The sequence below is a fragment of the Enterococcus nangangensis genome (assembly GCF_005405245.1).
Lineage (GTDB): Bacteria > Bacillota > Bacilli > Lactobacillales > Enterococcaceae > Enterococcus_J > Enterococcus_J nangangensis.
The window spans coordinates 111,634-211,162 of sequence record NZ_BJDR01000001.1; the positions used below are offsets into that span (position 1 = coordinate 111,634).

Genomic DNA, 99,529 nt, shown 5'->3' on the forward strand with positions numbered 1-99,529 from the left:
CCACCATAATCTTTTTGTATTGTTGAATCATTGTTCTCACTCCTTTATCTTTCCTATCTTCATTGTATGCTAAAGGCGAGGAAATGAAAAATGATAAGGTAGACGCTTATAAACTTTTCATTACCGCCATGCTGCAAAGAAAAGAAGTGATTAAGGCTAAGGCGACGATTAAAAGTGCAGTGCCTTTGGTCAGCCAAAAGCTTAAGCCTAATGTTAGTATCCCTAAAGATAAATAAAGTTTGCCATAAGTTTGCACGAGATCTTGAGCATCTTTAACCCCCAGCGTTGTTAAAAGGCTAGCACCTTTAGTGAAGAAGAGTAGACTAATAGCTACCAATAGTCCGCCAAAAACAAGCATAACAATAAACATCAGTTGCCTCCTATAAATTTTTAAAGTTTTCAAAAAGAAAGTTGTTTTTATTAAAAAATTTCCAAAGAAAAAAGGTTCGTGACGCGTCACGAACCTTAGAGGTCTCATTAAAGAAATCCGTCAATGCCGTATTCCGTCCTGTAGTATTGATCCCGCAGACAAGCAGGTGGGTTCCTGAGGTGTATCCTTAGACTACCAAAAGAAAGGGCATGTCCTTGAAGACATCTACTCGTGGATCCCGTATTATCAATAAAAATGTTCGGTCAACACTGATTAAGACAACTCGTACATCACAGATTTCTTATACTCATAATAGCACGCTCCCTGACTTTCTGCAACGAGATTACTCTTAAAAATCAAACTGGTCTCGTATGCTGCCTTTTCTTTGTTTTACTTTTTCCGCTGTTGCAAATCATCATAGCGTTTCTTTAAGGCTTGCTCGTATTTGCCGGAAGTTTTTGCTTGATAGTAGTGGGTCCCCACTAAGCTATCAGGCAAATATTGTTGGTCCACCCAATAATCAGGAAAGTCATGGGGATATTGATAGGTTAGACCTCGCCCTAAAGCTTTTGCTCCTTGGTAGTGGGCATCTTTCAAATGAAGCGGTACGGTACCACCCTTACCATCTTTTACGTCGGTCATGGCGGCATCAATAGCTAAAACGCCAGAGTTTGATTTAGGAGAAAGACACAAGTCAATCACCGCATCACTTAAAGGAATCCGTGCTTCTGGTAAACCTAAACGTTGCGCGCAATCACAAGCTAGCACTGTTCGCTCACAAGCTCCGGGATTTGCTAACCCAATGTCTTCATACGCAATCACCATCAAGCGCCGAAAAATGCTTGGTAGATCGCCAGCTACTAAGAGACGTGCTAAGTAATGCAAGGCAGCGTCTACGTCACTACCGCGAATTGATTTTTGTAAAGCCGAAACGACATCATAATGGGCATCGCCATCTTTATCATGGGAGAAGGCTTTTTTTTGAAGACTCTCTTCGGCAATTTGTAAAGTCACGTGAATCTTGTCATCCTTTGCTTTGGGAGTAGACTTAGCAGCTAGCTCTAACGCATTTAAAGCGGAGCGTAAATCGCCATTACTAGCTGCAGCAAAGTGTTGCAGTGCTGCTGGATCCACTACTAATGGTAACGACCCTAAACCTCGTTCACTATCAGTTAGCGCATTTTGGAGTCCAGTCATCATCTCTTCCGGTGTTAAAGGATAAACTTCAAAAATTTGTGTACGTGAGCGGATTGCCGGATTAATACTTAAATAAGGATTTTCTGTTGTGGCGCCAATTAAAACGATGCGCCCACTTTCTAAATGGGGCAAAAGAAAATCTTGTTTGGTTTTATCAAGGCGGTGAATTTCATCTAATAATAAAATGACGCGCCCACTTAGCTTGGCCTCTTCAGCAACAATTTGTAAATCTTTTTTACTGTCAGTCGCCGCGTTTAACGTACGAAAGGCATATTGAGTGGAGCCAGCGATAGCCGAAGCAATACTAGTCTTTCCTGTTCCAGGGGGACCATATAAAATCATGGAAGAAAGCAACTTCGCTTCCACCATGCGCCAAATAATTTTCCCTGGACCTACTAAATGATTTTGTCCCACGACTTCTTGAATGTTTCGGGGACGCATGCGATAAGCTAAAGGTTTTTCCATTCTTTTTGCTCCTTTACTTAACTCTTAGCAACCTATTAAGTATAGCATAGTTCCTTGAATCTGCTGTTTAGTATTTTTTTTAAATATGCTAGAATAAAATTACTATGACAGAGATTACTGAACTTTTCAAAAAAAAGACCAATGATGTTGCCCAAGGGCTCTTGGGGCAACTTTTGATTCATGAGACACCACTGGGACCAATCGGTGGTCTGATTGTGGATACCGAAAGCTATTTGGGTCCTACTGACCGTGCTAGTCACAGTTATGGTGGCAAGCGGACACCGAGTCTTCGGGCGATGTATCAAAAACCAGGGACAATTTACGTCTACCAAATGCATACGCATCTTTTATTAAATTTAGTGACAGAACCTTGTGGCCAACCAGAAGGCGTGATGATTCGCGCCATTGAACCGATGATTGGTCTGCCTTTGATGGAAGAGTTGCGCCATCAGCAAGGAATTCACCTAACCAATGGTCCAGGCAAGCTCACTCAAGCTTTGCATCTGACACGAGATATTTATGGCACTTCCATTTTTACCGGCCCATTAAAAGTTTTAGCGACTGAGTATCAGGCAAAAGAAATTGTGCGCGCTCCCCGTATTGGCATCCCGAATAAGGGGATTTGGACGGACTTACCCTTACGGTATTACGTAAAAGGTAATCCTTTTACGACAAAAATTAAAAAAAACGAAGTGGATCAAAAAGACCACGGATGGAAAGGAAGTAGGGTATGAAACAAGATTTAGCAACAGTCTTAGAAGAATTGGTAGAGAAGTATTTGGAGGCGTATGAAGGAGAATTGCTGTGGAATAAACGGCAACAATCTTTTGAAATTTACGCCACGATTTACGCAGAGAACACTGAACATGTGCCATTGACCGATGTGGACGAAGTGGACTCTACGGAAGATTTTGTGGAATTTACTGATGGTATTTGTTTTTACAATGAAGGCAAACCAGTTAAGGCAGAAGACTTTTTAGCTATTCTTCCTTATCTGGGTAAAGCGGGTTTGCCTTTAGGCGTATTAGAGGCTACGTTGTCTTACTTTGCTGACGTTTTGCAAGAAGGACAAGAAGCTTTGCAAAGTTTCTTAGCAGATGAAAATGCGGAAACTTTTAATTTAACCTTTGATCCAGCGGCGTATCAAAAATATTTAGCAGAATGGGAAGAGGACACAACGATGATTCCTTATCCTAAATTTTAGGAGGCCTTTGAGTTAAGATGAAATGGACGGAAGTCAAGGTGAAAACTGCCAGTGAAGCGGTGGAAGCCATTAGCAATTTACTGATGGAATTAGGCGCTAGCGGCGTAGCCATCGAAGATCCCTTAGACATCGTGAACTTCCAAAAAGACGCTTATGGTGAAGTGCTGGATTTGTCAGCCTTTGATTTAACCCAAGAGCCCACAGTGGCAGCTTATTTTTCGGAAAAAGTTTTTGTGCCGGAGTTGCTTCCTAGTTTGCGGGAAAAAATTTTGCAACTACCTAGTTATGGTTTAGCTATTGGCAGTCATGAAATTTTACTCAGTGAAGTGAAAGAAGCCAACTGGGAAGAGGCCTGGAAAAAATATTATCACCCGGTCCGGATTTCTCGTTATTTGACCATTGTTCCTGATTGGGAAGACTATCAAGGGACCGCAGATGAAAAAATTATTACCTTGGATCCTGGGATGGCCTTTGGGACGGGCACTCATCCTACCACTCGCTTAACCTTACAAGCCATTGAAATGGTGATGCAAGGGGGCGAAACGGTTTACGATGTGGGGACGGGTTCTGGGGTCTTAAGTATCGCCTGTAAACATTTCGGGGCCAGTGAGGTCACCGCTTTTGATTTAGATAGTGTGGCTGTCAATAAGGCGCAAGAAAATATGGCCTTAAATCCAGTGGCACAGGACGTAGTAGTCAAAGCTAACGATTTGTTAAAAGGAGTGACTGCTCCGGTTGATTTAATTGTTGCTAATATTTTGGCTGATATTATTATTCGGATGCTGCCAGATGCGGTGGGTTTATTGAAAGAGCACGGACATTTAGTCTTATCGGGAATTATTTTAGACAAAGAAGAAAGTGTTTTAGAAGAACTGGCGGCTTGTAATTTAGTGGTAGTAGAAAAATTGCAACAAGGAGATTGGCTGGCTTTAATTGTGGCAGCTAAAGAAGAGTAGATGCAACGCTATTTTGTTAAAGAAGTCATTACGAATGAATTTGAAATTGTCGGGGAAGATTATCACCACCTTCTGCATGTGATGCGTAAAAAAATTGGCGACCAAGTATTAGTGGTGGATGGCTCAAAGAAAACCTATTACGCTCGACTAACGGCGATTGCCCCGGAAGCTTTAACTTTTCAAATAGTGAAGGCTAAAGACGAAGATACAGAGCTCCCGGTGGCTGTGACGCTGGCGTGTGGCTACCCTAAAGGCGAAAAGTTAGAATGGATTGCGCAAAAAGCCACCGAGATGGGCATGTACCAACTGTTGGGTTTTCCGGCCAGTGCTTCAGTAGTGAAGTGGGATCAAAATAAATTACAAAAAAAGGCGCAACGACTAGGAAAAATTGTCAAAGAAGCTAGTGAACAAGCACATCGGACGTCAATTCCGCAAGTGGAATTGCTGAGGAGCTTTAAAGAATTAGTAGCGCGCTGCTCACAGTTTACTAAAGTTTTGATTGCCTATGAGGAAGCCGCTAAAATCGGCGAAGAAAGTATCTTAAGTACCACCTTAAGGGCGCTTCAACCAAGTGAAAGTTTATTAGTAGTTTTTGGGCCAGAAGGGGGCTTAAGTCCTCAGGAAGTTTTAGCGTTAACTGCGGCTGGCGCTTTAAGTTGTGGTTTGGGGCCGCGGATTTTACGCACGGAAACTGCGCCTTTATATTTATTAGGATGTTGTAGTTATCAATGGGAGTTGAAAAATTAATGACGACGGAGTTTGTAAAGACCTACTTGTTGCCTGCTGAGGTGCCTAATTATTTACCTACATTACTGAAAGAAGATGTGCCACAAGAAATGGTGCTCTTTCCTAGTTGGGTGAAGCGCAGTCGCCAACTGTTACATGATTACCAAGTGCACTTCACTACGGTGGTGGACTATCCTTTAGGCAATGGGACGCTGGCGAAAAAAGCATTTGAAGTAGGTAAAGCGTTTGAGGCGCAAGGGGATACCGTTTTAGTTTGGCTGACTCCACGAATTTTTAAAACGTCTGACCTGAGCTTAAGAGTACAAACTTTTGAATTGTTGCAAACTTTAAGTTTTGGTCGGGGATCTTTAAGCTTTGTGATTGACTTATCCTTTTTAAAAGAAAGTGAGAAGCTAGACTTAACAGATTGGTTGAAAGAACAACCTTATCGCGACTTTACGTTGACGTGGCAGCCGGGAACTTTTGCGGCTAATGATTTGGCAATTTTTCGCTTTGCCTTAGGGGAAAAGTGCCAGTTGAGTATTTTTTGGCAAGAGCGTCAGCCAATCTCCCTTGAAAGCGTAGAACTTTATCAAGTTGCCAAGGTTTACCAACCTTATGACAGTCAAAGCTAGTCATTGAAAAAATACAGAAAATCAAGTATACTTTTTTCAAAGTATCTTGCGATGAAAAAGCGTAGGAGCCTCGGTTCCTACGCTTTTTTTGAAAACAACTTTTACTTTTAGATCAAAAATTTTTTGTGAAAAGTTTTTGATTAGAAAGGATGAATCAACATGCCGAAAGAACCTGTCATGACGGGACCTGGCGTCATTAAATTAGTCAGTTCTTATATGAGTCAAGAGCACGCCAGTTTCGTGGAAAAAGCGTATGAATACGCCAAAGCGGCCCACGCTAATCAAGTCCGCCAGTCTGGTGAACCTTATATTATCCATCCCATTCAAGTTGCCGGCATTTTAGCCGAACTGCGCATGGATCCCCACACCGTAGCCACTGGCTTTTTACACGATGTGGTGGAAGATACCGAAGTAACCTTAGCTGACTTAACGAGAGAATTTGGACCAGATGTAGCGATGTTAGTGGATGGAGTCACGAAGCTGGGAAAAATTCACTATAAGAGTCACGAAGAACAATTAGCGGAAAATCACCGTAAAATGTTAATCGCCATGGCTCAAGATTTACGAGTTATTATGGTGAAACTAGCCGACCGTTTGCACAATATGCGGACGTTAAAACATTTAAGAGAAGATAAACAACGGCGAATTGCTAAAGAAACTTTAGAAATTTACGCCCCTTTAGCTCATCGTTTAGGGATGAGCCGGATTAAATGGGAGCTGGAAGATACTTCTTTGCGCTATTTGAATCCTAAGCAATATTATCGTATCGTCCATTTAATGCAAACGAAGCGTAAAGAGCGGGAAGAATATATTGAGCGGGCCGTTCAAGAAATTAAAGAAGCAACTGAAGACCTGCATATTTTTGCCGAGATTTATGGCCGACCGAAGCATTTGTATTCTATCTATCGCAAGATGAAAGATCAGAAAAAAGAATTTGATGAAATTTATGATTTGTTAGCGATTCGGGTGATTGTGGATTCTATTAAAGATTGTTATGCCGTTTTGGGAGTCATTCATACTAAATGGAAACCGATGCCGGGACGTTTCAAAGATTACATTGCTATGCCTAAAGCGAATATGTATCAATCTTTGCATACCACCGTCATTGGTCCGCAAGGGCGGCCAGTAGAAATTCAAATTCGCACAGAAGAGATGCACGAGATTGCTGAATTTGGGGTGGCCGCACACTGGGCCTATAAAGAAGGCCGGACCGATAAAATAGAACCAGATGCCATGACCAAACAACTGAGCTGGTTCCACGAAATTTTAGAATTAAAAGATGAGTCTTTTGATGCCTCTGACTTTATGGAATCCGTTAAAGGGGATATTTTCTCCGATAAAGTTTACGTCTTTACCCCAAAAGGGGATGTGACCGAGCTACCCAAGGGTTCTGGCCCCTTGGACTTTGCTTATAGCGTCCATACGGAAATTGGCAATAAAACCACCGGCGCCAAAGTGAACGGCAAAATGGTCCAACTGGATTACAAATTAAAAAATGGGGACATCATTGAAGTCCTAACTTCGCCAAATTCCTTTGGCCCCAGTCGTGACTGGCTCAACATGGTGGCCACTAGTAAAGCCCGCAATAAAATTAAACGGTTCTTTAAAGTCCAAGATCGCGAAATTAATATCGTTAAAGGGCGCGAACAGGTGACGAATTGCCTGACGGATATGGAGTTTGTGCCTAAAGAATTTTTGACGAAGAAAAAGCTAACGGAAGCCTTAGATCGTTTCCATTATCCTAATGAAGAAGATATGTTTGCCTCCATCGGCTATGGCGAATTATCGGCGCAAATGGTAGCCAATCGTTTGACGGAAAAAGAGCGTCATCAACGGGAAAAAGAACGCCAGCAACAAGAAGTAGCCGAGATGATTAATCAGCCGGTGAAAAAAGAGCCGGAGAAGATGAAGATTCGTCATGAAGGTGGGATTGTGATTCAAGGGGTGGACAACCTGTTAATTCGTTTGTCCCGTTGTTGTAATCCAGTACCCGGCGATGAAATTGTCGGCTATATCACTAAAGGTCGCGGCATTTCTATTCACCGCAAAGACTGTCCTAACGTACAACACGCCGAAGAAATCAATCAACGGCTGATTGAAGTGGAATGGGAAGACACACAACAGCCGGGGAAAGATTACGATGCCGACTTAGAAATTTACGGCTATAATCGCAATGGCTTATTAAATGATATCTTACAAGTAATTTCCCCCATGACAAAACGTTTGGAGCGGGTGGAAGCTCGGCCAGTGAAAAATAAAATGGCGATTATCCATTTGAATTTTCCCATTCAAAATCTTAATCATTTGGAACGCATTGTCGATAAAATAAAAATGGTCCCTGACGTTTATAGCGTACGTCGGACTAACGGATAGGAATTTAAAGTATGCGGGTATTGTTACAAAAAGTTGCCAGCGCTAAAGTGACCGTTGCTGATGAGCTTATTGGAGAGATTAATCAAGGCTTCTTGTTGTATGTTGGTTTCACTCACGAGGACACGTTACAAAAGGCGCAAGCCCTAGCTGAAAAAATTAGTAAGTTGCGGGTCTTTGCAGATGAAAATGACAAGTTGAATTTAAATATTTTTCAAGCGGAAGGGAGCATTTTATCCGTTTCGCAGTTTACCTTGTACGGCTCTACTAAAAAAGGAAATCGTCCCAGTTTTACAGATGCGATGTTGCCAGCAGATGCCGAGAAATTATATCAAGGGTTCAATGGGCATTTGCGCAAACTCGGTTTAAGGGTAGCTACTGGTAGCTTCGGTGCCCATATGGCCGTGAGTTCTGTAAATGATGGTCCAGTGACCTTTTGGTTGGAAAATTAGCTGCTTTAAAAAAAGATTCTCCGCGAAAATTTTCGCGGAGAATCTTTTTATTATTTAGTTAACAGTTAACCCCGATGATAATAGCGACTTTCACCGTAAAAAATCGGCAACAATTCATTTAAAGTCCCGGCTAAAGGCAAGGTGGCTAATGATTCTTTAGGTAGCCAAACCAGTTCACCTTCTGTCGCCACGGTGAAATCAGTGGTCACGGTAGCTTTGAATAAGGCCGCCAGTTCCCGCTCACGACTTTTAGGTGCTAACCATTCAGCAACTCCGAGAAATTCCGGTGTAATTTTCAAACCAGTCTCTTCTAACACTTCGCGTTTGACGCCCCGCACTAAATTTTCGCCAGCTAAGACGTGACCGCCAGGAAAAGTGTAGCCAGGCCAATCTTTTTTTACGCGTTTTTGTAAGAGGACCGCGCCTTGGGGATTTTCAAGCCAACATAAAGTGGTGAGTTCCACAGGTAAAGGTTTACTCATGCAGGTCACGGGCTTTCATCAAGGTGATGGCTTGTTCCACAATTGGACCATCGCCATCATACGGTTCCACGCCGCGCCGTGTCTTTTGGGTATCTTCAGTCCCTTTACCAGCGATAATTAGGACGCGTTGATCATCGGTTTCTGTGACAGCTTGATAAATAATTTCCTTGCGCTGAGGATTTTCCACAATGGGCAGTTCTTTGGTGACATAACTTTTAATTTCTTGAATAATCTCCATGGGGTCAGCGGTGTTGGGGTTATCGGCAGTGAGATAAGCGTAGTCCATATAGTTGGTAATAATGCGCCCGAAATCTTTCCGGCGAGAAAAGGCTTTAATCCCGTTAGCGCCTACGACTAAACCAATTTTACGCTCTGGATAAACTTGTTGGACATATTTGACCACTTGTTCGACTGAAGTGTAGTTATGGGCGTAGTCGACAATCACGACGCCACCAGTTGGGGTTGTATATTGCATCATCCGCCCGGGAACTACCGTTTCAGCTAAGCCTTTAGCAATGGTAGCTTGTGGCACGTTTAATAAGCTGGCGACAGTAATGGCGGCTGTGGCGTTGTTTAAATTAAAATTACCAGGGAGAGAAATCGTATAATCGCCAGCGCTTTTAGCAAATTTTTCTTCTGCAGTGGTAATTTTTAAATCTTTAGCTAAGACGTGAGGGGTAAAGGTCAAATCTTCAGCAAAACCTTGGCTACCATAAACAGAAACGTCCGTCGTATAAAGGTGGGCGGTTTGGTAAAGTAAATCAAAATAGTCGGCATCGTGATTTAAAATCAGGTGGCGGCTATTTTTTAGTAGTTGCCGTTTGCAATAGAAATAATCATCAAAAGTAGGATGTTCAATCGGGCTAATGTGATCCGGGGAGATATTTAGAAAAATGCCGTAATCAAAAGTTAAGCCATAGACGCGGTTCACTTTGTACGCTTGCGAAGAAACTTCCATAATAAAATAATTCATCCCATGGTCCCGTGCTTGGGCCATCATGGCAAATAAATCCAGCGCTTCAGGTGTCGAGTTTACTGAACGTTGAAAAGTTTGGCCATCTAAAAAAGTTTGCTCGGTGGAGGTCATGGCCACTTTACCTGGGAAAGCCTCGCGCAAGACATTTAAGATGAAGTACAAGGTGGAAGTTTTGCCTTTGGTGCCGGTTAAGGCGATGGTGGTTAAGGTTTTGTCTGGATAGCCGAAAAAGACGCGGGCAATTTTAGCCATCGCTTTTTGAATGTCGGTGACGATAATGCCAATGCCGTTAGCTTTTTCGTAAATATTTTCGGCGATGTAACACGTGGCTCCTTGTGCTAAAGCTTGGTCTAAATATTCCGCTTTAAAATTAAGACCTTTACAGAAAAATAAAGAGTCTTGTTGCACTTTTTTTGAGTTATAAGTAATTTGGGTAAAGTTTAAAGTCGGTGCTAGTTGGGGATCAAAGTTCCACTTCCCGGCTACTAAATATTCTTTTAGTAAGTTATCTTCTTTTAAAATTTGTAAGACCGTTTGTAATGAGAGTGTCGACATGATATTCCTCCTTTAAATTCCTTGCTATTATAGCACAAGTTTTTGGCAAAAAGAAAAAGGGAAGAGACAAATTTTCCGTCTCTTCCCCGATATTTTTTGAAATGTTTTAACCTAAAACAGATACGGCAAAGCTTGGGGCATTGCTGCTAGACAAGCTACTAACTTTCACGACATCCCCAGTATGAGGGGCATGAATGTATTGACCGTCTCCAATGTACATGGCTACGTGGTAAGTACTCCCAGCACTACCCCAAAAAATTAAATCGCCAGGTTCAGCAGCGCTGACTGCAATTTTAGTCCCACTGGTTTCTTGTGGTACGGTCCATGAACCGATGGAAAGACCAGCGACATTCGTGTAAAGATAATTCATTAAACCAGAGCAATCAAAGGAACTTGGTCCTTGCGCACCCCAGACATAGGGCTTGCCTAATTGGGCATAAGCGCCACTCACTAGGCGGTTCCGTAACCCTTGTTCAGAGTTGTAAGCAGCTTGTTGGGCTTTCAAGTCGGCAATTTTAGCGTTGGCTGCAGCAATGGTTGCCTGATAACTTGCTTTACTTTGTTCTTTTTGAGCTGTTGCTGCGTTTAAGCTGCTGACTTCTTTTTGCAAATCGGCAATTTGTTGCCGTAATTGAGCAACCTTTGCTTCTTCAGCGGCTAGCTCAGCCTCATCGTCCTTTTCCGTTGTCGCCGAATTAGTGGCAGTTAAGGAAAAAGTACTTGCGACTAAAGGTTGTTGAGGAAGAGTAGCATTAGTAGTAACGGGTGCTACCACGGCAGTTTGTAAGTTGTTTAACTGCTTCTCTTCTTGAGTCAAATCCAAGCCTAAACTTTTTAACTGTTGGTTATATGTTAGCACTTGCGTCGTATTAGCCGCTTGTTCAGTAGCTAATTGAGTTAGTGCCGTATTAGCTTGCGTAATTGTTGTTTGTTCTTGCGAGATGGCCTCATCGAAGCTATCGGCTTTGACGGTAGTTGTCGTCATTAAACTAAAACCGAAGAGTACGCCCCCTAAAGTGGCCATCAAAATATTTTTTTTCTGCAAATAGTTGCGCTCCTTTAAAAAAATGGTATGAAGCTATTAAACCACATGGAGGTTGCAGCAATGTTTTCCTTAAGTTAACCTTTTATGAAAATAATTACAAGTTTACCAGAATTTTTTACATTTGTAATATTTCTCGTCGTTAGTCCGGGTTAATCGAGGCTTTGAGTTCTTTTGTGACAAAGAGAAAGGAAGTTGTCTCAGGCACATTGTTGATTCAAAAAAAGGAGGGCGACAAAATTTTTGTCACCCTCCTTAAATTTTTATTGGAAATATTCAGTTAAACCTGCCGTAATAGCGTCGGCTACTTGTTGTTGATAGCTATCGGTAATGATATAAGAGACATCACTGTCAGTGGAAAGATAACCCAACTCTAGTAAAAGCGCTGGTTGCGTATTTTCCCGCGTCACGGATAAATCATTAAAGCTCGCTCCATTATTTTTTAAAGGCAAGTCAGCTAAGTGGCGATTAACGATCGTCGCCAACTGTTGATCACGATCATAGTAATAGAAAGTGTGCGTACCAGTAGCAATGTTGGCATCTTCAGTAGCATCATAGTGAATGGAAATGAAGACGTCTGGCTTTTGTGCGTTACTCATATCTGAACGTGCTACTAAACCAACCGAAGAATCATCATCCCGGGTTAATAAGACCTTCGCACCCGTTTTCTCTAGTGCGGCTTGGACCTTTTTCACAGTAGATAAAGTTAAATCTTTTTCATTGTAGCGTTCATTTTTAGTAGAGGCACCACCATCTTCACCCCCGTGGCCGGCGTCTAACATAATCGTGGCTTCGGCAATAGAAGTGACTAGGGCATTGCTAGTTTTTTGATAATCCATTACCCAGTTGGCCACCCAACCGGTTTGTCCATCCGGCGTTTCAATCTTAAACCAGTCGCCACTAGTCTCTAAAACTTTAACGCCGATGCCTTGTTCTAAAGTTGTCACGATATCGCTGTTGACACTAGCATCTGTGCGAACGTTGGTGGAAGTTTCTCTAGTGTAAATCGTTTGCGTCTGCTGGTCACTTGCGGTCGTGGCACTACTATCTGTTGTTGCGGTACTGTCGGTAGTCGGGCTAGTCGTAATGGTTAATTCCGAAGATTTAATCCAACCTTCTTGATCATCCACTTGAACTTGGGACCAGTTGTCTTGTTGGAGGGTGATGGTGACGCTAGTTCCTTTAGTCAAAGTTTGTGTCACTTCTCCGTCACTGCTACCTGTTTTGCGCAGCTTTGTATTATCAGCTTTGACGGTGGCGGCGATATTGGTATTGGGACTAGCGGTGGTATTGCCAATTAACCAGTTGGCGATCCAGCCTTTTGAGCCGTCAGCTAAAGAAACTTTGTACCAATTATTTTTCTCTTCTAAAATAGTCAACTGTGTTCCTTGGGGGAGTTGTTGGTCAACGTTATAAGAAATTCCTGGGCCAGTTCGCAGATTGACCACAGCAGCTTCTACCACTAGTTGGTTGTCTCCCCGTAAAAGCCCGACGCCAAAGAGTACTAAGACAATAATTAATAGGTTCACTAAAAATAAGCGTAAGTGCCGCCGATCTTTGGGTTCTTGGCGCTGGTCAGGCGTTTTAATTTTTCTTTGTTCCATATAGGTAGTTCCTCGTTTTTTAATTTTATGTATATTATACAATAGTCGGGAAGTGAATGGGAACAGCTTAAAAAAATTTTTGTAAATCTTTCATAAAGCTTGACTATTGAAGCAACATCTAGTATTTTTTAATCAATAAGTAAATGCATTGATGAAGCAAGTCACTAGCTTTTTCTTTGGTAGAGAGGATGTCAAAAGCTGAAAGACATCTAAGAAAAATAGTGAAAGACACTTCGGAGTAGGCTTAAAAAGCCTCGGTAGGCGACCGTTATCCGCGTTAAAGTGGAAGACAATGGTCTTCAAACTAGGTGGTACCACGTGTGGAATGACACTCGTCCTTGAATTTCAAGGGCGAGTTTTTTTGTTATGAAGAAGGAGGAAAATTATGGCTTACCAAAGACCCAAAGGCACCAACGATATTTTACCAGGAAATTCGGAAAAGTGGCAGTTCTTAGAAGAGACAGCACGCTTGTTATTTCAAGACTATCGCTTTCAAGAAATCCGCACCCCGTTATTCGAACATTATGAAGTGGTGGCGCGGAGTGTAGGAGATACTTCAGACATCGTATCAAAAGAAATGTATGATTTTTACGATAAGGGCCAACGCCACATTACTTTGCGCCCAGAAGGAACTGCGCCTATCGTCCGGGCCTATGTCGAAAACAAATTATTCGGCCCAGAGTTTCCCAACCCTTATAAATTATATTACATTGAATCTATGTTTCGTTATGAACGGCCTCAAGCTGGCCGCTTGCGGCAATTCCACCAAATTGGTGTGGAAGTTTTCGGTTCGGAAAATCCCGCAACGGATGTGGAAACCATCGCTATGGCCTTAGATTATTTTAAACAATTAGGTGTGGAACATTTACAACTCGTCATTAACTCTTTAGGGGATAAGGAGAGTCGGCTAGCATATCGCGAGGCGCTGATTGCTTATTTAGAAAGATATGAAGCGGAACTTTCTGGTGATTCCAAACGCCGTCTCCATGAAAATCCATTGCGGGTGTTAGATAGTAAAGATCCTAAAGATCAAGCAATCGTTGCCAATGCTCCCAGCATTTTAGATTACTTAAACGAAACTTCGGCTAAACACTTCCAAGCTGTGCAAGAATTTTTAACGGCCCTAGCCATTCCTTATGAAATCGATAGCAACATGGTTCGTGGCTTAGATTATTACAATCACACGATTTTTGAAATTGTGTCTAACGCACCAGGTTTTAATGGCGTGCAAACCACCGTTTGTGGTGGCGGTCGTTATGATGGCTTAGTGGAAGAATTAGGTGGCAAACCCACGCCAGCATTTGGTTTTGCGATGGGGATGGAGCGGCTCTTAATTACTTTAGAAGCAGAAGGCATTGAACTACCCACCGTGCTGCCTCTTGATTGTTATGTGGTAGGTTTAGGAGAGACGACCAACTTAGAATGTTTGAAAGTAGTCCAAGCGATTCGTAACGCTGGTTTCAGTTGTGATCGCGATTATTTAAATCGCAAAGCCAAAGGACAATTTAAAACAGCCGCTAAAGAAGGCGCGCGTTTGGTCTTAACCATTGGCGAAACGGAATTAACCAATGGCGTAGCCAATGTCAAAAATATGGCAACCGGCAAAGAAGTCACCTATCCCTTAACGGAAATCTATCAAAACTTCCCAGAGATTTTTGAAGATCTAACGGAATTAGACTAAAGGAGTCGAAAAAAATGAAAAGAAGTATGTATGCAGGCGATGTCACCGTCGCTGAAGTAGGTCAAAGCTTAACCTTAAAAGGCTGGGTTTCCCGGCGTCGGGATTTAGGCGGGTTAATTTTCGTTGATTTAAGAGACCGGGGAGGCATTTTACAAATTGTCTTTAACCCAGAAGAAAATAAAGCAGCCTTTGACCTTGCTTTTAAATTGCGGAGTGAAGATGTCATTGAAGTGACGGGTCTAGTGCAAAATCGCGCGGAAAATGTTGTCAATAAAAAAATGAAAACCGGGGAAGTTGAAGTTCATGCAACAAGCTTAACGGTTTTAAATAAAGCGAAGACAACGCCCTTTGTCATTGACGAAGCAGGAGAAGTCAACGATGAATTGCGTTTGAAATATCGTTATCTCGACTTACGCCGGGAAAAAATGTTACACAACTTGCAGCTGCGTCATCAAGTGACGCGTTCCATTCGTAACTTTTTAGATCATGAAGGGTTTATGGATGTGGAGACACCTTACCTGACTAAGTCTACGCCAGAAGGTGCGCGGGATTACCTCGTGCCTTCCCGCGTTCATGATGGCCACTTTTATGCCTTGCCTCAATCCCCACAAATTAGTAAACAATTGTTGATGGGAGCAGGCATCGACCGTTACTATCAAATTGTGCGCTGTTTCCGCGATGAAGATTTACGAGGCGACCGTCAACCAGAATTTACCCAAGTAGATTTAGAAACGAGCTTCTTAGACGAAGAAGAAATCGAAACGTTAGTAGAAAAAATGATTCAAAAAGTAGTAAAAGAAACGGTGGGCAAAGAGATTACCTTACCTTTACCACGTTTGCCTTATGACGAAGCGATGGCGCGCTTTGGTTCTGATAAACCGGATACCCGTTTTGCCATGGAATTAGTTGATATTAGCCCATTGGCAGCCGAAGTACCCTTTAAAGTTTTTGCCGACACCATTGCTAGTGGCGGGCTGGTGAACGCCCTAGTCGCTAAAGGCGCCGCTGATCAGTATTCTAGAAAAGATATTGATCACTTAGGCGAAGTGCTAAAAGCTTATGGCGCTAAAGGTTTAGCTTGGGTAAAAGTGACCGCCGAAGGTTTCAATGGTCCCATTGCTAAATTCTTTGGGGAAAAATTTGCCGACTTGACAGCACGTTGTGAGGCGGAAGCTGGCGACTTAATCTTTTTTGTCGCCGATAAAAAAGAAGTGGTGCAAACAGCCTTAGGTGCTTTACGGAGTCGCTTAGGTAAAGAGTTAGACTTAATTGATGAAAGCAAATTAAACTTTTTGTGGGTGACTGAATGGCCAATGTTTGAGTACTCTGAAGAAGAAGGACGCTACATGTCCGCCCACCATCCCTTCACGTTGCCAAGAGCAGAAGACTTTGATAAATTATTGACGGACCCGGCAAAAGTTTACGCTCGGGCTTACGATATTGTCTTAAACGGCTACGAAATTGGTGGTGGTTCCCTCAGAATTCATCAACGTCAATTGCAAGAAACGATTTTTGAAGCGTTGGGCTTTACCAAAGAGAGTGCGCAAGAACAGTTTGGTTTCTTGTTGGAAGCTTTAGACTACGGGTTCCCACCAATGGGGGGCTTAGCATTTGGTTTGGATCGTTTAGTAATGATTTTAGCTGGCGAAAATAATATTCGGGAAGTGATGGCTTTCCCTAAAAATAGTCGGGCTATTGATCCTTTAACCCAAGCTCCTTCACCAGTCGCTGCTAAACAATTAGCCGAGTTACACATTGACATTACTAGCCTTGAAAAGGAAGACTAGAGAAAATTACTAGCAAAAGCGAAAAAAACTCAGAAAAAGAGTTTTTTTCGCTTTTTTTTCTATTATAAAAAGGGTATGATGGAAAATGACAAAATTTGAAACGAGGGTTTTGAGTGACAGCATTGTGGGAACATCTTCATCTTGATAAATATTCTAGTCGGTTATCCGCTTCAGTCGTCTATGCTTTATTAGCCAGTATTGCTTTTAACTTTTTTTATTTACCAGGCAATATTTACTCCAGTGGCGTTAATGGGGTGGCGCAGATTTTAACTTCTTTTTCGGAAAGTCTCTTTGGTATTCACGTGCCCATGTCCGTGACGTTGTTTGCTTTAAATATTCCGCTCTTTGTTTTAGCTTGGTTGAAGTTAGGGAAACGCTTCACTATTTTTACGTTTATCACCATTACCTTAACATCTTTTTTTATTCAAATTGTGCCGCAAACCCAATTGACTGCTGATCCAATTATTTGCGCGATTTTTGGGGGCGCTTTGATGGGGATTGGGATAGGCTACACGTTAAAAAATGGTTTGTCTTCTGGTGGTTTAGACATTATTAGCTTAACCATTCGCAAAAAAACCGGCAAAAGTGTCGGGTCCATTTCTATTATGTTTAACGTCGTCATCGTCTTTTTAGCTGGTTATTTGTTTGGTTGGCAGTATATGTTTTATTCTGCCTTGTCGATTTTTGTCAGTGGCAAAATGACTGATGTCATCTACACGAAGCAAAAGAAAATGCAAGTGATGATTGTCACCAAAGAACCGCACCTTGTCATTGAAGCGATTCAAGGGCGGATGCGGCGAGGCATTACGATTATCCATGATGCTGAAGGTGCGTTTAATGAAGAACCACAATCGATTCTTTTTACCGTGGTAACCCGCTATGAAATGCCTCTATTAATTGCGGCGATGAAAGAATCTGATCCGAAAGCCTTCGTCAGCATTTCCGACAACGTGCGAATTTTAGGACATTTTTACGAGGAAGAAATGTTCTAAAGTGTTTTTCTTGGAAAAATGACAGCTGTTGTGATACAGTGTTCTCATCTTTTAGGAATGTTGGTGATAAGATGGAAGCTAGTCAATTACATGTCGGCAATCAGTATATTTTTAACGGTATCAGTTTTCAGGCACTCCTTGAAGGAAAGCTGGTGAAGGTCTTAGAACACACGGCAATTTTTCAGGTGGACAGCTGCGAGCAAAAAGATCAAGAGCTATTGAATGAAAAAAATAATCTAGTCCTCGCACGTTTAAAAGATATTCAAGCTTAGAACTTAAAAACAAAAAAACAAGCTGGCTAAATTGCCGGCTTGTTTTTGTAGTGCTTAAATTGGAAAAATTATTCAGCAGGAGCTTCAGCAGGTTCTGCTGTTTCTTCTTCAGGAGCTTCTTGTTTTTCAAAGATTGACAAGATGTGCTCCTCAGCTGGGGTTACGTAAGTGTAGTCTGCAGAAGCAGGCAAATCAGCAACCGTTAAGCTGTCGCCAATTTTTAATTCGGCGATATTTACTGGGATAAATTCAGGCAATTTGTCTGGTGTAGCAGAAACTTTGACACTGTATAAAGCTTGGGCTAATTCGCCGCCAGCTTTCACGATAGCTTCTTCACCTTGAATTTGTAATTCAGCTTCCACTTCAACTACTTCATTCATGTTTACGGCAATCAATTCAACGTGTTCCCATTTTTTAGAGAAGGTGTTGGCTTGAATAGCCCCTAACAAAGCGTTGACTGCTTTGCCGTTTAGGTCAAATGATAAAACGGTGTTGGCACCATTTTCGCGAATAATTTTAGCGATTTCGCGTTCGTCGATAGCTACTGGCGTATTTTCCACTTGGTAACCATAAACGATAGCTGGAATTTTTCCAGCGTGACGGAGTTCATTACGTAATGAACGGGGCCGAGTTGCTCTTTTTTCTACTTTTAGTGATACTGACATAAAAACTTCCTCCTTTGATTTGCGCAATGGGGCGATTATGACTCCACTTTCGTAGCACATTGCGTACTCGTGCTTTTTTTATCTATCAATTCTCTAAAAAAGGAGACCTCTCTAAAGAGAAGTCTCCTAAAGTTGGCAACTAAAGTTATCTAGAAAAGCTTCGTTACAGCTGCTCCTAGAGACCTGATTGATAGTTTAATGGTAGGCCTAAATTTTTTTTTTGTCAAGTCGCATGATTATTCTTGCGGATTTGCCTCACTAGGCAGTAAAATAGTCTGGCGATTGCCATCATCATAAGCATAAACAACTGGTGGAAAACCTTCAGCGTAAGGAAAAGGCAAATCAATCCGAATAGCAATGTTTTCGCCATCTTGGCTGAAAGCTACTGTCAACTGACCTTGGCGCTCTTCTAAAGCAAAGACCAATAGGTTTGCTAGCTGAAAAGTTCCTTGTAAATCGTGATCAATGATAAACCACAAGCTATCAATAATAGGACCGGGTAAATGAGCAATCACGCCACCGGTAGCAAAGCGCGCTTTATTTTGTTGAAACATCTGACAACCTCCTTTACAATCATCTTTAGTATACCGTTAAGTCCATTTTTTTAACAAAAATCTGCACGATGAAAGGTGGAAGGAACAACTTCATGCAATTGGAAACTTTTTTACGCCACCAAGGCTATAGTAAAAAACAGATTCGCCAAAGTTTTCTACAAGAAAAAATTTTTATTGATGGGCGCACGCCACGCCGTATCGGACAAACGATTGATCCTGGCTATCAAAAGATTTTCTTGGAGGGTGAACAAATAAAAGGTGAGCGCCATCATTATTTCATTTTACATAAGCCTCAAGGTTACGTGACGAGTAGTTGGGGGAGTGTACCACAAACGGTTTACGAATTACTACCTCCTGCCTGGCGTAACGTGCCCTATGTGGGTCGCTTAGATAAAAATACTACAGGCTTACTTTTTTTTACCAACAATGGGCAGTTAGCAAAGGTGATGCAACAACCCAGTTCCCATGTGGTCAAAACATATCGCGTTACGACGTTGGAACCTTTGGCAGCAACCGACTCGCAAAAATTTCAAGATGGTATCATCATTGATGCCAATACATTGTGCCGTCCGGCTGACTTCATTCTTTGCGATGATCACACGGCGCTGGTTACTTTAACAGAAGGAAAGTTTCATCAAGTCAAGAAAATGTTTTTATCCGTCGGGAAAAAAGTTATCGCCTTAGAACGCTTAAGCTTTGGCCCCCTACAATTGCCAAAAGATTTAGGCGTGGGACAGGCACGTTCCTTAACGCTGGGAGAATTTAACCAAATTCGCGATTTTTTTCAGTAAAAGTATAGGCAAAAAATAAATATTCGCTATAATAGATAAAGAATAATCAAAAGAAAAAGGATGAAGCACATGCCAGCGGAAAAAAGACCGATTATCATTGGAGTGACAGGAGGATCTGGTAGTGGGAAAACCACCGTCTCCCGTGCGATTTTTAATCACTTCCCGGAACACTCCATTATGATTTTGGAGCAAGATTCATACTATAAAGATCAAAGTAATTTAAGTTTTGCCGAGCGACTCGCCACCAATTACGATCATCCCTTCGCTTTTGATACCGACTTATTAATTGCCGACTTGAAAAAATTATTAGCCTACGAGAGTATTGAAAAGCCCGTCTATGACTATGCTGCCCATACCCGTAGTAATGAAGTGATTCATCAAGAACCTAAAGAGGTTATTATTTTAGAAGGTATTTTAATTTTAGAAGACCAACGCTTGCGAGATTTAATGGATATTAAAGTCTATGTAGATACTGACAACGATATTTGCATCATTCGCCGCATTAAACGGGATATGGAAGAGCGGGGGCGGACCCTAGATTCAGTGGTGGAACAATATTTAACCGTCGTTAAACCGATGTATCACCAATTTATTGAGCCCACTAAACGCTATGCCGATATCATTATTCCCGAAGGTGGCCAAAATCAAGTGGCCATCGACTTATTAGCCACCAAAATTGATAGCATCTTAAATCAACATCCTTTAAAAAAAATCACGGATTAAAATGGAAAACTACGCTGAATCTTAGCGTAGTTTTTTTGTGAAAAAATTCGCGGTTTTCATTTAGTAAATGTTTATTTATTTTTACCTAGTACTAAACAATTGTTCGATTTGGTATAGTTCAGTAAAACGTTGTTTTTCGCTAATTTTAGCTTGAATTTTTAATAATATAGTGCTATCTTAAAGAAGTTTACAAAATGTCAAAGATAGACTAGCACAATTGGTCTAACCTTGCTATCATGGAGAAGAGTTAGGAGGAGATTGTCATTTATCAAGAAAAATATCTCAAACTTTTACAAGAAAAATATCAAACAAAAGAAGCAGTGCTCTCGGAGATTATTAATTTAGAAGCGATTTTACATTTACCTAAAGGTACGGAACATTTTGTGAGTGATGTTCATGGGGAGTATTTGCCTTTTCAACATTTATTACGGACGGGCTCTGGCGCGATTAAAAGTAAAATTAATGAGTTATTTGCTGACGAGCTCACTGAAGAGGCGCAAAATAGTTTAGCGACCCTTGTTTACTATCCTAAAGAAAAGTTACAACTCGTTAAAAATCAAGCAGAAGAAAAAGGGGAAGAAGATCTTAGCGCTTATTATTTTTATGCTCTAGAAAAACTTTTGCTGTTAACGAGTTATTGCGGTAAAAAGTATTCCCGTTCTAAAGTTCGTAAAGCACTGCCTAGCAAGTATCAATACATCTTAGAAGAACTCCTTACAGAAATTAAACGGGATCCCTTAGAACAAAAAAATGGCTACTGCCAAGCCATCTTATCGAAAATTGTTCAATTAGATCAAGCCGAAGATTTAATTTGTGTCTTGGCCGATACGATTTGCCGGTTAGTGGTGGATCATGTGCACGTGGTGGGAGACATTTACGATCGTGGGTCGCACCCCGAAAAAATTATGACCCGGATGATGCAACTTCCTTCAGTGGACATTCAGTGGGGAAATCATGACATGAACTGGCTAGGAGCTATTGCCGGTTCACCTCTAGCCATGATTAATGTTGTCCGCATTTGTGCGCGCTATGATAATCTTTTTATTTTAGAAGAAAGTTACGGCATTAATTTGCGCCCTTTGATTCAGTACGCTGAAAAGTATTACACCCCCAAAGAGCGCTTTGCGCCCAAAAAAAATCCCGACCATGACGAGCTTTCGCCAGAAGAAGAAGCATTGCTCAATAAATTGCAGCAAGCTAGTGCTGTTTTGCAATTTAAATTGGAAGATGCCTTAATTCAACGCCGACCAGAATTTTGTTTAGAAGAACGCCGCGTTTTACGGAAAATTAACTTTGCCGAAGCAACCGTTAATCTCCAGAATCACAGCTACTCTCTAGTGGACTTTACCCCAGCTGTTTTTGATAAAAATGACCCTGCTCTTTTGTCGGCAGAAGAAGAGCGCGTCTTAAGACAACTCTTAAACAGTTTCCAACACGCTGAAGGATTGAAACGGCATATGGACTTTCTAATGGCTAAAGGCGGGATGTATCTGTGTTACAATGATAATTTACTTTTTCATGGCTGCATTCCGTTACATTCTAATGGCGATTATAAATCGTTACGCATCGGTGAGAAGAGTTATGCAGGTAAAGCGCTACTAGATTTTTATGAAGAAAAAGTTCGCGAAGCTTATCGACATCCTAAAATTCACGATGATTTTGCTACGGATTTACTGTGGTATTTATGGTGTGGCGAGTCTTCTTCTCTTTTTGGGAAAGAAGCCATGACAACTTTTGAACGATACTATATCGCAGATCCTCGTACCCATCATGAAAAGAAAAATCCTTATTACCAGTTGCGGAATGACCCACAAGTAATCGCTGATATTTTAGTGAGCTTTGGCTTATCGAAAGACGGACATATCATTAATGGGCACACTCCTGTGAAGGAGAAAAGAGGGGAGAACCCCATTAAAGCCGAAGGTAAAATGTTAGTGATTGATGGTGGTTTTGCCAAAGGGTACCAAGCAGAAACAGGTATTGCTGGGTATACATTAGTCTTTAATAGCTTTGGCATGCAATTGGTTGCCCATCAAGGCTTTAGCTCTGTCACTGAGGTAGTGGCTAGTGGTCAAGATATTTTATCTACACGGCGACTCGTTGACGAAGTTCCTAGTCGCATGCTAATTAAACAAACGAATATTGGTAAAAAACTACAAGCTGAAAAAATAGAGCTGGAACGTCTCTACGAAAAGTTCAATTCTTAATGGTTTAGGCTTTAGTTTTTAAGGTAAAAGCGGTAGGATAGGAGTGTAAGAGGTTCCACAGTCTACTAGGAAAGAGGCGCAAGCTGATGCAATCAGTTTACTTAGAACAAATCGACACGCGAAAAGAAATCCAAAAGCTCCATGAATTAATTCAAATGGTCTGGCGGCAATATTACGGACCAATCATGGGAGAAGGTAAGGTCAATCGATTCTTAACCTTGAAACAATCTCCTGAACAAATTCAAGCTGAAATCGCCAGCGAGGCGTCTGCTTACTACTTCATTCACAGTCAACAAAGCAAAGAAATTATCGGGTATTTAGCTTATCATTTTGCTGACAATGCTTTAGTCATTGATAAGTTGTATTTGATTTATAGTTTGCGAGGTCAAGGAATCTCTCATGAAATCATTGCTTATTTTGAAGAGTTAGCTAGTGGTCATAATGCCCAAGCAATTCGTTTATGGATTAATGAAGAAAATGCTACGGGGATTGATATCTTTAAACACTTTGGCTTTACCGAATTTAATAAACGACGGACTCCTCTAGACCAAGGGTACGTTTTAAAAGAAGTCGGTCTGGAGAAAAAGATTTAGTTGCACCATTTTAGATTTTATGTTACTTTTGCTTCATGCGATGAGTCGACGGACGAGTAATCGTCCTAGCATGGACAGGGCACGTAATCTACCGGATGTAGGTGTCTGACAGCTTTTGTGGAAGAGTCTGTCATATCTTTTTAAGGTACTGTTGAGCTATAACTGGAATCTCTATGATTCTGGTTATAGCTCTTTTTATTGTTAGAAAGAAGGATTGCGCGATGAAAATTTTTATTGATGGTGATGGTTGTCCTGTAAAAAATGAAACTTTAACGGTAGCTAAACAATTTTTAATTCCTGTGGTCCTAGTGACCTCTTTTGATCACTACTCTACAAAAAATGAAGCAGAAGATTTTACTACGGTGTATGTGGATCGGGGAGTGGATAGTGCCGATTATAAAATTGTCGCTTTAACCGCGCCGGGAGATGTAGCTATTACGCAAGATTATGGCTTAGCCAGTCTTCTCTTAGGAAAGGGCGTACAGGTTTTACATCAAAATTTCGTCTACCAAAAAGAAACGATTGATTTTTTGTTACAGACTCGTTACTTAGGACAACAACAAAGAAAAAATCATCAACGACAAAAAGGCCCAGCTCCTTTTACAAAAGAAGACCGGGTAGCGTTTAAGCAGATGTTGACTGCGGTATTGCAAGTAGAAAAATAAAAACCCCCGGCTGCTCGATTCAGCCGGGGTAGTACGTTGCGGAAGGAATACCGTTAGATTAGTGGATACTTTTAGCAAAATGCAAAGTAACGGGAATTTCTTGTTCACTAACAAAAATCTTGTCTAGCTTTTGGTTCAACACATTTATTAATTGGTGTTCCTACTGGGACCGATTCTTACGCGAGGATAAGGTACATCTTCAAACTGGCACTACATCCGCTAGCTTGCTCCACGCAATTCACTATTTATCCTCAGTCAACCATTGTTACCATACATCTTACTATTGGAACAAAAGGTGAAGCTAAAGATCAACAACTTGTTGTTTCGCTGATACTCATCGAGAAATTCTTGAACTAATCTGTGGTAGTTACCTCTCCTTCCTTACACTCATAATATAGCATGAAATTAAAACGCTTGCAAAAGATAAGCCTCTGGCGATAAATTAATTTTTTATTAAGAGCTAACTGTTCTTGGCCTGTTGCAAATACTTTGGCGATAGAAAGAAGGATTGCCCCTTGAATTGCCTGTTAAATCAGGTTATCATGATGTTTAGGTCTAAAAAGAAAGGTTGAGAAAATGACAGAACCAGCAATTAAATATCGTTTAATTAAAAAAGAAAAACACACTGGCGCTCGTTTAGGAGAAATTATTACCCCCCATGGGACCTTTGAGACGCCAATGTTTATGCCCGTAGGAACTTTAGCGACTGTTAAGACCCAATCTCCTGAAGAATTAAAGGCGATGGGTGCCGGAATTATTTTATCCAATACATATCATTTATGGCTACGTCCAGGTGCAGACATCGTGGAAAAAGCAGGAGGACTTCATAAGTTTATGAATTGGGACCAAGCAATCTTAACCGATTCTGGAGGTTTCCAAGTATTTTCCTTGAGTGATATGCGTCATATTACGGAAGAGGGCGTGCATTTTAAAAATCATTTAAATGGCTCTAAAATGTTTTTATCACCAGAAAAAGCGATTCAAATTCAAAATCAATTAGGCTCCGATATCATGATGAGTTTTGATGAGTGTCCACCGTATTATGAATCTCATGAGTATGTTAAAAAATCCATTGAGCGGACTTCACGTTGGGCGGACCGTGGCTTAAAAGCGCACGCTAAACCGGCAACACAAGGACTCTTTGGTATTGTGCAAGGGGCAGGGTTTGAAGATTTGCGACGGCAAAGCGCTAAGGAATTGGTGGCAATGGATTTCCCTGGCTATTCTGTAGGGGGACTTTCCGTTGGTGAAAGCAAACCCGAGATGAATCGTGTCTTAGAATTTACGACGCCGTTGTTGCCAGAAAATAAGCCCCGCTACTTGATGGGGGTTGGTGCAGCCGATTCTTTAATTGATGGTGTGATTCGCGGTATTGATATGTTTGACTGCGTTTTACCAACGCGGATTGCTCGGAACGGGACGTGTATGACTTCCCATGGTCGTTTAGTCGTCAAAAATGCGCAATATGCTGAAGACTTCCGACCAATTGACGAAAATTGTGATTGTTACGCTTGTCAACATTATAGTCGGGCTTACATTCGCCATTTGATTAAATGTGATGAGACATTTGGTTTGCGCTTGACCTCCACCCATAATTTACATTTCTTAATTCATTTAATGCAACAAGTACGCCAAGCAATTCGGGAAGACAATTTATTGGAATTCCGCGAAGCATTTTTTGAAGCTTATGGTTTTAATCAAGAAAATGCTAAAAATTTTTAAATAAAAAAGCAAACAGACTAGTCAGGTGATTTGTTTTTTGATACAGTATTCAAGAAGACATGAGAGAAACGAGGTGAATGAAGTGGAATTAATCATTCCTTTGATTATTATGGTGGGGGCTTTGTGGTTTATGAGCCGCTCCCAAAAGAAACAACAACAACAACGTCAAACCCAATTAAACCAAATGTCCGTGGGTGATGATATCGTGACGATTGGTGGCTTGCACGGCGTGTTATCCGAAATCAATACGGAAAAGGGCACCGTTACTTTAGACTGTGAAGGAATCTTTTTAGAATTTGATCGCGCGGCAGTTAAAACGATTAAACCTAATACCTCATTACCAACTTCAAACGTTGATGATGCGGAAACGACAGATGAAGAGCACAATGATACACCAGAAGCTTAAAGCTACCTTGAGAACACCACTTTTTGTGGTGTTTTTTTTGTTTTGTAAAATGGCGAATCTTTGTTACGATGAAATAACAAGATAATCTTTTTTTATTATATTTTTATCATGTAAGCGTTAACCGTGAAATTATTCACAAAAAATGTTGACAAGGAATAAATTAGCTTGTATGATATAAATGTGAAAAGATTAACAAACTATTTTTAGTTATCCAGGAGGACACTATGACAAATGTAAAAGAATTGAAAAGAGATGAAACCCTTGATGTAACAGGAATGATTGATGAGCTAGCCACGAAAGCAAACATTGCTTTAAAAGAAATGGCTGACTTTGACCAAGAGAAAGTTGATCATATTGTGCATGAAATGGCAATGGCGGCTTTAGATAAACATATGCTTTTAGCTAAAATGGCTGTCGATGAAACCGGTCGTGGTGTCCTAGAAGACAAAGCTATTAAAAACATGTACGCCTCTGAATATATTTGGAACTCCATTAAAGATAATAAAACAGTCGGTGTTATTCATGAAGATAAACAAAAAGGCTTAATTGAAATCGCTGAACCAGTTGGAGTAGTTTGTGGGGTAACACCAACCACTAACCCAACTTCTACGACTATTTTTAAAGCGATGATTGCTTTAAAGACGCGTAATCCAATTGTCTTCGCTTTCCATCCTAGCGCACAAAAATCTTCAGCTGAAGCTGCTCGAATTGTTCGTGATGCAGCGATTGCCGCGGGTGCACCGGAAAACTGTGTACAATGGATTGAACAACCTTCCATTGAAGCAACTTCCCAATTGATGAATCACCCAGGGATCGCCATTGTCTTAGCAACCGGTGGTGCTGGCATGGTGAAATCTGCTTACTCTACTGGTAAACCAGCGTTAGGTGTTGGTCCGGGGAATACGCCAGCTTATATTGAAAAAACGGCAAAAGTGAAACGCGCAGTCAATGACTTAATTGTTTCTAAAACTTTTGATAACGGTATGATTTGTGCTTCTGAACAAGCGGTAATTGTGGATCGTGAAATTTATGCGGCAGTTAAAGCAGAGTTCCAAGCACATCAAGTTTATTTTGTTAAACCTTCTGAGTTAAGTAAATTAGAAGCAGTCGTTTTAAACGAAGGGAAATACGCAGTAAATCCAAAAGTTGTGGGTCATTCCGCGCTGGAAATTGCGGAGTGGGCAGGAATTGAAGTACCAGCGGGGACAAAATTACTAATCGCTGAACTAGAAGGTGCAGGAGCCGATTATCCATTATCTCGCGAAAAATTATCACCTGTTTTAGCAATGATGAAAGCTAAAAATACAGCTCACGCTTTAGATTTATGTGAAGCGATGTTAGATCTCGGTGGTCTAGGTCATACAGCTGTGATTCACTCTGAAGATGAAAACTTACAATTACAATTTGGGTTGCGGATGAAAGCTTGTCGGATTTTAGTAAATAGTCCAGCTGCTGAAGGCGGCATCGGTAACATTTACAACGAAATGATTCCCTCGCTAACGTTAGGTTGTGGCTCTTACGGCAAGAACTCTGTTTCTAGAAACGTCTCAGCAATCAACTTAATTAACGTCAAAACAGTTGCGAAACGGAGAAATAATATGCAATGGTTCAAATTGCCGTCCAAAATTTACTTTGAAAAAAATTCTTTACTCTATTTAGAAAAAATGCCGAAAGTTGAACGAGTTTTCTTAGTGTGTGACCCAGGCATGGTGCAATTTGGTTACGCTGATACCGTAATGGAAGTATTACGTCGTCGCAGCAACAACGTCAAAATCGAAATGTTTTCTGAAGTGGAACCTAATCCTTCGACTGATACAGTCTATAAAGGATTAGAACGCATCGTTGACTTCCAGCCGGATACTATCATCGCGTTAGGTGGCGGTTCTGCCATGGATGCGGCTAAGGGCATGTGGTTATTCTTTGAACATCCAGATACTTCTTTCTTTGGCGCTAAACAAAAATTCTTAGATATTCGTAAACGAACCTACAAAATTCCAACCGCAGAAAAAGCTCAATTCGTATGTATTCCCACAACTTCTGGGACTGGCTCTGAGGTGACACCTTTTGCGGTGATTACCGACAGTGAAACCCATGTGAAATATCCTTTAGCAGACTATGCGTTGACACCAGATGTAGCGATTGTTGACCCGCAATTTGTGTTAAGCGTGCCAGGCGGCGTTACAGCAGATACAGGGATGGACGTTTTAACCCACGCCATTGAGTCTTATGTTTCCGTAATGGCCTCTGATTATACACGAGGCTTATCGCTTCAAGCGATTAAGTTAGTCTTTGACTATTTAGAAAAATCGGTCAAAACACCGGACATGGAATCACGGGAAAAAATGCACAACGCTTCCACCATGGCGGGGATGGCTTTTGCCAATGCCTTCTTAGGAATTTGTCACTCAATTGCCCACAAAATTGGTGGTGAGTATGGTATTCCTCACGGTCGGACTAACGCTATCTTGTTACCGCACATTATTCGTTACAACGCTAAAGATCCGCAAAAGCACGCGATGTTCCCGAAATATGATTACTTCCGGGCAGATCAAGACTACGCTGATATTGCAAAATTCTTAGGTCTTAAAGGTGAAACGACGGAAGAATTGGTGGCCGCTTTAGCTACTGCTGTTCACGATTTAGGTGAACGCGTTGGTATTAAGATGAACTTAAAAGCACAAGGTGTAACGGCAGAAATTTTAGATAATACCGTGGATCGCATGAGCGAGCTCGCTTATGAAGACCAATGTACGACTGCTAATCCTAAAGAACCGTTAATCTCTGAACTAAAACAAATTATCTTAGACGCTTATGAAGATAAACAATAAACACTAAAACAGGACGCTGCGTTAGCCGTAAAGGCTAGCGCAGTTTTAGCTTTAAAACCTTAGCGAAAAAAATTTGACGCTAAACTTAACTAATTGAAATTTAACAACAGATAAAGAAGTCAGATTATTTTGGAATAAACCGATTGTTCGCTAGAAATTTTTGTAACATTATGAGAATTGCTTTGACATTTCCAATGATTTACATTATGATGCAAGAGAAATGCAGTGAAAAGATGAGTACTAAATTATTTTTTTCAAAGAGAGCGGACACTTGGTGCAAGTCAGCAAAAAAAGATTTAGGAAGATGGTCTTGGAGCGTGGAGCTGTGAATTATCAACAGTTCATGGGGAGCCCATTATAGCCGCCAGTGAGGTTGTCTTAAGACAACAAAGTCAGGTGGTACCACGTGCAAACGTCCTTTCAATCGAAAGGGCTATTTTTTTTATCCTAAAAAGGTAGGTGTCAAGATGGATACAGTAGAATTTATTGCCAAATACGGTGTAACCCGCAAACAAACTGACTCTTTGAAGTGGGATGCTTTAGAGGAACGCTTTGGGTCGGCTGATTTATTACCATTATGGGTAGCAGATATGGAATTTAAAGTACCAGACGGCGTGACGGCAGCTTTACAAGAGCGGATTAGTCATGGTGTTTATGGTTACTCACAAATACCCGCTAATTATTTTCCAGCTTTTGCGGCGTGGCAAAAAAAACGTCACGGCGTTCTTTTGCAACCGGAGTGGTTACGATTTTCGCGGGGTGTCGTGGAATCTTTATTGCATCTCGTCCAAATTTATTCGCAGGAAAAAGAAGCAGTCTTGATTCAGCCACCAGTCTATTATCCTTTTGCGAATGTTGTGAAGTTGGCTGGCCGACGTTTGGTTGAGTCGCCTTTAAAACAAACGGCAACGGGCTACCAAATGGATTTGGTAGATTTCGAAAAGAAAATCCAAGAAGAGCAAGTGAAAATTTTTATTTTGTGTTCACCCCACAATCCAGTGGGCCGTGTTTGGTCAGCTGCGGAACTCACGGCAGTCTTGGAAATTTGCCAAAAGCATGACGTCTTAGTAATTGCTGATGAAATTCATCAAGATTATATTTTGCAGGCTGAACCCTTCATCTCGGTATTAAAAGTAGCTGACGATGCTTTTTTAAAGAACGTTATCGTGGTGAATGCACCATCCAAAACGTTTAACTTAGCTAGTTTATTGAATGGTCATATTTTGATTCCTGATGACAGTTTACGGCGCCAATTTGATCGCCGCATTGGCCGCTTCAGCCAGTCAGAAAATTCGCTTTTAGGCTTGATTGCTGGCGCTGCTGCTTACGAAACAGGTGAAGAATGGTTTGATCAGTTATTAACGGTGATTCGACAAAACTATCACTATGTGGCCACGACTTTGACTGAAGCTTGTCCGCAAGTGAAAGTGGGGGATTTGCAAGGAACGTATCTGCTATGGATTGATTTAAGTCAAGTTTGTCCTAGCGAAAAATTAGAGACGTTTATTAAAGATGAGTGTGGCTTAGCTGTAGATTTTGGTTCATGGTTTGCTAAGGAGAGCGGCGGTTTTATCCGCATGAATTTAGCGACAGTACCCCGTAACATCGAAAAAGCCGTGGCGCAATTAATTCAAGGAATTCAAAAAGGAGTAAAAGAAAATGACTGAAGAACATATTGATACTTTATTAGCCCAAATTGGGAATCATTTTGATCAACAAACAGGGGCCATTAGTGCACCCATTTATCTATCCACTACCTATGCTCATCCCAAATTAGGGGAAAGCACCGGCTTTGACTATACCCGGACAAAAAATCCAACGCGGGACATCTTAGAACGCGCTTTAGCAAAACTTGAAGATGGCACCCATGGGATTGTCACGAGTTCGGGCATGGCGGCCATTCAGTTGGTCTTAGGAATTTTTCCGCAAGGTTCAACTTTTCTCGTCGGTCGTGATATTTATGGGGGGAGCTTCCGTTACTTCGACTTTTTAGCGCAACAAGGTACAGCGAATTTCCGTTACTTTAATAATGATGCGGAATTGGCGGCCTTATTAGATGAAACTGTTGATGCCGTCTTTTTGGAAACTCCCACGAATCCTCTAATGAACATTTTTGATATTGAAGCTGCCGTACACCAAGCTAAAAAGGTTGGGGCACTGGTGATTGTCGACAACACTTTCTTAACGCCATTGCGGCAAAAACCTTTGAACTTGGGGGCCGACATTGTCCTACACTCCGGCACTAAATTTTTAGCGGGCCACAACGATATTTTAGCGGGAGTGGTGGTCACTAAAAATGACCAGCTAGGGGAAAAACTTTTGTGGTTGGCTAATACAACAGGTCCTACTTTAAGTCCTTTTGATAGTTGGTTATTTATCCGCAGTTTGAAAACTTTATCTTTACGTGTCGACCGTCAAGAAAAAAATGCTCAAGCAATCGTCGCGCAGCTGAAAAAGAATGCGTATATTAAAGATGTTTTATATCCAGGGATTGGCGGCATGATTAGTATTCGCGTCAAAGATAGTACAAAGATTGCCGATTTTTTAGGCGCTTTAAAAATCTTTTCTTTTGCTGAGAGTTTGGGGGGCGTAGAAAGTCTAGTTACTTATCCCACAACACAAACGCACCACGATATCCCACAAGAAGTGCGGGAGTCTTACGGTTTAACACCAGACTTATTACGGCTGGCTATCGGGATTGAAGATCCAACTGATTTAATCGCCGATTTGGAACAAGCTTTAGCCGTGATGGCTTAAAAATTTTTGTGTCTTGCCTTACTTTTATGGTCATGACAGCAAAGTAATTTTATGAGGAATTGGGGGAAACAGTATGCCGATTCGGCTACCAAAAGATTTACCGGCAACGGAGATTTTACAAAAGGAAAATGTCTTTGCCATTAGTGATACGCGGGCGAATCATCAAGATATTCGTCCTTTAGAAATTTTAGTGGCCAATTTGATGCCGGATAAAATTAACGCCGAGGTGCAATTATTGCGCTTGTTGTCCCAAAGTCCATTACAAGTTAATGCGACGCTCTTAAAAATGAGCCAACACGAAAGCAAACACACTAGTGCTACCCACTTAGAAAAATTTTACCAAGAGTTTGCACGACTGCAAGATTTAACTTTTGACGCCATGATTATTACGGGGGCACCTTTAGAGAAAATTCCCTTTGAAGAGGTAGACTATTGGCAAGAATTGACGACAATTATGGATTGGAGTCAAAGCCACTGTACATCAGTTTTACACATCTGTTGGGGCGCGCAGGCCGGTCTTTACCACCACTTTGGCATTGAAAAAGTATTATATGCAAAAAAACTTTTTGGCATTTATCCGCAAATAGCTACTGACTTAGACTCGCCGCTCTTAACGGGCTTTGATGATTGTTTTTATACGCCGCAATCTCGCTACACAGGTATAAATCCTAAACAAGTAGCCGAAAGTTCCTTACAAGTGCTGGCAGCCAGTTCAGAAATTGGTCCAACAATTTTAGTCTCGCCTGATGAAAAAAATATTTTTCTACTGGGCCACTTTGAGTATGAAACGTCCACTTTAGACGAGGAATATCGCCGTGATCATCAACGGGGGCTGACTACCGCACTACCGCAAAATTATTATTTAAATGATGACCCCCAGCAGACGATTGTCAATCGGTGGCGGGGACATGCGACTTTATTTTTCCTCAACTGGTTAAATGAAGTATATCAAGTCACGCCATATGATTTGTCGAAAATTTTAGTAAATGAAAGGTGTAAAAGATGGTAAAAGTAGCGAAATTTGGCGGTTCTTCTTTAGCCAATACCCGGCAGTTCCAAAAAGTGAAAGCCATTATTGAAGCTGATTCCACCCGACAAATTGTCGTCGTCTCCGCTTTAGGAAAAAGCCAAGTAACCGATGATAAAATTACTGACTTACTTTACATTTTATACGCCCATATGAAACACGGCGTCTCTTATGCCGACTTGTGGCAAACCATTGCAGCGCGTTTTATGACTGTGAAAACCGAGCTAGGTTTGCAGTTTCCGATGGAAGAAGCATTAGGAAAGCTGTATCAAGAGATTCAAAAAGAAACGGTTTCTGAAGATTACTTAGTTAGTCGCGGCGAGTATTTGACGGCCTTATTAATGAGTGAGTACTTAGGTTTTACTTTTGTGGATGCCAAAGAAATTATTCGTTATGGCTATGATGGTAAAATCGACTATTTAGCTACGGCTAGCCAGTTCCAAGTTTATCGGAAAAAGTATGCCAAAATTTTAGTGCCAGGCTTTTACGGTGCTTATCCCAATCAACAAATTAAATTAATGTCCCGTGGTGGCAGCGATGTAACCGGGGCAATCTTAGCGCGGGTAGCACAGGCGACACTCTATGAAAATTGGACGGATGTTTCCGGCATTTTATTGGCCGATCCCCGTTTGATTGACAGGCCTGAGCGCGTTAGTTTTGCGACTTATCAAGAGTTGCAGGAGCTTTCTTTTATGGGCGCTAATGTTTTACATGAAGAAGCTATTTTACCTGTGCAAGAAGTGAAAATTCCCATTCAAATCAAAAATACCAATTGCCCCCAAGATCCAGGTACGTTAATCTCCGAGACGGCGCAAACGACTCGGCACAATATTACGGGAATCGCCGGTAAAAAAGGGTACATTGCTTTGGTTTTAGGAAAACGCCAAATGATTTCCGAAATTGGTTTTTTATATCGCGCGATGGAAATTATTAAGAACCACGAAATCTTTATTGAGTACATCTTAAGTGGTTATGACAACGTCGCGATTATTTTGCCGAAAAAGGAAGTAGAGTTGAGCCTTTACCAACTGATGGCTGAACTAAAAGCTACACTTCATCTTGATAGTCTAGAAATTTTAGAAGATATTGCTTTAGTGGTGGTAGTAGGACGCTCGGCTGGAAAAAATGTCAACCTGTCGGCAAATGTTCTAGGAATTTTAGGGGCCGCTGGAATTGATGTTGGTTTAGTTTCTCAGAGTACCGCAGAACTAAATATCGTCTTAGGGGTAAAACGCAGCGATTTTGCCCAGACGATTCAAAAATTATATGCAGGATTAGTAAAGGGGGGCGACGCATGAGCCAAGTCATTCATTTAGCATTATTGGGTTGTGGGGTTGTAGGCCAAGGTGTTTTAACACAGCTAAAAATTCAAAAAAAATTATTGAAAAGCCGCCAAGTAAATTTTGCTATTACCAAAGTTTTAGTCCGCGATCCGGCAAAATATCAAGACCTTGCACGGGAGCATCAACTGGAATTGGTCACTGATATTCAAGACATTTTAACTGACCCGCAAATTGATATTGTGATTGAGGTCATGGGAGGCTTTCAACCTGCTGAAGATTACATTCTCGCTTGCTTTGCGGCAGGTAAGCATGTGGTGAGCGCCAATAAAAATTTAATCGCCAAAAATGGTCCATTATTGATTGCCACCGCCCAAGAAAATCAAGTGGCTTTCTACTATGAAGGGGCGGTTTGTGGAGGTGTCCCGATTTTACGCACGATTGCCCAAGCCTACAGCGGCGATGAAATTTTCAATGTAGCTGGCATTGTAAATGGGACATGTAACTTTATTTTGTCCCAGATGTCGCAAAAACAATTGAATTACCAAGAAGCTTTGGTTTTAGCGCAAAAAAATGGTTTTGCGGAAGCAGACCCGACCAATGATGTGGCAGGATGGGATGCCAGCTACAAGTTAGTTATCTTAGCCCACTTTGCCTATGGCCGCAAAGTTGCTTTAGAGGATTTAAAAGTAGCCGGTATCGAAAACGTTACCGCTCAAGATATTAAAATGGCCCAACAAATTGGTTATCGTATTAAGCTGATTGCTGAAACAAAAAAAGTTGGGAATGCGATCACTTTGATAGTTTGGCCGACTTTAGTCTTTGAAAGTCATTCCCTTGGACAAATTGAAAATGAAAATAATGGCGTTTTTGTCAAGAGTAATAATTTGGGAGAAGCGTTATATATCGGTCCCGGGGCTGGCAGTCAACCCACGTCCAATAGCGTGGTTACGGATTTAATTACTGTCGCTTCTGAGATGAAATTAAATATCACAGGTCAAACATTCCATTCTTTTGATGAAGCAGGAACAGTGGTGCCACAAAATGAGTTGCAAAAAACTTTTGTGGTCTTTTTAACGAAAGAATTACTGACAACACGGCAAATTCTTGCTACCATAAAAGAAGAAGGATTTACTGTTACTTTCCAAGAATTAAAAGACAATGGCCTAGCTTTATTTACTCAGCGCTTATCTTTTAATGAAGTGGAACGCTTAGAGAAATTTATTGATGGTAAAGCCTATCCCATTTTTGAGTAGGAGGTTATTTAATGGCGGAAACGATGATTTTAAAAAAAGGTGCCAATGGTTTTGAACTTGCCGTTCCAGATAAACCCAATTGGATTTTATTACGCCAAGGAGGGTATTCACCGGTACAATCTTTAGTCAACGCAGTAGCTGCTTGTGGAGGTTATGTCTATCAAGAGGTCCTGGAAAATTCCAAAATTGTGGGTACCATTCAAGAAGTTCACGTTAGTTATGAACGAAATTTAGAGAAAAAAGCCCATCCTATTAAAACAATTACAATTCATTTTTTAACAGTTGGGATAACTAAGGAACAGCAAGAAAAAGCGCAACGTTGTTTACGCTTAGTGTCACCAAATTGTCCAGTGATTCAGTCACTAGATCCAGCAATTGAAGTCATTGAAACAGTAGCTTTTTAGGATAAATCTACTTGTAAAGTTAGTCTTTAATAAGGCTAACTTTTTTATTTTGGCAAAATTTTTTTTGGAAATTAGTGAAGAAATAAACTGTTGTCATATGGTAAGGAATTATTGCAAAAAGGGAACGTCTTTTTTTATTTAAAATCGTTAAATTAGCTTGACGAAAAAGAAGGAGATGACTACCATGAAGAAAAACACATAATCTTTTGAAAATTTAACTATTCAAAGGGATAGAATTGGGGAACAACATGAGAATGCGTGGATTTGATGTTTTGGGGCTCGGTATTTTGTTGCTGATTTTTGCCCAGCAAATTTGGTGGCAGCAACTGGAGGCAAGCAACCTTTTAATTGCTGCTGTGCTAGCCATTGCTGGCTACCTAATGACAGGTTTGACTTTAGAACACGTCAAAAAGCAAGGAAAATTTTATTTAGGACATTATCTTCTGAAGGGGATTAAAAGTATTTTTGTGCCGCTTGCTTTATTGGCACTTATTGGGGGAATTTGGGCTTATTGCTGGCAGCCAAGTGTGTTGGCAGATTTTAGCCATCAACTTTTTGCCAGTTTCGGCTGTGTATTGAATATCTATCAACTGTTTACCGATACTAGCACTGGTGTGGCTGCACCTCAGCTCTTCAGTAGCCTGTGGCCCTTAGCGAATCTTTGTCAACTTACGGTAATCTGGGGGCTAGTTCTCTGGTTCTTAGAAAAAATTCGACCCAAAGGAAAAAAAGCCGCTCCTTTTTGGTTTGCCACAGCGGCTAGTTTAACCCTCTTAACTTTTGGTGGCAGTATCGCTTTTAGTTTGCTAGCCTCTAGTTCATCGCTACTTTATCTTCCCTTTATGTATGCGCCAGGCTTTTTGGCCGGTAGTGCCCTGAGTTGTCTTTTAGGAGTCAACGAGGAAACGACGATGTTAACTAACTTTAGTCGCCGTTATTCCCATTCACGATTAATCTTTGGCACTGGAGGAGCTTTAGGACTTTTAGTGCTAGCGGTTTGTTTTTTCCCTAATGAAAGTCGTGGGGCCCTAATGAGTGGTACCACGTTAGGTTGGCTTGTCGCTTTAGTCCTTTTATTTCATGGTCGTCTTTTAGCTGATCAACAAAAATTCCGTTTGGGAAATGGCTGGTGGAGCTTTCTTTTGGCAAGTTACTGTTTTTTTAGCGGAATAAGTATTATCTTGCTGCCGCAATGGGGTGTCCTTTTAGGCGGGAGTGTCACGCTTCTGCTGAGCCTTGCTGGTGGGCTAGGGGTGCGCTTTTTAGCCAGACATTACCGACAACTTTCATTAGGCAAAGAGCGGCTAGTCGTCTTAGGAACTAGTTTCTTATTACTAGGTTTTATTTATGGCGGAGTCGGGAGTTCTCGCTTGCATGCGGATGCAACGGCGACCACGGCTACGGCAGAAGAGGTCACCACCACCTCAACTAGTGTGACACCACCAATCAACGATGTCACGACGTTTTTATTAGCTGCTTGGCAGCCTCTTTTGGCTCAAGCTACTGGTCAAGCGGATATTGCGGTTTATGACCATACTAGTGGCTTAACGTATCACTTAACTAATAATGGGCTGCATACGACTTTTGAAACAGCCAGTATCGTTAAAGTTTCTGTGGCCTCTCTTTACATGAAATCTTTAGAGACAGGGGCCCTCACTGTGAGTGAAGACGATGAAGTTGAGTTAAAATATATGATTGAACAAAGCGATAATGAGGCGACAACTTATTTGTTAAAGGAGCGACTTGGAGGTTTTGCTTCTTTAAGTACATTGTTTACTACCCTGGGGATGACGGATAGTCATTATACGGAAGAATCATGGGGGCTGACGACCACCACAGCCTTAGATCAAATTACTTTGTTAAACATGCTAGCCTATAATGAAGGCAATTACTTAAGTCTTACTTCTCGTGAGAAAATTTTAGCTTTGATGGGGAATGTAGATTCAGAACAAGATTGGGGAATTTCTGTGGGGGCGCCAGCTTTTCAAATAAAAAATGGTTGGTTAGACCGCAGTGATGGTACTTGGGTAATTAATAGTATCGGGCACGTTTATGATCCTACCAATGAAAAAACGGATTATACAATTGCCGTTTTGAGTAAAAATAATGATTCGGAATTAGCAGGAATTACTTTAGTTGAAGAGTTAGCAGCAGCAACGGCTAAATTATTGATCAACAATTAAAAGACTAGAGCGTAACAGGGCCTTGTCCTATCACGCTCTAGTCTTTTTTAACCAATCCCAATCCAATAATACAAAAGTTTGTCAGCGTAAGTGGGGAAGTCTTTCTGCTGATTGAGGGCCGTTTTTAAGTCTGCTACATAATCGGTAATAACCGCCGTGGCCCCGTAGAAAAGTACGCGATCCATCGTGGAGGAATCATTAATAGTCCAAGCATACACTTCTTTACCATCCGCTTTAGCCGCCGCCACAAAATTACTATTGAGAGTAGTGTGTTCCATCACAAAAAAATCAGCATTGGAGGTGGGGGGACCAATAATATTAAAAGGTAAAATGTAGCCTACTTTTAAATAGGGAGCTAGGGCCTTCACTTTTTCCACCAAAGGATAACTCAGGGATTGGACCCATGAACCGTCCTGTAAGAGGCGCTCACCATAGCGCTGGACAAAAGTTGCAGCTAGTTCTGGAGAATCTTGTGGGGTAATTTTTAATTCTACTAGGAGGGGTTGCTGGCTTTTTTCGGCGGTGGCTAAATAGTCGTCAAAGCTGGCTAAAGGAGCCGTCATCCCGTTGTCTTTAACCGTTAAGGCAGTAGCTTCAGCTAAAGTTAGGTCATCGATATTCACATCATGGCCTGTTAAAGCTTTTAAGTTGCGATCGTGCACCACGGCGAATTCACCGTCTTTTGTTTGAAAAATATCCATTTCAACAAAATCAACACCTAAACGCTGGGTGGCTGTTAAAGCGGCAATGGAATTTTGCACCCCATTAGGAGTACCAGAAAGATCTACTCCGCGGTGGGAGATAATGAGGGGCGTGTGAAAAGAAAAATCAGCTAGGTAGTGGTAATTATAAAGTAGCGCACCGCCAAAAAGGGTGCATAACCCGCCTAATAAAAAGATAGCCCGACCAATCCGCAGACTTCTTTTTTCCCGCGGGGGATAAAAGCGTCGGGGCATTTTTAAAGGCGGTAAGTCGTCTTTTAGCCAGAATAATAGAACATAAAAAAGTAAAGCGGAAAGGAAGGCTGTATGCAAAAGGGTTAAGCCTTGTAATAAGGTTAACGCTAAGACAGCTCCTGGTAAGCCCCAATGGCCTTGCCAACTTTCCATTAAGGCTTGACCGTGGTAAATTAGTAGAAAAATTAAGGAGACTACTCCTAAAACGGCAAAGTAAAGACCGACGATTTGCAACAAAATTTGAACCACATGTCCACGAGTCTTACGCCAACTTTTTTGTAAAGAGACTTTTAACGAATCATCATGTAACAATAAATAAGGTAAGACAAAAATAAAACGGACTGCTAAAAGTAATAACAGGAGATAACCGCCAATAAAACTGGTGACGACGCGATAACGTTGCTGAAAAATATAATCTAAAATAAAGGCGGGAATTTTAATTTTCGCTAGTAAATCAGAATGGAAACCAAGACCAGCCAAGGGTAGTAATAAGACTAAAAAAAGTAAAAAGAAAAGGAGGGTGGCGGGGCGGATTTTTTTAAGTTTAGCTACGGTGATTTTAAATAGTTGAATGACGCTAAGCGGTTGCTTATCTTGAATCGCTTTTAAACTCAACAATAAAAAACTGAATTCAAAGAAAAGGACTGCCAAAGTCAAAATTAAAAGGAGCAGTAGCGCTAATAATAAAACTCCGTGTTGTTGGAAGATTTGGGGAATATTGTCAGAAGACAAATATTTTACGCCGCCGAGCTTTAAAATCAGTTTCATACTCGCTTCTAAGGCGGGAATTAAAACAAAAAGCATTAAAGCGTGCATCACTAAGGTGTCACGAAAATAAGCTTTACTTTGGCGGAGAAAATGACTAGTTAATTTAATTTGATTCCATAAAGTTTTCATGAGTTGTTCTCCTTTAAAAGGCAGGGCCGACAAAAAAAGACTGCCGCCACTGATGGGTGCAGTCTTAGGGTACACGGAAAAAGTTAGAAAATCAATGGTGAAGCAGTTGTGCTAACCACTGACCACCGTAGATTAAGCCGTAACTATACATGGAAATCGTCAAAGGTTTTGCTAATAAGATAATCGTACTAAAACGTTTAAAGGACATCTTCGTTAAACCAGCGATGAGACATAACGCATCATCAGGTGCTATGGGAAAGAAGATAGCTGCCGCAAAAAATTTATCAAAACGTTTTTGATTGTCAATGTAGCCGATATATTTTTTGTAGGTTTTTTCAGAGATTAAAGATTGAATCAAAGGTTTCCCGTAATGACGCGCTAGTTGGAAGTTAATCATGGAACCTAGGACGATGCCGATATAGTTATAGAGAAATCCTTGCCACGGTCCAAAAATAATAACACCAGCGGCTAGTGAAATGCTCCCAGGGATAAAAGGGACGATTACTTGCAAAACTTGAATTAAAATAAAAACTACGGGTGCAAAAATAGTAGCTTTACCTAAAGTTAATTGTAGTTGTGTCAGATCTTTAAAGATACCTAAGTGGTAAAAATAAATGGTCAAGGAGATCGTCGCAATCAAGCCAGCTAACGAAATCAAATTGATAATTTTTCTAGAGATTACTTGGGTCATGTTGGGCTCCTCTCTTAAGCTACTGTTAGTCTATCAAAGCAGTAGGAAAAAGACATCAGACTTAAGTCCAATTTTTTTCTCATCAAAAGTAACAGCTTTATGTGACAAAAGCAATCTTTTTAAGGAGGATTATTTGTAATTTAAGAAAAAGCTAAGTTTAGCGGACGCGATGACGTAATAATTTTTTTTCAGCAAGAGAGGTAAGCATAAAACCCGCTGCAATGGCGCCGGCTGTGACAATCACTTTTACCACATAGCCAAAAGTTTGACTCTGGTCATCCAGAACTAAGCTACGTACCGCTTGATAGGCTGGTCCTCCGGGTACAAGAGGAACTAAGGCGGGAATGTTAAAAATAATGGTGGGGTACTTTAAGCGTCGAGAGAAAAAAATCGCCAACAGTCCAATGAGTAACGCCCCTAAAAAGTTACCAAAGGCATCACTGGAAAAAATAGTGTGGGTATAATAGTAACATACCCAACCACAAGCACCGGTAAAGCCCGCTGCTAGCAAAGTTTTTTTGGGAATATTAGTAATCACGCCAAAAGCAATCGTGGAAAGACCACTTAAAATAAAATGAATCAGAGCTGTAAACATTTTTTTGCCTACTTTCTAGAAAAATAATTTTAAACTAATAGCAATCCCGATACCAATAGCGCCAGCTGTGAAGAAAGCCTCCATAATCCGCGCCGTACCCGCTAGTAAATGTCCCGCTAAGATGTCGCGGAAAGAATTGGTAATAGAAACGCCGGGAACTAAAGGCATCACTGCTCCAATAATAATCGCATCGATATTGTTGCCGAAACCTAAGCGGACAGAGCAAATGGCCAAGACACCAATCGTAAAGGCAGCTAGAAAATCATTTAAAAAAGAAATCTCAAAAAATTTATTCGCCGCCTTATCTACGCCATAACCGAGCCCGCCGATTAAAAAGGCTGGCAAAATATCTTGCAGATTAGTAAAGAATAAATAAACGAGAGTGCAAGAGACAACTGCAGCAGAAAAAATTTGCCAACTCCAGGAGTAGGTAGTTTTATATTTATCTAAATTTTTTAAGGCATCATAAAATTCGGCAAGACTAAGCTCTTTGCGTTGATATTGGCGGGAGAGCTGATTGACGATGGCAACTTTTTCTAAATCAATACTACGTTTCATGACATTAGCTAGCTGGGTAATGGGTTCTTCCCCAAGTCCCATAAAAAGGCCAGTGGCAGTAACGTAACTAACCGATTGCGGATAGCCAGCATTTTGAGCGATACGGCTCATGGTATCTTCGACGCGATAAACTTCCGAGCCGCTCTCTGTCATAATTTTACCTGCCTTTAAGCAAGTTTTTAAAACTAATTCTTTATCTTCCATCTTGTTCACCTTTATTTATCTATTGAAGTAAGTTCATGGTAGCATTTTACAGGGAAAAGTTAAATAAAATATTTTTGTCAATTTTTCCAAACTAGCCTTTATTATATAGCAAAAAAAATGAAATAATACAACTGTTATCGAAAAATGGTAGCCTTTTAAATGCTTAATCTAAAGTTTTTCTAGAAAATACGACAACATTTTTGTCATTCATTAAAAAACATGGTAGAATCGGAAATGTACAATTAGAAAGATGAATGGAGGGTGTTTATGGCTAGACGTAAAACCATAACCCGCGAAGATATTTTGGAAGCAGCATTTAAACTTGTCGCCTCAGAAGGTTTCGGTCACTTTACAGCGCGCAACGTTGCCACAAAAGTTGGTTCATCCACACAACCAATTTATCTCGAGTTTAAGAATATGGATGATTTAAAAGACGCGGTTTATGAAAAAATTTACCATTACCTTGGGGATGAGGTCTTTCCAGTGCGCCACACCGGAGACATCATTGTGGATATGTGTCTGAATTATATTCATTTTGCTAAAAGAGAGAAAAAACTTTATTTTGCCCTTTACTTAGATAGCGCTGCTGATGGCAATCGGATGGAAGAATTTTCCAAAAAATATTTTGCGAAAAAGATTCAAGAAGATGCCTATTACCGCGACTTTGATGATGAAAAATTAAACTCTTTACGTTTAGGCAGTTGGATTACGGCAACTGGGATTGCTTCTTTAATGTCAGCGGGGATTATTCATCCTAGTGATGAAGAAATTATCCAATTTTTAGAAGATGGCAATAAAGCGATTGAAGCTTTGGATCATCCGATTCAAGTAAACTAAAATTTAAAATCGGGAGACTCGTTAACATTAGTTAGGGAGTCTTTTCTTTTTTTGCCCCTTTATTTATGAGAAAGCTGGGAACTTTTGGAAAATTAGATTGTTTTTAGTAGGCGGAAGTTTTAAGATAAGAGAGGAGTTTTATCATGGGGTGGACAAGGTAACGTTACCTCATGTTGATTAAGTCACCACAAAAAATGTGGAAATTTTTTGTGGTCCATCATGAAAGGATGTTTTAGATGCAAAGAGTAGAGTTATTACAAGCGATTGAAGCGGCCGGCGTCATTGCCGTTGTTCGTGGTAAAGACAAAGAAGAAGCAGTCAAAGCAGTTGACGCCATCGTGGCTGGTGGGATGTACGGTATCGAATTAACTTTCACTGTACCCCAAGCAGATGTCGCCATTAAAGAATTAGCTGACAAATATGCCGACCGTCCAGAAGTTGTCATTGGTGCCGGGACTGTCTTAGATGCAGTTACCGCTCGTTTAGCCATTATGGCCGGAGCTAAATTCATCGTTAGCCCAACTTTTGATCAAGAAACCGCTGAAATGTGTAACTTGTATCAAATCCCTTACTTACCAGGTTGCATGACGATTACGGAAATGAAGACCGCTTTAAAAGCTGGCGTGGATATCATCAAATTATTCCCAGGTTCCGCTTACGGTCCAAGCATCATTAAAGCTTTCAAAGCACCATTACCATTCTTAAACATTATGCCAACAGGTGGCGTAAGTTTAGACAACATGGACGAATGGTTCAAAGCCGGCGTCATTACCGTTGGTGTTGGGGGTAACTTATTAGCACCTTTAGCCACTGGCGATTTTGCGAAAATTACTGAAGTAGCCAAAGAATATGTGGCGAAGTTTAAGGAAATTAAAGGTTAAGCATTCTACTACTAAAAAGAAGAAGGTTAATTTCATGAATAAAGAATTAGTGTTTTACAATAAAAAATTAGATAAAGCAGTTAACTTACCTTTAAGTTGGGACGGCTTTACCGCTAAAGTGTTAGAAACAGAAAAAATTAGTGAAATTGGTTTAACCGAAGCCGTGGACTTTGCAGCAATCGAAAAAATGATTGCCGTCGATACTTTCACCATTAGCTTCCAAGAAGAAGGCGTGGTGCCCATGACTTATAACCAATGGGAAACTTTACGCAGTCTGCAAGCCAACGCTGTATTGCAAGCAAGAATTGCAGATTTAGACGTGGATGCGGCGACCAAAGAAAAATTAGCCCAGCTCTTTAATGAATTTAACAAAGGCATGGCTGTGAAATACGAATATAAAAAATCTTGGTTAGCAATCTATGAAGAATTATTAGCCAATCTTTTACCTTTACTTTAAAATTTTTTTGAGAAGCGGTCTTTTGAAAGTCGATGGACTTTTGAAAGGCCGTTTTTTAATGATTTTTCAGGCGGGGAAAAATGCGCTATAATAAAGCACGTTAATGAAACACACGGAGGTGATCTCATGGAACAAGTTTATGTGATTGGCGATGTTCATGGCATGTATGATTTATTTTTACAAGCCTTGCAAAAATTTGACCCGCAAACCATGCAACTCGTCTTGATTGGTGATTTAATGGACCGCGGACCGGAACCAAAAAAATGTTTTCTTAAAGCCAAAGAGCTAGTGGAAAATTACGGTGCTATTTATTTACGAGGCAACCATGAAGATATCTTATGGAACTTTTTACATTCGCCAGAAGAGCGGATGGATAATTATCTCCGTAATGGAGCGAAAGAAACTTTAGAAAGTTTTTTACATCCTGGGGTTTTAGCCGAATATTCGCCGACAGAAATCGCGATGCTCTTGCGTTCCCACTATCCAGAATTGGAACCATTTTTGGCAGCGCGTCCTTATTATTATGAATGGGAAGATTTTATTTTTGTTCATGCCGGCTTAAACCTCGCTTTAGCTGACTGGCGGGAAACTTCACCTCATGATATGATTTGGATTCGCCAACCCTTTTTTGAAGGAAAGAATCGCACGGGCAAAAAGATTGTCTTTGGCCATACCATCACACCGTCTTTATATGGCGACAATGAAAACACTGATTTGTGGTTATCGGATAATAAAATTGGTCTTGATGGCGGCGCAGTGTACGGTGGCACCTTACATGGTGTTTTGTTTCACCCCCACGAAATTTATTTAGATCAACAGTGGGATAATGTCACTGGACCGTGGCAACCAGATTTATAACAACGTAACAAAGGAGTATGAAAATTGACGACAGAAGAACAAGCACGACAACTTTTATATCAAGAGCTACAGGAATTTTCTAAAAAAAGTATTGATGGAGCATTAGGGTTATTGCAAGAAGGCAATACTATTCCTTTTATCGCCCGCTACCGTAAAGAAGTTACGGGGTACTTAGACGAAGTTGCTATCTTAAAAATTGCTGAACGGAAACAATATTTAGATAATCTGTTAAAACGCAAAGAAGATGTTCTAAAAAATATCGCAGAACAAGGTAAGTTAACGCCAGCATTGCAAAAAGCGATTGAAGGGGCTAGTCAGTTAACGCAAGTAGAAGATTTGTATTTGCCTTTTAAACAAAAACGCCGCACTAAAGCAACGATTGCTAAAGAAAATGGTTTGGAACCCTTAGCGGCTCTTTTGACTGCCCAAGACCCTAAGTTAGCAGTGGAAGAACGCGCCAGTGAATTTTTAAATGAAAAAGTATCAACAGTGGAAGAGGCGTTAGCTGGGGCCATAGAAATTTTGGCGGAAGGTTACGCTGAAAATGCGCAGTATCGCCAAAAAATCCGGCAGTTGACGCGTGCAAAAGGTTTATATGAAACCAAAGAAAAAGACGCTGCCTTAGATGAAAAAGGCGTCTACCAACTTTACTACGAATTTAAAGAGCCACTAGCAAAAATGGTTTCCCACCGTATTTTAGCCACGAACCGTGGTGAAAAAGAAGGCGTCTTAAAAGTTAATTTAATCGCGCCTGAAGGGGAAATTTTACAATATTTGCAAGAAAAAATTATGACCAGACAAAGTCCCGCAACAGCGTATTTACTTACCGCCATCAACGAAGCATATAAACGGTTCATTGGACCAAGTATCGAACGGGAATTGCGGAAAGAATTAACCGACGCGGCTGAAGAACAAGCGATTAAAATCTTTGGGGAAAACTTGAAAAATTTATTACTACAACCAGCGTTAAAAGGAAAAGTAGTCATGGGCTTTGACCCTGCCTATCGTACAGGTTGTAAGTTAGCCGTTGTGGATGCCACGGGCAAACTTTTAGGCGTCGACGTGATTTATCCCCATAAACCAGCGCCAGAAGCTAAGCGTAAAGCCGCTTTTGGACAATTTAAACAATTACTGAAAGAGTATCAAGTAGAGATGATTGCCATCGGGAACGGCACAGCCTCGCGGGAATCCGAAGAATTTGTAGCCAGTGTCCTAAAAGAAATGCCCACCGAAATTTTTTATCTGATTGTGTCTGAAGCCGGGGCCTCCGTCTATTCTGCTTCCCAAGAAGCACGGGATGAATTTCCTCAGTTGCAAGTGGAACAAAGAAGTGCTGTCTCCATTGCGCGGCGCATCCAAGATCCTTTAGCCGAACTCGTGAAAATTGACCCGCAAGCAGTAGGGGTTGGCCAATACCAACATGACGTGTCGCAAAAGAACTTGAAAGAGCAACTTTCTTTTGTAGTAGAAACGGCTGTGAACCGCGTCGGTGTTAATTTAAATACCGCTTCTGCGCAACTGTTGCAGTTTGTCGCAGGTTTAAATAAGACGATTGCTCAAAATATTATTACGTATCGGGAAGAAGCAGGGGTCTTTACTAGTCGCGCGCAATTGAAAAAAGTACCTCGCTTAGGACCGAAAGCCTTTGAACAAGCAGTGGGCTTCTTACGCATTTTAAATGGCAAAAATCCTTTAGACCAAACGGGAATTCACCCGGAAAGTTATCGCGCTACGGAAGCTTTGCTCACCAATTTAAACTTGCCAGCCAAAGCTTTAGGAACTGCAGCGATGAATACTGCTTTAAGTGCGGTGGATATTCCGGCGATGGCTGAAGAATTAAGCATCGGGGAAGCGACCTTGGCAGATATTATCCAACAGTTGCAAAAACCAGGGCGGGACATTCGTGATGATTTGCCGCAACCGCTTTTGAAAAAAGATATTTTGAAATTAGAAGACTTAGCTGCTGGGATGGAATTAGAAGGAACCGTCCGCAACGTTGTGGACTTTGGCGCCTTTGTAGACATCGGGGTAAAACAAGATGGTTTAGTACACTTGTCTAAACTTGCCAAAACTTTCGTGAAACATCCCACCGATGTAGTAGCCGTAGGAGATGTGGTGACGGTTTGGGTGGAAGCCGTTGATTCAAAACGCGGTCGGATCTCTTTAACCATGATTGCGCCTAAGAAAAATGACTAATCAAGAATTACAGCAATGGGTGGAGGAAGTCTCTTTACGGGATTTTCACCGCCCCTTTTGCCATCAAGCGGTGTTTAATCAGCGCCTGAAAACCACCGGTGGGCGCTATCATTTAACAGATCATCATTTGGATTTTAATCCGCAAATGCTAAGTCTAGGTGCGGCTACTTTTGAAAAAATTATTTTACACGAGTTGTGTCACTATCACTTGCATTTGCAAGGGCAGCCGCATAATCATCGCGATGCGGCGTTTAAAGAGCTGTTAGCTAAAGTTGGCGGGTTACGCTACGCTCCTAGCTTGCCGGAAGCGGCTCCTAAAAAATATTTTATTTATCAATGTCAAGCTTGTGGTGGACTAGTGAAGCGTCGGCGTCAGGTGGACGTGACGCGCTTTGTTTGTGGCCGTTGCCGCCAGCCGTTGCAATTTAAAGGAGTTGAATGGTTGTGAAAGACTTATTATTGATCCCTAGTACTAAAAGTGACGCTGTGGAACTTTTTGCAGCAATTGCCGCCTCGCGTAAAGAGTTGCTGCCCTTTATGCTTTGGGCGCAAACGACGTTAACGCTAGCTGATGAAGAAGAGTTTTTAGCCTATGCCGAAAAGAAAATGGCCACAAGGGAGCTTTTTATTTGGACGATTAAAGTTGCGGGTGTTGCTGTGGGGCAAATTGATTTGCACGAAATTGTCTGGGAAGAAAAAGCTGCCCGTCTCGGCTATTGGTTGGCGACTTCTGTCCAAGGGCACGGCTACGTCCATCAAGCTTTGCGTCAAGTGTTGTCCATTGCTTTTCAACAGTTGGGACTTAGCAAGTTAGAAATTATTGCTGATCAGAAAAATATCGCTAGTCAAAGAGTAGCCCAGCGTGCAGCCTTCACTTTAGCAGAAGTAGTAGAAGAGTATTTATTTTCAGCCGGCGTCTTTTTCCCCGCTGAATTTTTTCAGTTAACAAAAGAAGATTGGGAAAAAGAGCAACAAAAAAAGAGTAGCTGAAAGCTACTCTTAAACGTAAAAATTATGCAATGCGGAAAAAGGGATTTGAACCCTCACGGTATTACTACCACTAGCACCTGAAGCTAGCGCGTCTGCCATTCCGCCATTTCCGCAAATGTTTCACTAGCCAAATTTCGCTGTGTAACAAAAATTATTTTAATGCTATCGCAGGTAAAAGTCAAAAAGAAAATGATCGCTATGGAGGGAAAGATAAAAATGTATCATGTTAAACGGATTACTAAGGATAACGAAGTGGATTTGCGCTTGCCTAATGAGCCTTTCACCGCTCAAGGTGTAATGGAAGTTGACTTCACCAAAGGCAAATGGTCCACAAAATTTGTGGCCAGCACGGAAAGTACCACGGAAACTTTTCCCGAAGAAAATTATCAATTGGAAGATATTGATGGTGCTGGTTTTGCTTTAGGGCTGTATGATGAGGCAGAAAAGTGTGTGGCACTAGGAATTTTTGAAAATCGTTGGAACAAATATCTTTATTTAAGTGACCTGAAAGTTGTAGCTGCTCATCGTGGCGAAGGCCTTGGCGGGCAACTTTTGCAAGCAGCCAAAGTGTTTAGCCAAGAACAAGGATATCGGGGCATGAGTACTATTGCCCAAGATAATAATCCCCGTGCTTGCCAATTTTATCTGCACGCCGATTTTCAATTAGGAGGCTTTAATAATCGCGACTACTTTTGGACGAGTCAAAAGGGTAAGGGAGATTTATATTTTTACTGGGAGTATTAGCAGTTTCATTTGACAATCCGTAAAGAAAGTTTTAAATTAATGAAGGATTGTCATTGGGATATAGCCAAATTGGTAAGGCGCCAGATTCTGATTCTGGTTAGTGCGGGTTCGAACCCTGCTATCCCAGTAAAAATAGTAAAAACCAGTGGGCGAGTTTTCGACATTGGTTTTTTTGTATCAGGCAAACTTCATGGCCTAGCGCTTGCTACCTTGTATAATGAGGATAGAAAGGACGTGCTTATGTTGAAAGACAAAGAAAACTTGAAGAATGAACTTAATCCTATGGCGTATGCTGTGACGCAGGAAAATGCCACTGAGGCTCCTTTTACAGGACAATATGACGATTTTTATGAAAAAGGAATTTACGTTGATGTCGTTAGTGGTGAACCACTTTTTATTTCCAGTGATAAGTACGATGCCGGTTGCGGCTGGCCTTCTTTTACTAAACCCCTGACGCGTAAAAATATTAAAGAAAAGGCAGACTTTTCTCACGGGATGCACCGGGTAGAAGTCCGCAGTAAAACGGCGGATTCCCATTTAGGTCATGTTTTCTCTGATGGGCCGCAAGATGCTGGTGGTTTGCGTTATTGTATCAACTCTGCTGCGTTACGCTTCGTTCCGCTTGCAGCAATGAAGGCAGCTGGTTATGGTGAATTTATCGACTTAGTGCAATAGTTATCCTTTTCCGTCATTTTTTTATTGACAAAGACCAGTTTTTTTTCTAAACTGATACTTGTATTAAGCGGAAGTGGCGGAATGGCAGACGCGCATCGTTGAGGTCGATGTGGGATAATATCCCGTGTGGGTTCGACTCCCATCTTCCGCATTAACTAGACCCTGAAGAAATTTTCTTCAGGGTCTTTTTTTTGCTTTTCTTTTAAAGAAGCCACTTACTTTGTAGAAACTGCTTTTTCTGTCGGCCACGCCACAACTTCTCCATGGCGTTGTAAATAATTAAAGAAAATGGGAAAACGATCGACATCCATCTTGGTGAGGCGCAGTTTTTCTTTAACGGCAAGCAATTGTTTTTGTGTGACTTTCCCCATGAGTTTTTTGACTGCTTGGGGCAGAGGAACTTGACGCAGATAAGTAGTGCTGGCTAAAATTTCTCCTTTGTAGTATAAATAATATTTTGTTCCGCGGTCTAAAGGAAGTATGCCGATAAAATATTGGTCTTGTTGGGTAGCTAAGATTTGTTTATTGCGGCGCAAAAAGCGTTGAGCGATTTCTCTTTTTTCCCACCAGACTTGCGCTTGTTCGTATGCATTTCGGGTGGCAAAGAAAGCGACTTTATCATCAATGCGTTGCAAGAGCAGTTGGTTTTCCCCGCTTAGAAGGTCCAGGATTTCCGCTAACCGAGCTTGATACTCAGCTTTGCGTTCTAATGCTGTCGTTTCTTTTGTGTAAGGTGTGATAATTCCTGCGGCGTATTGTAGTGGGCCTTGCAAGCGATAGACGGACTGGACCACGGCTAAAAAGTCTTGCATTTTGCTTTTTTTGTAAAAAGGTCCCAAGGTTAAGCCGCTGTCTTGCCAACTGTCGACAATTTTAAATTGATTATTGGCAAAATGAAAGTAGCTGTACTCTTCAAAATGATTCATTAATTGGTTGTAGGGTGGTCGATATTGATGGATTTTTTGGCATTCTAACCATAAAGCGTCAAACTCACTTTCAACAGTTAAAACGTCAAAGTGGTCAATGCGTTGGACTAGTTGTTGAATTTTCCCAGAATGCTGCGGATTTTTAACGAAATAACTACTGATGCGTTGGGGTAAAGACTTGGCTTTGCCTACGTACAAGATGTTTCCGTAAGCATCCTTCATCAAATAAACACCAGGAACTGGTGGTAAAGCGCGGGCGGCACGTAATAAATTAGCCATAACTGCTCCTTAAATTTATCTGAAATTTCTGCAATGAAAGTTGCATTTTTTTTAAACATAAGCTAACGTAGAGAAAAAATCAATCCTAAACTGGAGATGGCAAGCATGAGAAAATTTGAAAAATCAAGCAAACTGGAACACGTCAGTTACGATGTGCGGGGACCGGTTTTAGAAGAAGCTGAACGGATGGAAGATGAAGGCATTCGTATTTTAAAATTAAATACGGGTAATCCGGCACCTTTTGGCTTTGACGCACCTAATGAAGTGGTGCGGGACTTGATTATGAATGTCCGTTCTTCTGAAGGATATTCAACTTCTAAAGGGATTTTTTCGGCTCGCAAGGCGATTGAACAATATTGTCAAACGAAAAATTTTCCTAACGTGACGATTAATGATATTTATACGGGTAATGGGGTCAGCGAGTTGATTACCATGTGTATGCAAGGTCTCTTAGACCACGGTGATGAAGTTTTAATCCCGACACCAGACTATCCCTTGTGGACAGCCTCCGTCTCCCTTGCTGGTGGCACACCGGTTCATTATATTTGTGATGAGCAAGCAGAATGGTATCCCGACATTGAGGATATGAAAAAGAAAGTGACCCCCCGTACAAAAGCAATCGTCATTATTAATCCTAACAATCCCACCGGCGCCCTTTACCCGAAAGAAATTTTAGAGCAAATCGTGGAAATTGCGCGGGAGCACCAATTAATTATTTACTCCGATGAAATTTATGATCGGCTGGTGATGGATGGCTTAACGCATATTCCTATTGCGACTTTGGCTCCTGATTTATTCGTGGTGACCTTAAATGGTTTATCTAAATCCCATCGCGTAGCGGGTTTCCGTTGTGGCTGGATGGTCTTAAGTGGTGACAAGAGTAATGTGCAAGGCTACATTGAAGGACTAAACATGTTAAGCTCCATGCGTTTATGTTCTAATGTTTTGAGCCAACAAATTATTCAAACAGCGCTTGGTGGCTATCAAAGTATTGACGAGTTACTTTTACCTGGCGGACGCATCTATGAGCAACGGGAATTTATTTACAACGCGTTAAATGATATTCCGGGGATTACTGCTGTGAAACCCAAAGCCGCTTTTTATATCTTCCCGAAACTTGACGTGAAAAAGTTCAATATTAAAAACGATGAACAATTTGTGCTGGACTTTTTGCATAAGTATCACGTTTTATTGGTGCATGGTGGTGGCTTTAATTGGCATGAACCCGATCACTTCCGTTTAGTATACTTACCACAGATGGAAGATTTGAAACTCACCATGAGTAGCATGCGGGAATTTTTAGCTACCTATCGGCAAAAATAATTTTAAAAAAAGAACAGTGCTGGCGCAAATTGCTAGCGCTGTTTTGCTTTTTTTGAGATGCAATTATTTCTTAAAGTTTGTGAGAAGCCGTATAATAAAAGTAGCAAAGAATAAATGGTATACACCAATCTTGATTTTTTTTAGAAAAAGCGGTATCGTAAAGACAAAAGCAGAAAGAAGGAAAAAAGATGCGGACATTTGTTAAAGCAGCAAAATTTTTCATGAGAAATAGTGTGAAAGGTCCTGGCTACTTAGAATTAGTAGACGGCAAATTTGGTTCTTACTTTAAGGAATTGCCAGAAAAAGATGCTGAAGTGGTGGATTACGGTGGGCAATGGATTGCTCCGGGTTTAGTAGATACCCACATTCATGGCTATAAAAATCACGATGTCATGGACAATGATTTTGAAGGCATTAAAGTGATGTCTGATGCGCTTTTAAGTTGTGGGGTGACGAGTTTCTTGCCGACGACTTTAACTTCTTCTAGAGAACGTTTAAAAGATGTTGCGCAAACCATTGGTGACCATTATCAAGAAGCACAAGGGGCGAAAATTCAAGGCATTTATTTTGAAGGTCCTTTCTTTACGGAAGAACATAAAGGTGCGCAAAACCCTAGCTACTTCTCTGATCCAAGTATTGAGGTCTTTCATGAATGGCAAGAAGCTGCTGGTGGTTTAATTAAAAAAATTGCTTTAGCACCGGAGCGCAAAGGCGCTGCTGAATTTGTTAAACAAGTTACCTCAGAAGGGGTTGTTGTTTCTTTAGGCCACAGCGATGCTACTTTAGAACAAGCCAGTGCCGTCGTGGATGCTGGCGCCAGCGTCTTTGTTCACGTTTATAATGGCATGCGGGCCTTAAATCATCGGGAACCAGCGATGGTGGGGGCAGCGATGACTTTGAAAAATGTTTTTGGTGAACTGATTTGTGATGGTCACCACGTTCATCCTACTGCTGCTGAAGCTTATATGGACGTTCGCGGTCGCGATCACGTTGCCTTAATTACTGACTGTATGATGGCCGGCGGGATGCCTGATGGTGATTACATCTTGGGAGAATTTCCCGTGGTGGTGGCTAACGGTACGGCACGCCTGAAAGAAGGCAATCTAGCTGGAAGTATTTTGAAACTTAAAGAAGCGATTAAAAATGTGGTAGATTGGGGTATCGCGACACCGCAAGAAGCCATTATGATGGCCAGTGAAGTGCCAGCTGTCAGCTGTAAGATTGACGACAAGTGTGGCTTTATTGCACCAGGACGTGCTGCTGACTTTATCGTTTTAGATCCTGATATGGAATTAGCCGCTACTTATTTAGATGGTGTAAAACGTTTTGAAAAATAAAAAGTTTTAAAAAGGTCCGGTACATGATGATGAATCATGTGCTGGACCTTTTGTGTTGGGGATAAAAGCGAATTAATCTAAAAACTGTTCTTTGACAAAACGTGCATAACTGGGATGGGTGGACAAAAGTTCTTGGTGGGTACCTTGTCCAGTAACGTGGTGATTTTCAAGAAAATAAATGATATCGGCATCGATAATCGTGGCTAAACGATGGGCAATGGCAATCGTGGTTTTTCCCACCATCACACTAGCTAAACTTTTTGAATGTATTGTTCAGAGTCACTATCTAAATTGGCGGTGGCTTCATCTAAAATTAAAAATTCAGGTTTGCGTAAATAAGCGCGGGCCAGTTGGAGCCGCTGTTTTTGTCCACCAGAAAGTTTTACGCCATTTTCGCCGATGATTGTTTGCAGCCCGTCTGGTAAAGCTTTCACTTCTTTTTCGAGGTAAGCCACTTTTAAGGCGGCAAAAAGTTGATCGTCACTGGCAGGGACCGGCAAGCCTAATTGTAAATTCTCAGCAATGGTTCCAGCTAATAATTGATTATCTTGAGAAACAAGAGCAAATTTTTCACGCCAATCTTTTAAAGCAATCAACCTGCTGTCTTTTTTATTCAACGTTAGAGTCCCTGTGCTTAAAGGATAAAAACGTTCCAGTAGATGAACGATTGTCGATTTTCCGGCGCCGCTTGGTCCCACTAAAGCAATTTTTTTACCTTGGGGAAAGGTCATGGAGATGTCATCGAGAATTATTTCTTGGTCATAAGAAAAGCTAAGATGACTCAAGGCTAGCTCACCAGAGGAGGCCTTATCTCCGGTTGGATTTTCGGGGGTAACGGCAGTTAGTTCTTTTAAATAATTTAAAGCGCCCTCTGCTTTGGCTTTCCCAGAAAAAAAACTAGCAATATTGCTGACGGGATTTAGGAGCTGAAACAAATAAATCAAAAAAGAAATCAAAGTGCCAACAGTTAAACTACCTTCAGCGACGCGAACCCCACCATAAGCAAAAATAATAACCACCATCCCGAAAAGCATCATCATCGCCAATGGCGTAGTAAAGGCTTCAACAAAAGCGTTTTTTTGCGATGTGCGATAAAGCAAATTAATTTTTTGATCAAAGCGCTTCTGCACTTGTTCTTCAGCACAAGTACTTTTAATCAAACGTATTTGTTGGAAATTTTCACTAACAATACTGGTGAGATCCCCTAACAGATTTTGAATTTTTTGGGCAAACTTTCCACTGATTCTACTTAAGGGGGTAATCAAAATCATCAGTAAAGGCAGCAAGACAGTCATAAATAAAGCTAGCCGCCAATCCAGGAGAAATAAAACGATTAATGAACCAGTAAGGGTAATGAGCCCAGTGACAAATTCTGGAAAATAGTGGGTTAAGAAACTACGCAGCACATCTGAATCATGCAGCACATGACTGGCTAATTCGCCACTTTTTTCATTATCGAAAAAAGAAATGGGATTTGTTAACAGGCGTTGATGCAGCTGTTTTCTTAAAGTAGTGACTTGTTTTTCGCCAGCCACGGCGATTAAAAATTGGGCCAGCAGTGCAAAAATCATTTGTAAAAAAAATAGTCCGACGATAGTGAGGATACTAGTGAGGTTCATCGACCCGTCAATCAGTGTTTTCAAAGAAAGAGGCAGTAAAATGGTAACTAAGCTCGTTAAGATGCTGAAAAATAGTCCACTGATTATTGCTTTATTGAAGTGTAGAAGTTTAAAATTTACCTGCATACTTAGTCGTCTCCTGACTATATTTTTATAGGTTGTAGTATTTTTTGATTTCTGCAGGTCCTTTAAAGACGCCATAGACTTTAATTTGCTCTACCACGTTAATGAAGTCTTGTGGGGCAACGTCTTTTTTGACCACCAGCATCCCTAGTGTCCAGACGTGAATTTTTTCTCCCCGCTGTAGTTTTTCTTGAATCATTTCATTATCGATTTTGTGAACGCCAATGGTGGTAAAATACCCCAGACCTTGAGTCGCTTCAGGGGTGTTACTCTCAATAATTTTTTGATTGAGACTTAAATTTTTTTCGATAGCATCTTTAATGAATTCGGTGCGATTGCTGTAGCGGCCATTTTCCACTAATAAATCAATGTAGCCTAAAGTAATTGGATTTAAGTTGATGGTGATTTTTTCTGTTTCTGCTTTTTTAACCATGGTAAGTCAGCTCCTTATTATTTTTAACATCTATATACCATCTGTATAGATGGTATATTAGAACTTTTTTGACAGGAAAGCAAGCATTTTAGGCAAATAAAGAAGACTGCTTTAGAGTTTTTCTTGCGTGTGGTAGAATATGAGGGCAAAGGAGCGATGGCGATGAAAGTCTTAGCCTTAGATACTGCTAGTGACACCTTGAGTATCGCGGTAGTTGAAAATAAAAATGTTTTAGGAAGCGTCCTTTTAAATGGACAAAAAAATCACAGCGTGACGTTGTTACCAGCCATTGAAAATTTATTGGCTAGTTTAAAACTTACGCCTAAAGAACTCGACCGCATTGTCGTGAGTCAAGGGCCAGGCTCTTATACCGGCTTACGGATTGGCGTAACGCTAGCTAAAACCTTAGCTTGGACGCTCAAAAAAGAATTAGTCGGGGTGTCTTCTTTAAAAAGCATTGCGGCTAGTTACAAAGATGATAATGTTTTAATTGCTCCCATTATTGACGCCCGTCGTCAAAATGTGTATACGGGCCTTTATCGTTGGAGTGGGGATGAACTGTTGCAGGTTGCACCAGACCGCCATGTGGCTTTAACAACTTGGTTAAAGGAACTCAAAGTCAAAGACACTGCTGTGGTCTTTGTGGGGGAAACAACTAAGTTTGCGGCAGAAATTTTAGCAGCAGATTTTTTTGTTAATCGTTTTCCTCAGCTAGATCAACCCGATATGGTGAGCATGGCGATGATGGAGCAGGCTAGCCAGCCGGTAACGGATTTATTGAATTTTGTTCCCGAATATTTAAAATTAGTGGAAGCGGAAGAAAAGTGGCAACTGACCCATCCAGGAGTACAGAATGAAACTTACGTGGAAAAAATTTAACTTAATTGAAAGCCTAAAAAAATTTTTCGGCTTTACGGCGCCATTTTATCAAGAGGTAACATTAGCTGGACAACGATTTATTTTTCGCGAGATTGCGTTAAGTGATATTCGCGGGTTATTGGCACTGGAAAAAGAAGTTTATGCAGGGGAGCTACCTTGGAGTAAGACCGCTTTTGTAGTGGAACTGAAAAATCTAGCGCCGCATCGCTATGTCTTGTTAGAACGGGGCGGAGAAATTGTCGGTTTTGTTGGTGCTAGGCTCCACGCCGAAGATTGTCACGTGACGAATATTGCCGTGCATCCACACTTTCAAGGACAAGGCATCGGTAGTTTTATGTTGCGGGACATTTTTCAGTATGCTAAAGAAAATAAGTCGCAGCAAATTACCTTAGAGGTGCGCATCTCTAATTTAGACGCGCAGCGCTTATATCGGCGATTCGGTTTTGTTTCTTGTAATATTAAAAAAAATTATTATACTGAAAACAATGAAGATGCAGTGGACATGATTGTGAAAATGGAGGATCTTTCTTGGTAACGTATCAAATTCTTTCTGAGAAAACAGCTGCGAATAAATTAAGCGCGGTTTACCAGCTTTTTGTCGATAATTTTTCGTCTTTTGGTTGGAGTTACTCAGAATTTTTACATAATGTACAAAGTGGCGCCCAAGTTTTTTGTTATGTGGAAAATCAAGGTGTGCCAGTAGGTGCTTTACAGGGAAGTTACGTGTTAGATGAAGGGGAGCTCTTGCATATTGCCGTGTGTCCAACCATGCGTCAACGCGGTCTTGGTGGCGGCTTATTGGCGCTTTTTTTTACGACTCTTAAAGCTCATGGTGTAGCTAAAGTTTTTCTAGAAGTGCGTCAGGGAAATCAAGGAGCCCAAAGATTATATGAAAAAAATGGTTTTATAAAGATTAGTCAACGAAAAAATTATTATCAAAATCCAACAGAAAACGCGTGGATTTATGTAAAAGAGTTAAAGGAAGCGGAAAATGAATAACCAACGAGAATATAAATTAATTTTAGCGGTGGAATCTAGTTGCGATGAAACGAGTGTCGCCATCGTAACGGATGATTTTAAAATTTTAAGTAACGTGGTGGCTTCGCAAATTAAAAGTCATCAACGTTTTGGTGGAGTGGTACCGGAAGTCGCCTCGCGCCACCATGTGGAACAAATTTTACTGTGCTTTGAAGAAGCGCTGGCCAAAGCGCAAGTGACGGTGGAAGACTTGGATGCAGTGGCGGTAACCTATGGACCCGGTTTAGTGGGCGCCTTACTTATTGGCATTACGGCTGCAAAAACTTTTGCTTGGGCTCACGCCTTGCCTTTAATTCCTGTCAACCATATGACGGGCCATATTGCCGCGGCTAATTTTGTTGCTGAGTTACATTATCCATTATTGGCGCTTTTAGTTAGCGGCGGTCACACCGAGCTAGTTTACATGAAAGAAGCCGGCAGCTATGAAATTATTGGGCAAACCCGTGATGATGCCGCAGGTGAAGCCTATGACAAAATCGGCCGCGTCTTAGGTGTGAACTATCCTTCTGGTAAAATTATTGATGAAATGGCTCAACAAGGACAGGATACTTTTCATTTTCCGCGGGCGATGCTGAAAGAAGACAATTACGATTTTAGTTTTTCCGGCTTGAAGTCGTCTTTTATTAATACCGTCCACAATGCGGAACAACGGGGCGAAACTTTAGCGGCCAATGACCTAGCGGCTAGTTTTCAAGCGAGTGTCGTGGAGGTCCTAGTGGAAAAAACATTACGCTGTGCTGAAGAACTACAAGTGAAGCAGTTAGTTGTCGCCGGTGGCGTGGCCGCTAATCACGGCTTAAGAAGCGCTTTAAAAGCAGCTATTGCCAAACGACAGTTAGAAATAGAGCTCATTGTGCCGCCAATTGCTTTATGCGGGGACAATGCAGCCATGATTGGGGCCAGTGCTTTTATTGAAGCGCGTCTTGGTCATTTTGCACATGGCGAGTTAAATGCGAAACCGAGCTTAAGTTTTCCCGAAAGAGCTGAATAAAAAAGTGACGAAACTGTTCATCAATGAGGATAAAACATGAAAAAGATTGCAGTATTAGCCGATGTTCATGGTAATTACACGGCGTTAAAAGCGGTGTTGGCAGAAATTGCTAAGGAAAAAGTAAATACAACGTGGTTTTTAGGCGACCTCTTGTTACCTGGACCTGGTGGTGATGAGCTTTTTCAATTATTAAATGAAGCACAGGTGAAAACCTACATTAAAGGCAATTGGGAAGATTGCGTGTTAGCAGCTTTACAAGGGGAAATTTCTTTGGCGGATCCTAGCGATATTTATCTAGCTAAAATGGTAGCCACCCTTTATCCGCAACTGAGTCACGCTAATCAAACGCGTTTACAGCAGTTGCCATTTTCGGCAATTAAAGAGGTGGAAGGACTACGGATTGGTTTATTCCATGGTGGGCCGGAAAAAAATTATGGCGGAGCCTTGTTTCCAACTCAAGCGCAAGCAAATTTTGATGACTTGTGTCGCGATGATTCATTAGATATCGTGTTAACTGCCCATTCCCACCAACAATTTATGCGCTATAGTAGTCAAGGCCAAGTTATTATTAATCCTGGTACCGTGGGTCAACCTTTTATCCATTGGTCAGGCTTTAAAAAAGATTTTTGTGGGCAGTATGCGCTAGTGACGGTGCATGAAAAGCAAATTCGTGCAGTAGAATTTAAAAAAGTTGCTTATGATCCAGCTGAAGAAGTCGCGCGCGCGAAAAAAGTCAACTTTCCTTTTAGCGACCTATATGAGGATTTTTTTGTCAATGATCGCGTTTATACACATGATGCGGAAGTTTTACGACAACATCCGCATTACGCAGAATACGTGGAGGATGTAAAAAAATTTCTCAAGGACTATGGAAAAAAATAGGCGTGGGAAAGAGACGCCTTGCTAGCTAATTTTCAAATCAATATCTAGGACATGATTTATCAGTTTTTTGCTGGTAAATCATTTTTTGTGTTTTATAAAAAAAAGCAGCGGGCAACCTTAACAGTTTTCAAAAAAATGGGAACATAAAAAATTTCAGCAGCAAGTGGTTGCGTTCTTTAAGAGTCTACGGTATACTACTAGAGGTGCGAAAATTCGCGCTAAATCCACATTCTTTGCACATTTTCAGCAGGGTGCCTAGTTCTACTAGGTCTGTTGAGGAGTTAATGCACAGGAGAGGGAAAATAAAAACCATATTGGAGGCAACAAAAATGGCAGTAATTAGTATGAAACAATTGCTAGAAGCCGGCGTACACTTTGGTCACCAAACTCGTCGCTGGAATCCGAAGATGAAAAAATACATCTTCACAGAAAGAAACGGAATCTACATTATCGATTTACAAAAAACCGTTAAATTAGTAGATGCCGCTTATGACTACATGAAAGCTGTCGCTGAAGACGGCGGGATTGCTTTGTTTGTTGGAACTAAAAAACAAGCACAAGAAGCAATCAAAGATGAAGCTACTCGCTCTGGTCAATTTTACGTTAACCACCGTTGGTTAGGCGGAACTTTGACTAACTGGGATACTATCCAAAAACGGATTGCTCGTTTGAAAAAAATCGTAGCAATGTCTGAAGATGGAACTTTTGATGTTCTTCCTAAAAAAGAAGTTGCTGGTTTAAATAAAGAACGTGAACGTTTAGAAAAATTCTTAGGCGGGATTGCTGAAATGCCACGGATTCCTGATGTAATGTACATCGTTGATCCTCGCAAAGAACGCATTGCGGTTCAAGAAGCTCATAAATTAAACATTCCAATCGTCGCTATGGTTGATACTAACTGCGATCCAGATGAAATCGATGTCGTTATTCCATCTAACGATGACGCAATCCGCGCTGTGAAATTAATCACTGCGAAAATGGCTGACGCTTTTGTTGAAGGCCGTCAAGGTGAAGACAATGTCGTTGAAGAAACTTTCGTTGCTGAAGTACCAGCTGCTGAAGCTGCTTCCATCGAAGAAATTGTTGATGTCGTTGAAGGCAACAACGAAGAATCTGCTGAATAATTTTTGAATTTGAGGCTGTCTCAAGGGCAAGGCTTTAAGCCGGCTTCGACCTTTGAGGCAGCTTTTTTAAAACTAATTTTTCATTACCAAGGAGGAAAATAAATTCATGGCAAATGTAACTGCTAAAATGGTTAAAGAATTACGAGATATGACAGGTGTCGGCATGATGGACGCTAAACGTGCTTTAGTGGAAGTTGAAGGCGATATTGAAAAAGCTGTTGATTTATTAAGAGAAAAAGGGATGGCTAAAGCAGCTAAAAAATCTGACCGGATTGCCGCTGAAGGTTTAGCAGCAACTTTTGTTAACGGCAATGTAGCATCCATCGTTGAAGTTAACTCTGAAACAGACTTCGTGGCTAAAAACGAAATGTTCCAAAACTTAGTGAAAGAAATCGCTGAATTAGTAGCCAACGAAAAACCTGCTGATGTAGCAGCTGCTTTACAATTAACGACTCCTAAAGGCAATACTTTAGAAGCTGAATTAGTTGAAGCAACACAAGTGATCGGTGAAAAAATTAGCTTCCGTCGTTTCGAAGTCGTGGAAAAAGGCGACAACGATGCTTTTGGTGCTTACCTCCACATGGGCGGACGGATTGCTGTCTTAACTGTGCTTGAAGGTACTACTGATGACGCTGCTGCTAAAGACGTTGCGATGCATGTAGCAGCTATCAATCCTCGTTACGTCAATGAATCTCAAATTTCACAAGAAGAATTAGACCACGAAAAAGCTGTTTTAACGGAACAAGCTTTAAACGAAGGCAAACCTGCTAAAATCGTTGAAAAAATGGTGGAAGGCCGCTTACACAAATTCAAAGCTGAAATTTGCTTAGTTGACCAACCATTCGTTAAAGATCCTGACCAAACTGTTGCGCAATTTGTCGCTTCAAAAGGCGCTACAGTGAAGAGCTTCATCCGCTTTGAAGTGGGCGAAGGTATCGAAAAACGCGAAGATAACTTTGTTGAAGAAGTTATGAACCAAGTTAAAAAATAATGTTGACTAAAAAATTGGGAACGCTCCGGCGCTCCCTTTTTTAGAAAAACGGTTCCAAAAAGTAGCGCGTTTCAAATAGCTTTGTGCTACAATAAAGGTAGATTATGGAGGATCATCATGTTAAAGCCTAAATATCAACGAATTGTTTTAAAATTAAGTGGCGAAGCCTTAGCCGGTAAAGACGGTTTTGGGATTAACCCACCAGTCATTAAAGAAATTATCCAAGAAATCAAAGAAGTTCACCAGTTAGGTGTAGAGATTGCCATCGTCGTAGGTGGCGGCAATATTTGGCGCGGTACAATCGGTGAACAAATGGGAATGGAAAGAGCGCAAGCTGATTACATGGGGATGCTGGCCACCGTCATGAATGCTTTAGCTTTGCAAGATACCTTAGAAAACGTGGGCGTGCCAACGCGGGTGCAAACTTCCATCGAAATGCGCCAAATTGCTGAGCCTTACATTCGCCGTCGGGCGATTCGTCATTTAGAAAAAGGACGGATTGTGATTTTTGCTGGTGGAACAGGGAATCCTTACTTCTCAACGGATACGACTTCTGCTTTGCGGGCTGCCGAAATTGATGCAGATGTCATTTTAATGGCGAAAAATAATGTAGATGGCGTTTACTCTGCTGATCCGAAAGTAGACAAAACCGCTACTAAATTTGCTGAATTAACCCACATGGAAATTATTTCTAAAGGATTGCACGTGATGGATTCTACCGCCAGCAGTCTTTCGATGGATAATGATATTCCATTGGTCGTCTTTAACATTAATGAACCTGGTAACATCCGACGGGCCGTTCTCGGCGAAAATATCGGTACAACTGTTAGGGGGAAATAAAATGGCTGATTTGAAACAAGCAACCAAAGAAAAAATGAAAAAAGCAGAAGAAAGTTTGCAACGGGAATTTGGGCAAGTGCGGGCTGGACGAGCTAACGCTTCCTTGCTTGACCGGATTAGCGTCAACTATTACGGCGCACCAACTCCTTTAAACCAAATGGCTTCCATCAATATTCCAGAAGCACGGGTCTTAATGATTACGCCGTTTGATAAATCTATTTTGCAAGATGTAGAAAAAGCGATTTTAGCTTCTGATTTAGGCATTTCGCCAGCGAATGATGGTAATGTGATTCGTTTGGTGATTCCGCAATTAACGGAAGATCGGCGGAAGGAATTAGCTAAAGAAGTGAAAAAATTAGCCGAAAATGCTAAAATTGCCGTGCGCAATATTCGTCGTGATGCCATGGACGAAATTAAGAGCCAAAAAAATAGCAATCAACTTACCGAAGATGATCAACGTGACTTGGAAAAAGAAATCCAAAACGTTACGGATCAAAGTATCAAAAATATCGATAACTTGACTGCTGAAAAAGAAAAAGAATTATTAGAAGTTTAAGCAGACAGACAAGAGCGAGCCAAGTCATTGGTTCGCTTTTTTTAATAGTCTGTTCTTTTCTACAAGATAATTTCCAAAGAAAATTTAAAAATCGCGTGGGATTAGGAAAAAAGATTGATTTTCATAGGTTTTTGCGTTAGTAATTGTTATAATGTTAAAGAATCATTTTAAAAGATGAGGGGGAACGTTTATGTTTCGTTTTTTCCCACAAAAGGAAAAATACCAAAGAAGCACCACATTTAATTTCAATCCGCAAGGACCAATTCCACAACACGTCGCTATCATTATGGATGGTAACGGACGCTGGGCCCAAAATCGCCGCTTGCCTCGGGTTGCTGGGCACAAAGAAGGCATGAATAATGTTAAAAAAATTACTAAACAAGCTAGTCGGTTAGGAATTAAAGTATTAACGTTGTATGCTTTTTCCACGGAAAATTGGAAGCGACCTACTGACGAAGTAAACTTTTTAATGCAGCTGCCGGTGGATTTTTTTGATACCTTTGTGCCGGAACTGATTGCCGAAAATGTCAAAGTGAGTGTCATGGGAGGTATCGAATTTTTACCGGACCACACGCAAAAAGCCGTCTATGATGCCATGGAGCAAACGAAAGACAATACTGGCATGGTCTTGAACTTTGCTTTGAATTATGGCAGTCGCGCCGAAGTGTTGGCGGCCGTGAAAAGTGTAGCTACTAAAGTGCAAGCCGGGGACGTAACCGTGGCTGAAATTGATGACGACTTATTTAGCAATGAGCTCATGACGGGCTTTTTAGCGCCTGAGTTGCGGGATCCAGAACTTTTGATTCGCACTAGTGGCGAAGAACGTATCAGTAATTTTCTGCTGTGGCAAATTGCTTACAGCGAATTACATTTTTCCCCAGCTTTTTGGCCGGACTTTGATGAAGACCATTTATTAGCAGCACTAGGTGACTTTCAGCAACGAAATCGTCGCTTCGGTGGTTTGAATAAGGAGGAAACAAAATGAGACAACGAGTTATCACTGCCGTTATTGCCCTAATTGTTTTTATCCCCATCATCGTTTATGGGGGCTTAGCCGTTGAGTTAGCCGGGGGTGTCCTGGCAGTAATTGGCTTATACGAATTATTTAAAATGAAAGGTTTAACCTTACTGAGCTTTGAAGGTGTTGTCAGTGTTTTAGGTACACTGGTCTTGGTTTTACCTTTAGAAAATTGGTTTTTCTTTTTACCGCAAGAAACGAATCACTTTACGCTGTTTTATTTTTTTGTGATGGTTCTTTTAGCCGCGCAGGTCGTGTCTAAAAATACGTATACGATTGACGAAGCAGCTTTTCCAGTAATTGCTAGTCTTTATGTAGGCATGGGCTTTCAAATGTTTGTCGCTGCCCGTAATCAAAGTTTAGTGGTGTTACTCTTTGCTTTGTTTATTGTTTGGGCGACAGATATTGGCGCTTATATGTTTGGTCGGCAATTTGGTAAAAATAAATTATGGCCGGAAATTTCTCCCAATAAAACGATTGAAGGTTCTCTTGGCGGTTTGCTTTCGGCTGTGGTGGTGGCCGCAATCTTCTTACTACTTTATCCAGGTGCTAAATATTTCGGCGTTTCCACGGGGCTTTTATTAGTCTATACGATGTTCTTTTCAGCCGCCGGGCAGTTTGGCGACTTAGTGGAGTCGGCTATTAAAAGACATTATGATGTGAAAGACTCTGGTAATATTTTGCCTGGTCATGGTGGAATCTTGGATCGTTTTGACTCCATGTTGTTTGTCTTTCCTTTAATGCACTTATTTGGTCTTTTTTAGATTTAAAAGAGGAGGGTTTCCATGAACTTAGCAACAACGATTATTACTTTTTTATTTGTTTTCGGTGGCATTGTCTGGTTCCATGAGTTTGGCCATTACTTTTTTGCTAAACGGGCGGGTATTTTAGTACGGGAATTCTCCATTGGTATGGGTCCAAAAATTTTTTCGCGGCAAAAAAATGGCACCGCCTATACGTTGCGTTGGCTTCCTTTAGGCGGCTACGTCCGGATGGCTGGCTGGGGTGAAGATGAAAATTCTTTACAACCAGGGCAACCGGTGGGTCTCGTTTTAAATGATGCTGGAAAAGTCGCGCAAATTAATACTTCCAGTAAAATACAATTGCCTAATGCTTTACCTGTAGAAGTGACCCATAGCGATTTAGAAAAAGCTTTGACCATTAGTGGCTACGTGGCAGGTCTTGGCGGAAACGTTCAGACGTATTCTTTAGAGCATGACGCGACAATTATTGAAGAAGATGGTACGGAGATTCGCATTGCACCTATCGACGTACAAATGCAAAGTGCCAAAGTGTGGCAGCGTATCCTAGTGAACTTTGCCGGACCTTTAAATAATTTTATCTTATCACTGGTTTTGTTTATTCTCCTGGTCTTTATGCAAGGTGGTGTGCAATATACTAATACCAATACCATTGGTGAAGTAGTTGCCGATTCCCCGGCTGCTGTCGCTGGTTTAAAAAGCGGTGATGCAGTATTAAGTGTCGATGGTGAGAAAATTTCTTCTTGGCCGGACTTAACGACAATTGTTGCTAAGAGTCCTGAAAAAGCGTTGGAACTTGAAGTGAAACGGGAAAATGAAGAGTTAGCCATCACGTTAACCCCCAAAGCGGTAGAGAGCAATGGAACTACCGTGGGACAAATGGGAGTGTATGCCCCTTTAAAGACCGATTTAGCTTCTAAAATAATCGGCGGTTTTCAATTGTTCGCCGATAATTCTTTGGCTATCTTTAAAGCACTAGGGTCACTTTTCACCAGCTTTAGCTTAGATAAACTGGGAGGGCCGGTGATGATGTTCCAATACTCGCAAGAAGCGGCCCAAAGTGGTTTGCGGACAGTGCTAGCTTTAATGGCGATTTTAAGTGTCAACTTAGGGATTATGAATCTTTTGCCGATTCCAGCACTAGATGGTGGTAAGATTGTCTTAAATATTTTAGAGGGTGTCCGGGGGAAACCCATCAGCCAAGAAAAAGAAGGTTTAGTCACCTTAATCGGTTTTGTCTTCTTGTTTGGCTTAATGATTTTAGTCACTTGGAATGATATCGCTCGCTATTTCTTCCAGTAGCGGTCGTTGAAAAAGTTTTTAAAAAAGGTATACTAAAGATATTCTTAGAAACTGTGACTGTGTCTGGGTCGCAGTTTCTTTTATGAAGTGAAGGAGGCTGAAGATGGAGTTATCACCAGAAGAACTCTTTAACAAATTAGCTACACAAATCGAATTTATTATTCCCGAAAACCAAGTAGCATTCGTTAAAGGCGCCGCCATTGAAAAAGTACTTGTGCATAAAAAGAGCCGCCAATACGAATTTTTTATACGCTTTCCACAAATTTTACCCGTGACTCTTTACCAGAGTTTTTACCAACAATTGCAATATGGTTTCAGTAAAATTGCCGAAGTGCGCTTAAACATTAAGGCTGCCGATAATCGTTTTGCGCAAGATTTATTGAGTGATTATTGGTTAGTGGCCATTCAAGGTGAAGCGTGTAATACGCCCATTATTCGGGAGACGTTAAAAAATGCTACGCCTATGCTGAGTGACAATAAAATTCGTTTGGCCATTGATAATGGGGGCATGCTCCCTTACTTAAAAGATCAATATTTGCCCGTGATTGAAGCTCACTATCAGCGTTTTGGTTTTCCTAAATTTACGATTGAGCCCCATTTAGATGAAGAGCAAGCCGAACGAGTCTTAGCACTTTTTGAAGAACAAAAGCAAGAGCGGGAGCAACAAATTCAAAATGATGCCCAAGCGATGTTTGAAATTCATCAGCAAAAGAAAAAGGAAAAAGCGGAACAAGAAACAGTGGAAGTCCATCAAGGACCGATTCAATTAGGACGGAATATTCCGCAAGATGAAGAAATCACTAGCATGGCAGATATTCTTGAAGAAGAGCGTCGCGTCACCATTGAAGGTTTAGTTTTTGATAAGGAAATTCGCGAGTTGCGTTCTAAACGGAAAATTTTAATTTTAAAAATGACGGACTATACTTCTTCTTTTGCGGTGAAGAAATTTTCCAACGGTGAAAAAGACGAAGCACTGTTTGAAGCCATTAAACCTAACTCTTGGTTACGTGTCCGCGGTTCGGTACAAGAAGATACCTTCATGCGGGACCTCGTCATGAATGCCCAAGACTTGGCAGAAGTCAAACATGCTGAACGCCTTGATACTTATCCTGGCGACAAACGGGTGGAACTCCACGTCCATTCCAATATGTCACAGATGGATGCCACCAACTCCATTACTGATTTTGTCGTGCAAGCAAAAAAATGGGGGCAAGAAGCCATCGCCATTACGGATCATGGCGGCGCCCAGTCTTTCCCGGAAGCGTATCAAGCTGGCCAAAAAAATGGTGTAAAAATTTTATACGGAGTGGAAGCAAACTTGGTAGATGATGGGGTGCCGATTGCTTATAACTTGCAAGATGTCGTTTTAAGTGACGCGGAATATGTGGTTTTCGACGTGGAAACCACAGGACTTTCAGCCGTTTACGACACTATTATTGAATTAGCCGCGGTGAAGATGCATAAAGGGAATGTCATTGGAGAGTTTGAGGAGTTTATTGACCCTGGTCATCCTTTATCTAAGACAACAGTAGAGTTAACAGGCATTACTGATGAAATGGTTCGCGGTTCAAAATCAGAAGAAGAAGTCTTGCGTCGTTTTAAAGAATTTTCCAAAGGGACGATTCTCGTTGCCCACAACGCGACTTTTGATATGGGCTTTTTGAATACGTCTTATGGCCGGCACGGTATTGCCGAAGCAGACAATCCAGTAGTGGATACGTTGGAGCTTTCCCGCTTCTTACATCCTCAATTAAAGAGCCACCGCCTCAACGTTTTAGCTAAAAAGTACGGCGTGAACTTGGAACAACATCACCGCGCCGTTTTCGACTCAGAAACCACCGGCCATTTAGCTTGGCTTTTCTTGAAAGAAGCCGCCGAAGAGCATGGCATTTTAAATCATTTGCATCTTAATGATTATATTGGGCAAGGGGATGCTTATAAACGAGCGCGACCTTTCCATGCGATTATTTTAGCGCAAACGCAAGCCGGCTTGAAAAATTTATTTAAGTTAATTTCCGAATCCAACGTTCATTATTTTTATCGCGTGCCCCGCATTCCCCGTTCTTTATTAGCGGAGCATCGGGAAGGCTTATTGGTGGGTTCGGCTTGTAGTAACGGTGAAATTTTTGAAGCCATGATGCAAAAAGGGAAAGAAGAAGCTGCCAATCGCGCTAAATTTTATGATTATCTTGAAATTCAACCGAAAGCTGCCTATGCACCTTTAATTGAACAAGAATTAGTCAAAAATGAAGCAGACTTAGAAGAAATTATTAAAAACATGATTGCCATCGGGGAAGATTTAGACAAACCAGTTTGTGTCACCGGAGACGTCCATTACTTGAATCCTGAAGATGGCATCTATCGCAAAATTTTAATTAGTTCCATGGGGGGAGCGAATCCTTTAAACCGTCACTCCTTACCAGAAGTTTATTTTAAATCTACTTCCGAATTAATGGCGGAGTTTGCCTTTTTAGATGAAGCGACCCGTAAAAAAGTCATTGTAGATAATCCCCGTTTAGTCGCCAGTTGGATTGATGAGATTACGCCAGTGAAACATGAGCTCTATACGCCAAAAATTCCCGGTTCAGAAGAAGAAATTTCTAATTTAAGTTATACGCGGGCGCGGGAGCTTTATGGCGATCCTTTACCAGAGATTGTAGAAGCGCGTTTGAAACGAGAATTAACGAGTATTATTGGCAATGGTTTCTCGGTGATTTACTTGATCGCCCAAAAATTAGTGCACAAGTCTTTGCGGGATGGTTATTTAGTTGGTTCTCGGGGGTCTGTAGGTTCTAGCTTTGTCGCCACCATGTCAGGGATTACCGAGGTGAATCCTTTGCCGCCGCATTATCATTGTGTCCAGTGTCAATACTCAGAGTTTTATGAAGATGGTTCTTACGGTTCTGGTTTTGATATGCCAGAAAAAGCTTGTCCAAAATGTGGGGCTCGTCTTTTTAAAGACGGCCACGATATTCCTTTTGAAACTTTCTTAGGCTTCCATGGAGATAAAGTTCCTGATATTGATTTAAACTTTTCCGGTGATTACCAACCAGAAGCCCATAACTACACCAAAGTTTTGTTTGGTGAAGATTATGTTTATCGGGCAGGAACCATTGGTACAGTAGCGGATAAGACCGCTTATGGGTACGTGAAAGCCTACGAACGGGATCATAATTTACAATTCCGGAGCGCGGAAATTGATCGTTTAGCCAAAGGGGCCACCGGCGTAAAACGCACCACGGGTCAGCACCCGGGGGGGATTATCGTTATTCCGGATTACATGGATGTCTATGACTTTTCCCCGATTCAATATCCTGCTGATGATCAAAATGCCGAATGGCGCACCACCCACTTTGACTTCCACTCGATTCACGATAATATTTTAAAACTAGATATCCTAGGGCACGATGATCCTACTGTTATTCGGATGCTGCAAGATTTATCAGGGATTGATCCCAAAACAATTCCCACCGATGATGCGGAAGTGATGCGGATTTTTGCTGGCCCTGAAGTGTTAGGGGTCAATGAAGAGCAAATTTATTCACGGACCGGGACTTTAGGGATTCCCGAATTTGGGACGCGTTTTGTGCGGGGGATGTTGGAAGAAACTCATCCGTCGACTTTTGCCGAATTACTACAAATTTCCGGACTGTCTCATGGTACCGATGTTTGGTTAGGCAATGCTGAAGAATTAATTCGTAAAGGGGAAACCACCCTAGCGGATTGTATCGGTTGTCGGGACGACATTATGGTTTATTTGATGCATGCCGGTCTTGATAATGGGATGGCCTTTAAAATTATGGAATCGGTGCGTAAAGGGAAAGGAATTCCTGATGATTGGCAAGAAGAAATGCGCAAGCACAACGTACCAGAATGGTATATTGAGTCTTGTTTAAAGATTAAATATATGTTCCCAAAAGCCCATGCGGCTGCTTACGTTTTAATGGCGTTACGAGTGGCTTACTTTAAAGTGTATTATCCTATTTTGTATTACTGTGCTTACTTTTCCGTGAGAGCCGATGACTTTGATTTAGTTTCCATGTGCAAAGGCAAAGAAGCCGTCAAAGAAAAAATGAAAGAAATCAATGACAAAGGTTTAGAAGCCTCCACCAAAGAAAAGAATCTCTTGACGGTTTTAGAATTATGTAACGAAATGTTAGAACGCGGTTTTGAATTTGGGATGATTGATTTATATAAGTCTGATGCTCAAAATTTTGTGATTGAAGGCAATAAATTAATCGCGCCATTCCGGGCAGTCCCTTCTTTAGGAGCCAACGTCGCGAAACAAATTTGCGAATCCCGCAAAGACGGTCCTTTCTTATCTAAAGAAGACTTAGCGACCCGGGGGAAAGTTTCTAAAACATTGATTGATTACATGAATGAGCAAGGTGTCTTAAAAGATTTACCAGATGAAAACCAGTTATCCTTGTTTGATATGCTCTAAGCCTTGTAGTTTCAAGGAATTTATGCTATCATGTGAAAAGAATGATACTGTTGGGGGAGTGAGCAAATATTTGCTCACTCTTTTTAATGGAAAATAAATCATAAAGGGGGGACATCCTTGAGTAGTGTTGTCGAAACCGTCACGGAGTTAGTTACGCCATTTTTAACGGCTAAGAATTTCTATTTAGTGGATGCAGAATTTGTTAAAGAAGGTAAAAATTGGTTCTTGCGAGTTTTTATTGATAAAGAAGGCGGCATTGACATTGATGAATGTGTTGAGGTCAGCGAATTTTTATCAGAAGCTTTGGATCAATTGGAGCCAGACCCGATTCCCCAAGCTTACTTTTTAGAGGTTTCTTCGCCAGGAGCAGAACCACCTTTGAAAAAAGAAGAAGACTATCAACGGGCCTTGAATCAATACATCCATATCTCCTTATACCAAGCTTTAGCAGGAGAAAAGCAATGGGATGGCTTTTTACGGAATTTAACAGCTGACGAATTAACTTTAGAAATCAAAGTGAAAAGTCGCAGCAAAGAAATTGTAGTGCCACGGAAAGACATTGCCAAAGCACGCCTTGCGATTCAGTTTTAAAATGATGGAGGAACTCTGATGAGTAAAGAAATGTTAAACGCCTTAGACGCCTTGGAAAGCGAAAAAGGAATTGCAAAAGAAATCGTCATTGATGCATTAGAAGCAGCGCTAGTCTCTGCTTATAAACGTCATTACGGTCAAGCGCAAAATGTCGAAGTTGAATTTGATATGAAAAAAGGCAACATCCACGTTTACGCAGTAAAGGAAGTAACGGAAGAAGTGATGGACTCCCAATTGGAAGTCAGCTTAAAAGACGCTTTAAAAGTTAATAAAGCGTACGAAATTGGCGATACCATTCGTTTTGAAGTTACCCCTAAAGATTTTGGTCGGATTGCTGCTCAAACAGCAAAACAAGTTATCTTGCAACGAGTTCGTGAAGCAGAACGCAGTATCATTTATAACGAATTTTCTGCTTACGAAAAAGATATCATGCAAGGAATTGTGGAACGCCAAGATAATCGGTATATCTATGTGAACTTAGGTAAGATTGAAGCAGTGTTATCCAAGCAAGATCAAATGCCTAATGAACACTATCAACCTCATGACCGGATTAAAGTCTACGTTTCCAAAGTAGAAAATACTTCCAAAGGGCCACAAGTTTTTGTGAGTCGATCACATCCGGATCTATTACGGCGCTTGTTTGAACAAGAAGTGCCTGAAGTTTACGATGGTACAGTAGAAATCGTCAGCATCGCGCGGGAAGCCGGCGACCGGGCTAAAGTAGCGGTGAAATCTAACGACCCCAATATTGATCCAGTAGGGACTTGTGTTGGACCAAAAGGCCAACGGGTTCAAGCTATTGTGAATGAGCTAAAAGGGGAAAATATGGATATCGTGCAATATAGCGAAGATCCAGCTGAATTTATTGCCAATGCTTTGAATCCAGCCCAAGTTATTGACGTGATTTTCTCCCCAGAAAATCCTAAAGTCTGCACTGTTGTCGTTCCTGATTACCAATTATCTTTAGCTATTGGGAAAAAAGGCCAAAATGCACGATTGGCAGCTAAATTAACCAGCCATAAGATTGACATTAAACCTGAATCAGAAATGGCCGCTTACTACGAAGAACAAGCTGCAGTCAGTGCTGCAGTGGAAGAGGCCGTCGAAGAAGTTGTAGCAGAAGACGTCTTGGCAGCTGAAGCTATAGAAACTGGCGATGCTGTGGTGGAAACATCTGAAGAAGCCGCACCACAAGAACAAGAGGATTCAGCAGAATAAAGCAGTAGCTAAAGGAGTTTTGCAGATGAAACAAAGAAAAATTCCCATGCGTAAAGATGTTGTTTCTGGTGAAATGTATCCCAAAAAAGAATTAGTCCGTATCGTCAAAAATCAAGAAGGCGAAATTAGCATTGACCCAACTGGCAAGAAAAATGGCCGAGGGGCGTATGTGGCTTTAGAACCGACTTTGATTAAAAAAGCGTGGGACAAAAAAATCTTAGATCGCGTCTTAGAAACATCCTTAAGTGATGCTTTTTATCAAGAGCTCTATGATTATGTGGAACATCAAAAAGCCCGGAAGGAACTTTTAGGCAAGTGAATAAAGGATTAAACCTTTTAGGTCTAGCGCAACGAGCTGGTAAACTGGTGAGTGGCGAAGAAACCGTCATTAAAAATATTCGCCAAGGGCAAGCTCAGCTGGTGATCGTTTGTGTGGATGCCAGCGACAATACCAAAAAAAAATTAAAAGATAAATGTACATTTTATCATGTGCCATATGTGGAGGCTTTTACCAACATGGAGTTATCTCATGCTATTGGAAAAAAGCGAACCGTCTGTGGCCTGACAGAGGCAGGCTTTAAGCAGAGTCTGTTGAAAATACTACAAGGTTAGGAAGGTGATTGCATGGGGAAAAAGCGTATTTACGAATTAGCCAAAGAAATCAATCAATCAAGTAAAGAGGTCGTGGCTAAGGCCCAGAGTTTAGGAATCACGGTTAAAAATCATATGGGGGCCATTAACGAAGCGGATGAAGGAAAAATTCGCCAAGCTTTTGCACCAAAGAAAGCCCCTGTTAAACCGAGTGCCGCGCACAAACCCACCCCTACACCTCAACCAGCTCAAAGGAGTCAAATGAAAGACAACAACGCTAGTAAAACCAATGGAACTACCCCACAACGGGATAATCGCAACAATAATCAAAGTCGCCCACAAGGGAACAATCAAAATCGCAACAAACAAAACCCAGTGAACCGCGACAATCAAGCTTCAGGTAATCAAGGAAGCCGCAATAACGAAGGCAACCGGAACCGTAGCCAAAATCAAAACCAAAGTCGCAATACGAACCAAAATGCAAATCGTGCTAACAATCAAGGCAACAGCAGCAACCAAAATCGGAACAATCAAAATCGCAATAACCAGAATCGCCCACAAGGTGCTGGTCAAAATCGCGATAATCAAAATCGGAGTCAAGGCACGAATAACGCGCAAGGACAAAATCGTAATACGAATCAAAATGCGAACCGCAACAATAATAATCGTCCGCAAGGTCAAAACAGCAATCGCCCTAGTAATACACAAGGTGCGAACCAAAATCGTAACAACAACCAAAACACTAACCGCAACAATACGAGTGCTAACCAAGGTGGACAAAGCAATCAAAACCGCAATGCCAACAGCCAACGGAGCTTCAGCAATAACAATGAACGGACAAACCGTAGTGAAGACAGTGGCAACCGTTTTAACAGTAACAACCGCTCTAACCAAAATCGTAACAACCAATACGGAAACCAAAATCGCAACAAATTTAATAAGAAAGGTAAAAAAGGTCGCCAACAAGTAGCGACTAAACCAGCAGTGCCACCACGGAAGTTCCGGGAATTACCAGAAGTTTTAGAATACACAGATGGCATGAATGTGGCTGAAATCTCTAAAAAATTGCACCGGGAACCAGCAGAAATTATCAAAAAGCTCTTTATGGTAGGCGTAATGGTTAACCAAAATCAACCCCTCGATAAAGATACGATTGAAATTTTAGCAGCTGATTACGGCATTGAAGCCCAAGAAAAAATTCAAGAAGATATCGCCGATATCGATAAATATTTTGAAGATGATGATGTCAATCCTGAAAAATTAATCAACCGACCACCAGTCGTGACGATTATGGGTCACGTCGACCACGGGAAAACTACTTTGTTGGATAAATTACGGCATACTCATGTAACTCAAGGGGAAGCTGGGGGAATTACCCAACATATCGGTGCTTACCAAATTGAGATTGATGGCAAACCGATTACGTTCTTGGATACACCAGGACACGCGGCCTTCACTTCGATGCGGGCGCGGGGCGCTTCTATTACTGATATTACTATCTTAGTGGTGGCAGCTGATGATGGGGTGATGCCACAAACGGTAGAAGCAATTAACCACGCCAAAGCGGCCAATGTGCCAATTATTGTGGCCGTGAATAAAATTGATAAACCAGGCGCTAATCCTGATCACGTCATGCAAGAACTCAGCGAACATGAATTAATTCCTGAAGCTTGGGGTGGCGACACTATTTTCGTGAATATTTCTGCTAAATTTGGTCAAAACATTGATGAATTATTAGAAATGATTCTCTTAGTGGCGGAAATGGAAGACTTAAAAGCTGACCCAACTGCTCGTCCAATTGGGACCGTGATTGAAGCACGCTTAGATAAAGGGAAAGGCCCTGTGGCTACTTTATTAGTACAACAAGGGACTCTAAAAGTTGGCGACCCTATCGTTGTGGGGAATACTTTTGGTCGTGTCCGGGTAATGGCTAACGCCACTGGCCGCCGGGAAAAAGTTGCTGGTCCAGCTACACCAGTGGAAATTACTGGCTTAAACGATGTACCGCAAGCAGGGGATCACTTTGCAGTCTTTGAAGATGAAAAAACAGCACGGGCTGCTGGGGAAGAACGAGCTAAACGAGCTTTACTAGAACACCGAGCCGTTTCTTCACGTGTAACCTTAGACAACTTGTTTGAAAGTCTTAAAGAAGGCGAACTAAAAGAAGTCAACGTCATTATTAAAGCTGACGTGCAAGGTTCAGCTGAAGCTTTAAGTGCTTCTTTACAAAAAATTGAAGTGGCTGGCGTCCGGGTGAAAATTGTCCACTCTGCAGTCGGCGCGATCAATGAATCTGATGTTACTTTGGCTGCCGCCAGTAACGCCATCATCATTGGTTTTAACGTCCGGCCAACACCGCAAGCTAAAATCCAAGCAGAACAAGAAGAAGTGGATATTCGTTTACACCGCATTATCTATAAAGTAATCGATGAAATCGAAACAGCGATGCAAGGGATGCTGGATCCTGAATTTGAAGAAAAAATTATCGGTCAAATGATTGTACGTGAACTTTATAAAGTTTCTAAAGTCGGGACGATTGCCGGTTGTTACGTAACAGATGGCGCCATTCGTCGGGATGCTGGTGTCCGCGTTATTCGCGATAGCATTGTTATCTTCGAAGGAAAATTAGCCAGCTTGAAACGTTTCAAAGACGACGCTAAAGAAGTCACTAAAGGCTTTGAGTGTGGGGCGATGATTGAAAACTTCAACGACTTGCATGTGGATGATGTGATTGAAGCCTTCGTCATGGAAGAAATTAAGAAATAAACCAAAGGAGGACTTGCTATGCCTCAATATCGTGATCGACGAGTAGCGCAAGAAATTCAACGGGAAATCAATGATATTTTGAAAAAACGGGTGAAAGATCCACGCGTCCAAAATATCAATATTACTGACGTCCAGGTTACTGGCGACTTGCAACAGGCTAATGTGTATTACAGCATTTTGTCTGATAAGGCCAGCGACGCGCAACGGGCGGAAGAAGGCTTGGAAAAAGCCAAAGGGATTATCCGAAAAGAATTAGGGAGTCGCCTCAGTATTTATAAAACACCAGAGCTGTTCTTTGAAAAAGACGCTTCGGTGCAATACGGCGACCATATCGACCAACTCTTGCGTCAACTCCACGAAAAAGAATAAAACTTTCTACTGATTGTTTTTGAAGCCCGTTTGTAGTCTTCGTGACTGCAAGCGGGCTTCTTTTTGTTTATGTTTTGCTGTGCGGGTGGTTTTCAAAACATACAACAATAAATTAAAAATCACCCCAAATAATTGAGGTGATTTTTATAATTCATTACACTTCTTCAGCTCGTGCTTTTAAAACCCGTAAAGCATCGTTGTAGCTAGTTAAGTAACGCTCAGTAATCTGTTTAGTGGAAAGCGTGCTGAGGTCTTTGGCGCTTAAATAAAGCATTGCCAAGTCGTGAGCTGCTTTTTCCATAGAAATTTTTTCCATGTCCATCATCTCCTTTTTCTTAAGTGTAACAAATTTTAAAGCTTTTGCACGGAATAATTTGCAAAAAATTTTATTTCATGTTATTTTAGCTAAAGAAAAAAGGTGATGGTGTTCGCCTTTAACCGTCGCAAGACTAATGACGCCTACCAAAATGCTCGTTATCAGACGAGTTTATTTTGGTAGGCTTTTTATTTTGCGATAGAAAGAGGAGTTGTGGAGTATGAAAAATATACTAGCAAGCAGTAAATATTTTGTGAAGTGGTTGGGAATTAGCCTTTGTGTCGGAATTCCTATGGGGGGGTTATCGGCGTTCTTTTTAAAAAATTTAGCATTGGTGACTAGTTGGCGAATACAACAGCCGTGGCTTTTATTTTTATTGCCTGTAGCAGGTTTACTCTTTGGTTTTTTATATCATCGTTATGGGGCCAATGCCAAACGGGGAAATAATTTGGTTATTGAACAAGGGAATGGCGGCAAGGAAAAAATACCTTTGCGTTTGATTCCTTTGACGCTCTTTGGGACGTTAAGTACGCACCTTTTTGGGGGATCCGTGGGGCGCGAAGGCACGGCTGTACAAATGGGGGGCAGTGTTGCTGATTTTTGGAGCCGTCTTTTTCATTTAGCGCCAAGTGATCGCGAAATTATGATTGTCAGTGGGATGAGTGCGGGTTTCGGCTCTGTCTTTGGCACGCCGCTAGCGGGGACCATTTTTGCTTTAGAAGTTTTAGTGGTGGGCCGGATTCGCACCGAAGCGTTGGTGCCAGCTTTTTTTTCCAGTCTGGTGGCCAATTACGTGACCGAAGCACTAGGAGTGGTCCATACCCATTATCTGATGGGGACCGCGCCTACTTTCACCTGGTTTTTAATTGGCAAATTAATAATTGCCGGTATTTTGTTTGGCCTGACAGGGTGGTTGTTTGCCCATAGCATTAGCTGGTTAAAGCAATTTTACGCCCGTGTAATTACTAGTCCTGCTTGGCGAAATGCTGCAGGAGGCGCTGTTGTCGTGCTCTTCGTCCTTTTATTTCACGGTGAACGTTATACCGGTTTATCCACCCAACTTTTAGCAGATGCTTTTAAAGGGGAAGCACATTTCTTTGACTTTATTAGCAAACTTTTTTACACGGCCCTTTCATTGGGAGCCGGTTTTCAAGGGGGCGAAGTGACCCCGCTGTTTGAAATAGGGGCGACTTTAGGAGCGGACTTGGCTAAACTTTTCCAAATCAGCGTGCCTTTTTTAGCGGGACTGGGGTTCATTGGTGTTTTTAGTGGCGCAACGAACACGCCGATTGCCTGTTTTATTATGGGCATCGAACTTTTTGGTGGGGAAAATGCCCTCTACTTCTTTTTAATTTGTGTGGTAGCCTTCTTTGCTTCGGGTCGTTCCACGATTTATGGCTCCCAATTTTTTATCAAAGAAAAATTTCAACATCAAGAGACAATTCTATAAAAACAGTACCCGTAAAAAGTCAGCTTTTCGGCTAATTTTTACGGGCACTATTTTTATTTATCCATTCACTGCTTGAATAATTTCCAGAGCAAAACTAACGAAGGTCATGACGCCAACAAAGAAGACATGGCGTTCCTTATTCATCACTAAGATTGCCGCAAACTCGCGTAAAAAGGCGTTAGGTAAGTAGTAAAAAGCTGTTTTACAACCGATCCCATTTGCTTTTAATCCTTCATCGCGAGCGTCAAGACTGGCACGAAAGATGTGGAAGTTATTGGAGCAAAAGATGGCGCGGTAGGGCTGGTCACCACTTTTTTGATCCATCAAATATTTTGAAAAGCGCATATTTTCCGTGGTGTCAGTGGATTTATCTTCAATCAAGATATCCTGTGGGGGAATGCCGTGCTCTTTGGCGTATTGTGCCATGGCTGCGCCTTCTGCTAATGCTTCATCGCCGCCTTTACCACCGGACATTAATAATTGTGGCGCAGTACCTGTAGCTTTAAATTGTTTATGGTAAAAACTCATGGCTTTTTCAATTCGTTTTGCTAATAAAGGGGGAACTCGCTTGCCATCTAGTAAGCCGGCTCCTAAAACAATAATATAATCTTGCTTTAAGGCGGGCCGATTAAACTGGTAAAGGAAACTGGCAGTAAAGAAATTAGCAAAGACAACAAGTAGATAAAAGCCTACTAAAGTTGCCCAACCGAGTAGCCACTCAAACCACGTCGGGTAATTAAAAGGCAGAGCGCGAATAATAATGAAGATAGTTAGGACGATGGCTAACATCAGCGTTAACATATTACTTAGGGAACGTGATTCTCGTTTTAATACTTGGCGGGCATTGAGGAACAAAAAAATAATTAAGCCATAGATGCCAAAAAGTAAAATCAACAGCAGAAAACCGATAATTAAAACCACCAAGACTAAAAGCCAAGAAAGATTGGCGCTTATCCCAAAGCCTAATAGGCCAAAAAGAAAACTTCCTAAAAATAAATTGAAAAGTAAGCCGTTTAAGAGGCGCCGTCTTTCTATGAACCAACTAATTAGAAAAACAACACCAAAGAATAGGGGAATTAATAAAATATAAGAATTATCAACGAGCTCTTTCATGCTTCACCTCCGTTCCCATTATAGCAAAAGCCTTCGTCGGCCTCAATGAAATTAGCCAAGGCTAATTTCACTAATGGTCTCAGCCAAAAATAATAAACGAAGTAATGAGCTAGACAAAAAAAGCTGTGGCCATAAACGCCACAGCTTTTGTCATAAATTTAGTAGCGTAAAATAGCCACTAAACTTTTTTCATCGGGAGCTTTTTCTTGTTCTAAGACATGAACATTACCGCCATTACTTAAAACGTCGAAGGCGATGCGGTTCAGTACTTGCCGCCGATCGTATTCTGTATCGGGATCTTCACCGTAGCCGTCCACTAAATTATTCGTGGCAATAAATAATTGTGCTACTTTGCCAAGACGCGCTGCTTGGCTAATATCTACTAATTGATCTTGCGTCTTGCGGTTCATAAAGGTTTGATATTCCGCCACTTCCCGGGCCACTAATTGCTCCGTGAGTTTTGGTAATTCCTTTTCTAAAGCTAGGGCATCAAGACCAGCCGGAGAAACATTAAGGTAAGCTTCTTTATCCAGTTGATCAAGCTTAGATAGTTTACGATATAAAGCATGGTTTTCTGGTAAGGCGGCGACAAAGAGCGGTAAATCTTTGTGAGGCAAGAAATTTTTTAAATAGTTATCAATTGCTTGATAATAATTTTGCCAATCAATTTGCTCTTCAGCATCTTTAGTGGAAACACCATGGTAGGCAACACCTTCTTTGCTACCGTTACGGCTGCCTGCTCCTTGTGAGGTGTAGTTAAGGTAGCCACCACTTAGCTCGTCACCTAGCGTCGTCAACATATCGGTGGGAGCGTCATCTGTTAATTGCATCAATTCCAAGCTTTGATGACTCACTTCGTAAAGTTTCATGGCATCCCGAGTCAGGGCCAGTAAGTAGTAGTGATAGTTAAACTGAGTATTTTTAATTAAAGCCAGTAAATAAGGAAGATCACTGACGTAGTATTGGTCATCCACAGGAATGTCTAAGCGAAATGTTTCATAGCCTGCTGTGTGGAAAACCAATGCTAAACTTTTTGAAGCGTTCCGCCAAAAATGGGCATCTTGTAAGAGACTATCCATCTGTTCTTGAAACGGCTTCCAATTGTCGGCACCATAATTTTTCACGAAGCGTTCCTTAGCCTGTTTAGCAAAATTTTTAAACTGGAGTAGGTCTTGATCAACAGCCTGGTGGCCAACGTGAGTGTTTAACATAATCGTAACGAATGGTCCCTTGAGATCAGCAGCAATTAGCTTTTTAAACGCAGGTTCTTGCATAAAACTACCTCCTAACAATTTTTTACTACAAAACAAGTGTATCATAATTTTTTTCATTTCCCAAAGAAGTCGTTTTTAAGTAAAAGACAAACGACTAACAAAGATTTTGCAAAAGTTGCGGCGGATCACCAACTTTTGGCAGAGATTATAGTATAATGACAATTGTGTAAAGGAGGGCGTTTATGGAACCTATTTATGCCGTGGTGGACCTTGAGACTACCGGCACAGATCCCCAACACGATAAAATTATTCAATTTGGTTGTGTCCTAATTCAAAATAATGAAATTATTGGCTCATTGGCTACCGATGTTAATCCCCTAAGAGAAATTCCGCAAGGGATTCAACAATTGACGGGGATTACCAATAGTCAAGTGAAAAAAGCGCCGACTTTAGAAGAAGTGGCGGGAACAATTATTAGTTTTTTACATGGCACGATTTTTGTGGCCCACAATATTGCCTTTGATTATCGATTCTTAAGCGGTGCCTTACAAAAGCTTGGGTATGAGCCTTTGACCTTACCGGGGATTGATACGGTGAGTCTGGCGCAAATTTTGTATCCGCAAGAAGTTTCTTTTCGCTTAAATGATTTGGCGCAAAAATTTAACTTGCTCCATGATCATCCCCATCAAGCGGCTAGTGATGCTTTAGTCACAGGAGAACTCTTCTTGAAATTACAAGAGAAACTAGCGAACTTACCTCTTTTAACGTTAAAACAATTGGCTCAATTAAGTTGGGCGTTACCTTTTCAAACTGGTGCCTTGATTGAGGCGCAATTCGCACAAAAAAATAGTGAAGGGCAAGTTTTAGACCCAGCCTTAGAAATTGTCGGCGAGCTAGTATTGCGGAAAAAAAGTTTAGCAAAAGCAATTGCCGATGGCGGGCAGTCTTATCCTTTTAAGAAAAAAGGGAAGCTCCGACTTTTTCCGCCAAACTTTTCTTTTCGAAAAGCTCAAGGCCGAATGATGAATCTCGTTTACCAGTTTTTCACTGATGAATTTCCAGAAAAGATTTACTTGCTGGAAGCGCAAGCCGGACTGGGGAAGACTTTTGGCTATTTATTTCCTTTAAGTTTTCTGGCTAGTAACCAACAGCCGGTGGTGATTGCAACGCCAACGATTATCTTGCAACAACAACTTTTAGCCGACGTGACTAAAATAAATCAACGCTTACCGCAACCGATTCGGGCCACGTTAATTAAAAGTCCGCGTCACTATTTAGATTTACAAAAGTTTGTCAAAACCTTAAAGGAAACTGGCACAAAACAAGTTTCTTTATACAAGATGATGCTCTTAGTCTGGTTGACGGAAACGGAAACGGGGGACTTTAGCGAATTAAATTTATTGCGGATTAAAGATTTATATTTTCAAACGATTGCGTGTAGCGCTGTGGCAATGCCGCAAAAGGAAAATCCTTACGGGCAAGTAGACTTTAGTTACTGGGTGAAAAAGCGGGCGCTTAACAGTAATGTCTTAATTACCAACCATGCTTTTTTATTGGAAGAAGCGCAACGCCAGGATTATCAATTACCAAAAGCCCCTTATTTAGTGATTGATGAAGCCCAACACTTACCGGAAAATTTATTAAAAGCGGCGACGCAAACTTTTGATTGTCAAGCCTACTTACGGCAACTGGATTTTTGTCAGCTGACGATTCGTGAAAATAAAAGTGCTTTATCCACCGCAGAAACGTATTTATTTTTAGAAGTCGTGGAAACGTTAACTCAGAAATTAACGACTTTAGAAAAGTATTATTTGGATCGTAAAACACTAGACTATCCAGAAATTTATCCGGAGTCCACCTACATGAACGAAGCTTTGCCTGTCTTACAACTGGTGGATAGTATCGCCACTTTAATGAAGGACTTGCGCCAGTTAACGCCCCGTTTAACAAGTGACCCAACCACCAGTCCGGTTTTAAAATTGGTCTTAGGTCAATTGCTGGCAGCTAGTGGCGTTTTTACGGAATTTTATCATTTTGCAACAGGTGAAAAGTTACAGTGGTTTGCTAAAAGTTCTCAAGGTGGCTTGCAGTTGGTTTATTGTCTGACAGCCGTTTTAGCATTAGATAAGCAACCGTGGTTTCAACGCTACGAAAAAGTGTTATTGACCGGGGCGACCTTTAGTTTGGGGCGCCGGAATTATTTGCAAGAGCGCTTGGCTTTGACGACGGCTAAAACGAGTCGCTTGCAAAATCAATATGATTATCCAGCGCAAGTTCGATTTTATTTGCCAGAAAATTTAAGTGCTGAAAATCGGAATACTTATTTGGTGGCAGCCTTGAAGGATTATTTAGCTGAAGTACCGTATCCTTTGTTGGTTTTATTTTCCGCCCAAGACCAACTGAAAAAAGTTTTCTACGCCATACAGGAGACTGCGTTTTTGGCGCAACGGGAAATTTTTGCTCAAGGAATCAACGGGACAAAAGAAAAATTATTGAAACGCTTTTCTTTAAGCGACAATGGTATCTTGTTAGGCAATGAGACTTTTTGGGAAGGTATTGATTTACCAGGCAAAGATTTGCCGGTGATTTTTGTGGCGAAGCTCCCTTTTGAAAATCCGCAACGTCCTTTAGTTGCCGCTCGTTATCAAGCTTTAGAAAAAGCAGGGAAGAATCCTTTTTATGAAGCGGCCTTACCTGACTGTAGTTTACATTTGCAACAAGCTTTTGGGCGCCTGTTACGCAGCAGTGAAGATCGCGGTTGTTTAGTGCTCTTTGATGAGCGTTTCACGAAGAGCCGTTACAGCCCCCAGCTGGCTAAAAATTTACCGCAAAGCTTGAAAGGGGAGGAACTGCCCCTAACCGCTTTACCACAAGCTATTTTAGATTTTATTGAAGGAGGGGTGCCTTATGAAAAGACGTAGCATCTTTGGTTTAAAAGAAAAGATTTTAGCTAGTATTTTAGCGGTACTGGTACTAGCAATTATTTTATTTAGTATCGTTTTAGTGCGGAGTACGCGTCCTTTTAATCAAGCCCGGCAAGAAGCGGAAGCTCTTGCGTTACGGTATGGTAAAATTAGCGAGCCTGACGCCTTTTACTACTACAATCGAAGCGGCGAATACTACGGTGTCAAAGGAAAAAGCACTAGCGGTGAGATGACCTACGCTTTAATTCCTCAGGATGGCAAAGAAATTACGATTTTAAAAGAAAAGGATGGTACTAGTGATAACCAAGCGATGAAAATTGCCCTAGCTACTGGTAACGTTGTGACGATTACCAAAGTGAGTTTAGGAAAAAAAGACGATCAAGTTGTCTGGGAAATTACTGGTAAAGATCAAAATAAGCAACTAGTTTACTTTTTAATTCAATTTACAGATGGCCAAGTGCTATCTGAAATTCAAAATATTTAGGAGGCTACATCTTATGGAACTTTCCACCCGTGCTAAAAATATTGCTCCTTCTGCTACACTAAAAGCGGCCGCCAAAGCTCGTGCTTTAAAAGCTGAAGGGATTGATGTTATCAGTCTGACTGTCGGCGAGCCGGATTTTGTTACGCCAAAAGTTATTCAAGAAGCAGCACAAACGGCCATCGTTAAGGGTCAAGCGAGTTTTTACACCCCCACCAGTGGTTTACCCGCTTTAAAATCCGCTTTAAAAAATCATATCAAAAAGAATTATGGCTTAGATTATCAAGCCAACCAACTTTTAGTGACACCTGGGGCTAAGTTTGCTCTTTATACCGCTTTTCAAGTGTTACTGAACCCTGGCAATGAAGTCTTGATTCCGGTTCCTTATTGGGTCAGTTACTCGGAGCAAGTAAAACTAGCTGGGGGCGTGCCGCTTTTTGTCCATCCTAGCGATCCGCATAGTGGTAAAGTTACGGTTTCCGACTTAGAAAAAATGGTCAGTCCGCAAACTAAAATTTTATTATTAAACTCACCATCCAATCCAAATGGGATGATTTATACGGCTGACGAACTTGTAGCGATTGCCGACTTTGTCAGTCAACATGATTTAATTGTGGTGGCAGACGATATTTATTCTAATTTAGTCTATAATCACGAAGTCTTTACTTCGATTGCCATGATTAATCCCGAAATTCAAAAACGTACCATCGTCATTACCGGCGTTTCAAAGACCTACTCCATGACGGGCTGGCGGATTGGTTTTGCCTTTGGCGATCAAGAAGTCATTCAAGCCATGAGCGATCTTCAATCCCAAGCCGCTAGTAATCCGACAACCGTCAGTCAATACGCCGCGATTGCCGCTTTAAACGATGGGGAAAAAGCAGCAGAAGAAATGCGCCAAGCATTTGAAGAGCGCTTGAATAAAGCTTATGATTTAGTGGAAAAGATTCCAGGCTTTACTTTAGTGAAACCTCATGGGGCCTTTTATTTATTCCCTAACGTGGCAGAAGCAATGGCCAATTGTGGTTATGATGATTTAGATGTTTTTGTGGAAGACTTACTACAAGAAGCTCACGTGGCAGTGGTTTCCGGTACCGGCTTTGGGGTGCATAACGCCATTCGTTTGAGTTATGCCGTCAGCCCTGAGGTTTTTCAAGAAGCTGTCGAAAGAATTCTTGCTTTTTTACAGCAAAAAAGCTTAAAATGTAAACATTGAGTGCAAAGGAGCGAAGTATAGTGAAACGTATTTCCATTATTGACGCAAAAGACTACGTCGGGCAAACTGTTGAAATCGGTGCCTGGGTAGCTAACAAGCGTTCATCAGGAAAAATTGCATTTTTACAATTACGTGATGGTACAGCGTACTTTCAAGGCGTAGTAGTTAAAAATGAAGTAGGGGAAGAAATTTTTGAAACCGCTAAAGGGTTAACGCAAGAAACTTCCGTCATCATTACCGGCGAAATTCGCGAAGATAGCCGTTCGCATTTCGGGTATGAAATTGGGATTAGCAATGTCGAAGTAGTGGGGGAAAGTCATGAATATCCCATTACGCCTAAAGAACACGGCACCGACTTTTTAATGGATCATCGTCACTTGTGGTTGCGGTCCTCAAAACAACATGCCATCATGTTAATTAGAAATGAAGTGATTCGGGCCACCTACGAATTCTTCAACAATAACGGCTTCATTAAAGTAGATCCACCAATTTTAACGGGCTCAGCGCCAGAAGGCACCACTGAACTTTTTGAAACTAATTATTTTGATCAAAAAGCATATCTTTCTCAAAGTGGTCAGTTGTACATGGAAGCAGCTGCCATGGCTTTTGGTAAAGTCTTTTCTTTTGGCCCAACTTTTAGAGCTGAAAAATCTAAAACGCGGCGTCACTTAATTGAATTTTGGATGATTGAACCAGAAATGGCCTTTATGCATCAAGAAGAAAGTTTAGTTGTTCAAGAACAATACGTCGCTTTCTTAGTCCAAAATGTTCTAGAACATTGCGACTATGCCTTAGACGTCTTGGAACGGGATAAAGAGTTGTTGAAAAAATACACCCAACTACCTTTCCCGCGGATTACTTACGATGATGCCATCGAATTATTAATTAAAAATGGTTTTGACGATATCAAATGGGGGGATGACTTTGGTTCACCTCACGAAACCTTTATCGCTAACTCTTTTGAAAAGCCAGTCTTTATTTTAAATTATCCAAAAGCTATCAAACCTTTCTACATGAAGCCACATCCAACGCGGGATGACGTGGTGATTTGTGCGGACTTAATCGCGCCAGAAGGCTACGGGGAAATTATCGGGGGCTCTGAACGGGAAACCGACTATGACCAACTTTTGGTACAAATTAAGAAATTTGGTTTAAGCGAAGAAGAGTACAGCTGGTATTTAGATTTACGGAAGTACGGCTCCGTGCCTCACTCTGGGTTTGGTCTTGGTTTGGAACGGGCGATTACTTGGATTTCCGGTATTGAACACATTCGGGAAGCAATTCCTTTCCCACGTTTGTTAAATCGTATTTATCCATAAAAAAGAGGAGTCTGTTAAAATGCAAATTTATCCTAATGATCGCATTGTCTTTTTTGGCGACAGTATTACTGATGCTGACCGTAATCGGGAAGATAATACAGATTTAGGCCATGGTTTTCCGTTGTTCATCGCTTCACAACTTGGATCAAAGTATCCAGAAATGAACTTGAGTTTTTACAACCGCGGTATTTCAGGCAATAAAGTGGCTGATTTAAATCGTCGCTTGGAAGAAGATGTCTTGGCTTTGATGCCGGATGTGGTTTCCATCATGGTAGGGATTAACGACACGTGGCACAACGTGGAAAGTCCTGATTTTGGTACGGCTAAAGCTGCGATTGCTTTTGAAAAAGAATACCGCCAATTACTCATGAGTTTAAAACGGGCGGGCGTCAGTCGTTTAATTTTAATGGAACCTTTTGTTTTACCAATTCCTAAAAACCGCACCACTTGGCGGGTGGACTTGGATCAAAAGATTCAAGTGATTCGTTTATTGGCCGCAGAATTTCACGCCGAATTTATTTCTTTAGACGGCTTAATGAACGCCGCGGGTATTCGCCACGGTTTTGAGCTTTATACAAAAGATGGTGTGCATCCAACACCAGTAGGTTACGGCTTAATTACAGATGAATGGATGCGCCACGTGCAACCAACGATGGAGCTGAAATAGTTTTGAGAAAAAAGAAGCAGGGACTTGAATCACGACGATTCAAGTCCCTACTTCTTTTTTATGTTACTGAGGTTTTTTACCAATCTGCCATAAAGCTAAGAGGATTTTTTCTAAGCGACGAAAATCTTTAGGCTGCGGCAGTTGATCACCGTAACGCATCCGTTCGTAAATCGCTGTCGCTGCTTTAAAGTCTTGTCCTAACTCTTCGTTAATCGCCGCTAATTGTTGCTGATACTCGCGCAGGGTCATGGCTGGTAAGCGGGGAATTTTTTTGTTGGCCTTTTTCAAGAGCCAACGAAATGCTTGAGGATAATCATTTAAGAGATAGCGTAAATAAAATAATTGGCTTTGGTAAATAATTTTTTTATGGAAGAAAGCAAAGATACCCAGTAGTAAAAAGCAAAGCCCCAGAAGTAAGATACGCCACCAAGAAATTTTGACGGAATTTTTAGTATCCGCAGTTGTAGAAGCTGTTGTCTCAGTACTAGCTAAGGTACTACTCACAGTCGTAGAGCTTTCTTTGGTGGATTGTTGCGACTGCTTTTCACTTTCAGTACTACTGCTACTGGAGGAATAAATCGTTTCTTCATTATTAGCAGCTTCCCGCGGTGTTTGTTCTACAGGAGAGTTAAAAGAAGTGGTGGGTTCAAAAGGAATCCAGCCATATTGAGCAAAGTAGACCTCCGGCCAAGAATGAGCTTCCGCACTAGTAATTCGGAAAAGTTTTTGCCCCGCGGGAGTATAACCAATCATGGTGCCACTGGAATAGCCTTTCGTCCAACGTGCCGGAATGCCTAAAGAGCGTAGCAAGACCACCATGCTAGAAGAAAAATGATCACAATACCCTACAGGATCTGTAAATAAAAAGTAGTCGACAAAATCGGCGTCCTTTGGTAACGTTGTGGCATCAATTTTTGAATAGCGAAACTTGCCACTATTTTTCAAATAATCTTCCACTGCTTTGACTTGTTGATAGTAACTGGTGGCCTCCGCAGTGACCTCTTTAGCGAGATTGACCACCCGGGGCGGTAAACTTTCCGGTAAGGAATAATAAGCGCCTTTAGTTAAACTGCCGGTTTGATTGTTTAAAGAGCTATTGGCTTGCTCCAGTGTGACGGTAGCTAAAAGTTCTGGCGTATAGATGGCAGGCTGATAGGTATAAGTGAAGCGAGCCTCCTCTTCAGAAACGTCTTTTAAGTACAAACGATTGTGATCAGGCGCATAAAAAAGATGTTGGCCATTTAATAATTTTGCTTCCGGTGTGTAATTGACGACACCATAGGGAATAGGTAAATAAGTCGGCTTTTCAAAAAAGGAGAGGCGCACCGTTTCAGCAGGGCCGAGACTCGTGAAACCACTTTCCAGTTGCCAGTTGGTAGGTATCGTTTTTTCTAAGTGATGATTACTATTTTCCCAACCACGTCCTGTGTAATAATCTTTATTTTCAATTTTCCAGTAATGACTAGAGTCTTGGCGGGCTTGAAAGATTGTTTCATGACTATCAATCATGGGTCCTCCCAAGGCACTATCGTCTTCAGAAAAGCCTTGCTCTTGGGGAAAATCACTACGACTCACTTCATTGACAAAATCATAAAAGCCTTGGTCGTTAGCTAGCGTTCGCCAGACACTACTGTGAGTAATTAAAGAGCTAGCAAGTTGTGTTTTGGTGTTGGTTAAATAATAAGCGCCCATAAACATCACGCTTAAAGCGGCGATACTCAAGAAAAAATTCCAAAAGCGCAAGCCACTGCCGTGAACTTGTTGTAAGAAGCGTGCTAGCAAAAGAAAAATAGTAAAGTTAATTACGGCTTTTAGTGTATCTTGTTGGTTTAAAATTTCTAAAAGGACCATTAATAAAATGCCAGTCGCCAAAAGAGGCATGAAGCGCTGATATTTTTGGAAAAAGATGACTAGTGGAATTAACAGGAACAAAAGAAAAGTTAAAACCAGCATCGGTGGCAGTTGCGTAAGCTCTTGATTGGCGAAACGTTGCCATAATTGCCAACTATCAGCAAAAAAGCTACGCCAAAGTTGCAGATAGTTATGAGGATAAAAGAGCGTGCCAATAACGTAACTCCCCATGAAAAAGCTCCCTAAAAAGATCCACAGGTCGCTAAACTTTCCTAGTGCTAGAAAGCAGAGAAAAATAAGATACAAGGTGAAAGGGCGACTTAAGATAATTGCGTTTGCTTCGGTTAGTGGATCCAACCAGGTTGTCAGGGCTAAGATTAAACTTACAGTAGACAGCAGACGCAATAAGAGTTGTGTCGTTTGATTAGGTAATTTTAAATCTTCCATTGAGCCACCTCCTTAGGTAATAAAATGGTTTGGTGGCGATGGGTAATTTCAATTCCTGGTTTTTTCAAGGTTAAGAGGTAGCTGTCGTTGTCTTTTACTAGCTTTTGCAGCTGCGGATTTTCCGTGATTAACGTGACGTCGGGCACAAAGAGGAGTAGCGTTGTTTTTTTGATGGTAGGTACTATCAGTTGGTCACTAGGAGTAAATTGCGTCCAGAGTTCATTGCTGACGCGAGACACTTGATAGTTTTCTTTCCCCAGTAAATGATAGGTGACGGTGGTGTCTTTCAAACTACCTAAAAGCCTCCGCTGTTCTTCTAACAGATTAGTAAAGCTGTAAAAAAGTCCAAAATTTTCTTCTATATGGAGAACGTCCGCACCATAAAAGACTAGGGCCATTTCTTGTAAAGGCTCGTTTTCCAATTCCCGCACGACTACTTCCCCAAGGCGCGCGGAGACTTTCCAATCAATTTGTCGTAAGCCATCGCGATACTCGTAACGTCGGAAATTTTTTAAATCATAGCTTTTTTGGGCATCCCCTAAAAACGGCTGGGGCTTTTTCAAATATAAAAATTGAAAAAGCGCTTTGGCTTGAGGCGCTAAGTCATAGGGTAAAACAGTGAGCTGTAAAGGGAAGGGGCGCGTTTGTTCTTTTAAAGCAATCCCTAAAAGATCGCAACTCGCTAAGGTTAAGGAAAAATCTTGATATGTCCCGCGGGGAAAAGGGGCAAAGTGGATCCCGAGCTTACCGCGATGCCAAAAAGAAATATCCCTTTGAATTTGGCGGGTGGGATGATGAAGAGTAATCATTAAAGCCGGGTAAAATTGCTGTAAGCCACGGCCAGTAAAAGTCATGGTCAATTTAGTATGTTCACCGCTATGAATCGTAAAAACTTCTGGGCAGCTAACGTGAATGCGGCGCAAAGAAGCCAGCAGGCGCAAACTTAAGCCTAGGTAAAAAAAAGTGGCTAGCCAAAATAAAAACCAGCCGGTGGTGTTGTTGAATAAAAAAGCATAGGCTAAGATAAAAAGATAAAAAAGCAAGGCGATTAAAAGTTTGCCACTAATTCGTAAGTAATAGCGCCAACTTTTAGTGGGTAAGGGAATTTTTTTCATGAAGCCACCTCTACAAAGGAACAGGAACGTGTTGCAAAATCTTTTGCAGAAGCGCTTCTGTTTCTTTTTTGCTAAAAGCACCGGTGCTTAAGAAGATGCGGTGGGCAAAGGTCGGTAAGAAGACCGCTTTAAAATCGTCAGGCACACAAAAGTTACGTCCTTCCACTAAGGCGTAAGCTTTGGCAGCTCGTAAGAAGGCCAGTCCACCCCGCGGCGAAGCACCTAAGCGAATTTCCGGTTGATTGCGGGTAGCTAAAATTAAAGATAAGGCATATTCGTATAAGTCGTCGGTTACGTGCACTTCGCTAGCTAATTTTTTTAAAATAGAAAGTTCTGCTAACGTTAAAACACCTTTAAGTTGTGGTAATAATTTTTCTGTATCGGTGCCTTTCAATAATTCTAGCTCTGCTTCGTAGTCGGGATAGCCAATGGATAAACAAAATAGAAAACGATCCAGTTGTGCTTCAGGCAAAGGATACGTTCCTTCGTACTCAATGGGATTTTGGGTGGCCAAAACGAAAAAGTTTTCTTCCATGGGGTAACTAGTCCCATCTAAGGTCACCTGGCGCTCACTCATAACTTCTAACAACGCAGACTGTGCGCGGGGAGTAGCACGATTAATTTCATCTGCCAATAAGACAGTCGTAAAGACTGGCCCTTCCTTAAACTCAAAGGTGTGGGTTACAGAATTGTAAATGGCGCTACCTAAAATATCACCAGGTAAAAGGTCGGGAGTAAATTGAATTCGTCCGTAGCTTCCTTGAATACTGGCAGCTAAAGCTTTAATTAAAGTGGTCTTCCCAACACCTGGAACATCTTCAAACAAGATATGGCCGTCTGCTAGTAGCGCAGTAAGCGTTAATTTTAATACTTGGCGTTTTCCTAAAATAATTTTTTCCATGTTATCCAAGAGTTCTTGGACTTTTTCATGGGCAATTTTCATGGTTTTAGCATCCATGAGATCACATCCCTATCTTGTGGCTTTTTCTTTATTTTAGCGGATATTTCATGATTACTCAAAGTATAAATTATTTTTTGAAAAAATCAGCTAAGGGTCTTGCTTATTCCCGCTAAACTGACTATCATACTTAAAGACTATTAAAACGGGAGGCAGGTTTTGCGCCATGCATGATATGACGTCGGGGAAACCTTACAAATTAATTTTTTATTTTACGATTCCACTTTTTATCGGTAATTTGTTCCAGCAATTTTATAATATCGCCGATACGTTAATCGTGGGGCGCGCTTTAGGCGAGAATGCTTTAGCCGCAGTGGGCTCTACTGGGAGCATTAACTTTTTAATCATCGGTTTTGCTCAAGGGTTAACGGCGGGCTTAACAATTATCACCGCCCAGCGTTTTGGTGCGCGTGATCCAAAAGGGGTGCGACGTAGTTTTGCTACCTGTATTAGTATTTCCGCGATTGTGGCTGTCTTACTTACCCTCCTGAGTGTCATTTTTGTGCGGGATATTTTGCAGTGGATGCAAACGCCTGCTGATATTATTGATCAAGCAGAAGAATTTATTACCATTATCTTTTGGGGGATTCCTTTTTCCATTGCCTTTAACTTGCTTTCTAACGTTTTGCGAGCTTTAGGGGATAGTCGGACGCCGCTCTTTTTCTTAGTTATTGCTGTAATCGTTAACATCGTCTTAGATTTAATTTTAATTCCTTATTTTCATATGGGGGTAGCAGGCGCGGGGATTGCTACCGTTACTGCCCAAATTGTCGCTTCTCTCCTGTGCGCTTTTTATATTTATAAAAAGATTAACATTTTACATTTTCGTCGCAAAGACTTTGGCTTAAATAAAGAAGAATGGACAACGCATTTGCGGGTAGGATTACCCATGGGTTTTCAGTCTTCCATTATCGCTATCGGATCTATCGCGTTACAAACAGCCTTAAATAGTTTAGGGACCCAAGTTGTTGCCGCCAACACAGCGGCAGCCCGCATCGACCAATTTGCGACCCAACCCATGGCTTCCTTTGGGATCACCATGGCGACTTTTACTGCGCAAAATTTAGGTGCTAGAAAGTTCAGCCGTATTATGGAAGGCGTGAAGCAGTGCTTAATTATGTCGTGTAGTTTTTCGGTAGTAGCCGGTGCAGCGATAATTATTTTTGCTAACCAATTGGTGATGATGTTCTTAAAAGAACCTGATCCCCAAATTCTTTCCTTATCGCGAATTTACTTTATTATTAATGGTTCTCTTTATATCTTGTTAGCGGTCTTATTCATTATTCGTTACACGTTGCAAGGCTTAGGAAAGAGCTTTGTACCTACTATGGCTGGTATCGCTGAACTTTTGATGCGGACTGGTGCGGCCGTCTTTTTAGCGCGTTCCTTCGGTTATCCAGGAGCCGCTTCAGCTAACCCCTTAGCGTGGCTAGGTTCCCTGTTGGTCCTTATTCCGTCTTACGTCTTAGCAGTAAAAACTTTGCGGACGCTAAAAGATGGCGATGCTATTCCCAATAAATTTTAACCAGTCTTAGACTTTTAAAACTGTGCGGACATCATTGCTGCACAGTTTTTTTTCGCAAAAATTTTCCGTTCATTTTTTCACACTTTGTGCAAAAGCCCGATAAAAATTGTTAATTTACCAATAGGCGACAAGAGGAAAAGTTATTAATATTGAAAACGTAAACAAATAAAAAGGAGATGTCAAGATGCCAGAGATTACGATTCCTTGGTATGCGGCGATTATCGGGTTAATTATCGCCATTATTTTAATTTTGAAAAAAGTTCAACCCGTCTATTCATTATTTTTAGGAGGAATTGTTGGCTGTTTAATTGGTGGCGCCTCCATGGTGGATACCGTGAATGTTTTAATCGGTGGCACGCAAAGTATTATGGGGACGGCCATTCGCGTATTAGCTGCTGGGATGCTAGCCGGCGTAATGATGGAGTCCGGATCAGCTGAAGCGATTGCCCATGCTATTGTGACTAAATTAGGAGCCCAAAAAGCTATTTTTTCCCTTGCTCTTTCCACGATGATTATTACAGCTGTTGGGGTCTTCATTCCGGTTGCTGTTTTGATTGTGGCGCCCATTGCTTTATCTGTCGGAAAACAAACAGGGATTTCTAAAATCGCTTTATTGACAGCGCTCTCTGGTGGTGGGAAAGCCGGAAATATTATTTCTCCCAATCCCAACACGATTGCGGCGGCCAATGGCTATAACTTAAATTTAAGTGATGTCATGATTGCTGGTTTTATCCCAGCTTTGTTCGGTTTAGCAACGGCGGTAATCATCGCTAATATCATTAAGAAAAAAGGCGGGATGGTGAAAGATTCTGACGTGAAAGACGAAGAAGAAAAGACCTTAATGCCTTTAGGAAAAGCTTTAGTCGCTCCTGTCTTATCCATTGTTTTATTATTGTTGAATCCAGTGGGGACGATGTTACACATTAACTTCTTAGCTAATCTGAAAATTGATGCGTTATATATTTTACCCTTTGCTTCAGTCGTTGGCACAATTGCTATGGGTCATGGACGGCACTTGCGGAAGTACGCAGCTTCCGGAATGCGTCGTGTCACTGACACGGTATTAATCTTAATTGGTGCCGGAGCGATTGCTGGTTTGATTTCAGTTTCTGATTTATCGACACAAGTCGTCAACCTAATTGATGCTGCGGGTATTTCTGGAACCTTCTTAGCACCGATTGCCGGAACGTTAATGGGCTTAGCAGTAGGTTCTACTTCTACGGCCGTAATCTTAGCCACCGGTTCATTTGGAGAAGCTATTTTAGCCACAGGGACGGCGCCATTAGCCGCCGCTGTCATGACCCACACTGGGGCGACGGTTATTGACCAATTGCCGCAAGGAAATTATTTCCACATTACTGCTGATTCCATGAAGATGTCCATCAAAGAACGGATGAAAGTCATTCCTTACGAATTTTGTGTTGGTTTGGTGATGACCATCGTAGCTACTGTATTATACGGCTTTATTTTGAAATAGGAGTGAAGAGACGTGAGTAAATGTTTTGTAATTGCCCCCGATTCTTTTAAAGAGAGTTTGTCAGCTAAAGAAGCGTGTGAAGCATTAGCTAAAGGGGTACGTAAAGTTTTTCCAGATGCTAAAATTATCAACGTCCCCATGGCTGATGGCGGCGAAGGCACTGTGGATTCTTTAATCGATGCTTTAAACGGTAAAAAAATTGAAGTTGAAGTCAACGGTCCTTTAGCCGGTGAAAAAGTAACGGCCTACTTTGGTTATATGGCAGACACGAAAACGGCCGTCATGGAAATGGCCAAAGCCAGTGGCATTGGTTTATTGGCGCCTGCTAAACGTAATCCTTTAATTACGTCCACATACGGTACTGGTGAAATGATGGCCGCCGCCATGGATTTAGGCGCTGAAAAAATTATCATTGGGATTGGTGGTTCGGTAACTAACGACGGTGGTGCAGGGATGGCCCAAGCTCTCGGTGTTAAGTTATTAGATGCTGGAGGTGTGGAGCTACCTTTAGGCGGTGGTGCTTTAGGAAAATTAGCCACTATTGATCTAACTAACTTAGATCCACGTTTAGCTAAAACCCAAATTACTGTAGCCAGTGATGTGACCAATCCTTTAATTGGTGAACATGGCGCCTCCCATGTCTTTGGTCCGCAAAAGGGAGCTACACCAGAAATGGTGGCCCAACTAGATGCCAACTTAGCCCATTATGCGGCAGTAATTAAAAAGACTTTGCAAAAAGATTTAGCTAATTATCCTGGCGCTGGCGCAGCTGGTGGCTTAGGCGCTGGACTACTGGCCTTTACGCAAGCCGAATTAAAACCAGGAATTGACATTGTGGTAGAGATTAATCAGTTGGCCGAAAAAATCGCGCAAGCCGATTACGTCTTCACTGGTGAAGGGGGCATGGACTTCCAAACTAAATTTGGGAAAGCTCCTTATGGGGTGGCGAAAGTCGCCCAACGCTACGGCAAACCCGTCTTTGCTTTTGCCGGTTACATCGGCCAAGATGTCGACGTTTTATACGATGAAGGCATGACGGCTATCTTTGGAATTTTAAGCAAAGCACAAAGTCTGGAAGAAGCGTTGGCTAGCGGCGCTGAAAATTTAAGTCGCACCAGTGAAAATGTCTGCCGCGTTTTAAAAGTAAACGCCTAGACTTTACAGATTGAAAAAAATAGTTGAAAATAAGAGGACTGTGCAGCGCTGTGCTGCACAGTCCTTACTGCTAGTCAATGTTAAATTATTTTGCGAGGTGTCCCATGAGTTCTTTAACAAAAGAGCAAGCGGCGTTAATCGTCCGCAAGTTGATGGATGATATTCCCTATAACATTAATATCATGAATGACCAAGGGCGGATTATCGCTAGTGGTCATCCTGAAAGAATCGGTTCCCGCCACCGAGCTGCTGAGCGAGCCATTCGTGAAGGCCGGATGGTGGAAGTGGATCAAGATACTCCATTGGAAAAGCAAGGTACCAACGAGCCGATTATTTATCAAGGGGAAGTCATTGGCGTGGTGGGTATCTCTGGTGCGCCAGTGGAGGTTCGTCCCTTTACCAAGTTAGTTAAAACGATTGCCCTGATGTTGATTGAAGACTTAGCTCTTTATAAAAAGCAAGAAGAGAGTCGCTTAGCGAAAGTAGCCTTTATTCAACAGCTGCTACAAGCACCTCACCACTATGATGAAGTGTTACAACAAGAGGCTTTGAGTCGCTATCACTTAATGTTAGGTCAAAATTATCGGACACTTTATGCCAGTGACTTAACTTTTTTCAAAAAATATTATCCGCAGCAAGAACTTTTCGCCTATGAAGAAGGGTGGATTATTTTTGTGCGGGAAAAAGATTTTATTGCGCTGCCCAAAGTAGCTACCAGTTTTACCGGTTTTTTGTTAAGTACCACTAGTGCAGTCTATTTGGCCGAAAGTTTATTAAAAATTAGACATACGCTATTATTTTTGCAGTTGATGGGCTATGACGCAGGTAGCTACGCGACGGAGGATTTTTTCTTCAGCCAATTTCTTAGTTTTCCAGTGGCACCTAATCCTCAACTGTTGGAAAAAGTAACGGCTGCCCGCGAGTATTTTCCAACGCTGGTGGAATTTGTAAAGAATCGTTCCAGTATCAACCAAACTGCTGAAAAATTGCACATTCACCGTAATACTTTGAACTATCGTTTACAAAAATTGCAACAAATCACTGGTAAAGATCCCCATCTCTGGTTTGAGTTATGGGAATTACTGTATCACTTTGCTTACCAATATCCTCATTTGGCAGAATAAAAAAACTCTTCATCCAAGTTTAGTGGGATGAAGAGTTTTTCTTACTTTTTGTCGCTTTTGGATTCTTTTTTGTTTATTTAAGCTGTCGCTGGGGGTTAAAAAGGAAATAATCGGTAAGCTTAAATAAAAAATCATCACGAGCTTAGGTTGAACAAAGGCTAGGCCAATTAAAATTAAATTCCAGACTAAAAGCACGCCGACTCTAATGATGGAAAAGCGCTGAGTGAAAATGAGAATTTGGCGATTCTTGTCCCAAATTTCTTCTTGCAAGAGGGCGAACATAAAGTTTTCTAAGAGATTGATTACTAGATAGACAACACCGTAGTTAGCAATAGCTAAGGATGTAGGTTCCTGCATAATCCACTTGGTCATTAAAGGAATTAAAGACAAGGTACCCAAGAAAAGAAAATTCATAATCAGCGTAGATTTTTTTGCTGCATTCAAATGACTCATAGTGTTGTGGTGTTGGTACCAAAAGTTACCCACGATAAAAAAGCTGACGATAAAAATTAAAAAACTCCAGACAAACGTACCATAACTGACATTCCCTGCTGTTGGTAAAGGAATTTCCAAAACCATGATGGTACTAATGATGGCAATCACTGCATCATTAAAAAGTTCCAAGTGTTCTTTTAATTTTGCTGGATCTTCTTGATGGAACGTCTTTAACGCATTGTGGACCTCGGCTAACTCTTCTTCCGAAAATTTATCCCGTAAATCATTTTTACGACTCATCTTACTCACCAACTTTATTTTTTTTTGCTAGTGTACGGCAAGTTACCTAAAAACTCAAGGATTGTTTGCGATAGTAAACATCATAGGCTTCATCGTGAGGTGGGAAAGGAAGTTCAGCTAAAATTTTTTTAAAGCCTAATTTTTCGTAAAAATATTTCACCGGCTCATTGTGAAAAGTCCTTGTGGAAAGAATGAAGTCAGTCTTTTCCGTTTGAATCAGTTGGGTCATTAAAGCAGTAGCAATCCCAAGTTTTTGAAAAGCTGGCCCTACGGCGAGCTCGTTGATTTCAACGGGTATTCCTTGAAAAGTGGGGGCCAACAGCGGATAAACTTGGGCACCCCACCAACCCGTTGGATCATAATCAGTAACGTAAAGAAGGCCGACGATTCCTTGACTTTTAGTGGCCACATAAATGCGGGGCTGTAAATTTTGGGCTAAAGCTTTTTTAAAGCGATTATCTAAGGTCCAATCCAGCTGAAAAGCGGTTTGATAAATTTCGTTTAAGCGGTCTTGCGCTTTTTCGTAGGCGGCTAAACTAGCAATTAATTTTATTTCCATCCGTCTTCCTCCTTTAACGTCCTACTTTTTCTTTATTGTAGCACGACTTTTTCCCGACCCCCAAAAAGTTAGATGGCGTTTTTTTCCAGAATGCCCCAGAAGTATTTTTTTATGCTACAATAAGACGTGATTTTTTGAAGAAAGTAGGAATGTTTCTTGGATATTTATTTACAGAAAGCTTTACTGCAAATTGTTGACCGCAATCAAGGGGAACCTGTCTGTTCAGCGGTGGAGTTAGATTTAACGACGGAATACGTGCGGGAATACTTAACAAAAAAAATTAACGGCTTGTCTTCAGGACAGACGAAACTAGGCCAGTTAAAGCACGGCTCAGCTTTTGTCGAGTACGCCAAAAGATTAACGGCAGACTTTGCTGAAAGCGCCGCTTCTTTAACGCAACACTGGTACCAAACCTATCAAGAAAGTGAAGATGGTCCTAGTTGTGATGTGTTCATTTGTTTATACGAAGCGGACACGGAACTTTATCTCGCCTTTTTCAAAGTAAATTTCCATGATGCCTATACTCATTACGTGGAAGGTAGTGAAGCGGGAATTGAAAATCAATTGATTTTGCATCGGGCGATTTTATCCGGCAAGACTCAAAAGGCGGATGAAGGTTTACTCTTAAAACTCAGCGATCTCAGTTATCAATTGATTGAGAAAAAATATACTTTTTCCGGTGAGAAACGCTTTTATTTTTCCACGGCAGTCTTAGAAAGTGCCCCTTTGCCTTCTTTAGATGAGAACGTCAAGGTCATTAAAAAAGTCGCCGAAAAAATTGGCGAAAAATTTGCTACTCCCAAGTACGATATTGTAGCCGAGGTGAAAGAAGCGGTCTTTACCAGCATTAGCGAAACTGGCGTCATGCAAGTCGAAGACATCGCCGAAAAAGTTTTCCATGATAATTTTAGTGCTAAAACAGCTTTTAAAGAAGAAGTCTTGGAAAAAGGTTTTGTAGATGAGGCCCCCATTGTGGAAGAAATCAAAAAACAACCTGCTAAAAAATTTGGTAAACAAAAGTTGAAACTTTCCAATGGCATTGAATTAATCGTACCCGTGGAGGTTTATAAAAATCCCGACTTGATTGAATTTATTAATAATCCTGATGGCACAATTTCCGTGACCATCAAAAATGTGGAAGAAGTAATTAATCGCTTGTAAGAAACTTATGAGAGATTCCTTTTTCAAGAGAGAAATTGAAGTTTTTAAGTTGCAAGTCCCATTTTTTCTATTAAAATAAAGAAAAAGAGGGTGGCGACAATTAAAAAAATAAAAAAAACTATCTTTCGACTCTGTTTAGTTGTCGCTATTTTAGTGGCGGCCGGAGCACTTTTACTACGCTTTTACAGCTATGGTGCTAGTAATACAGCAGAGTTGGTGGCACAGCAAGACGCCAACGAGGCTAGCGATGTCTTGTATTTTCCTAAAAGTGAAGTAGGTCAAGAAAATTTACCCGCCATTATTTTTTATCCAGGGGCTTTTGTGGCTCCCGCCAGTTATAGTATCTGGGCCCACGCTTTAGCTTTGCAAGGTTATCCGGTGTATATAATTAAATTACCGTTGAATTTAGCCGTTTTAGCGCCGAAAAAAGCAGCCGAGGTCATTGAAAAATATCAACTCACCGATTATGTTTTAGGGGGACACTCCTTAGGTGGGGTAATGGCTAGTCGTTTTGCCCATGATCATGCTGATGATCATTTGAAAGGCATTTTCTTTTTAGCTAGTTACCCTGATGAAAAAGGACGGCTGGATGAATTTAATTTACCGGTACTTTCGATTACCGGTAGTCGGGATGGGGTTTTAGATTGGGATGATTATGCTGCGGCTCAAAAATTTTTACCGGCCCAAACAAATTATAAAATGATTCAAGGGGGCAATCACGCAGGTTTTGGTAGTTACGGTGCACAAAAAGGTGATTTTTCAGCCGATATCACCAACAGCAAGCAACAAACTTTAATTGCTGAAGCTATCATTACTTGGCTCTCCCAACAAAAAAATCAAGAACACTAAAAAAAGCAAACGTCTTGCGGAATTTTTCCGGCTCTTTGTCAACTGGTGTTGTTTCACATTAAATTCGCTTAGGGAAGTACTTCGGTACTTCTCTTTTTGTGTTCGG

Annotated in this window: 93 protein-coding genes, 3 tRNA genes, 1 other RNA gene, 1 riboswitch and 2 other annotated features (1 of these 100 cut by a window edge); of the genes, 70 read left to right on the forward strand and 27 right to left on the reverse strand. The window is 41.3% G+C overall.

Features of this window, described 5'->3' with window-relative positions; translation table 11 throughout:
- The 4 genes from FFM57_RS00665 to FFM57_RS00680 all read right to left on the reverse strand — a co-directional run.
- Positions 1–31: the 5' end (the start) of a universal stress protein gene (locus tag FFM57_RS00665; protein WP_137598595.1), read on the reverse strand. It extends 440 nt beyond the left edge of the window; the window shows 31 of its 471 coding nt (coding positions 1–31); the start codon lies at positions 29–31; the stop codon falls past the left edge of the window.
- Between the two features lie 75 nt (positions 32–106).
- Entirely contained in the window at positions 107–370 is a 264-nt protein-coding gene (locus tag FFM57_RS00670; protein ID WP_137598596.1) for a hypothetical protein, read from the reverse strand.
- A gap of 110 nt (positions 371–480) precedes the next feature.
- Positions 481–672: non-coding RNA, 6S RNA (ssrS, locus tag FFM57_RS00675), on the reverse strand.
- Positions 673–760: 88 nt separating this feature from the next.
- The gene (locus FFM57_RS00680; RefSeq protein WP_137598597.1) at positions 761–2,032 is read right to left on the reverse strand and encodes a replication-associated recombination protein A; all 1,272 of its coding nucleotides are present in this window, start codon (positions 2,030–2,032) and stop codon (positions 761–763) included.
- Between the two features lie 104 nt (positions 2,033–2,136).
- Here FFM57_RS00680 and FFM57_RS00685 point away from each other — a divergent pair, with 104 nt between their 5' ends.
- From FFM57_RS00685 to dtd, 7 genes are all read left to right on the forward strand, one after another.
- On the forward strand, positions 2,137–2,766 hold the full coding sequence (locus tag FFM57_RS00685; RefSeq protein WP_137598598.1) for a DNA-3-methyladenine glycosylase: 630 nt from the start codon (positions 2,137–2,139) through the stop codon (positions 2,764–2,766).
- Positions 2,763–3,236, forward strand: coding sequence for a DUF3013 family protein (locus FFM57_RS00690; protein ID WP_137598599.1), 474 nt, complete (start codon positions 2,763–2,765; stop codon positions 3,234–3,236). Before FFM57_RS00685 ends, FFM57_RS00690 begins: the two co-directional genes overlap by 4 nt.
- A 17-nt stretch (positions 3,237–3,253) precedes the next feature.
- Positions 3,254–4,192, forward strand: coding sequence for a 50S ribosomal protein L11 methyltransferase (gene prmA / locus FFM57_RS00695; protein ID WP_137598600.1), 939 nt, complete (start codon positions 3,254–3,256; stop codon positions 4,190–4,192).
- Positions 4,193–4,939, forward strand: a complete 747-nt coding sequence (locus FFM57_RS00700) for a 16S rRNA (uracil(1498)-N(3))-methyltransferase (RefSeq protein WP_137598601.1) — start codon at positions 4,193–4,195, stop codon at positions 4,937–4,939.
- On the forward strand, positions 4,921–5,553 hold the full coding sequence (locus FFM57_RS00705) for a hypothetical protein (protein WP_137598602.1): 633 nt from the start codon (positions 4,921–4,923) through the stop codon (positions 5,551–5,553). Before FFM57_RS00700 ends, FFM57_RS00705 begins: the two co-directional genes overlap by 19 nt.
- 159 nt (positions 5,554–5,712) lie before the next feature.
- A complete protein-coding gene (locus tag FFM57_RS00710; protein ID WP_137598603.1) occupies positions 5,713–7,926 on the forward strand; it encodes a RelA/SpoT family protein in 2,214 nt (737 codons plus the stop codon).
- An 11-nt stretch (positions 7,927–7,937) separates the two neighbouring features.
- Entirely contained in the window at positions 7,938–8,375 is a 438-nt protein-coding gene (gene dtd / locus FFM57_RS00715) for a D-aminoacyl-tRNA deacylase (protein ID WP_137598604.1), read from the forward strand.
- Between the two features lie 65 nt (positions 8,376–8,440).
- On the opposite strand, the gene FFM57_RS00720 is transcribed toward dtd, so the two are convergent.
- The 4 genes from FFM57_RS00720 to FFM57_RS00735 form a co-directional block, all read right to left on the reverse strand.
- A complete protein-coding gene (locus tag FFM57_RS00720; RefSeq protein WP_137598605.1) occupies positions 8,441–8,857 on the reverse strand; it encodes an NUDIX domain-containing protein in 417 nt (138 codons plus the stop codon).
- The gene (gene murE, locus FFM57_RS00725; protein ID WP_137598606.1) at positions 8,850–10,388 is read right to left on the reverse strand and encodes a UDP-N-acetylmuramyl-tripeptide synthetase; all 1,539 of its coding nucleotides are present in this window, start codon (positions 10,386–10,388) and stop codon (positions 8,850–8,852) included. Before murE ends, FFM57_RS00720 begins: the two co-directional genes overlap by 8 nt.
- A 106-nt stretch (positions 10,389–10,494) precedes the next feature.
- Positions 10,495–11,433 carry a C40 family peptidase gene (locus FFM57_RS00730; RefSeq protein WP_246023329.1) on the reverse strand — a complete coding sequence of 313 codons (939 nt, stop codon included), beginning with the start codon at positions 11,431–11,433 and terminating at the stop codon, positions 10,495–10,497.
- 260 nt (positions 11,434–11,693) lie between these two features.
- On the reverse strand, positions 11,694–13,034 hold the full coding sequence (locus FFM57_RS00735) for an N-acetylmuramoyl-L-alanine amidase family protein (RefSeq protein WP_137598607.1): 1,341 nt from the start codon (positions 13,032–13,034) through the stop codon (positions 11,694–11,696).
- Between the two features lie 139 nt (positions 13,035–13,173).
- Positions 13,174–13,377: a binding site (T-box leader), on the forward strand.
- A gap of 42 nt (positions 13,378–13,419) precedes the next feature.
- Here FFM57_RS00735 and hisS point away from each other — a divergent pair.
- The 4 genes from hisS to FFM57_RS00755 all read left to right on the forward strand — a co-directional run bounded on the left by hisS (position 13,420) and on the right by FFM57_RS00755 (position 17,766).
- On the forward strand, positions 13,420–14,715 hold the full coding sequence (gene hisS / locus FFM57_RS00740; RefSeq protein ID WP_137598608.1) for a histidine--tRNA ligase: 1,296 nt from the start codon (positions 13,420–13,422) through the stop codon (positions 14,713–14,715).
- A gap of 14 nt (positions 14,716–14,729) precedes the next feature.
- The gene (gene aspS / locus FFM57_RS00745; protein WP_137598609.1) at positions 14,730–16,502 is read left to right on the forward strand and encodes an aspartate--tRNA ligase; all 1,773 of its coding nucleotides are present in this window, start codon (positions 14,730–14,732) and stop codon (positions 16,500–16,502) included.
- A 113-nt stretch (positions 16,503–16,615) separates the two neighbouring features.
- Positions 16,616–17,494 carry a YitT family protein gene (locus FFM57_RS00750; RefSeq protein WP_137598610.1) on the forward strand — a complete coding sequence of 293 codons (879 nt, stop codon included), beginning with the start codon at positions 16,616–16,618 and terminating at the stop codon, positions 17,492–17,494.
- A gap of 71 nt (positions 17,495–17,565) precedes the next feature.
- Positions 17,566–17,766 carry a hypothetical protein gene (locus FFM57_RS00755; RefSeq protein ID WP_137598611.1) on the forward strand — a complete coding sequence of 67 codons (201 nt, stop codon included), beginning with the start codon at positions 17,566–17,568 and terminating at the stop codon, positions 17,764–17,766.
- Positions 17,767–17,834: 68 nt separating this feature from the next.
- Here the strand turns inward: FFM57_RS00755 and FFM57_RS00760 are convergent, their stop codons facing one another.
- Together FFM57_RS00760 and FFM57_RS00765 are read right to left on the reverse strand one after the other, a co-directional pair.
- Complete coding sequence (locus FFM57_RS00760; RefSeq protein WP_137598612.1) at positions 17,835–18,431, reverse strand: 50S ribosomal protein L25/general stress protein Ctc; 597 nt, start codon at positions 18,429–18,431, stop codon at positions 17,835–17,837.
- Positions 18,432–18,667: 236 nt separating this feature from the next.
- A complete protein-coding gene (locus FFM57_RS00765) occupies positions 18,668–18,985 on the reverse strand; it encodes a DUF960 domain-containing protein (protein WP_137598613.1) in 318 nt (105 codons plus the stop codon).
- 92 nt (positions 18,986–19,077) lie between these two features.
- Here FFM57_RS00765 and FFM57_RS00770 point away from each other — a divergent pair, with 92 nt between their 5' ends.
- The 15 genes from FFM57_RS00770 (at position 19,078) to FFM57_RS00840 (ending at position 37,827) form a co-directional block, all read left to right on the forward strand.
- Positions 19,078–19,776 carry a 16S rRNA pseudouridine(516) synthase gene (locus FFM57_RS00770; RefSeq protein ID WP_170999829.1) on the forward strand — a complete coding sequence of 233 codons (699 nt, stop codon included), beginning with the start codon at positions 19,078–19,080 and terminating at the stop codon, positions 19,774–19,776.
- A gap of 69 nt (positions 19,777–19,845) precedes the next feature.
- On the forward strand, positions 19,846–20,499 hold the full coding sequence (gene udk / locus FFM57_RS00775) for a uridine kinase (protein ID WP_137598615.1): 654 nt from the start codon (positions 19,846–19,848) through the stop codon (positions 20,497–20,499).
- A gap of 263 nt (positions 20,500–20,762) precedes the next feature.
- Positions 20,763–22,706 (forward strand): fructose-1,6-bisphosphatase, encoded by a 1,944-nt coding sequence (locus tag FFM57_RS00780; RefSeq protein ID WP_137598616.1) that lies wholly within the window; start codon positions 20,763–20,765, stop codon positions 22,704–22,706.
- Between the two features lie 86 nt (positions 22,707–22,792).
- Complete coding sequence (locus FFM57_RS00785) at positions 22,793–23,299, forward strand: GNAT family N-acetyltransferase (RefSeq protein ID WP_137598617.1); 507 nt, start codon at positions 22,793–22,795, stop codon at positions 23,297–23,299.
- Between the two features lie 221 nt (positions 23,300–23,520).
- The gene (locus FFM57_RS00790; protein ID WP_137598618.1) at positions 23,521–23,964 is read left to right on the forward strand and encodes a YaiI/YqxD family protein; all 444 of its coding nucleotides are present in this window, start codon (positions 23,521–23,523) and stop codon (positions 23,962–23,964) included.
- Between the two features lie 576 nt (positions 23,965–24,540).
- Positions 24,541–25,686 carry a tRNA guanosine(34) transglycosylase Tgt gene (gene tgt / locus FFM57_RS00795; protein WP_137598619.1) on the forward strand — a complete coding sequence of 382 codons (1,146 nt, stop codon included), beginning with the start codon at positions 24,541–24,543 and terminating at the stop codon, positions 25,684–25,686.
- Positions 25,687–25,759: 73 nt separating this feature from the next.
- Positions 25,760–26,092, forward strand: coding sequence for a preprotein translocase subunit YajC (yajC, locus tag FFM57_RS00800; protein ID WP_307722990.1), 333 nt, complete (start codon positions 25,760–25,762; stop codon positions 26,090–26,092).
- Between the two features lie 224 nt (positions 26,093–26,316).
- A complete protein-coding gene (gene adhE, locus FFM57_RS00805; protein WP_137598620.1) occupies positions 26,317–28,920 on the forward strand; it encodes a bifunctional acetaldehyde-CoA/alcohol dehydrogenase in 2,604 nt (867 codons plus the stop codon).
- A 216-nt stretch (positions 28,921–29,136) separates the two neighbouring features.
- Positions 29,137–29,343 (forward strand) — a binding site (T-box leader).
- A gap of 44 nt (positions 29,344–29,387) precedes the next feature.
- Entirely contained in the window at positions 29,388–30,587 is a 1,200-nt protein-coding gene (locus tag FFM57_RS00810; protein ID WP_137598621.1) for a MalY/PatB family protein, read from the forward strand.
- A complete protein-coding gene (locus tag FFM57_RS00815; protein ID WP_137598622.1) occupies positions 30,580–31,677 on the forward strand; it encodes a PLP-dependent transferase in 1,098 nt (365 codons plus the stop codon). The genes FFM57_RS00810 and FFM57_RS00815 overlap by 8 nt, the downstream gene beginning before the upstream one ends.
- A gap of 73 nt (positions 31,678–31,750) precedes the next feature.
- Positions 31,751–32,686 carry a homoserine O-succinyltransferase gene (locus FFM57_RS00820; protein WP_137598623.1) on the forward strand — a complete coding sequence of 312 codons (936 nt, stop codon included), beginning with the start codon at positions 31,751–31,753 and terminating at the stop codon, positions 32,684–32,686.
- Complete coding sequence (locus tag FFM57_RS00825) at positions 32,680–34,002, forward strand: aspartate kinase (protein ID WP_137598624.1); 1,323 nt, start codon at positions 32,680–32,682, stop codon at positions 34,000–34,002. The genes FFM57_RS00820 and FFM57_RS00825 overlap by 7 nt, the downstream gene beginning before the upstream one ends.
- A complete protein-coding gene (locus FFM57_RS00830; protein WP_137598625.1) occupies positions 33,999–35,240 on the forward strand; it encodes a homoserine dehydrogenase in 1,242 nt (413 codons plus the stop codon). The genes FFM57_RS00825 and FFM57_RS00830 overlap by 4 nt, the downstream gene beginning before the upstream one ends.
- Before the next feature lie 23 nt (positions 35,241–35,263).
- The gene (locus FFM57_RS00835; RefSeq protein WP_137598686.1) at positions 35,264–35,644 is read left to right on the forward strand and encodes an OsmC family protein; all 381 of its coding nucleotides are present in this window, start codon (positions 35,264–35,266) and stop codon (positions 35,642–35,644) included.
- Between the two features lie 248 nt (positions 35,645–35,892).
- The gene (locus FFM57_RS00840) at positions 35,893–37,827 is read left to right on the forward strand and encodes a serine hydrolase (RefSeq protein ID WP_137598626.1); all 1,935 of its coding nucleotides are present in this window, start codon (positions 35,893–35,895) and stop codon (positions 37,825–37,827) included.
- 47 nt (positions 37,828–37,874) lie between these two features.
- Here the strand turns inward: FFM57_RS00840 and FFM57_RS00845 are convergent, their stop codons facing one another.
- The 4 genes from FFM57_RS00845 to FFM57_RS00860 all read right to left on the reverse strand — a co-directional run bounded on the left by FFM57_RS00845 (position 37,875) and on the right by FFM57_RS00860 (position 41,728).
- The gene (locus FFM57_RS00845; protein WP_137598627.1) at positions 37,875–39,680 is read right to left on the reverse strand and encodes a glycerophosphodiester phosphodiesterase; all 1,806 of its coding nucleotides are present in this window, start codon (positions 39,678–39,680) and stop codon (positions 37,875–37,877) included.
- Between the two features lie 91 nt (positions 39,681–39,771).
- Positions 39,772–40,371 carry a TVP38/TMEM64 family protein gene (locus FFM57_RS00850; RefSeq protein WP_137598628.1) on the reverse strand — a complete coding sequence of 200 codons (600 nt, stop codon included), beginning with the start codon at positions 40,369–40,371 and terminating at the stop codon, positions 39,772–39,774.
- A 157-nt stretch (positions 40,372–40,528) separates the two neighbouring features.
- Positions 40,529–40,966 carry a threonine/serine exporter family protein gene (locus FFM57_RS00855; protein WP_137598629.1) on the reverse strand — a complete coding sequence of 146 codons (438 nt, stop codon included), beginning with the start codon at positions 40,964–40,966 and terminating at the stop codon, positions 40,529–40,531.
- 15 nt (positions 40,967–40,981) lie between these two features.
- Positions 40,982–41,728, reverse strand: coding sequence for a threonine/serine exporter family protein (locus FFM57_RS00860; RefSeq protein WP_137598630.1), 747 nt, complete (start codon positions 41,726–41,728; stop codon positions 40,982–40,984).
- Positions 41,729–41,995: 267 nt separating this feature from the next.
- Between FFM57_RS00860 and FFM57_RS00865 the strand changes: the two genes are divergently transcribed.
- The 7 genes from FFM57_RS00865 (at position 41,996) to FFM57_RS00895 (ending at position 47,947) form a co-directional block, all read left to right on the forward strand.
- Positions 41,996–42,565, forward strand: coding sequence for a TetR/AcrR family transcriptional regulator (locus tag FFM57_RS00865; RefSeq protein WP_137598631.1), 570 nt, complete (start codon positions 41,996–41,998; stop codon positions 42,563–42,565).
- Positions 42,566–42,801: 236 nt separating this feature from the next.
- Positions 42,802–43,446: a bifunctional 4-hydroxy-2-oxoglutarate aldolase/2-dehydro-3-deoxy-phosphogluconate aldolase gene (locus FFM57_RS00870; protein WP_137598632.1), complete on the forward strand. Its 645-nt coding sequence runs from the start codon at positions 42,802–42,804 to the stop codon at positions 43,444–43,446.
- 34 nt (positions 43,447–43,480) lie between these two features.
- Entirely contained in the window at positions 43,481–43,903 is a 423-nt protein-coding gene (locus tag FFM57_RS00875; RefSeq protein ID WP_137598633.1) for a hypothetical protein, read from the forward strand.
- Between the two features lie 126 nt (positions 43,904–44,029).
- Positions 44,030–44,761 carry a metallophosphoesterase family protein gene (locus tag FFM57_RS00880; RefSeq protein ID WP_137598634.1) on the forward strand — a complete coding sequence of 244 codons (732 nt, stop codon included), beginning with the start codon at positions 44,030–44,032 and terminating at the stop codon, positions 44,759–44,761.
- Positions 44,762–44,785: 24 nt separating this feature from the next.
- Positions 44,786–46,957, forward strand: a complete 2,172-nt coding sequence (locus tag FFM57_RS00885; RefSeq protein WP_137598635.1) for a Tex family protein — start codon at positions 44,786–44,788, stop codon at positions 46,955–46,957.
- Positions 46,950–47,405, forward strand: coding sequence for a SprT family protein (locus FFM57_RS00890; protein WP_137598636.1), 456 nt, complete (start codon positions 46,950–46,952; stop codon positions 47,403–47,405). The genes FFM57_RS00885 and FFM57_RS00890 overlap by 8 nt, the downstream gene beginning before the upstream one ends.
- Positions 47,402–47,947 (forward strand): GNAT family N-acetyltransferase, encoded by a 546-nt coding sequence (locus FFM57_RS00895; RefSeq protein ID WP_170999830.1) that lies wholly within the window; start codon positions 47,402–47,404, stop codon positions 47,945–47,947. The genes FFM57_RS00890 and FFM57_RS00895 overlap by 4 nt, the downstream gene beginning before the upstream one ends.
- A gap of 30 nt (positions 47,948–47,977) precedes the next feature.
- Here FFM57_RS00895 and FFM57_RS00900 read toward each other — a convergent pair.
- A tRNA-Leu gene (locus FFM57_RS00900) sits at positions 47,978–48,060 on the reverse strand.
- 103 nt (positions 48,061–48,163) lie between these two features.
- Here FFM57_RS00900 and FFM57_RS00905 point away from each other — a divergent pair.
- The 4 genes from FFM57_RS00905 to FFM57_RS00920 all read left to right on the forward strand — a co-directional run bounded on the left by FFM57_RS00905 (position 48,164) and on the right by FFM57_RS00920 (position 49,517).
- A complete protein-coding gene (locus FFM57_RS00905) occupies positions 48,164–48,691 on the forward strand; it encodes a GNAT family N-acetyltransferase (RefSeq protein ID WP_170999831.1) in 528 nt (175 codons plus the stop codon).
- A 54-nt stretch (positions 48,692–48,745) separates the two neighbouring features.
- Positions 48,746–48,818: transfer RNA gene (locus FFM57_RS00910), tRNA-Gln, on the forward strand.
- Between the two features lie 113 nt (positions 48,819–48,931).
- On the forward strand, positions 48,932–49,366 hold the full coding sequence (gene msrB / locus FFM57_RS00915; RefSeq protein ID WP_137598639.1) for a peptide-methionine (R)-S-oxide reductase MsrB: 435 nt from the start codon (positions 48,932–48,934) through the stop codon (positions 49,364–49,366).
- Positions 49,367–49,433: 67 nt separating this feature from the next.
- Positions 49,434–49,517: transfer RNA gene (locus FFM57_RS00920), tRNA-Leu, on the forward strand.
- Positions 49,518–49,581: 64 nt separating this feature from the next.
- Here the strand turns inward: FFM57_RS00920 and FFM57_RS00925 are convergent.
- Complete coding sequence (locus FFM57_RS00925) at positions 49,582–50,571, reverse strand: GIY-YIG nuclease family protein (protein ID WP_137598640.1); 990 nt, start codon at positions 50,569–50,571, stop codon at positions 49,582–49,584.
- A gap of 105 nt (positions 50,572–50,676) precedes the next feature.
- On the opposite strand from FFM57_RS00925, the gene FFM57_RS00930 reads away from it, so the two are divergent.
- On the forward strand, positions 50,677–51,894 hold the full coding sequence (locus FFM57_RS00930) for a pyridoxal phosphate-dependent aminotransferase (protein WP_137598641.1): 1,218 nt from the start codon (positions 50,677–50,679) through the stop codon (positions 51,892–51,894).
- Positions 51,895–52,082: 188 nt separating this feature from the next.
- Positions 52,083–53,231 carry an N-acetylglucosamine-6-phosphate deacetylase gene (gene nagA, locus FFM57_RS00935; protein ID WP_137598642.1) on the forward strand — a complete coding sequence of 383 codons (1,149 nt, stop codon included), beginning with the start codon at positions 52,083–52,085 and terminating at the stop codon, positions 53,229–53,231.
- A gap of 72 nt (positions 53,232–53,303) precedes the next feature.
- On the opposite strand, the gene FFM57_RS09790 is transcribed toward nagA, so the two are convergent.
- From FFM57_RS09790 to FFM57_RS00945, 3 genes are read right to left on the reverse strand one after another with little or no spacing between them, the layout of a single operon-like run.
- On the reverse strand, positions 53,304–53,474 hold the full coding sequence (locus tag FFM57_RS09790) for a hypothetical protein (protein WP_170999832.1): 171 nt from the start codon (positions 53,472–53,474) through the stop codon (positions 53,304–53,306).
- Between the two features lie 8 nt (positions 53,475–53,482).
- Positions 53,483–54,976 carry an ABC transporter ATP-binding protein gene (locus FFM57_RS00940; RefSeq protein ID WP_170999833.1) on the reverse strand — a complete coding sequence of 498 codons (1,494 nt, stop codon included), beginning with the start codon at positions 54,974–54,976 and terminating at the stop codon, positions 53,483–53,485.
- 25 nt (positions 54,977–55,001) lie between these two features.
- Positions 55,002–55,406 carry a ribbon-helix-helix domain-containing protein gene (locus tag FFM57_RS00945; protein ID WP_137598644.1) on the reverse strand — a complete coding sequence of 135 codons (405 nt, stop codon included), beginning with the start codon at positions 55,404–55,406 and terminating at the stop codon, positions 55,002–55,004.
- A 162-nt stretch (positions 55,407–55,568) separates the two neighbouring features.
- Here FFM57_RS00945 and tsaB point away from each other — a divergent pair, with 162 nt between their 5' ends.
- The 19 genes from tsaB to rbfA all read left to right on the forward strand — a co-directional run bounded on the left by tsaB (position 55,569) and on the right by rbfA (position 75,767).
- The gene (gene tsaB, locus FFM57_RS00950) at positions 55,569–56,285 is read left to right on the forward strand and encodes a tRNA (adenosine(37)-N6)-threonylcarbamoyltransferase complex dimerization subunit type 1 TsaB (RefSeq protein WP_137598645.1); all 717 of its coding nucleotides are present in this window, start codon (positions 55,569–55,571) and stop codon (positions 56,283–56,285) included.
- Entirely contained in the window at positions 56,260–56,820 is a 561-nt protein-coding gene (gene rimI, locus FFM57_RS00955) for a ribosomal protein S18-alanine N-acetyltransferase (protein ID WP_137598646.1), read from the forward strand. The genes tsaB and rimI (FFM57_RS00955) overlap by 26 nt, the downstream gene beginning before the upstream one ends.
- Positions 56,814–57,284 carry a ribosomal protein S18-alanine N-acetyltransferase gene (gene rimI, locus FFM57_RS00960; protein WP_137598647.1) on the forward strand — a complete coding sequence of 157 codons (471 nt, stop codon included), beginning with the start codon at positions 56,814–56,816 and terminating at the stop codon, positions 57,282–57,284. The genes rimI (FFM57_RS00955) and rimI (FFM57_RS00960) overlap by 7 nt, the downstream gene beginning before the upstream one ends.
- Positions 57,277–58,314, forward strand: coding sequence for a tRNA (adenosine(37)-N6)-threonylcarbamoyltransferase complex transferase subunit TsaD (gene tsaD, locus FFM57_RS00965; RefSeq protein ID WP_137598648.1), 1,038 nt, complete (start codon positions 57,277–57,279; stop codon positions 58,312–58,314). The genes rimI (FFM57_RS00960) and tsaD overlap by 8 nt, the downstream gene beginning before the upstream one ends.
- Positions 58,315–58,350: 36 nt before the next feature.
- On the forward strand, positions 58,351–59,196 hold the full coding sequence (locus tag FFM57_RS00970; protein WP_137598649.1) for a metallophosphoesterase family protein: 846 nt from the start codon (positions 58,351–58,353) through the stop codon (positions 59,194–59,196).
- Between the two features lie 329 nt (positions 59,197–59,525).
- Positions 59,526–60,320 (forward strand): 30S ribosomal protein S2, encoded by a 795-nt coding sequence (gene rpsB / locus FFM57_RS00975; protein WP_137598650.1) that lies wholly within the window; start codon positions 59,526–59,528, stop codon positions 60,318–60,320.
- A gap of 106 nt (positions 60,321–60,426) precedes the next feature.
- Positions 60,427–61,311 (forward strand): translation elongation factor Ts, encoded by an 885-nt coding sequence (tsf, locus tag FFM57_RS00980; RefSeq protein WP_137598651.1) that lies wholly within the window; start codon positions 60,427–60,429, stop codon positions 61,309–61,311.
- 117 nt (positions 61,312–61,428) lie between these two features.
- Positions 61,429–62,151 carry a UMP kinase gene (pyrH, locus tag FFM57_RS00985; RefSeq protein WP_137598652.1) on the forward strand — a complete coding sequence of 241 codons (723 nt, stop codon included), beginning with the start codon at positions 61,429–61,431 and terminating at the stop codon, positions 62,149–62,151.
- Position 62,152: 1 nt separating this feature from the next.
- Complete coding sequence (frr, locus tag FFM57_RS00990; RefSeq protein ID WP_137598653.1) at positions 62,153–62,707, forward strand: ribosome recycling factor; 555 nt, start codon at positions 62,153–62,155, stop codon at positions 62,705–62,707.
- 190 nt (positions 62,708–62,897) lie between these two features.
- Positions 62,898–63,692 carry an undecaprenyl pyrophosphate synthase gene (uppS, locus tag FFM57_RS00995; RefSeq protein ID WP_137598654.1) on the forward strand — a complete coding sequence of 265 codons (795 nt, stop codon included), beginning with the start codon at positions 62,898–62,900 and terminating at the stop codon, positions 63,690–63,692.
- Complete coding sequence (locus tag FFM57_RS01000) at positions 63,689–64,489, forward strand: phosphatidate cytidylyltransferase (RefSeq protein WP_137598655.1); 801 nt, start codon at positions 63,689–63,691, stop codon at positions 64,487–64,489. The genes uppS and FFM57_RS01000 overlap by 4 nt, the downstream gene beginning before the upstream one ends.
- Before the next feature lie 21 nt (positions 64,490–64,510).
- Complete coding sequence (rseP, locus tag FFM57_RS01005) at positions 64,511–65,788, forward strand: RIP metalloprotease RseP (protein ID WP_137598656.1); 1,278 nt, start codon at positions 64,511–64,513, stop codon at positions 65,786–65,788.
- A gap of 103 nt (positions 65,789–65,891) precedes the next feature.
- Positions 65,892–70,232: a PolC-type DNA polymerase III gene (locus tag FFM57_RS01010; RefSeq protein WP_137598657.1), complete on the forward strand. Its 4,341-nt coding sequence runs from the start codon at positions 65,892–65,894 to the stop codon at positions 70,230–70,232.
- Positions 70,233–70,349: 117 nt separating this feature from the next.
- Positions 70,350–70,823: a ribosome maturation factor RimP gene (gene rimP / locus FFM57_RS01015; protein ID WP_137598658.1), complete on the forward strand. Its 474-nt coding sequence runs from the start codon at positions 70,350–70,352 to the stop codon at positions 70,821–70,823.
- Between the two features lie 18 nt (positions 70,824–70,841).
- Positions 70,842–72,041 carry a transcription termination factor NusA gene (nusA, locus tag FFM57_RS01020; RefSeq protein ID WP_137598659.1) on the forward strand — a complete coding sequence of 400 codons (1,200 nt, stop codon included), beginning with the start codon at positions 70,842–70,844 and terminating at the stop codon, positions 72,039–72,041.
- A 25-nt stretch (positions 72,042–72,066) separates the two neighbouring features.
- Positions 72,067–72,360: an RNase P modulator RnpM gene (gene rnpM / locus FFM57_RS01025; protein WP_137598660.1), complete on the forward strand. Its 294-nt coding sequence runs from the start codon at positions 72,067–72,069 to the stop codon at positions 72,358–72,360.
- Positions 72,357–72,653 carry a L7Ae/L30e/S12e/Gadd45 family ribosomal protein gene (locus FFM57_RS01030; protein WP_137598661.1) on the forward strand — a complete coding sequence of 99 codons (297 nt, stop codon included), beginning with the start codon at positions 72,357–72,359 and terminating at the stop codon, positions 72,651–72,653. The genes rnpM and FFM57_RS01030 overlap by 4 nt, the downstream gene beginning before the upstream one ends.
- Before the next feature lie 12 nt (positions 72,654–72,665).
- Positions 72,666–75,398 (forward strand): translation initiation factor IF-2, encoded by a 2,733-nt coding sequence (gene infB, locus FFM57_RS01035; RefSeq protein ID WP_137598662.1) that lies wholly within the window; start codon positions 72,666–72,668, stop codon positions 75,396–75,398.
- 18 nt (positions 75,399–75,416) lie between these two features.
- The gene (rbfA, locus tag FFM57_RS01040) at positions 75,417–75,767 is read left to right on the forward strand and encodes a 30S ribosome-binding factor RbfA (RefSeq protein WP_137598663.1); all 351 of its coding nucleotides are present in this window, start codon (positions 75,417–75,419) and stop codon (positions 75,765–75,767) included.
- Between the two features lie 154 nt (positions 75,768–75,921).
- Here the strand turns inward: rbfA and FFM57_RS09795 are convergent, their stop codons facing one another.
- The gene (locus tag FFM57_RS09795) at positions 75,922–76,083 is read right to left on the reverse strand and encodes a hypothetical protein (protein ID WP_170999834.1); all 162 of its coding nucleotides are present in this window, start codon (positions 76,081–76,083) and stop codon (positions 75,922–75,924) included.
- Positions 76,084–76,175: 92 nt separating this feature from the next.
- A riboswitch (Fluoride riboswitch) is annotated at positions 76,176–76,236 on the forward strand.
- Positions 76,237–76,303: 67 nt separating this feature from the next.
- On the opposite strand from FFM57_RS09795, the gene FFM57_RS01045 reads away from it, so the two are divergent.
- Positions 76,304–77,533, forward strand: a complete 1,230-nt coding sequence (locus FFM57_RS01045; protein WP_137598664.1) for a voltage-gated chloride channel family protein — start codon at positions 76,304–76,306, stop codon at positions 77,531–77,533.
- Positions 77,534–77,590: 57 nt separating this feature from the next.
- Here FFM57_RS01045 and FFM57_RS01050 read toward each other — a convergent pair whose 3' ends face one another.
- Together FFM57_RS01050 and FFM57_RS01055 are read right to left on the reverse strand one after the other, a co-directional pair.
- Positions 77,591–78,646 carry a YdcF family protein gene (locus tag FFM57_RS01050; protein WP_137598665.1) on the reverse strand — a complete coding sequence of 352 codons (1,056 nt, stop codon included), beginning with the start codon at positions 78,644–78,646 and terminating at the stop codon, positions 77,591–77,593.
- Positions 78,647–78,804: 158 nt separating this feature from the next.
- Positions 78,805–79,920, reverse strand: coding sequence for a baeRF6 domain-containing protein (locus FFM57_RS01055; protein ID WP_137598666.1), 1,116 nt, complete (start codon positions 79,918–79,920; stop codon positions 78,805–78,807).
- Between the two features lie 182 nt (positions 79,921–80,102).
- Between FFM57_RS01055 and FFM57_RS01060 the strand changes: the two genes are divergently transcribed.
- The 5 genes from FFM57_RS01060 to FFM57_RS01080 are packed head-to-tail and all read left to right on the forward strand — an operon-like array spanning position 80,103 to position 86,467.
- A complete protein-coding gene (locus FFM57_RS01060; protein ID WP_137598667.1) occupies positions 80,103–82,781 on the forward strand; it encodes a helicase C-terminal domain-containing protein in 2,679 nt (892 codons plus the stop codon).
- On the forward strand, positions 82,768–83,268 hold the full coding sequence (locus FFM57_RS01065; RefSeq protein ID WP_137598668.1) for a cell wall elongation regulator TseB-like domain-containing protein: 501 nt from the start codon (positions 82,768–82,770) through the stop codon (positions 83,266–83,268). Before FFM57_RS01060 ends, FFM57_RS01065 begins: the two co-directional genes overlap by 14 nt.
- Positions 83,269–83,281: 13 nt before the next feature.
- Positions 83,282–84,481: a pyridoxal phosphate-dependent aminotransferase gene (locus FFM57_RS01070; protein WP_137598669.1), complete on the forward strand. Its 1,200-nt coding sequence runs from the start codon at positions 83,282–83,284 to the stop codon at positions 84,479–84,481.
- A gap of 20 nt (positions 84,482–84,501) precedes the next feature.
- Positions 84,502–85,800, forward strand: a complete 1,299-nt coding sequence (asnS, locus tag FFM57_RS01075; protein ID WP_137598670.1) for an asparagine--tRNA ligase — start codon at positions 84,502–84,504, stop codon at positions 85,798–85,800.
- Positions 85,801–85,819: 19 nt separating this feature from the next.
- Positions 85,820–86,467, forward strand: coding sequence for an SGNH/GDSL hydrolase family protein (locus FFM57_RS01080; protein ID WP_137598671.1), 648 nt, complete (start codon positions 85,820–85,822; stop codon positions 86,465–86,467).
- Positions 86,468–86,530: 63 nt separating this feature from the next.
- Here the strand turns inward: FFM57_RS01080 and FFM57_RS01085 are convergent, their stop codons facing one another.
- From FFM57_RS01085 to FFM57_RS01095, 3 genes are read right to left on the reverse strand one after another with little or no spacing between them, the layout of a single operon-like run.
- Complete coding sequence (locus tag FFM57_RS01085; RefSeq protein ID WP_137598672.1) at positions 86,531–88,765, reverse strand: DUF4129 domain-containing transglutaminase family protein; 2,235 nt, start codon at positions 88,763–88,765, stop codon at positions 86,531–86,533.
- Complete coding sequence (locus FFM57_RS01090; protein ID WP_137598673.1) at positions 88,753–89,880, reverse strand: DUF58 domain-containing protein; 1,128 nt, start codon at positions 89,878–89,880, stop codon at positions 88,753–88,755. The genes FFM57_RS01085 and FFM57_RS01090 overlap by 13 nt, the downstream gene beginning before the upstream one ends.
- A gap of 10 nt (positions 89,881–89,890) precedes the next feature.
- Positions 89,891–90,838, reverse strand: coding sequence for an AAA family ATPase (locus FFM57_RS01095; protein WP_246023336.1), 948 nt, complete (start codon positions 90,836–90,838; stop codon positions 89,891–89,893).
- Positions 90,839–91,004: 166 nt separating this feature from the next.
- On the opposite strand from FFM57_RS01095, the gene FFM57_RS01100 reads away from it, so the two are divergent.
- From FFM57_RS01100 to FFM57_RS01115, 4 genes are all read left to right on the forward strand, one after another.
- The gene (locus FFM57_RS01100) at positions 91,005–92,363 is read left to right on the forward strand and encodes an MATE family efflux transporter (RefSeq protein ID WP_137598674.1); all 1,359 of its coding nucleotides are present in this window, start codon (positions 91,005–91,007) and stop codon (positions 92,361–92,363) included.
- Positions 92,364–92,547: 184 nt separating this feature from the next.
- Positions 92,548–93,840: a GntP family permease gene (locus FFM57_RS01105; protein WP_137598675.1), complete on the forward strand. Its 1,293-nt coding sequence runs from the start codon at positions 92,548–92,550 to the stop codon at positions 93,838–93,840.
- A 12-nt stretch (positions 93,841–93,852) separates the two neighbouring features.
- A complete protein-coding gene (locus FFM57_RS01110; RefSeq protein WP_137598676.1) occupies positions 93,853–94,995 on the forward strand; it encodes a glycerate kinase family protein in 1,143 nt (380 codons plus the stop codon).
- A 104-nt stretch (positions 94,996–95,099) separates the two neighbouring features.
- Positions 95,100–96,119 (forward strand): CdaR family transcriptional regulator, encoded by a 1,020-nt coding sequence (locus FFM57_RS01115; protein ID WP_170999835.1) that lies wholly within the window; start codon positions 95,100–95,102, stop codon positions 96,117–96,119.
- 9 nt (positions 96,120–96,128) lie between these two features.
- Here FFM57_RS01115 and FFM57_RS01120 read toward each other — a convergent pair whose 3' ends face one another.
- On the reverse strand, positions 96,129–96,854 hold the full coding sequence (locus FFM57_RS01120) for a TMEM175 family protein (RefSeq protein ID WP_137598678.1): 726 nt from the start codon (positions 96,852–96,854) through the stop codon (positions 96,129–96,131).
- 46 nt (positions 96,855–96,900) lie between these two features.
- Complete coding sequence (locus tag FFM57_RS01125; RefSeq protein WP_137598679.1) at positions 96,901–97,413, reverse strand: GNAT family N-acetyltransferase; 513 nt, start codon at positions 97,411–97,413, stop codon at positions 96,901–96,903.
- A gap of 156 nt (positions 97,414–97,569) precedes the next feature.
- Between FFM57_RS01125 and FFM57_RS01130 the strand changes: the two genes are divergently transcribed.
- Both FFM57_RS01130 and FFM57_RS01135 read left to right on the forward strand, forming a co-directional pair.
- Complete coding sequence (locus FFM57_RS01130) at positions 97,570–98,574, forward strand: nucleoid-associated protein (protein WP_137598680.1); 1,005 nt, start codon at positions 97,570–97,572, stop codon at positions 98,572–98,574.
- A gap of 90 nt (positions 98,575–98,664) precedes the next feature.
- Entirely contained in the window at positions 98,665–99,423 is a 759-nt protein-coding gene (locus tag FFM57_RS01135) for an alpha/beta family hydrolase (RefSeq protein WP_246023338.1), read from the forward strand.
- The last annotated feature ends 106 nt before the right edge of the window (positions 99,424–99,529 follow it).

Excerpts from the sequence above, each read along its gene's own strand:
- FFM57_RS00670 (WP_137598596.1), bottom strand. The coding sequence starts at position 370 with ATGTTTATTGTTATGCTTGTTTTTGGCGGACTATTGGTAGCTATTAGT.
- FFM57_RS00680 (WP_137598597.1), bottom strand. The coding sequence starts at position 2,032 with ATGGAAAAACCTTTAGCTTATCGCATGCGTCCCCGAAACATTCAAGAA.
- FFM57_RS00685 (WP_137598598.1), top strand. The coding sequence starts at position 2,137 with ATGACAGAGATTACTGAACTTTTCAAAAAAAAGACCAATGATGTTGCC.
- FFM57_RS00690 (WP_137598599.1), top strand. The coding sequence starts at position 2,763 with ATGAAACAAGATTTAGCAACAGTCTTAGAAGAATTGGTAGAGAAGTAT.
- prmA (WP_137598600.1), top strand. The coding sequence starts at position 3,254 with ATGAAATGGACGGAAGTCAAGGTGAAAACTGCCAGTGAAGCGGTGGAA.
- FFM57_RS00700 (WP_137598601.1), top strand. The coding sequence starts at position 4,193 with ATGCAACGCTATTTTGTTAAAGAAGTCATTACGAATGAATTTGAAATT.
- FFM57_RS00705 (WP_137598602.1), top strand. The coding sequence starts at position 4,921 with ATGGGAGTTGAAAAATTAATGACGACGGAGTTTGTAAAGACCTACTTG.
- FFM57_RS00710 (WP_137598603.1), top strand. The coding sequence starts at position 5,713 with ATGCCGAAAGAACCTGTCATGACGGGACCTGGCGTCATTAAATTAGTC.
- dtd (WP_137598604.1), top strand. The coding sequence starts at position 7,938 with ATGCGGGTATTGTTACAAAAAGTTGCCAGCGCTAAAGTGACCGTTGCT.
- FFM57_RS00720 (WP_137598605.1), bottom strand. The coding sequence starts at position 8,857 with ATGAGTAAACCTTTACCTGTGGAACTCACCACTTTATGTTGGCTTGAA.
- murE (WP_137598606.1), bottom strand. The coding sequence starts at position 10,388 with ATGTCGACACTCTCATTACAAACGGTCTTACAAATTTTAAAAGAAGAT.
- FFM57_RS00735 (WP_137598607.1), bottom strand. The coding sequence starts at position 13,034 with ATGGAACAAAGAAAAATTAAAACGCCTGACCAGCGCCAAGAACCCAAA.
- hisS (WP_137598608.1), top strand. The coding sequence starts at position 13,420 with ATGGCTTACCAAAGACCCAAAGGCACCAACGATATTTTACCAGGAAAT.
- aspS (WP_137598609.1), top strand. The coding sequence starts at position 14,730 with ATGAAAAGAAGTATGTATGCAGGCGATGTCACCGTCGCTGAAGTAGGT.
- FFM57_RS00755 (WP_137598611.1), top strand. The coding sequence starts at position 17,566 with ATGGAAGCTAGTCAATTACATGTCGGCAATCAGTATATTTTTAACGGT.
- FFM57_RS00760 (WP_137598612.1), bottom strand. The coding sequence starts at position 18,431 with ATGTCAGTATCACTAAAAGTAGAAAAAAGAGCAACTCGGCCCCGTTCA.
- FFM57_RS00765 (WP_137598613.1), bottom strand. The coding sequence starts at position 18,985 with ATGTTTCAACAAAATAAAGCGCGCTTTGCTACCGGTGGCGTGATTGCT.
- FFM57_RS00770 (WP_170999829.1), top strand. The coding sequence starts at position 19,078 with ATGCAATTGGAAACTTTTTTACGCCACCAAGGCTATAGTAAAAAACAG.
- udk (WP_137598615.1), top strand. The coding sequence starts at position 19,846 with ATGCCAGCGGAAAAAAGACCGATTATCATTGGAGTGACAGGAGGATCT.
- FFM57_RS00785 (WP_137598617.1), top strand. The coding sequence starts at position 22,793 with ATGCAATCAGTTTACTTAGAACAAATCGACACGCGAAAAGAAATCCAA.
- FFM57_RS00790 (WP_137598618.1), top strand. The coding sequence starts at position 23,521 with ATGAAAATTTTTATTGATGGTGATGGTTGTCCTGTAAAAAATGAAACT.
- tgt (WP_137598619.1), top strand. The coding sequence starts at position 24,541 with ATGACAGAACCAGCAATTAAATATCGTTTAATTAAAAAAGAAAAACAC.
- adhE (WP_137598620.1), top strand. The coding sequence starts at position 26,317 with ATGACAAATGTAAAAGAATTGAAAAGAGATGAAACCCTTGATGTAACA.
- FFM57_RS00810 (WP_137598621.1), top strand. The coding sequence starts at position 29,388 with ATGGATACAGTAGAATTTATTGCCAAATACGGTGTAACCCGCAAACAA.
- FFM57_RS00815 (WP_137598622.1), top strand. The coding sequence starts at position 30,580 with ATGACTGAAGAACATATTGATACTTTATTAGCCCAAATTGGGAATCAT.
- FFM57_RS00820 (WP_137598623.1), top strand. The coding sequence starts at position 31,751 with ATGCCGATTCGGCTACCAAAAGATTTACCGGCAACGGAGATTTTACAA.
- FFM57_RS00825 (WP_137598624.1), top strand. The coding sequence starts at position 32,680 with ATGGTAAAAGTAGCGAAATTTGGCGGTTCTTCTTTAGCCAATACCCGG.
- FFM57_RS00830 (WP_137598625.1), top strand. The coding sequence starts at position 33,999 with ATGAGCCAAGTCATTCATTTAGCATTATTGGGTTGTGGGGTTGTAGGC.
- FFM57_RS00835 (WP_137598686.1), top strand. The coding sequence starts at position 35,264 with ATGATTTTAAAAAAAGGTGCCAATGGTTTTGAACTTGCCGTTCCAGAT.
- FFM57_RS00840 (WP_137598626.1), top strand. The coding sequence starts at position 35,893 with ATGAGAATGCGTGGATTTGATGTTTTGGGGCTCGGTATTTTGTTGCTG.
- FFM57_RS00845 (WP_137598627.1), bottom strand. The coding sequence starts at position 39,680 with ATGAAAACTTTATGGAATCAAATTAAATTAACTAGTCATTTTCTCCGC.
- FFM57_RS00850 (WP_137598628.1), bottom strand. The coding sequence starts at position 40,371 with ATGACCCAAGTAATCTCTAGAAAAATTATCAATTTGATTTCGTTAGCT.
- FFM57_RS00855 (WP_137598629.1), bottom strand. The coding sequence starts at position 40,966 with ATGTTTACAGCTCTGATTCATTTTATTTTAAGTGGTCTTTCCACGATT.
- FFM57_RS00860 (WP_137598630.1), bottom strand. The coding sequence starts at position 41,728 with ATGGAAGATAAAGAATTAGTTTTAAAAACTTGCTTAAAGGCAGGTAAA.
- FFM57_RS00865 (WP_137598631.1), top strand. The coding sequence starts at position 41,996 with ATGGCTAGACGTAAAACCATAACCCGCGAAGATATTTTGGAAGCAGCA.
- FFM57_RS00870 (WP_137598632.1), top strand. The coding sequence starts at position 42,802 with ATGCAAAGAGTAGAGTTATTACAAGCGATTGAAGCGGCCGGCGTCATT.
- FFM57_RS00875 (WP_137598633.1), top strand. The coding sequence starts at position 43,481 with ATGAATAAAGAATTAGTGTTTTACAATAAAAAATTAGATAAAGCAGTT.
- FFM57_RS00880 (WP_137598634.1), top strand. The coding sequence starts at position 44,030 with ATGGAACAAGTTTATGTGATTGGCGATGTTCATGGCATGTATGATTTA.
- FFM57_RS00890 (WP_137598636.1), top strand. The coding sequence starts at position 46,950 with ATGACTAATCAAGAATTACAGCAATGGGTGGAGGAAGTCTCTTTACGG.
- FFM57_RS00905 (WP_170999831.1), top strand. The coding sequence starts at position 48,164 with ATGTATCATGTTAAACGGATTACTAAGGATAACGAAGTGGATTTGCGC.
- msrB (WP_137598639.1), top strand. The coding sequence starts at position 48,932 with ATGTTGAAAGACAAAGAAAACTTGAAGAATGAACTTAATCCTATGGCG.
- FFM57_RS00925 (WP_137598640.1), bottom strand. The coding sequence starts at position 50,571 with ATGGCTAATTTATTACGTGCCGCCCGCGCTTTACCACCAGTTCCTGGT.
- FFM57_RS00930 (WP_137598641.1), top strand. The coding sequence starts at position 50,677 with ATGAGAAAATTTGAAAAATCAAGCAAACTGGAACACGTCAGTTACGAT.
- nagA (WP_137598642.1), top strand. The coding sequence starts at position 52,083 with ATGCGGACATTTGTTAAAGCAGCAAAATTTTTCATGAGAAATAGTGTG.
- FFM57_RS09790 (WP_170999832.1), bottom strand. The coding sequence starts at position 53,474 with ATGGTGGGAAAAACCACGATTGCCATTGCCCATCGTTTAGCCACGATT.
- FFM57_RS00940 (WP_170999833.1), bottom strand. The coding sequence starts at position 54,976 with ATGCAGGTAAATTTTAAACTTCTACACTTCAATAAAGCAATAATCAGT.
- FFM57_RS00945 (WP_137598644.1), bottom strand. The coding sequence starts at position 55,406 with ATGGTTAAAAAAGCAGAAACAGAAAAAATCACCATCAACTTAAATCCA.
- tsaB (WP_137598645.1), top strand. The coding sequence starts at position 55,569 with ATGAAAGTCTTAGCCTTAGATACTGCTAGTGACACCTTGAGTATCGCG.
- rimI (WP_137598646.1), top strand. The coding sequence starts at position 56,260 with ATGAAACTTACGTGGAAAAAATTTAACTTAATTGAAAGCCTAAAAAAA.
- tsaD (WP_137598648.1), top strand. The coding sequence starts at position 57,277 with ATGAATAACCAACGAGAATATAAATTAATTTTAGCGGTGGAATCTAGT.
- FFM57_RS00970 (WP_137598649.1), top strand. The coding sequence starts at position 58,351 with ATGAAAAAGATTGCAGTATTAGCCGATGTTCATGGTAATTACACGGCG.
- rpsB (WP_137598650.1), top strand. The coding sequence starts at position 59,526 with ATGGCAGTAATTAGTATGAAACAATTGCTAGAAGCCGGCGTACACTTT.
- tsf (WP_137598651.1), top strand. The coding sequence starts at position 60,427 with ATGGCAAATGTAACTGCTAAAATGGTTAAAGAATTACGAGATATGACA.
- pyrH (WP_137598652.1), top strand. The coding sequence starts at position 61,429 with ATGTTAAAGCCTAAATATCAACGAATTGTTTTAAAATTAAGTGGCGAA.
- frr (WP_137598653.1), top strand. The coding sequence starts at position 62,153 with ATGGCTGATTTGAAACAAGCAACCAAAGAAAAAATGAAAAAAGCAGAA.
- uppS (WP_137598654.1), top strand. The coding sequence starts at position 62,898 with ATGTTTCGTTTTTTCCCACAAAAGGAAAAATACCAAAGAAGCACCACA.
- FFM57_RS01000 (WP_137598655.1), top strand. The coding sequence starts at position 63,689 with ATGAGACAACGAGTTATCACTGCCGTTATTGCCCTAATTGTTTTTATC.
- rseP (WP_137598656.1), top strand. The coding sequence starts at position 64,511 with ATGAACTTAGCAACAACGATTATTACTTTTTTATTTGTTTTCGGTGGC.
- FFM57_RS01010 (WP_137598657.1), top strand. The coding sequence starts at position 65,892 with ATGGAGTTATCACCAGAAGAACTCTTTAACAAATTAGCTACACAAATC.
- nusA (WP_137598659.1), top strand. The coding sequence starts at position 70,842 with ATGAGTAAAGAAATGTTAAACGCCTTAGACGCCTTGGAAAGCGAAAAA.
- rnpM (WP_137598660.1), top strand. The coding sequence starts at position 72,067 with ATGAAACAAAGAAAAATTCCCATGCGTAAAGATGTTGTTTCTGGTGAA.
- infB (WP_137598662.1), top strand. The coding sequence starts at position 72,666 with ATGGGGAAAAAGCGTATTTACGAATTAGCCAAAGAAATCAATCAATCA.
- rbfA (WP_137598663.1), top strand. The coding sequence starts at position 75,417 with ATGCCTCAATATCGTGATCGACGAGTAGCGCAAGAAATTCAACGGGAA.
- FFM57_RS09795 (WP_170999834.1), bottom strand. The coding sequence starts at position 76,083 with ATGGAAAAAATTTCTATGGAAAAAGCAGCTCACGACTTGGCAATGCTT.
- FFM57_RS01045 (WP_137598664.1), top strand. The coding sequence starts at position 76,304 with ATGAAAAATATACTAGCAAGCAGTAAATATTTTGTGAAGTGGTTGGGA.
- FFM57_RS01050 (WP_137598665.1), bottom strand. The coding sequence starts at position 78,646 with ATGAAAGAGCTCGTTGATAATTCTTATATTTTATTAATTCCCCTATTC.
- FFM57_RS01055 (WP_137598666.1), bottom strand. The coding sequence starts at position 79,920 with ATGCAAGAACCTGCGTTTAAAAAGCTAATTGCTGCTGATCTCAAGGGA.
- FFM57_RS01060 (WP_137598667.1), top strand. The coding sequence starts at position 80,103 with ATGGAACCTATTTATGCCGTGGTGGACCTTGAGACTACCGGCACAGAT.
- FFM57_RS01065 (WP_137598668.1), top strand. The coding sequence starts at position 82,768 with ATGAAAAGACGTAGCATCTTTGGTTTAAAAGAAAAGATTTTAGCTAGT.
- FFM57_RS01070 (WP_137598669.1), top strand. The coding sequence starts at position 83,282 with ATGGAACTTTCCACCCGTGCTAAAAATATTGCTCCTTCTGCTACACTA.
- FFM57_RS01080 (WP_137598671.1), top strand. The coding sequence starts at position 85,820 with ATGCAAATTTATCCTAATGATCGCATTGTCTTTTTTGGCGACAGTATT.
- FFM57_RS01085 (WP_137598672.1), bottom strand. The coding sequence starts at position 88,765 with ATGGAAGATTTAAAATTACCTAATCAAACGACACAACTCTTATTGCGT.
- FFM57_RS01090 (WP_137598673.1), bottom strand. The coding sequence starts at position 89,880 with ATGAAAAAAATTCCCTTACCCACTAAAAGTTGGCGCTATTACTTACGA.
- FFM57_RS01095 (WP_246023336.1), bottom strand. The coding sequence starts at position 90,838 with ATGGATGCTAAAACCATGAAAATTGCCCATGAAAAAGTCCAAGAACTC.
- FFM57_RS01100 (WP_137598674.1), top strand. The coding sequence starts at position 91,005 with ATGCATGATATGACGTCGGGGAAACCTTACAAATTAATTTTTTATTTT.
- FFM57_RS01105 (WP_137598675.1), top strand. The coding sequence starts at position 92,548 with ATGCCAGAGATTACGATTCCTTGGTATGCGGCGATTATCGGGTTAATT.
- FFM57_RS01115 (WP_170999835.1), top strand. The coding sequence starts at position 95,100 with ATGAGTTCTTTAACAAAAGAGCAAGCGGCGTTAATCGTCCGCAAGTTG.
- FFM57_RS01120 (WP_137598678.1), bottom strand. The coding sequence starts at position 96,854 with ATGAGTCGTAAAAATGATTTACGGGATAAATTTTCGGAAGAAGAGTTA.
- FFM57_RS01125 (WP_137598679.1), bottom strand. The coding sequence starts at position 97,413 with ATGGAAATAAAATTAATTGCTAGTTTAGCCGCCTACGAAAAAGCGCAA.